The 115343-nt window shown below is 37.4% G+C and carries 122 protein-coding genes, 1 tRNA gene and 1 pseudogene; 67 read left to right on the forward strand and 57 right to left on the reverse strand.

Annotated features, from left to right (window positions below; genetic code table 11):
- On the forward strand, positions 1 to 346 hold a 346-nt coding region (locus BS85_RS10105; RefSeq protein ID WP_034551029.1), incomplete at its 5' end, for a methyl-accepting chemotaxis protein.
- 340 nt (positions 347 to 686) lie between these two features.
- On the opposite strand, the gene BS85_RS0102625 is transcribed toward BS85_RS10105, so the two are convergent.
- The gene (locus BS85_RS0102625) at positions 687 to 1517 is read right to left on the reverse strand and encodes a beta/alpha barrel domain-containing protein (RefSeq protein ID WP_034551031.1); all 831 of its coding nucleotides are present in this window, start codon (positions 1515 to 1517) and stop codon (positions 687 to 689) included.
- A gap of 215 nt (positions 1518 to 1732) precedes the next feature.
- On the opposite strand from BS85_RS0102625, the gene BS85_RS0102630 reads away from it, so the two are divergent.
- The 5 genes from BS85_RS0102630 (at position 1733) to BS85_RS0102650 (ending at position 7865) form a co-directional block, all read left to right on the forward strand.
- Positions 1733 to 2632 carry a DUF7149 domain-containing protein gene (locus BS85_RS0102630; RefSeq protein ID WP_026943444.1) on the forward strand — a complete coding sequence of 300 codons (900 nt, stop codon included), beginning with the start codon at positions 1733 to 1735 and terminating at the stop codon, positions 2630 to 2632.
- Positions 2614 to 4920, forward strand: coding sequence for an Eco57I restriction-modification methylase domain-containing protein (locus tag BS85_RS0102635; protein ID WP_483790114.1), 2307 nt, complete (start codon positions 2614 to 2616; stop codon positions 4918 to 4920). Before BS85_RS0102630 ends, BS85_RS0102635 begins: the two co-directional genes overlap by 19 nt.
- A gap of 39 nt (positions 4921 to 4959) precedes the next feature.
- Complete coding sequence (locus BS85_RS11040; protein WP_084310136.1) at positions 4960 to 5400, forward strand: TaqI-like C-terminal specificity domain-containing protein; 441 nt, start codon at positions 4960 to 4962, stop codon at positions 5398 to 5400.
- Complete coding sequence (locus tag BS85_RS0102645; RefSeq protein ID WP_026943447.1) at positions 5393 to 6283, forward strand: toll/interleukin-1 receptor domain-containing protein; 891 nt, start codon at positions 5393 to 5395, stop codon at positions 6281 to 6283. Before BS85_RS11040 ends, BS85_RS0102645 begins: the two co-directional genes overlap by 8 nt.
- 298 nt (positions 6284 to 6581) lie before the next feature.
- Positions 6582 to 7865: a hypothetical protein gene (locus BS85_RS0102650; protein ID WP_026943448.1), complete on the forward strand. Its 1284-nt coding sequence runs from the start codon at positions 6582 to 6584 to the stop codon at positions 7863 to 7865.
- A gap of 56 nt (positions 7866 to 7921) precedes the next feature.
- Here BS85_RS0102650 and BS85_RS0102655 read toward each other — a convergent pair whose 3' ends face one another.
- The 3 genes from BS85_RS0102655 to BS85_RS0102670 form a co-directional block, all read right to left on the reverse strand.
- A complete protein-coding gene (locus tag BS85_RS0102655) occupies positions 7922 to 8479 on the reverse strand; it encodes a Fe-S-containing hydro-lyase (protein WP_026943449.1) in 558 nt (185 codons plus the stop codon).
- Positions 8480 to 8489: 10 nt separating this feature from the next.
- Positions 8490 to 9335, reverse strand: a complete 846-nt coding sequence (locus BS85_RS0102660) for a fumarate hydratase (RefSeq protein WP_026943450.1) — start codon at positions 9333 to 9335, stop codon at positions 8490 to 8492.
- A gap of 449 nt (positions 9336 to 9784) precedes the next feature.
- Positions 9785 to 11173: an anaerobic C4-dicarboxylate transporter gene (locus BS85_RS0102670; protein ID WP_034551033.1), complete on the reverse strand. Its 1389-nt coding sequence runs from the start codon at positions 11171 to 11173 to the stop codon at positions 9785 to 9787.
- A gap of 422 nt (positions 11174 to 11595) precedes the next feature.
- Here BS85_RS0102670 and BS85_RS11795 point away from each other — a divergent pair, with 422 nt between their 5' ends.
- From BS85_RS11795 to BS85_RS0102690, 5 genes are all read left to right on the forward strand, one after another.
- A complete protein-coding gene (locus BS85_RS11795) occupies positions 11596 to 12723 on the forward strand; it encodes a DEAD/DEAH box helicase family protein (protein WP_051604650.1) in 1128 nt (375 codons plus the stop codon).
- 41 nt (positions 12724 to 12764) lie between these two features.
- Entirely contained in the window at positions 12765 to 14189 is a 1425-nt protein-coding gene (locus tag BS85_RS11800; protein ID WP_281173565.1) for a type I restriction-modification enzyme R subunit C-terminal domain-containing protein, read from the forward strand.
- A gap of 9 nt (positions 14190 to 14198) precedes the next feature.
- Positions 14199 to 16577 (forward strand): AAA family ATPase, encoded by a 2379-nt coding sequence (locus BS85_RS0102680; protein WP_026943452.1) that lies wholly within the window; start codon positions 14199 to 14201, stop codon positions 16575 to 16577.
- The gene (locus BS85_RS10805; protein WP_051604651.1) at positions 16567 to 17988 is read left to right on the forward strand and encodes a restriction endonuclease subunit S; all 1422 of its coding nucleotides are present in this window, start codon (positions 16567 to 16569) and stop codon (positions 17986 to 17988) included. Before BS85_RS0102680 ends, BS85_RS10805 begins: the two co-directional genes overlap by 11 nt.
- 109 nt (positions 17989 to 18097) lie before the next feature.
- On the forward strand, positions 18098 to 19525 hold the full coding sequence (locus BS85_RS0102690) for a type I restriction-modification system subunit M (RefSeq protein ID WP_026943453.1): 1428 nt from the start codon (positions 18098 to 18100) through the stop codon (positions 19523 to 19525).
- Between the two features lie 48 nt (positions 19526 to 19573).
- Here BS85_RS0102690 and BS85_RS0102695 read toward each other — a convergent pair whose 3' ends face one another.
- The 7 genes from BS85_RS0102695 to dnaA form a co-directional block, all read right to left on the reverse strand.
- Positions 19574 to 20167, reverse strand: coding sequence for a methyltransferase domain-containing protein (locus BS85_RS0102695; RefSeq protein ID WP_084310138.1), 594 nt, complete (start codon positions 20165 to 20167; stop codon positions 19574 to 19576).
- Complete coding sequence (locus tag BS85_RS10125; RefSeq protein ID WP_156938015.1) at positions 20130 to 20942, reverse strand: polysaccharide pyruvyl transferase family protein; 813 nt, start codon at positions 20940 to 20942, stop codon at positions 20130 to 20132. Before BS85_RS10125 ends, BS85_RS0102695 begins: the two co-directional genes overlap by 38 nt.
- Positions 20943 to 20962: 20 nt before the next feature.
- Positions 20963 to 21352 carry a hypothetical protein gene (locus tag BS85_RS10810; protein ID WP_051604653.1) on the reverse strand — a complete coding sequence of 130 codons (390 nt, stop codon included), beginning with the start codon at positions 21350 to 21352 and terminating at the stop codon, positions 20963 to 20965.
- Positions 21349 to 21996, reverse strand: coding sequence for a glycerol-3-phosphate 1-O-acyltransferase PlsY (gene plsY / locus BS85_RS0102705; RefSeq protein ID WP_051604654.1), 648 nt, complete (start codon positions 21994 to 21996; stop codon positions 21349 to 21351). The genes BS85_RS10810 and plsY overlap by 4 nt, the downstream gene beginning before the upstream one ends.
- A gap of 10 nt (positions 21997 to 22006) precedes the next feature.
- The gene (gyrB, locus tag BS85_RS0102710; protein WP_026943456.1) at positions 22007 to 24319 is read right to left on the reverse strand and encodes a DNA topoisomerase (ATP-hydrolyzing) subunit B; all 2313 of its coding nucleotides are present in this window, start codon (positions 24317 to 24319) and stop codon (positions 22007 to 22009) included.
- Between the two features lie 27 nt (positions 24320 to 24346).
- On the reverse strand, positions 24347 to 25414 hold the full coding sequence (gene dnaN / locus BS85_RS0102715) for a DNA polymerase III subunit beta (RefSeq protein WP_026943457.1): 1068 nt from the start codon (positions 25412 to 25414) through the stop codon (positions 24347 to 24349).
- A gap of 172 nt (positions 25415 to 25586) precedes the next feature.
- A complete protein-coding gene (gene dnaA, locus BS85_RS0102720) occupies positions 25587 to 26882 on the reverse strand; it encodes a chromosomal replication initiator protein DnaA (protein ID WP_026943458.1) in 1296 nt (431 codons plus the stop codon).
- A gap of 133 nt (positions 26883 to 27015) precedes the next feature.
- Between dnaA and ruvC the strand changes: the two genes are divergently transcribed.
- The 4 genes from ruvC to BS85_RS0102740 are packed head-to-tail and all read left to right on the forward strand — an operon-like array spanning position 27016 to position 28828.
- Positions 27016 to 27489 carry a crossover junction endodeoxyribonuclease RuvC gene (gene ruvC, locus BS85_RS0102725; protein ID WP_026943459.1) on the forward strand — a complete coding sequence of 158 codons (474 nt, stop codon included), beginning with the start codon at positions 27016 to 27018 and terminating at the stop codon, positions 27487 to 27489.
- Between the two features lie 10 nt (positions 27490 to 27499).
- Entirely contained in the window at positions 27500 to 28132 is a 633-nt protein-coding gene (gene thyX, locus BS85_RS0102730; RefSeq protein ID WP_026943460.1) for an FAD-dependent thymidylate synthase, read from the forward strand.
- A 1-nt stretch (position 28133) separates the two neighbouring features.
- Entirely contained in the window at positions 28134 to 28517 is a 384-nt protein-coding gene (locus BS85_RS10130) for a DMT family transporter (protein ID WP_034551038.1), read from the forward strand.
- A complete protein-coding gene (locus BS85_RS0102740) occupies positions 28514 to 28828 on the forward strand; it encodes a DMT family transporter (protein ID WP_026943461.1) in 315 nt (104 codons plus the stop codon). Before BS85_RS10130 ends, BS85_RS0102740 begins: the two co-directional genes overlap by 4 nt.
- A 104-nt stretch (positions 28829 to 28932) precedes the next feature.
- On the opposite strand, the gene BS85_RS0102745 is transcribed toward BS85_RS0102740, so the two are convergent.
- Genes BS85_RS0102745 through BS85_RS0102755 form a run of 3 tightly spaced genes read right to left on the reverse strand, consistent with a single transcriptional unit; the run spans position 28933 to position 31913 of the window.
- Positions 28933 to 29445 (reverse strand): hypothetical protein, encoded by a 513-nt coding sequence (locus BS85_RS0102745; protein ID WP_026943462.1) that lies wholly within the window; start codon positions 29443 to 29445, stop codon positions 28933 to 28935.
- Positions 29446 to 29463: 18 nt separating this feature from the next.
- Positions 29464 to 29667 (reverse strand): hypothetical protein, encoded by a 204-nt coding sequence (locus BS85_RS11215; protein ID WP_156938016.1) that lies wholly within the window; start codon positions 29665 to 29667, stop codon positions 29464 to 29466.
- Between the two features lie 47 nt (positions 29668 to 29714).
- On the reverse strand, positions 29715 to 31913 hold the full coding sequence (locus BS85_RS0102755) for an NADP-dependent isocitrate dehydrogenase (RefSeq protein WP_026943463.1): 2199 nt from the start codon (positions 31911 to 31913) through the stop codon (positions 29715 to 29717).
- A 249-nt stretch (positions 31914 to 32162) separates the two neighbouring features.
- Here BS85_RS0102755 and BS85_RS0102760 point away from each other — a divergent pair, with 249 nt between their 5' ends.
- Both BS85_RS0102760 and ispG read left to right on the forward strand, forming a co-directional pair.
- Entirely contained in the window at positions 32163 to 34340 is a 2178-nt protein-coding gene (locus BS85_RS0102760) for a WD40 repeat domain-containing protein (protein WP_026943464.1), read from the forward strand.
- Positions 34341 to 34353: 13 nt separating this feature from the next.
- A complete protein-coding gene (ispG, locus tag BS85_RS0102765; RefSeq protein ID WP_026943465.1) occupies positions 34354 to 35451 on the forward strand; it encodes a flavodoxin-dependent (E)-4-hydroxy-3-methylbut-2-enyl-diphosphate synthase in 1098 nt (365 codons plus the stop codon).
- A 1-nt stretch (position 35452) separates the two neighbouring features.
- Here the strand turns inward: ispG and BS85_RS0102770 are convergent, their stop codons facing one another.
- The 3 genes from BS85_RS0102770 to BS85_RS0102780 are packed head-to-tail and all read right to left on the reverse strand — an operon-like array spanning position 35453 to position 38795.
- On the reverse strand, positions 35453 to 36649 hold the full coding sequence (locus BS85_RS0102770; protein ID WP_026943466.1) for a type II secretion system F family protein: 1197 nt from the start codon (positions 36647 to 36649) through the stop codon (positions 35453 to 35455).
- Positions 36649 to 38079 carry a GspE/PulE family protein gene (locus tag BS85_RS0102775; RefSeq protein WP_245596271.1) on the reverse strand — a complete coding sequence of 477 codons (1431 nt, stop codon included), beginning with the start codon at positions 38077 to 38079 and terminating at the stop codon, positions 36649 to 36651. The genes BS85_RS0102770 and BS85_RS0102775 overlap by 1 nt, the downstream gene beginning before the upstream one ends.
- Positions 38076 to 38795, reverse strand: coding sequence for an SH3 domain-containing protein (locus BS85_RS0102780; RefSeq protein WP_026943468.1), 720 nt, complete (start codon positions 38793 to 38795; stop codon positions 38076 to 38078). The genes BS85_RS0102775 and BS85_RS0102780 overlap by 4 nt, the downstream gene beginning before the upstream one ends.
- 134 nt (positions 38796 to 38929) lie before the next feature.
- Here BS85_RS0102780 and BS85_RS0102785 point away from each other — a divergent pair, with 134 nt between their 5' ends.
- From BS85_RS0102785 to BS85_RS0102805, 5 genes are all read left to right on the forward strand, one after another.
- Positions 38930 to 39172: a prepilin-type N-terminal cleavage/methylation domain-containing protein gene (locus tag BS85_RS0102785; RefSeq protein WP_034551041.1), complete on the forward strand. Its 243-nt coding sequence runs from the start codon at positions 38930 to 38932 to the stop codon at positions 39170 to 39172.
- A 9-nt stretch (positions 39173 to 39181) separates the two neighbouring features.
- Complete coding sequence (locus BS85_RS10135) at positions 39182 to 40024, forward strand: prepilin-type N-terminal cleavage/methylation domain-containing protein (RefSeq protein ID WP_051604655.1); 843 nt, start codon at positions 39182 to 39184, stop codon at positions 40022 to 40024.
- Positions 40021 to 40440, forward strand: coding sequence for a hypothetical protein (locus BS85_RS0102795; RefSeq protein ID WP_026943470.1), 420 nt, complete (start codon positions 40021 to 40023; stop codon positions 40438 to 40440). Before BS85_RS10135 ends, BS85_RS0102795 begins: the two co-directional genes overlap by 4 nt.
- A gap of 109 nt (positions 40441 to 40549) precedes the next feature.
- The gene (locus tag BS85_RS10140) at positions 40550 to 41515 is read left to right on the forward strand and encodes a CNNM domain-containing protein (protein WP_051604656.1); all 966 of its coding nucleotides are present in this window, start codon (positions 40550 to 40552) and stop codon (positions 41513 to 41515) included.
- 12 nt (positions 41516 to 41527) lie between these two features.
- Positions 41528 to 42592, forward strand: coding sequence for a CNNM domain-containing protein (locus tag BS85_RS0102805; RefSeq protein ID WP_026943471.1), 1065 nt, complete (start codon positions 41528 to 41530; stop codon positions 42590 to 42592).
- A gap of 90 nt (positions 42593 to 42682) precedes the next feature.
- On the opposite strand, the gene BS85_RS0102810 is transcribed toward BS85_RS0102805, so the two are convergent.
- Positions 42683 to 44437 carry a Na/Pi cotransporter family protein gene (locus tag BS85_RS0102810; protein ID WP_026943472.1) on the reverse strand — a complete coding sequence of 585 codons (1755 nt, stop codon included), beginning with the start codon at positions 44435 to 44437 and terminating at the stop codon, positions 42683 to 42685.
- A 134-nt stretch (positions 44438 to 44571) separates the two neighbouring features.
- Positions 44572 to 44817 (reverse strand): hypothetical protein, encoded by a 246-nt coding sequence (locus BS85_RS10145; RefSeq protein WP_034551043.1) that lies wholly within the window; start codon positions 44815 to 44817, stop codon positions 44572 to 44574.
- A 178-nt stretch (positions 44818 to 44995) separates the two neighbouring features.
- Here BS85_RS10145 and BS85_RS10150 point away from each other — a divergent pair, with 178 nt between their 5' ends.
- The 3 genes from BS85_RS10150 to BS85_RS0102830 are packed head-to-tail and all read left to right on the forward strand — an operon-like array spanning position 44996 to position 46722.
- Positions 44996 to 45421, forward strand: coding sequence for an NINE protein (locus tag BS85_RS10150; protein ID WP_034551044.1), 426 nt, complete (start codon positions 44996 to 44998; stop codon positions 45419 to 45421).
- A gap of 9 nt (positions 45422 to 45430) precedes the next feature.
- On the forward strand, positions 45431 to 45973 hold the full coding sequence (locus BS85_RS0102825; protein WP_026943474.1) for a hypothetical protein: 543 nt from the start codon (positions 45431 to 45433) through the stop codon (positions 45971 to 45973).
- A gap of 11 nt (positions 45974 to 45984) precedes the next feature.
- On the forward strand, positions 45985 to 46722 hold the full coding sequence (locus BS85_RS0102830) for a hypothetical protein (RefSeq protein WP_026943475.1): 738 nt from the start codon (positions 45985 to 45987) through the stop codon (positions 46720 to 46722).
- An 18-nt stretch (positions 46723 to 46740) separates the two neighbouring features.
- On the opposite strand, the gene BS85_RS0102835 is transcribed toward BS85_RS0102830, so the two are convergent.
- From BS85_RS0102835 to BS85_RS0102865, 6 genes are all read right to left on the reverse strand, one after another.
- Positions 46741 to 47241: a GDYXXLXY domain-containing protein gene (locus BS85_RS0102835; protein ID WP_026943476.1), complete on the reverse strand. Its 501-nt coding sequence runs from the start codon at positions 47239 to 47241 to the stop codon at positions 46741 to 46743.
- Positions 47234 to 48376, reverse strand: coding sequence for a DUF2157 domain-containing protein (locus tag BS85_RS0102840; protein WP_026943477.1), 1143 nt, complete (start codon positions 48374 to 48376; stop codon positions 47234 to 47236). Before BS85_RS0102840 ends, BS85_RS0102835 begins: the two co-directional genes overlap by 8 nt.
- A gap of 129 nt (positions 48377 to 48505) precedes the next feature.
- Positions 48506 to 49531: a ketol-acid reductoisomerase gene (gene ilvC, locus BS85_RS0102845; RefSeq protein WP_026943478.1), complete on the reverse strand. Its 1026-nt coding sequence runs from the start codon at positions 49529 to 49531 to the stop codon at positions 48506 to 48508.
- A gap of 337 nt (positions 49532 to 49868) precedes the next feature.
- Complete coding sequence (gene rlmN / locus BS85_RS0102855) at positions 49869 to 50909, reverse strand: dual-specificity RNA methyltransferase RlmN (RefSeq protein WP_026943479.1); 1041 nt, start codon at positions 50907 to 50909, stop codon at positions 49869 to 49871.
- Entirely contained in the window at positions 50910 to 51467 is a 558-nt protein-coding gene (locus BS85_RS0102860) for a phosphorylase family protein (RefSeq protein ID WP_026943480.1), read from the reverse strand.
- Complete coding sequence (locus BS85_RS0102865) at positions 51464 to 51715, reverse strand: RNA-binding S4 domain-containing protein (protein ID WP_026943481.1); 252 nt, start codon at positions 51713 to 51715, stop codon at positions 51464 to 51466. Before BS85_RS0102865 ends, BS85_RS0102860 begins: the two co-directional genes overlap by 4 nt.
- A gap of 83 nt (positions 51716 to 51798) precedes the next feature.
- On the opposite strand from BS85_RS0102865, the gene BS85_RS0102870 reads away from it, so the two are divergent.
- Complete coding sequence (locus BS85_RS0102870; protein ID WP_026943482.1) at positions 51799 to 53013, forward strand: argininosuccinate synthase; 1215 nt, start codon at positions 51799 to 51801, stop codon at positions 53011 to 53013.
- Positions 53014 to 53246: 233 nt separating this feature from the next.
- Here the strand turns inward: BS85_RS0102870 and BS85_RS0102880 are convergent, their stop codons facing one another.
- Together BS85_RS0102880 and BS85_RS10155 are read right to left on the reverse strand one after the other, a co-directional pair.
- The gene (locus BS85_RS0102880; protein WP_026943483.1) at positions 53247 to 54281 is read right to left on the reverse strand and encodes an SLAC1 anion channel family protein; all 1035 of its coding nucleotides are present in this window, start codon (positions 54279 to 54281) and stop codon (positions 53247 to 53249) included.
- A gap of 141 nt (positions 54282 to 54422) precedes the next feature.
- A pseudogene (locus BS85_RS10155) lies at positions 54423 to 55423 on the reverse strand (type II asparaginase).
- Positions 55424 to 57230: 1807 nt separating this feature from the next.
- Between BS85_RS10155 and BS85_RS12165 the strand changes: the two are divergent.
- On the forward strand, positions 57231 to 57692 hold the full coding sequence (locus BS85_RS12165; RefSeq protein WP_423786652.1) for a methyl-accepting chemotaxis protein: 462 nt from the start codon (positions 57231 to 57233) through the stop codon (positions 57690 to 57692).
- A gap of 21 nt (positions 57693 to 57713) precedes the next feature.
- On the opposite strand, the gene uvrB is transcribed toward BS85_RS12165, so the two are convergent.
- Positions 57714 to 59687: an excinuclease ABC subunit UvrB gene (uvrB, locus tag BS85_RS0102900; RefSeq protein WP_026943485.1), complete on the reverse strand. Its 1974-nt coding sequence runs from the start codon at positions 59685 to 59687 to the stop codon at positions 57714 to 57716.
- A gap of 132 nt (positions 59688 to 59819) precedes the next feature.
- Between uvrB and BS85_RS0102905 the strand changes: the two genes are divergently transcribed.
- Genes BS85_RS0102905 through BS85_RS0102915 form a run of 3 tightly spaced genes read left to right on the forward strand, consistent with a single transcriptional unit; the run spans position 59820 to position 62244 of the window.
- Positions 59820 to 60053 carry a hypothetical protein gene (locus tag BS85_RS0102905; RefSeq protein WP_026943486.1) on the forward strand — a complete coding sequence of 78 codons (234 nt, stop codon included), beginning with the start codon at positions 59820 to 59822 and terminating at the stop codon, positions 60051 to 60053.
- The gene (locus BS85_RS11805) at positions 60053 to 60376 is read left to right on the forward strand and encodes a hypothetical protein (protein WP_211246893.1); all 324 of its coding nucleotides are present in this window, start codon (positions 60053 to 60055) and stop codon (positions 60374 to 60376) included. The genes BS85_RS0102905 and BS85_RS11805 overlap by 1 nt, the downstream gene beginning before the upstream one ends.
- 2 nt (positions 60377 to 60378) lie before the next feature.
- Positions 60379 to 62244, forward strand: coding sequence for a primosomal protein N' (locus BS85_RS0102915; protein WP_034551045.1), 1866 nt, complete (start codon positions 60379 to 60381; stop codon positions 62242 to 62244).
- A gap of 53 nt (positions 62245 to 62297) precedes the next feature.
- Here the strand turns inward: BS85_RS0102915 and BS85_RS10165 are convergent, their stop codons facing one another.
- A complete protein-coding gene (locus BS85_RS10165) occupies positions 62298 to 64352 on the reverse strand; it encodes a ribonuclease J (RefSeq protein ID WP_034551046.1) in 2055 nt (684 codons plus the stop codon).
- A gap of 12 nt (positions 64353 to 64364) precedes the next feature.
- Positions 64365 to 65201 carry a 16S rRNA (adenine(1518)-N(6)/adenine(1519)-N(6))-dimethyltransferase RsmA gene (gene rsmA / locus BS85_RS0102925; RefSeq protein ID WP_245596273.1) on the reverse strand — a complete coding sequence of 279 codons (837 nt, stop codon included), beginning with the start codon at positions 65199 to 65201 and terminating at the stop codon, positions 64365 to 64367.
- Positions 65202 to 65383: 182 nt separating this feature from the next.
- Between rsmA and BS85_RS11220 the strand changes: the two genes are divergently transcribed.
- Complete coding sequence (locus tag BS85_RS11220; RefSeq protein WP_156938018.1) at positions 65384 to 65530, forward strand: hypothetical protein; 147 nt, start codon at positions 65384 to 65386, stop codon at positions 65528 to 65530.
- A gap of 29 nt (positions 65531 to 65559) precedes the next feature.
- On the opposite strand, the gene BS85_RS0102930 is transcribed toward BS85_RS11220, so the two are convergent.
- From BS85_RS0102930 to BS85_RS0102945, 4 genes are read right to left on the reverse strand one after another with little or no spacing between them, the layout of a single operon-like run.
- On the reverse strand, positions 65560 to 66267 hold the full coding sequence (locus tag BS85_RS0102930; RefSeq protein WP_034551093.1) for a pilus assembly FimT family protein: 708 nt from the start codon (positions 66265 to 66267) through the stop codon (positions 65560 to 65562).
- Positions 66230 to 67405, reverse strand: a complete 1176-nt coding sequence (locus tag BS85_RS0102935) for a hypothetical protein (RefSeq protein WP_026943490.1) — start codon at positions 67403 to 67405, stop codon at positions 66230 to 66232. The genes BS85_RS0102930 and BS85_RS0102935 overlap by 38 nt, the downstream gene beginning before the upstream one ends.
- 15 nt (positions 67406 to 67420) lie before the next feature.
- The gene (gene ilvA, locus BS85_RS0102940) at positions 67421 to 68629 is read right to left on the reverse strand and encodes a threonine ammonia-lyase (RefSeq protein WP_026943491.1); all 1209 of its coding nucleotides are present in this window, start codon (positions 68627 to 68629) and stop codon (positions 67421 to 67423) included.
- Positions 68629 to 69042 (reverse strand): CoA-binding protein, encoded by a 414-nt coding sequence (locus BS85_RS0102945; RefSeq protein ID WP_026943492.1) that lies wholly within the window; start codon positions 69040 to 69042, stop codon positions 68629 to 68631. The genes ilvA and BS85_RS0102945 overlap by 1 nt, the downstream gene beginning before the upstream one ends.
- Before the next feature lie 269 nt (positions 69043 to 69311).
- Between BS85_RS0102945 and hisD the strand changes: the two genes are divergently transcribed.
- From hisD to hemC, 8 genes are read left to right on the forward strand one after another with little or no spacing between them, the layout of a single operon-like run.
- On the forward strand, positions 69312 to 70619 hold the full coding sequence (hisD, locus tag BS85_RS0102950) for a histidinol dehydrogenase (protein WP_034551047.1): 1308 nt from the start codon (positions 69312 to 69314) through the stop codon (positions 70617 to 70619).
- Positions 70620 to 70886, forward strand: a complete 267-nt coding sequence (locus BS85_RS0102955; RefSeq protein WP_026943494.1) for a DUF2018 family protein — start codon at positions 70620 to 70622, stop codon at positions 70884 to 70886.
- Positions 70879 to 71328 carry a hypothetical protein gene (locus BS85_RS0102960; RefSeq protein WP_026943495.1) on the forward strand — a complete coding sequence of 150 codons (450 nt, stop codon included), beginning with the start codon at positions 70879 to 70881 and terminating at the stop codon, positions 71326 to 71328. Before BS85_RS0102955 ends, BS85_RS0102960 begins: the two co-directional genes overlap by 8 nt.
- Positions 71306 to 72226: a polyprenyl synthetase family protein gene (locus BS85_RS0102965; protein ID WP_026943496.1), complete on the forward strand. Its 921-nt coding sequence runs from the start codon at positions 71306 to 71308 to the stop codon at positions 72224 to 72226. Before BS85_RS0102960 ends, BS85_RS0102965 begins: the two co-directional genes overlap by 23 nt.
- Positions 72227 to 72234: 8 nt before the next feature.
- Positions 72235 to 73566, forward strand: coding sequence for a glutamyl-tRNA reductase (gene hemA / locus BS85_RS0102970; RefSeq protein ID WP_026943497.1), 1332 nt, complete (start codon positions 72235 to 72237; stop codon positions 73564 to 73566).
- Positions 73567 to 73579: 13 nt separating this feature from the next.
- Entirely contained in the window at positions 73580 to 75319 is a 1740-nt protein-coding gene (locus BS85_RS0102975) for a proline--tRNA ligase (RefSeq protein ID WP_026943498.1), read from the forward strand.
- On the forward strand, positions 75310 to 75729 hold the full coding sequence (locus tag BS85_RS0102980) for an FxsA family protein (protein WP_026943499.1): 420 nt from the start codon (positions 75310 to 75312) through the stop codon (positions 75727 to 75729). Before BS85_RS0102975 ends, BS85_RS0102980 begins: the two co-directional genes overlap by 10 nt.
- Before the next feature lie 9 nt (positions 75730 to 75738).
- Positions 75739 to 76677: a hydroxymethylbilane synthase gene (gene hemC / locus BS85_RS0102985; RefSeq protein WP_026943500.1), complete on the forward strand. Its 939-nt coding sequence runs from the start codon at positions 75739 to 75741 to the stop codon at positions 76675 to 76677.
- A gap of 115 nt (positions 76678 to 76792) precedes the next feature.
- Here hemC and BS85_RS0102990 read toward each other — a convergent pair whose 3' ends face one another.
- The 5 genes from BS85_RS0102990 to BS85_RS0103005 all read right to left on the reverse strand — a co-directional run bounded on the left by BS85_RS0102990 (position 76793) and on the right by BS85_RS0103005 (position 79665).
- Entirely contained in the window at positions 76793 to 77359 is a 567-nt protein-coding gene (locus tag BS85_RS0102990; RefSeq protein ID WP_034551050.1) for a D-glycero-alpha-D-manno-heptose-1,7-bisphosphate 7-phosphatase, read from the reverse strand.
- Positions 77356 to 77904: a queuosine precursor transporter gene (locus BS85_RS0102995; protein ID WP_026943502.1), complete on the reverse strand. Its 549-nt coding sequence runs from the start codon at positions 77902 to 77904 to the stop codon at positions 77356 to 77358. Before BS85_RS0102995 ends, BS85_RS0102990 begins: the two co-directional genes overlap by 4 nt.
- 240 nt (positions 77905 to 78144) lie before the next feature.
- Positions 78145 to 78267: a hypothetical protein gene (locus BS85_RS12025; protein WP_281173561.1), complete on the reverse strand. Its 123-nt coding sequence runs from the start codon at positions 78265 to 78267 to the stop codon at positions 78145 to 78147.
- Positions 78268 to 78578: 311 nt separating this feature from the next.
- A tRNA-Phe gene (locus tag BS85_RS0103000) sits at positions 78579 to 78654 on the reverse strand.
- A 78-nt stretch (positions 78655 to 78732) separates the two neighbouring features.
- Complete coding sequence (locus tag BS85_RS0103005) at positions 78733 to 79665, reverse strand: hypothetical protein (protein ID WP_026943503.1); 933 nt, start codon at positions 79663 to 79665, stop codon at positions 78733 to 78735.
- A 127-nt stretch (positions 79666 to 79792) separates the two neighbouring features.
- Here BS85_RS0103005 and panC point away from each other — a divergent pair, with 127 nt between their 5' ends.
- Genes panC through BS85_RS0103040 form a run of 7 tightly spaced genes read left to right on the forward strand, consistent with a single transcriptional unit; the run spans position 79793 to position 85700 of the window.
- A complete protein-coding gene (panC, locus tag BS85_RS0103010; RefSeq protein ID WP_026943504.1) occupies positions 79793 to 80638 on the forward strand; it encodes a pantoate--beta-alanine ligase in 846 nt (281 codons plus the stop codon).
- A gap of 41 nt (positions 80639 to 80679) precedes the next feature.
- Positions 80680 to 81291 carry a dethiobiotin synthase gene (gene bioD, locus BS85_RS0103015; protein WP_026943505.1) on the forward strand — a complete coding sequence of 204 codons (612 nt, stop codon included), beginning with the start codon at positions 80680 to 80682 and terminating at the stop codon, positions 81289 to 81291.
- A gap of 58 nt (positions 81292 to 81349) precedes the next feature.
- A complete protein-coding gene (locus BS85_RS0103020) occupies positions 81350 to 81901 on the forward strand; it encodes a DUF507 family protein (protein WP_026943506.1) in 552 nt (183 codons plus the stop codon).
- The gene (gene carA, locus BS85_RS0103025; RefSeq protein WP_034551052.1) at positions 81901 to 83055 is read left to right on the forward strand and encodes a glutamine-hydrolyzing carbamoyl-phosphate synthase small subunit; all 1155 of its coding nucleotides are present in this window, start codon (positions 81901 to 81903) and stop codon (positions 83053 to 83055) included. Before BS85_RS0103020 ends, carA begins: the two co-directional genes overlap by 1 nt.
- A gap of 17 nt (positions 83056 to 83072) precedes the next feature.
- Positions 83073 to 84314 (forward strand): aminotransferase class I/II-fold pyridoxal phosphate-dependent enzyme, encoded by a 1242-nt coding sequence (locus BS85_RS0103030; RefSeq protein WP_034551054.1) that lies wholly within the window; start codon positions 83073 to 83075, stop codon positions 84312 to 84314.
- Positions 84289 to 84942 (forward strand): pimeloyl-ACP methyl esterase BioG family protein, encoded by a 654-nt coding sequence (locus tag BS85_RS0103035; RefSeq protein WP_026943509.1) that lies wholly within the window; start codon positions 84289 to 84291, stop codon positions 84940 to 84942. Before BS85_RS0103030 ends, BS85_RS0103035 begins: the two co-directional genes overlap by 26 nt.
- The gene (locus tag BS85_RS0103040; protein WP_026943510.1) at positions 84942 to 85700 is read left to right on the forward strand and encodes a methyltransferase; all 759 of its coding nucleotides are present in this window, start codon (positions 84942 to 84944) and stop codon (positions 85698 to 85700) included. Before BS85_RS0103035 ends, BS85_RS0103040 begins: the two co-directional genes overlap by 1 nt.
- 3 nt (positions 85701 to 85703) lie before the next feature.
- On the opposite strand, the gene BS85_RS0103045 is transcribed toward BS85_RS0103040, so the two are convergent.
- The 4 genes from BS85_RS0103045 to BS85_RS0103060 all read right to left on the reverse strand — a co-directional run bounded on the left by BS85_RS0103045 (position 85704) and on the right by BS85_RS0103060 (position 89846).
- Complete coding sequence (locus BS85_RS0103045; protein WP_026943511.1) at positions 85704 to 86819, reverse strand: cytochrome b/b6 domain-containing protein; 1116 nt, start codon at positions 86817 to 86819, stop codon at positions 85704 to 85706.
- Positions 86812 to 87342 carry a diheme cytochrome c gene (locus BS85_RS0103050; protein ID WP_026943512.1) on the reverse strand — a complete coding sequence of 177 codons (531 nt, stop codon included), beginning with the start codon at positions 87340 to 87342 and terminating at the stop codon, positions 86812 to 86814. The genes BS85_RS0103045 and BS85_RS0103050 overlap by 8 nt, the downstream gene beginning before the upstream one ends.
- A gap of 20 nt (positions 87343 to 87362) precedes the next feature.
- On the reverse strand, positions 87363 to 87806 hold the full coding sequence (locus BS85_RS0103055; protein WP_051604658.1) for a DUF1924 domain-containing protein: 444 nt from the start codon (positions 87804 to 87806) through the stop codon (positions 87363 to 87365).
- Positions 87807 to 87896: 90 nt separating this feature from the next.
- Positions 87897 to 89846, reverse strand: coding sequence for a TonB-dependent receptor domain-containing protein (locus BS85_RS0103060; protein WP_026943514.1), 1950 nt, complete (start codon positions 89844 to 89846; stop codon positions 87897 to 87899).
- 124 nt (positions 89847 to 89970) lie between these two features.
- On the opposite strand from BS85_RS0103060, the gene BS85_RS0103065 reads away from it, so the two are divergent.
- From BS85_RS0103065 to BS85_RS0103085, 5 genes are all read left to right on the forward strand, one after another.
- Positions 89971 to 90624, forward strand: a complete 654-nt coding sequence (locus BS85_RS0103065) for a thioredoxin domain-containing protein (RefSeq protein WP_051604659.1) — start codon at positions 89971 to 89973, stop codon at positions 90622 to 90624.
- Between the two features lie 87 nt (positions 90625 to 90711).
- On the forward strand, positions 90712 to 91110 hold the full coding sequence (locus BS85_RS0103070) for a DUF5666 domain-containing protein (RefSeq protein ID WP_026943516.1): 399 nt from the start codon (positions 90712 to 90714) through the stop codon (positions 91108 to 91110).
- Positions 91111 to 91269: 159 nt separating this feature from the next.
- Positions 91270 to 91611 (forward strand): ArsR/SmtB family transcription factor, encoded by a 342-nt coding sequence (locus BS85_RS0103075; protein WP_034551056.1) that lies wholly within the window; start codon positions 91270 to 91272, stop codon positions 91609 to 91611.
- Positions 91612 to 91622: 11 nt separating this feature from the next.
- Positions 91623 to 93581, forward strand: a complete 1959-nt coding sequence (locus BS85_RS0103080) for a heavy metal translocating P-type ATPase (RefSeq protein ID WP_051604660.1) — start codon at positions 91623 to 91625, stop codon at positions 93579 to 93581.
- A 206-nt stretch (positions 93582 to 93787) separates the two neighbouring features.
- Positions 93788 to 93997 (forward strand): hypothetical protein, encoded by a 210-nt coding sequence (locus tag BS85_RS0103085; protein WP_156938019.1) that lies wholly within the window; start codon positions 93788 to 93790, stop codon positions 93995 to 93997.
- Here BS85_RS0103085 and BS85_RS0103090 read toward each other — a convergent pair.
- The 7 genes from BS85_RS0103090 to selA all read right to left on the reverse strand — a co-directional run bounded on the left by BS85_RS0103090 (position 93984) and on the right by selA (position 101334).
- On the reverse strand, positions 93984 to 94220 hold the full coding sequence (locus BS85_RS0103090) for a hypothetical protein (protein WP_156938020.1): 237 nt from the start codon (positions 94218 to 94220) through the stop codon (positions 93984 to 93986). The two genes, BS85_RS0103085 and BS85_RS0103090, sit on opposite strands and share 14 nt — an antisense overlap.
- A gap of 37 nt (positions 94221 to 94257) precedes the next feature.
- On the reverse strand, positions 94258 to 94404 hold the full coding sequence (locus BS85_RS11225; protein WP_156938021.1) for a hypothetical protein: 147 nt from the start codon (positions 94402 to 94404) through the stop codon (positions 94258 to 94260).
- A gap of 44 nt (positions 94405 to 94448) precedes the next feature.
- The gene (tviB, locus tag BS85_RS0103095) at positions 94449 to 95702 is read right to left on the reverse strand and encodes a Vi polysaccharide biosynthesis UDP-N-acetylglucosamine C-6 dehydrogenase TviB (RefSeq protein WP_026943521.1); all 1254 of its coding nucleotides are present in this window, start codon (positions 95700 to 95702) and stop codon (positions 94449 to 94451) included.
- Positions 95703 to 95780: 78 nt separating this feature from the next.
- Positions 95781 to 97013 (reverse strand): molybdopterin molybdotransferase MoeA, encoded by a 1233-nt coding sequence (locus BS85_RS0103100; RefSeq protein ID WP_026943522.1) that lies wholly within the window; start codon positions 97011 to 97013, stop codon positions 95781 to 95783.
- Between the two features lie 25 nt (positions 97014 to 97038).
- Positions 97039 to 98088: a NifS protein gene (locus BS85_RS0103105; protein ID WP_026943523.1), complete on the reverse strand. Its 1050-nt coding sequence runs from the start codon at positions 98086 to 98088 to the stop codon at positions 97039 to 97041.
- 6 nt (positions 98089 to 98094) lie between these two features.
- Positions 98095 to 99930 (reverse strand): selenocysteine-specific translation elongation factor, encoded by a 1836-nt coding sequence (gene selB / locus BS85_RS0103110; protein WP_026943524.1) that lies wholly within the window; start codon positions 99928 to 99930, stop codon positions 98095 to 98097.
- 12 nt (positions 99931 to 99942) lie between these two features.
- Positions 99943 to 101334: an L-seryl-tRNA(Sec) selenium transferase gene (gene selA, locus BS85_RS0103115; RefSeq protein WP_026943525.1), complete on the reverse strand. Its 1392-nt coding sequence runs from the start codon at positions 101332 to 101334 to the stop codon at positions 99943 to 99945.
- Positions 101335 to 101458: 124 nt separating this feature from the next.
- Here selA and BS85_RS0103120 point away from each other — a divergent pair, with 124 nt between their 5' ends.
- Together BS85_RS0103120 and BS85_RS11230 are read left to right on the forward strand one after the other, a co-directional pair.
- Positions 101459 to 101875: a universal stress protein gene (locus BS85_RS0103120; protein WP_026943526.1), complete on the forward strand. Its 417-nt coding sequence runs from the start codon at positions 101459 to 101461 to the stop codon at positions 101873 to 101875.
- Complete coding sequence (locus BS85_RS11230) at positions 101865 to 102059, forward strand: hypothetical protein (RefSeq protein WP_156938022.1); 195 nt, start codon at positions 101865 to 101867, stop codon at positions 102057 to 102059. Before BS85_RS0103120 ends, BS85_RS11230 begins: the two co-directional genes overlap by 11 nt.
- Before the next feature lie 75 nt (positions 102060 to 102134).
- Here BS85_RS11230 and BS85_RS0103130 read toward each other — a convergent pair whose 3' ends face one another.
- From BS85_RS0103130 to BS85_RS0103135, 3 genes are read right to left on the reverse strand one after another with little or no spacing between them, the layout of a single operon-like run.
- The gene (locus tag BS85_RS0103130) at positions 102135 to 102923 is read right to left on the reverse strand and encodes a hypothetical protein (protein ID WP_026943527.1); all 789 of its coding nucleotides are present in this window, start codon (positions 102921 to 102923) and stop codon (positions 102135 to 102137) included.
- Positions 102924 to 102926: 3 nt separating this feature from the next.
- Positions 102927 to 103055: a hypothetical protein gene (locus BS85_RS12030; protein ID WP_281173562.1), complete on the reverse strand. Its 129-nt coding sequence runs from the start codon at positions 103053 to 103055 to the stop codon at positions 102927 to 102929.
- A gap of 2 nt (positions 103056 to 103057) precedes the next feature.
- Complete coding sequence (locus BS85_RS0103135) at positions 103058 to 103594, reverse strand: hypothetical protein (protein ID WP_026943528.1); 537 nt, start codon at positions 103592 to 103594, stop codon at positions 103058 to 103060.
- A gap of 149 nt (positions 103595 to 103743) precedes the next feature.
- Between BS85_RS0103135 and BS85_RS11235 the strand changes: the two genes are divergently transcribed.
- The 10 genes from BS85_RS11235 to BS85_RS0103190 all read left to right on the forward strand — a co-directional run bounded on the left by BS85_RS11235 (position 103744) and on the right by BS85_RS0103190 (position 110546).
- The gene (locus tag BS85_RS11235; RefSeq protein WP_156938023.1) at positions 103744 to 103929 is read left to right on the forward strand and encodes a hypothetical protein; all 186 of its coding nucleotides are present in this window, start codon (positions 103744 to 103746) and stop codon (positions 103927 to 103929) included.
- A 93-nt stretch (positions 103930 to 104022) separates the two neighbouring features.
- A complete protein-coding gene (locus BS85_RS11240; protein WP_156938024.1) occupies positions 104023 to 104160 on the forward strand; it encodes a hypothetical protein in 138 nt (45 codons plus the stop codon).
- Positions 104161 to 104171: 11 nt separating this feature from the next.
- A complete protein-coding gene (locus BS85_RS0103150; RefSeq protein ID WP_026943529.1) occupies positions 104172 to 104420 on the forward strand; it encodes a tetratricopeptide repeat protein in 249 nt (82 codons plus the stop codon).
- Entirely contained in the window at positions 104411 to 104821 is a 411-nt protein-coding gene (locus tag BS85_RS0103155) for a CiaD-like domain-containing protein (RefSeq protein WP_026943530.1), read from the forward strand. The genes BS85_RS0103150 and BS85_RS0103155 overlap by 10 nt, the downstream gene beginning before the upstream one ends.
- A gap of 262 nt (positions 104822 to 105083) precedes the next feature.
- Entirely contained in the window at positions 105084 to 105758 is a 675-nt protein-coding gene (locus tag BS85_RS0103165) for a response regulator transcription factor (RefSeq protein ID WP_026943532.1), read from the forward strand.
- 2 nt (positions 105759 to 105760) lie between these two features.
- Positions 105761 to 106996: an ArsS family sensor histidine kinase gene (locus BS85_RS0103170; RefSeq protein ID WP_026943533.1), complete on the forward strand. Its 1236-nt coding sequence runs from the start codon at positions 105761 to 105763 to the stop codon at positions 106994 to 106996.
- A gap of 9 nt (positions 106997 to 107005) precedes the next feature.
- Entirely contained in the window at positions 107006 to 107992 is a 987-nt protein-coding gene (gene hemB, locus BS85_RS0103175; RefSeq protein WP_026943534.1) for a porphobilinogen synthase, read from the forward strand.
- A 90-nt stretch (positions 107993 to 108082) separates the two neighbouring features.
- Positions 108083 to 108598 carry a cupin domain-containing protein gene (locus BS85_RS0103180; RefSeq protein WP_084310145.1) on the forward strand — a complete coding sequence of 172 codons (516 nt, stop codon included), beginning with the start codon at positions 108083 to 108085 and terminating at the stop codon, positions 108596 to 108598.
- Positions 108599 to 108745: 147 nt separating this feature from the next.
- Positions 108746 to 109357 carry a hypothetical protein gene (locus BS85_RS0103185; protein WP_026943536.1) on the forward strand — a complete coding sequence of 204 codons (612 nt, stop codon included), beginning with the start codon at positions 108746 to 108748 and terminating at the stop codon, positions 109355 to 109357.
- A complete protein-coding gene (locus BS85_RS0103190; RefSeq protein ID WP_026943537.1) occupies positions 109350 to 110546 on the forward strand; it encodes an Eco57I restriction-modification methylase domain-containing protein in 1197 nt (398 codons plus the stop codon). Before BS85_RS0103185 ends, BS85_RS0103190 begins: the two co-directional genes overlap by 8 nt.
- Positions 110547 to 110604: 58 nt before the next feature.
- On the opposite strand, the gene pepE is transcribed toward BS85_RS0103190, so the two are convergent.
- From pepE to BS85_RS10175, 4 genes are all read right to left on the reverse strand, one after another.
- Positions 110605 to 111426, reverse strand: a complete 822-nt coding sequence (pepE, locus tag BS85_RS0103195; RefSeq protein WP_051604662.1) for a dipeptidase PepE — start codon at positions 111424 to 111426, stop codon at positions 110605 to 110607.
- Positions 111427 to 111587: 161 nt separating this feature from the next.
- Positions 111588 to 111683, reverse strand: a complete 96-nt coding sequence (locus BS85_RS12170; protein ID WP_425402384.1) for a hypothetical protein — start codon at positions 111681 to 111683, stop codon at positions 111588 to 111590.
- The gene (locus tag BS85_RS10170; protein WP_051604664.1) at positions 111680 to 112078 is read right to left on the reverse strand and encodes a tetratricopeptide repeat protein; all 399 of its coding nucleotides are present in this window, start codon (positions 112076 to 112078) and stop codon (positions 111680 to 111682) included. Before BS85_RS10170 ends, BS85_RS12170 begins: the two co-directional genes overlap by 4 nt.
- A complete protein-coding gene (locus tag BS85_RS10175; protein WP_034551061.1) occupies positions 112062 to 112247 on the reverse strand; it encodes a hypothetical protein in 186 nt (61 codons plus the stop codon). Before BS85_RS10175 ends, BS85_RS10170 begins: the two co-directional genes overlap by 17 nt.
- Before the next feature lie 187 nt (positions 112248 to 112434).
- Here BS85_RS10175 and BS85_RS11245 point away from each other — a divergent pair, with 187 nt between their 5' ends.
- From BS85_RS11245 to BS85_RS0103220, 4 genes are all read left to right on the forward strand, one after another.
- Positions 112435 to 112599, forward strand: a complete 165-nt coding sequence (locus BS85_RS11245; RefSeq protein WP_156938025.1) for a hypothetical protein — start codon at positions 112435 to 112437, stop codon at positions 112597 to 112599.
- A gap of 261 nt (positions 112600 to 112860) precedes the next feature.
- Positions 112861 to 113865 (forward strand): permease, encoded by a 1005-nt coding sequence (locus BS85_RS0103210; protein ID WP_026943539.1) that lies wholly within the window; start codon positions 112861 to 112863, stop codon positions 113863 to 113865.
- Between the two features lie 9 nt (positions 113866 to 113874).
- Complete coding sequence (arsB, locus tag BS85_RS0103215) at positions 113875 to 114897, forward strand: ACR3 family arsenite efflux transporter (RefSeq protein ID WP_026943540.1); 1023 nt, start codon at positions 113875 to 113877, stop codon at positions 114895 to 114897.
- Between the two features lie 28 nt (positions 114898 to 114925).
- Positions 114926 to 115270 carry an ArsR/SmtB family transcription factor gene (locus BS85_RS0103220; protein ID WP_425402385.1) on the forward strand — a complete coding sequence of 115 codons (345 nt, stop codon included), beginning with the start codon at positions 114926 to 114928 and terminating at the stop codon, positions 115268 to 115270.
- The last annotated feature ends 73 nt before the right edge of the window (positions 115271 to 115343 follow it).

Consider the following 115343-nt stretch of genomic DNA (forward strand, 5'->3'; position numbering starts at 1 on the left):
CAACTTACTTGCATTAAATGCAGCCATTGAAGCAGCAAGAGCAGGAGAACACGGAAGAGGCTTTGCAGTTGTTGCGGATGAAGTAAGAAAACTAGCAGAGAGAACAGGAAAGTCTTTAAATGAAATAGAAGCAAATGTCAATGTGCTTGTGCAAGGTGTCAATGATATGAGTGAATCCATTAAAGAACAAACCGCAGGTGTTACACAAATTAATGAAGCCATTGCTCAACTAGAATCTGTTACACAAGATAATGTCAGTGTTGCGAATAACACCAATGATATTACATTGCAAGTCAATAGCATTGCTGATGATATTTTAGAAGATGTGAATAAGAAGAAGTTTTAAGGAATTATCCTTAAGGCTTCACGCTTCGTCATTATAAAAAATAAAACATAAGGACAGAAAACCAAAGTGTCTCTTCTACATTCTTGCGTCCCTCTCTCTGCTATTGCGAGGAATGAATGCGGTGAGAGACGAAGCAATCTATAATGTTGCACTTCTTTACACACCTCTCTGTCATTGCGAGATTCTGCTTTAGCAGAATCGTGGCAATCTATAACTTTGGATTATTTTAAAGATTCCATTGTGAAAGTTAATTGTTATTAGATTATGGACTGCTTCACTTCGTTTGCAATGACAACGCAACAATATTTGCAAACACAACTTTAAACCGCGCTAAAGATTCCTACGCAAACTCCACCTTAATATCGCAAATTTTCGCGCGATACATACTCGTGCTAACAACCATATCTACGCCACTTTGGGCAAATTCTCTGACATTTTCTTTTGTGATTCCACCTGTGGCACTAAAGCGCAAATGCGGAAAATCCACCCTTAAACCTTGCACAAGCGTTTGCAATTCACTTGGCGCAAATCTCTCGCATTGTAGCACATCAACGCCAAGCTTTGCGCCCAGCAATGCCTCCTCTTGCGATTCCACCTCCATAATGATTCTATGTTCTTTAAAGGTATTTTTGAGATTCTTAAAGGATTCCGCAAAGTTCTCACACGCTTTTGTATGTTCTTTAAAAATCAAAATGCTATCGCTAAGCCCCAAACGATGAGGAATCCCACCGCCACAAATCAAAGCCTTTAACAAAAGCTTTTTAGCAAAAGGCATATTCTTGCGCGTTCCAAGCAAGGCGATGTTGGGCTGCACACTTCTTGCAAGATCAAGCATTTCGCGCGTATAAGTTGCCGTTGCACTTGCATATTCTAAGAGGTTTTGCAGGGTTTTTGCTATTTTAAAAATCTCCACTCTTTTGCCCACAATTTCTAAAATCTTTTCTCTTGCCTCCACGCACACGCCATCATTAACGCAGGATTCCACTTCTAACCCAAAAATCCTAGCAATCCGCACACATTCCTCCATACCGCTCACCACGATTCTGTCTTTTTTGGGATAGAATCGCACCTGCCCATTGCTGCTAATTTGCAAACCAAAAGTTGTATTATCCAAATAAGGCACATCTGCACTCACAAGCTCCACTAGCTCATTATCACTAAAATAAATCATCACATTCCTTACCTTGAGATTCAAACGCATTATATAAAAATAAATATAAATACTGCAATCCAAGCTAAATGTAGAATCTTGCCCCAAAGGGCTGTGGAATCTCTCAAGATTTTACGATAAAATAACCTTTTAAACCGCAAAGGAGGACACGCAATGGCATTAGAATTTGAATCCCTACCGCTCAAGGACTTCTTAAATGCATTTTATAAAGAATAGTGGAGATTCTGATTGAAGCCAAAAAACCCGATACCGCAGAAATGTTTAAGGCAGATAAGCCAAATTGCAAAGCCCTGCACGAGTGCATTTTGTATTATTTTAGGGAGCGCGAGAATGGCTTAAATCGTAATACAAACATTCAATTTATCATTATTACGGACTTTTATCAATTCTATCTCTTTGAAGCGGGAGAATTTAAGCGGTATTTTTATGATAACAGCAAAATTAAAAAACTCTATAAAGATTTAGAATCGCCACAAAATTCAAACATTAAAACCCAAGAGGATTTTTATAGGGAATTAAAGCCCATTTTAGAGGAATACCTCGTGGAAAACAGAGAGGGCGATTTATTTAATATTGCGCTTAAAGGCTTGTATTTTGACTTGCGCAACGACAAACACCTAAGTATTGCGCACAAGGTTCTAAATAGAGATTTCTTGCACCGCGAATACAAAAGAGACCCCAACGCGCTTAATCCGCGATTCTATAAAGAACTCTTGCATATTTTGGGATTAAAGGAATTTGACAAAGGCGGTAAAATCACGATTGAACTTGATAGCACCCAAAGCGTAAGTTTCGCTAAGCACATTGCCTCTAAATTGGAATCCCACAACAAGCCTAGCGATTTTGAAGCGGTGATGAGCCATATCTTAATTTGGCTGAATCGCGTGTTGTTTTTAAAGCTCATTGAAGCAAACTTGCTGCACTTTAACAACTTTAACAAGGATTTGCGATTCCTAAGTGGCGCAAAAATTACAAGTTTCAAGCACTTAAGCCACCTTTTCTTTGAGGTTTTAGCTAGAGATTATGCGGCTAGAAAACAGGGGGGGGGGGCGATAAGGGCTTTAACTTCCTGCCTTACCTCAACTCCTCGCTTTTTATTAAGGATAATGCGCTAGAGATTTTGGATATTGGCGCACTAGATGATGATTTAACAATTCAAATCTTTGAATCCACGCAAACCACACATAAAGCAAGAGAAAAGCAAAGATTCTTAAGCTATCTTTTTGATTTCTTAAACGCCTTTGACTTTGGCAAAGAATCTAACGAGGATTCCGCGCATAAAGACTTAATCCGCTCTAGTGTGCTAGGAGCAGTCTTTGAGAAGCTGAATGGCTACAAGGAGGGTAGTTTCTACACGCCAAGTTTCATTACAGGCTATATGTGCAGGGAATCTCTAAGCAAAATTGTGATTGACAAGTTTAATGAAGCCTTTGCGTGGAACGCACAGAGCCTAGAGGATTTGTGCAAACAAATTGATAGGGACTTTGGGCGTGTGGAATCCCAAGCAAAGCGGCTTTTAGAAAGTATTAGAATCTGCGACCCGAGCGTGGGTAGTGGGCATTTTCTTGTTTCTGCACTCAATGAAATGATTGCGATTTATCACAAATTAGGGCTTTTGGGGGTTGGGTATAAAGATTTGCAAATTAAAGACGATGAAATCCACCTTACTACCAAAGAGGGCGAAAAGTTTGCTTACAAAAGACTACAAGATTCTAATCACACAATCCAAATCGCACTTTTTACGCTTAAAAAATCTATTATTGAAAACAATCTCTTTGGAGTGGATATTAATCCCAATTCGTGCAATATCGCAAGGCTACGCCTTTGGATTGAGCTACTTAAAAATGCTTATTATCTTAACTTTTCTAAAGATAAAGATTCTAAAATCCATAAGCTCCAAACTTTGCCAAATATTGATATAAACATTAAGTGTGGGAATAGTTTAATCTCGCATATTGACACGAATACCACCCTAGAAAACTTCACTGGAAACTTGCAAAATAGGCTAATTGCGGCAAATAAAAAGCAAGATTTATTTTTAAATCAAAGTTTAAACAGCGAAATCAAAGACATTGAGAAAAAAGCCCAAAGCAAATTTCAAGAAATGCGCGAAAATGCAGAATCTTATAAAAACGAAGGCAACAAACAAGCTGCAAAAGCCTATAAAGACACCTACGAAAATGCCTATCAATACCTTTGTGAGCTTTTCAAGCGCAACTGCGATGAATATATTAACTTTCATCAAGTTTTAAAGGATTTTTTTCACAAATATGGCTATATCAATCTAGCACAACTAGAACTAGAAACAAAACTCCAAATAGAATCTTATGTGGAATTTTTTGATTTCCATAAAAGCGTGGATTTTGAGAGAAAAACATCAAGGGAGATTCCACAAAAGGAGCTAGAAAACCTCCTAAAACTTATGCAAATTTATGAGGAGTTTAACAAGCAAGAGGCTTTTGAATGGCGTTTTGCCTTCCCTGAAGTGCTCGATTCTAATGGAGACTTTTTGGGCTTTGATTTGGTGATTGGGAATCCGCCGTATATCAGAATACAAGGTTTGAATAAACAAATTTCAGAAAAATACAAACAATCCTACCAAACAGCAACAAAAAATTATGATATTTATGTGCTATTTGTCGAAATGGGATTAAAAATTATAAAATCCAATGCTTCCATTAACTTTATTATGCCGCACAAATGGTTGAATGCAGATTTTGAAGAAGGACTAAGAAATCTTGTTCAAAACAAAGCTGCAAAAATCATTCACTTTGGGGATTTTCAAGTTTTCAAAGCAAGCACCTATACAGCTTTGCATTGGTTTAATCATCAGGCAAAGGATTTGCAATTTATCAAATCTCCCGATTCAATTCAAACAGAGCAAGAAATGACAGATTTTCTAAATTCTATAACTCAAGAGGATTTGAGAATATTCGCACACAAAGATTTAGATTCTAAAGTTTGGAATCTTAGCAGTGATAAAACGCAAAATATTTTAATGAAAATCTTTGAATATTCTAAAGCTAATGAAATTTTTGAAAAGATATATTCAGGACTTGCCACAAGTAAAGATAGTGTGTATTTTTTAGAGCAATGCAAAGAAACTTCCAAAGGATTGATAAAAGGCTATTCTAAAGAACTTGACTTGATTGTAGAGATTGAATCAGATTTTGCAAAGCCTTTGTTAATGGGTAGCAGCTTTCATCGCTACGAAAAGTTAGAATCTGACTTGAGAGTGATTTTCCCCTATTTTAAAGAAACGGATTCTAAAGGCAAAGAAAAAATGAGCCTGTATAGCGAGCTAGATTTACAAACACATTTCCCTAAAGGTTATGCCTATCTGAAACAATGCGAACAAGTTTTGCGAGCAAGAGAAAATGGGAGATTTGATACAAATAAATAGTATCAGTTTGGGAGAGCACAAGGGTTAAAGGGAGAAAATATAGAAAAGTTACTTTGTCCAGATATTTGCAACAATACACATTTTAGCTTAGATTTCACGGGCAAATTTTATTTCTCTGCTACTATTTACGGATATATTCAAAGTGAGGAATTTAAACATTTAAATTATAAATACTTATTAGCTGTATTAAATTCCAAATTGACTTGGTGGTTTTTGCAAAAAACAAGTGTTGTTATGCAGGGAGGATTTTACAGAATCAAACCAGCCTATATAGAAAATTTTTGTATTCCCAATCTTGCACCCAAAGAACAAAAACCTTTTATCGCTTTAGCGGATAAAATCTTAAAACTCAAAGCCAAAGATTCCACAACCGACACAAGCAAACTAGAATCCGAAATTGATTCTTTAGTGTATAAACTCTATAATCTCACTGAAAATGAGATAAAAATCGCAGAAAACAAGGAGCACAAAAATGATTAAAAAGATTTTTTATAGTTATTCACATCAAGACGAGAAATATTTGAGTGAATTACAAAAATATTTAAAACCTGCTATTGAAGATTATCAAATTGAGGTATTTATTGACAAAGATAATATTAGGTGTGGTGAGCCTTTAAATGAAAAAATTATGCAAAATCTTAGCAATTCGGATTTAATCATATCGTTGATAAGCGCAAATTATCTTGCTTCAGAATATTGTTTAAAAGAAATGTCAATGGCATTGGATAATAACAAATCTTTTCCTGTTATCCTCAGTCATTGTGATTGGAAAAATAACGAGTTGTTAAAAAGTATAAAAGTATTACCAAAAGATGGTAAGCCGATTATTGATTATACTAATTCTAGCGAAGCATATCAATTTATTGCTTCAGAATTTCGCCAGAAAATACAAAAAGACTCAAACATCATCGCTCTAAAAGAAGATTTCAAAAGCAAGCTTGAAAAAATAAATTTCCTACACCCTAATAAATCCAAAATAAGCTTGAGTGATACTTTTGTTGCCCCGAATATAAAAAATTCATCTGATGAAAAAAATAAAGAAAATATTTTTAAGATTGAAGAAATTTTAAAAAATGAAAATTATAAAGAAGTTTTGTTTTTTAGTCCTTTTTATTCAGGTAAAACTTCACTATTAAAATATGTGTATCTATTGTTATTGCAACAAGATATTTATCCTTTGTATATTCAAGGAAAAAATATTGTTAAAACAAAGTATTTTGAAAATGACATTAAAAAATGTTTTGACGAGCAGTATAATGGAAATTATGATATATGGAAAAAAGTTAATCAAATTTATTTTTTGATTGATGATTATAATCACTCCATCAATAATGGTTTTATTGTTCATCTAAGAGAATTTTGATAATGCAAGAATTATAATAACCATAGAACAAGAAGAATATTTTTCTTTTTTTAAAGACTTTCCACATTTTACTACTTTTAAAAGTTTTGAATTAAAACCTTTTAATAGACAACAGCAAGAAGAAATAATTAAAAAATGGCTTATACTTAAAGATGAAAATATTCCATCAAATTTCTATAATGAAGTTGATATTGTTGAGGATAAGATTAATAATATTGTTTCATCTCAAATTATTTTACCCAGATACCCCACAAATATTTTGCTTATTTTACAAACAATTGACAATAAAACAAATGATATGAAGATTACAAGTTATGGGCATTGTTATTATGCTTTAATTTTAAATTATCTTGTAAAAAATGGCATAACCGAAAATGATAGTATAGATACAAGCTTAAATTTTCTGTCTGAATTATCCTATAGCATATACTCCGCTAAAGAAAGTTATACCAAACAACATTATAATAACTTTAAGAAAAAATATAAAGATGAATTTATTATTCAAGATTCGATTCTGAAGAGATTAGAAAATGGAGATTACCCCATTTTACATATTAAAGATAATGAAATTATAAGATTTGAACAAGATTTCATATATTATTATTTTTTAGGAAAAATTTTAGCGGAAAAAATATCAACAACAGAGATAGAATCTTTGTGCGAAAATATACATCAAAAAATAAATATGTACATAATAGTTTTTATTATTCATCATTCTAAAAATATGGAACTTATTGATGAGATTATTCTACGATGCATGTTGGTTTTAGATAAAACAAAAGAAGCAAGCTATCTCAATGAGGAAACACCAAATTTTATTCAAGAATTAGATATACCAAAACTAATTATGAATGCAACAAGTATTGAAGAAAATAGAACTATTGATAGAAAAATTCAAGATGAAAATGAGATAGACTATAATAAATTAGAAGAAGAGGAAGATGAAAATGAGATATACAAAGGGATAAAATTGTCCGAAGCATTAAGTCAAATATTAAAAAACAGATCTGGATCTTTTGCTAAAAACAAAGTTAAAGAAATCGTAGATGCACTTATAGGACTTCAATTAAGAGTCAATAAAATGATATTTGAAGTGTGCGAAGATAAGGATTTTGAAAAATTTATAATACAAAGTTTAAAAGAATATTTCAAGAAAAGTGATAAAAAAGTCTCTGATGATGAAGCTCAAAAATTTGTTAAACATCTTGTAGCTTCATTAAGTGTAGGTGGTAATCTTGGAGTCGTTAATGGCACGTCATTTTTAGTATATACAGATAATATCATAGATGATTTGGAAAATCTTATCGAAACAAATAAACAACCTTCAAGGGAAATTATTTTATTTTTAACAAGTATCAAAAAGGGAATTACCTCAAAACATCTGAAACATTTAGAAAATATGATTCGACAACATAAGAATAAAAATTTCTTTGCCTTTAAAATATTATCTCTTTCTATACAATACTACTTAAATACGCATAGTATAGATAAGACAACAGAATTTAAAATATGTAAGATGTTATCATTGCCAGAAATGAATCGTGCAGCGGACAAGTTATTAGATAAGATTCATTCAAATTGATTTGATATATCCCCACACCCCAAAAGAATCTTTAGGGGAAAAGTGGAGTCCAACAACTAAATTTTCCTATACGGAGCTTGTCCGACTTCGTAGTAATTGTTACCCTCTGCGTCAATCGCGACAATAGCGGGGAAGTTTTCAATCGTAAGTCTAGCAACCGCTTCAGGTCCTAGCTCGGGATAGGCTAAAACCTCGTATTTTGTGATACATTTTGAAATCAGTGCCGCTGCGCCACCCACAGCCACCATATACACCACGCCGTGTTTTACCATAGAATCTATGACTTCCTTGCTGCGATAGCCCTTGCCAATCATTCCGTGAATGCCTTGCTCAATGATTGTCGGCGTGTATTTATCCATTCTCCCACTTGTCGTAGGTCCCGCTGAACCAATCGCATTGCCCGGTTTTGCGGGAGTGGGTCCTAGATAATAAATCGTCTCACCCTTTAAATCCACAGGGAGTTTTTCTCCACGCGCTAGAGCTTCTGTCAATGCTTTATGCGCCGCATCACGCGCACAGAGAATCGTCCCGCTAATCAAAACGCTCTCCCCTGCTTTAAGACTTTTTGCTACTTCTTTGCTCAAAGGTGCAGTAATTTTTTTTGGTTCTGACATTTTTCCCTCCTTATAGCTCAATATCCGCGTGTCGCGCAGCGTGGCAGTTGATATTCACCGCGACAGGAAGCCCCGCAATGTGTGTAGGATACCATTCTACATTAACCTTAAACGCCGTAGTTGTCCCGCCTAGCCCTTGCGGTCCTACACCGGTGCTGTTTGCAATTTCTAGCAATTCCTCTTCAAGCTTTGCATAACGCGCATCGGGATTCTTAGAATCTATTTCACGCACTGCGGCTTGTTTTGCTAGAAGTGCTGCTTTTTCCATTGTCCCGCCGATTCCAACGCCAATCACCATAGGAGGACAAGCATTTGGTCCTGCAAGTTTCACTGCTTCGGTAAATACTTTTTTCACGCCCTCAATGCCATCGGCTGGGACAAGCATTTTTAGAATGCTCTTATTCTCGCTACCAAAGCCTTTTGGGCAAACTTTTAAGTGCAATTTATCGCCCTTGATGATTCGCGTATGAATCACCGCAGGAGAATTGTTTGTCGTATTTTTGCGTTCATAGAGTGGCTCTTCTACGACAGACTTACGCAAATAACCCTCTGTGTAGCCCTTTTTGATTCCCTCATTAATCGCGTCCTCAAGGTAACCGCCCACGATATGCACTTCTTGTCCGATTTCTACAAACACCACGGTCATACCTGTATCTTGACAAATGGGCATCATATTGCTTTCTGCAATTTTGCCATTTTCAATCAGTGTATCTAGGATATTTTGCCCTAAAGTAGATTTCTCGCTTCCTTTTGCCGCACTAAAAGCGCGTTTAATATCTGGTGTTTGAATACAACACGCGTCAATGGCAAGTTTCGCAACAGCAGATTTAATATCTTCGTATTGCACTTCTCTCATAATTCCTCCTCATAATCTCATAAAATGCTTAAGATTTTACTCTACTCTATGTAAAAAATACTTTAAAGAATTGGAATCTTAGAAGCTTTGATTATAATGCTTCAAGATTCCTCCACTTGGTAGTTGAGAGAGATTTGTTAGAATCTCGTGGTGTGCATTTGCGTAAGCAAATTCACCCGCTTTAGCGCAAATCATCTAGCACACCCACGACTCCTCCACCTTGTCATTGCGAACGCTAGTGAAGCAATCCATAATCCTGCAAATAAAAACTCTCACCTTGTCATTGTAAGGCAAAGCCGAAGCAATCTATAATCTCACAAAATTAAATTCGACAATGGAGTCTTTACAAGTGAGATTCTGCATTATAGATTGCTTTGTCTCTCACTGCATTCGCTCCTTGCAATGACGAAGCGGTTAGTCTTTTGTCATTGCAAAACAATTAATAACAACTATCCCAAATACCCCGCGAACATTGCGAAAATATATCCAAACACACAAGAGCTAAACACGCCAATCAATCCGGGCAAAATAAAGCTATGATTGATAACAAACTTACCAATATGCGTTGTGCCACTTCTATCAAACTGAATCGTAGCCAAGTCGCTTGGGTAAGTTGGCAAAATATAATACCCATAGCACGCAGGAGCAAAAGCCACGATGATTGCAGGATGCACACCAATTCCCAATGCTAAAGGCACAAATGCGGCAATCGCAGCGGCTTGTGAATTAACAAATTTTGAAATGAGCAAAAGCATAATCGCATAAGTCCAAGGATAATCTTGCACCACGCTTCCTAGAGCAGCTTTCATCATCGGAGTATGCACCGCAAACATTGTATCTGCCATCCAAGAGATTCCAAACACCGCAACAAGCGCAATCATACCAGAGCGAAAAATTTCATTTTTGCCAATTTTACCTGCATCTACTTTTGTGAAAATGAGCAAAGCAGAACCCGCAAGAAGCATAAACATTTGAATCGTATCCACCATACTCATTGGCTTACTTACGCCTTTGACTTCAAAATGCGGACGCAACTCTGGAAACGCACCCAAAATCGCAACGATTGCGATTGCGCCTAAGAAAATCCACATTGCCGCCCATTGAACGCCCGGAAGTTTCACGCCAAGCAAGGTTTTAGAATCCCCATAAACATACTTTTTGAATTCCTCATCTTTTAATCTCTCTTGAAACTCCTCATCTTTATCCAAATCCTTGCCTCTAAACCAAGAAAAAATCCCAACAACCAAAACACCGCACAAAGTCGCTGGAATCGTGATTTTAAGCAAATCCACATAGCCATCAAATCCCGCTAAATGTGTTTTAGCATTGAGCAAAAACGCAGTGAGGGATACAACTGCCACAGATACCGGACTTGCAATAATTCCCATTTGAGAGGAGATAGAAGAGGCTGCCATTGGACGCTCGGGGCGGATTCCATTTTTGATTGCAATATCATAGATGATAGGCATCATTGTATAAACCACGTGCCCTGTTCCGCAAAGAATCGTCAAAAAGCAAGTTACAAAGGGGGCTAAAATCGTTAAGAATCGCGGATTTCTCCTTAGGATTCTTTCTGCGATTTGTAGCATTACATCTAAGCCACCACTTGCTTGTAAGGTCGCACTTGCGACAACCACCGCTAGAATCGTAAGCATAACAGAAACTGCGGGTTTACCGGGCTGCACGCCAAAACCAAAAGCCAAAACCAAAAGCCCAACGCCACCTAAAAGCCCGAGTGCGATTCCACCCTTTTTCGCTCCATAAAACAAACAAATAAGAACAATAATTAGCTGAATGCTAAATTGCGTTCCTTCACTTAAGGACATTAGAAATTCCATATTCCCACCTTTCAAGATAAATTAACGCAGAATTATATTACAAAAAGTAGCAAAAATTTACAAATATCATAAAAATTGTAAATTATTTTTAATAATTAAATATTTTTTAATAAATTAGTAAAAAAATATTTAAATTTTTGTATGTAATTCTATTGCGTCATTGCGAGGGCTTTGCCCGAAGCCTAAAATACGATGTTTAGAATCTATATGATTGGCACATATTGCTAAAGATAAAAATAAAAGCTAGAGCAAGGTTGTGGAGAAAAGTTAAAGCCAAATATTTCTGAATTTCGCTTTCAACTTTTGTGTAAATTATGCAGATTAAGCAGTAAATTTTAAACAACATTCCCATTTCTTTCTTGAAACTATTTTCTTAAGATTTATTGTAAAATACGATGAGGCAAAGAGAAAAAGGACAAGGTTTGGAACAAGATTTAAAGCCAGAGCAAAAGGCAAGAGAAGAGATTGATAAGCTTTTATCACTAGCGGGATTTGAGTTAAGAGATTTTAAGGATTGCGCTTTAGGGGATTCCACGCCCAATGTAACCCGCAATTTTGCCATAAAAGAATTTATCCTAGAAAATGGCACAAGGGCGGATTATTTGCTTTTTGTCGCAGGCAGAGCGTGTGGAGTGATAGAGGCGAAAAAATTTTCTTTGTCTCTAAGCGGGGCAGAAAATCAAGCCAAAAATTATGCTTATACTCTCCCTGCGCATATCCCCACTTTTCAAGATATGTTGCCCTTTGTTTATACGAGCAACGCAAGTGAGATTTATTTCACAGATTTACGCGAACCAAGCCCACGCGCAAGGAGGATTTTTGCCTTTCACACGCCAAAAGAGCTAATAGAAAAGCTTAACTCTCCTCATTCTTTGCGCGAGAGAATCCAACAAATCCCACCACTAAGCAGTCAGGATTCCAAAGCCTTATGGGCTTGTCAAAAAGAAGCCATAGAGGGCTTAGAAAAATCTTTGCAACAAAACAAACAAAGAGCCTTAATCCAAATGGCAACCGGTGCGGGCAAGACCTTTACCGCTTGTAATTTTGCTTATCGCCTGCTAAGCATTGCAAAGGCAAAGCGCATTTTGTTTCTTGTGGATAGAAACAATCTTGGCAAACAGGCGAAAAAAGAATTTGATAATTTCAGCCCAAGCACAGACAAGCGACATTTTAGCGAGATTTATAATGTGGTGCATTTAGAGACAAATCACATTCCTAAAGAATCCAAAGTCGTGATTACGACAATTCAGCGGCTGTATTCTATTTTGCGTGGAGAGAGTAAGTTTGATAGTGCAGAGGAGGAACACTCCGCCTTTGAAAATGAGGATAAAGAGACAAAAGAAGTTGCCTATAATCCCCGAATTGGCATTGATACCTTTGATTTTATCGTTATTGATGAATGCCACCGCAGCATTTATGGGCTGTGGCGACAGAAATCTTTAGAATTAAAACGCGCATTAGTGAGCAAGGAAGCATTATTGAAGCAAATGCAGAATTTCAAGTGCCATTCCGCGATAAAGACACGCGAAAAATCGACTATGAGAGCTTAGAGGAGGATTTAGAATACTCCAAAGCAGATTTAGACCGCTCCGTGCTTGCTCCTAGCCAAATCCGCACGATTTTAGAGACTTATAAAAACAAAGTCTTTGACCTACTTTTTCCCGAGCGTGAGCGCAGCTTCCTGCCTAAAACTTTGATTTTTGCCAAAGATGATAATCACGCAGAGGAAATCGTGCGTCTTGCGCGAGAAGTGTTTAATGCAGACAATGAGTTTGCACAAAAAATCACCTACAACATCGGCAATCAAAACCCACAAGAACTTATCAACGCTTTTAGGCATTCCAAAAAGTTTAGAATCGCAGTTACGGTGGATATGATAGCCACAGGCACAGACATTAAACCCTTAGAAGTGCTGATTTTTATGCGTGATGTCAAATCGGCGAGTTATTATGCGCAAATGGTTGGGCGCGGGGTGCGTAGTATCCATAATGACGATTTAAGGGCAGTTACACCAAATGCAGATTCTAAAACGCGTTTTTATGTGATTGACGCGGTGGGCGTGAGTGAAAGCCAAAAGATTGATTCACGTCCCTTAGAGCGTAAGGAACACTTAAGTTTAAAAGAGCTTTTAGAGTGTGTGCGTGAGAGCTTGGAGACGAACGAGTATGACAGAGATATACTTTTAAGTCTTGCTTCAAGGCTTACGCGTTTAGAGTTAAGCTTAAGCAAGGAGGATAATGCACGTTTGCAAGAACTTAATTGCGGCAAAAGCCTTTGCGCACTTGCAAAAGAGATTTTAGAATTTGCGGATTCCTTACAAGCGTTAGAGAGGGCAGAGGTGGCGCACAATCCGCTAGAGATTTTCACAAACGATACATTTTGCAAATTGCTTTTAGAGTTGGCAAAAAAGAGCAAAATCTATATTGATGAAATCTCGCAGGATTCTGTGCTTAGTGCAGAATTTGACACACAAAAGGCACAGAATCTCATCGCGCAATTTAATGAATTTATTTTGCAGCATAAAGACGAAATTACCGCCCTAAGTATTCTCTACTCACAAAATTACAAAAACCGCCACCTAACTTATGAGGTGATTGCGGAGTTAGCGCACAAACTCAAGCAGGATTCTATGGATATTCCAAGCTTATGGAATGCGTATAAACTGCGTGATAAAGGCAAAGTGAGTAAGAATCCTAGCAAAAACCTAACCAACCTCATCTCCCTTGTGCGTTACGCACTCAAAATGGATACAGAGTTGCAAGATTTTGCGATTGGGGCGAATGCGCGTTATAATCTGTGGCGTGGGCGTTGTAAGAAAAAGGGCATTGCATTTAGCCCCGAGCAAGAGGAGTTTTTGGGGCTTATCAAAGAATACATTATCGCAAATGGCTATGCGAAAATCAAGGATATTCAAGAGATTTGCGCGGACTTAGGCGGGATTTATAGAGCAAAAGCGATTTTTAAGGATTCTTTGCCTAGTCTTGTAGAGGAACTAAGCTTGGCATTGGTGGGATAGGAGGAAAAAATGATTAAAAAATTTTCAAAAATAAATTATGGTTCTTATCAAGATTTTTCTTGGAATAATTTGCAGGAATTTCAAAAATTAAATATTTTTTATGGGCGCAATTATGCGGGTAAAACGACATTATCAAGGATTCTAAGGAGTTTCGAAGTTAAGAATCCACATAGTGATTATATGGATTCCACCTTTGAAATTGAAATGACTGATAGTAACCCAACTAGTCTAACTCTAACTAAAGACAATATCACTGATAATAATTTAACAATTAGAGTGTATAACAAAGATTTTGTAAAGGAAAATCTAGGATTCTTGATTGATGATAAAGCAGGGGATATTAAAGCTTTTGCTTCTGTTGTTGTAGGTGAGGAAAACAATAAAATTCAAGTTAAAATACAAGAATTACAAAACAAGCTTGGAAATGAGAAAGAGGATAAAGAAAATAATGTTTTTGTCAGTGGTTTATGTAAGGAATTACAGGATTTAAATAAAGAAAAAGCTGATACTTTAGATAAAATTAAAACAAAAAATCAAGATGGAGAGCTTAGCAAAAAAGCAAGTCAAATAAAATCAAATTCAAACTTTGCAATACAAGGAACTAATTATGATATTAGAAATATTAGAAAAGATATTGAAACAATCAAAACACCAAATTCAAACTTCATTCTTGAATTCCACGAAAAACAAACCAAAGAATCTTTAATTAGCGATGAGATAAAGCAACCTTTAGGCTTCCCAATATCTTTTAATGCTAATCGTCTCTCAGAATTTGTTACAAAAAGTAGAATTTTAATAGAAACCAAAATCACCCCGAAACAAGATATAGAAAACCAGCTTAGAAGTTGGCTTGATGAGGGTTTGAAGTTGCACGAACATTCAAAAGATACACAACAATGCAAATTTTGCAATAATGCCCTTACTCAAGAGAGAATCCAATGGCTTTTAGAAAATGTTAAAGATGATAAAACAGACTCAATGAAGTCTAAAATAAACGCATATCTTGGAGAAATAAAAGGTATGGAAAAAGATTCTAAAAAAGTCTTAGAAGAAGCGCAAAAAATTGAATCTCAAAGTTTTTATAAAAACTTACAAGGGGATTTTAATCAGTATAAAGCCAAGTTAGAATCGGCGATAAGGAGTTATAACCATAGTAGTCTTTGGCAATTAAGGCAAAATTTAGAGGATAAATCAAAAGACATTTATAATCCAAATATTATTTTTCACGAGGTAACAGACTATTCCCAAGAGATTCAACAAATTCTAAATTCTATCAAAGATTTATGCACCCAAAATAACGAACGAACAAAAACCCTAGAGCAAGACCAAGAAAACGCTAGAAAAGCATTAAGGTTAGATGAAGTAGCAAGATTTATAAATAATATAAATTATTTTAAAGTGCAAGAGGAAATTAAAGAGCTAGAAAATACCCTAGAAAGCAAAGACAAAGAGATAAAAGATAAAGAACAAGAGATAGAAAAAATAAAAAAAGAAATTCAAAAACTGCAAGATTCTTTAAGCGATGAAAAAGCAGGGGCGGATAAAGCAAACAAATATCTCAAATCTTTCTTTGGAAACAATCAGCTTGAATTTAAATCTATCCCCGAGAAAAAGGGCGAGTTTAAAATTCACAGAAACAATGAAGTGGCAAAAAACTTAAGCGAGGGGGAATGCAGCCTTTTAGCCTTTTGTTATTTTGTAGCCAAATTACAAGATAAGGATACTAAAGACAAAAAGCCTATTATTTGGATAGATGACCCTATTTGCAGTTTAGATAACAATCATATCTTTTTCATTTTTTCTTTGATTGAAAGTCAAATTGCAAAGCCTAAAAACTACACTCAACTTTTTATCTCTACACATAATTTAGACTTTTTGCGATATTTAAAGAGCCTCACAGGTTTTCAATGGCGTGATAATAAAAAAACACCAATGTTTTTAATAGAAAAGCAACAATCAAGCACAATCAAGAACTTACCACCCTATATGCAGAAATATATCACAGAATTTAATTATCTTTTTGAGCAGATTTATAAATGTTCCAATGAACAAGATAATGCAATAGAAACTTTTTATAATGTGGCAAATAATATAAGAAAATTTTTAGAATCTTATTTATTTTTTAAATATCCTAATGTTGATAGTTTAATGAGCAAATATGAGAAATTTTTTAAAGATAATCAAGAGGCAGTTTTTATTAATCGCATTATTAATGAGTTTTCGCATTTAGAAGAGAATCCAGAAAGAGCGAATGAACCTTTAGACTTATTAGAAATCCAAAAAGTCTCAAAGATAGTTATAGAAACAATTAAACAAAAAGACAAAGAACAATTTAATGCACTTTTAGAAAGCATAGGCAAAGGTGAGGATATAAATAATGACAAATAATTTTCACAATCTCCCTAAAAATTGGGAAGTAAAAACCTTAGCAGAAGTTTGCACTTCCAAAAATTCAAATATTGTTTTAAGCAGTATTGAAAATAATACAGGGAAATATCCAATCTATGGCGCAAAAGGATTTTTAAAAACTATTGATTTCTACACCATAGAAAATGAAAGTCTGGGTATCGTCAAAGATGGTGCAGTAGGCAAGATATTTCTATTACCCCCTAAATCATCTGTCATTGGGACAATGGCTTACATACAAGCAAATGAAAACTTGAATTTAAAATATTTGTATTATTTTTTGCATACAATCAATTTTAACCGATACATAAGTGGTTCAGTAATCCCGCATATTTATTTTAGAGATTATAAAAAAGAAAAAATCCCCCTGCCGCCCCTTGAAGTGCAAAAAGCCATAGTGGAGAAGCTAGAAAATGCCTTTACACACATTGATGAGGCGGTGCGTCATCTTAAGGCGGTGCAAACAAACATTCCGCATCTTAAATCCTCCTTGCTCTACTCCGCCTTTAGCGGCAAACTCACAGAATCTCAAATCACTGCACCTACTTCCACGCTTTCTTTTTCACAAAGAAAATCTAATCCCTCCCCGCTCCCTTTAACAAAAGAAATGTTCCCTTTCTTTTGCACAAAGGGAGAGCCTGCACACTCTCCACTTCTAGCAAAAAATCGGGCAGGAGGCACTACTGCTCCTGCTTTTTCCGATTTTTCACACCACGAAGTGGGTGCAGAGTCTCACTATGATTGCCATTCTAAGGCTTTAGCCAAAGAATCTAAAGACAATAATACCCACACTCTCCCTAAAAATTGGGAAGTCAAAACACTAGGCGAAGTGTGTGAAATCGTTACAGGTTCAACTCCAAGCAAAAACAATGCAGAATACTATGGAAATGATTTTCCATTTTATAAACCAACAGATTTAAATAATGGTTATTATGTTGAGGTTGCTTCAGACAATGTTTCACCAAAAGGATTTGAAATATCAAGGCAACTTCCAAGTGGCTCTGTTTTGGTTACTTGCATAGGTGCAACAATTGGAAAAACGGGTTTGATTAGAAAGAAAGGAATATGCAATCAACAAATAAATGCTATTTTGCCATCACAAAAATTTATATCAGAATTTATATATTTTTATTGCATTTCTCCAAAAGTTCAAAACTTTATTAAAACAAATGCTTCATCTACGACATTGCCTATTCTTAATAAAGCAAATTTTTCAAAACTCCCTATCCCTCTCCCGCCCCTTGAAACCCAAAAGCAAATCGTGCAGATTTTAGAATCCAAATTTGCGCATTTGGAGAAGTTGGCGCAGTTTGTGAATGCAAGCCTAGAAAATCTCCAAAGGCTCAAATCCTCACTTTTAAACCAAGCCTTTAAGGGTGAGTTGATATGTTAAGATTCCGCTTAATTTTTAACAGAATTGGAGATTGTGTTAAAAAAATGGAAGAAAATTAACACATTGTGGAAATGAACTAAAACTTTAAAAATAATACAAAGGGGCAAAAATGAGTGAAAAAGCGATTGTCGCAAAGGTGTGGAACTTCGCAACGATTTTGCGTGATAGTGGCGTGAGTTATACTGAATATGTCGCGCAGTTAAGCTATTTGCTGTTTTTGAAAATGGAAAGTGAGCGGGAGAGTATCGGAGAGAGTAGCAAAATCCCCGCAAACTGCAAATGGGAGCGGCTTATAAACCTAGATGGGCTAGAGTTAGAGAATGCGTATAATGCCGCACTCGCACAACTTGCAAAGAGTGAGGGCGTGATAGGGCTTATCTACAATGACGCGCAAAACAAAATCAAAGAACCCGCGAATCTCAAAAAACTTTTTATGCTTATGGATAGTGAAACTTGGCTAGGCTTGAATGTAGATATAAAAGGCGCGATTTATGAGGGACTACTTGCAAAAAATGCCACAGAGACAAAGGCGGGAGCGGGGCAGTATTTCACGCCTCGCGTGCTGATAGATTCTATTGTGGGGCTAATGGAGCTTAAACCCAATATGGAGGTATGCGACCCTGCGTGTGGGACGGGCGGATTTTTGCTAAGTGCGTATGAGGCGATGAAAGCACAGACAAAGGACAAAGAGGAACTCAAACGCTTACGCAATGAGAGGCTTTATGGCAAGGATATTACGCCCTTAGTGGCGTCTTTGTGTGCGATGAATCTGTATCTGCACGGAATCGGGGGCGAGGGAGGTGTAATAGAAATCGGGGATTCTCTAAGTGAGTTAGGCAATCGGCGGTTTGATAGGGTGCTAACCAATCCGCCCTTTGGCAAGAAATCGGCGACTAAGATTTTAGCCGAAAATGGCAAGGTGAAAAGCCAAAAGGACGAATACAACAGAGAGGATTTTTTCGCCACAACCTCTAATAAGCAATTAAATTTCTTGCAACACATTATGAATCTTTTAAAAATCGGGGGCAAAGCCGCAGTCGTGCTACCCGATAATGTGCTGTTTGAAGCGGGAGCGGGGGAGAAGGTGCGCAAAAAACTCTTAGAGGATTTTAATCTGCATACGATTTTGCGGCTTCCTACTGGGATTTTTTACGCGCAAGGCGTGAAAGCGAATGTGCTGTTTTTTGACAAAGTCGCAACAAGCGAGGATTCCACGCAAAAGGTGTGGGTGTATGATATGCGCACGAATATGAATCTAAGCCTTGTAACAAGCCCTTTGAGTGCGGAGCATTTGCGGGAGTTTGAAGCAAGTTTTTGCGCAGGCGCAATGGAAAATCGCAAGGAGAGTGAGCGATTCCGCGCTTTTAGCATTGGAGAGATTAAGAAACGCGATAAGATAAATTTGGATATTTTTTGGTTAAAAGATGAGAGTTTGGAGGATTTGGAGAATCTGCCAAGCCCAGAGGAACTAAGCAAGGAAATTTGCAAGAATCTTAAGGCTGCTTTAAAGGAAATGGAGCAATTAGGGGCGGGGTAGAGTATAAAGTTTTATTGCCCCTTTTGTTTTATACAACATAAAATTTTACTAAATAACTCCCATCAACTCCTTTTTGCAAAATAAAAAATATCCTGTCGGGAGGCTTCTTTTGTGGGTTTTATAAGTATTTAAACAATAATCATTTTGCAAAAATAAATCAAACAATTCCTCTTGTTTAAGCCTTTTGACCCAAATTTTGTTGTCTCCGCCCACATTAACAAAGTTATAACTGCACAAAATATATTTAGGCTGCAGTGCGCAAATTTTAGAAACAAAGCTTGGCAAATCGTGGATATATTCAAACACTCCCGCGCATACGATGAAATCAAATTGATTTTGAGAAAAAATCGGAAATTCTCCCTGATTAAAATCGCAGAGGATATTATCGGGCTTTTGTGGGTATAAATCCACGCCATAATAATCAGGATTCAAGCCATTCTCCGCTAGCACCTCCCTAAAATACTGAATCCCACAACCTAAATCCAAAACAGATTTTAGAGGATTCCTTGCTTCTTTGGAGAGTAAATCAAGCAGAATCTGCGCTCTTTGCTTAAACTCTAAATCATAAGCAAAATCCTCTTTCCAAGTATTTTCTACTAACTCTCTATTTTGCCCCCCCCCCGCAGAGTTTAGAATCTGTATTTTGCGATTCTGTCATTTTTGGGGTGAAATCTGCGATTCTTTGGCGAATTGTTTGCAAGGTTTCTTTATCTACACTTTCTCCCATTGCTTCTTTTATGCTAAGCCTTAGATTCTCTAGCATATCTTGCTTTAGCGATTCTATGTCTAAGGGTTTGGGGGCAAAATCTACGCGTCCCTTTTCTAAATCCTCTAGGGTGTAAATTGGCACGATTCCATTAAGCGCAGAAAATCTCTGTAAGTTTTCCTCATTTCTTGCGATTAAAACCACCGGAATCCCCATTGCAATCGCTGGAGAAGCACAATGCAACGCACAAGTGATGATGAGTTTTGCTTGTGTTTTGTAAGTTTCTAATAAATCCTCACTGCGTTGATAAAAACTCTGCCATTGCAAAGATTTTTCATTAGAAACATCTTGTTGATTAACACTGATTGCGCCCTCACGCAAATGTTGTGGAATAAATTTTAATAAATTTTCTGGAATCCCTACTAAAAATACCTTTGTCGCTTGTTTTGCTTCCTCTTGTGTGCGTTTGGGCAATGTAAGCGTAAGACAACGCGAAAGATAAGCTTCTAACCCTGATTTTTGACAAAATTGTAAAGTCGCTAAATCCCTACAACCAATGCTTTTATTTTCAAAATACCAAGGATAATAGACAAGAAAATATTGCAAAAATTTCTGAATCGCGGAAGTAAAATGTGTGCCTACAAAAATAGGCAAAAGAAAATGGTTAGGAATGAAGTGCGGAGTTTCTGAAAAAGCAAACCAACCCTGCATAATCACAGGAGTTAAAGCATTTAAAGAGCTATTTGCCCCCCCCCCGCGGGATAGTAGCTGATGAGTGAATCTCTATCAAAAAATTCAAAAGTTGCTTTAGGATTCAAGGATAAAAGGGCATTTTTTGTCGCAAGAGTTTGGATAAAATCCCCTAGATTATGATGAGAATATTTAGGAATATGTTTATTATAAGAAAATAATAAAAAGTGATTTTTATGGATTGGCAAATTTGCGTGAGGCAACACAAAATTTCTTAAAGCAAAAATTTCATTTTCCATAGATTTTACCGCTTCTATTTCTGCTAATTTTAGATTGAGGCTATTATTCACTCTTGTAAGTTTATTAGAAAGCTTGAAATTGTTGGCAATATAAGCAATAATAGGCTTTTTAAGTTTTTCAAAAAGTTTCATAATACCTTTTGCTCCTTTCTTTGGATTAAACGGATAATATTAGGAATATGTTTATAAAGGACAATGCACATTATCAAAACTAAAGGCGTGTGGGTGGTGATATGTGGAATCTCGGGGTGCAAAAAGAAGCTAGAACCCACGCCACAAATCACACCAAAAAGCGAGGCTAAGGAGGAGATTTTTAATAATTTTCCAACAACAAACCATATTACCAAGCCCAAAAGTGCTTCTAAGGGTAAAAACACCGCAATCACACCCACGCTAGAGGCGACACCCTTTCCTCCCTCTAGTTTTAAAAATGGGCTAAAACAATGCCCAACAACAACTAAAAACGCCATCATCCATTGCGCTTCATAACTGATACCAAACGCCTTAGCTACCATTAAAATAAAAACGCCTTTGAGCGCATCACTTAGCATTGTGAGAATCGCGACTTTTTTAGCAATCTTTGGATTTGTCTCTTTCAAGGCTCTTAAAACATTTGTTGCGCCGATACTTCCACTCCCAACTTGACGAATATCCACTCCACCAAGATATTTTCCATACAAAAGTCCAAAAGGGATTCCGCCTACCAAATACGCAAGAGTGTAAAAGATTCCATTTAAACTTGTAAAAAAATCAAGGATTCCTGCTATTAGATACATTCAACCTGCCTTAAACATCTAAGTGTTTCACATCTTTTGCGTGGGCTTGGATATACTCCCTGCGTGGCTCTACCTCATCACCCATAAAGAGTGCAAAAACATCGCTTGCTTCTGTCTCATCTGCAATCTCTACACGAATCAAACGCCTATTTTCCGGTGTCATCGTTGTTTCCCATAATTGCTCGGGATTCATCTCCCCTAAACCTTTGTATCTTTGGATATACGCGCCTTTTTTGCTACTCTCTTCTATTTCTTCTAGCATACTCACCGCGTCTTTACCATTTAAGAATCCTAAATCAAATTCTTTAAGTTTATTAAAAACAAAATGTGCTTCTTCAAAAAGCGGGTGTGTGAAAAGCTCATCATCAATTTTAATATCTACCAATCCCGCATCTGTCTGCACATACAAGTGGATTTTTTCTTCATTGGTATTTTCACTTAGAATATTAAACCCAAGCTCTGCGATTCTCTCTTTAATCCTCTTACAAAGCGCATTATTATCTAAACCTATCATATCAGGATTTTCAATGAGATATTTAACAATTTCAATCAAAGCGAATCGTTTTTTAAGATTCTGCAAAGTGGAGCGATAATGGGCAACAATCTTGAAAAATTCCACTAAATCTTTATTTCCGATTCCGCTAAATTCAAAATTTTCAATCCCATTTTCAATCAAATATTCACTTAGAGCCTTTTCATCTTTGAGATAAATTTCTTTTTTGCCCTTTTTAAAACGATAAAGCGGCGGTTGGGCGATATACAAATATCCTGCCTCAATGATTCCTTTTAAATAGCGGAAAAAGAAAGTCATTAAAAGCGTTTGAATATGGCTACCATCTACATCAGCATCGGTCATAATAATAACTTTATTATATCTTGCTTTTGTAATGTCAAATTCCTCTCCGATTCCGCAGCCTAGCGCAGTGATAAGGTTTTTAATCTCCTCACTTTTTAGAATCTTATCCAAGCGACTTTTTTCTACATTCAAGATTTTTCCTCTTAAAGGTAAAATTGCCTGATACACTCTATCACGCCCTTGTTTAGCCGAACCTCCTGCGGAATCTCCCTCCACCAAATAAAGCTCACTAATGCTTGGGTCTTTGCTTTGACAATCGGCTAATTTACCCGGAAGTGTGCCAACGCTAAAGAATTCCTTTTTGCGTGTAAGTTCTCTTGCCTTTTTTGCCGCTTCTCTACCGCGTGCGGCAAGAAGTGCTTTTTGCATAATGGCTTTAGCTTCATTGGGATTCTCTTCAAAGAATTTAGCAATTTTTTCAAAACTAAGTTTTTGCACGATTGGGCGCACAAAAGAGCTTCCAAGCTTACCTTTAGTTTGTCCTACAAACTGCGGGTCAATCACTCTTACAGAAATAATTGCAACAAGTCCTTCTCTTAAATCATCTCCTGTTACTTTAGAATCTTTTTCACGCGCATTAGCATTTTCGTCAATATAATTAATGATTGCGCGGGTTAATCCCATTCTAAACCCTGCTTCGTGCGTTCCGCCATCTGTTGTATGAATATTATTGACAAAGCTTAGCACTTTTTCATCAAAACCCTCATTATAGGCTAAAGCCACTTCTACTTCTACATTCTCGTCTTTACCTTCAAAGCCGATGATAGGAGAAATGAAAGGTTTTTTATTAATATCATTAATAAATTGCGATAAACCACCCTCAAAATGATAAGTTTCGTTAAAATCACCGCGTTCATCTATAAAATGAATCGTAATTTGGCGATTCAAATAGGCGAGTTCTTTAAATCTTTTCTTTAAAATTTCTCTGTCAAATTCCACAACTTCAAAGATTGTTTCATCGGGGATAAATTCAATCGTTGTTCCATTGCGTTTTGTTTCTCCAATGATTTCTAAGTCATTTTGTGGAATCCCTTGTGCAAAGTCTTGGCGGTAAATTTGGTTGTGTTTATAGATTGTCATTTGCAGGGTTTTTGAGAGTGCATTCACGACAGATACACCTACTCCGTGCAAACCTCCCGAATAAGTCTTTTGGTCAAATTTACCTCCGGCGTGAAGCACGGTTAAAGCCACCGTTGCTGCAGAAATGTTCTCTGTGGGGTGAATATCTACCGGGATTCCGCGTCCATTATCTGAAATCTTTGCTCCGCCCTCTTTGGTTAAAATCACTTCAATTTCCGTGCAATATCCTGCCATTGCTTCATCAATGCAGTTATCCACCACTTCATAAACCAAATGATGTAATCCACTAATATTTGTATCTCCGATATACATTCCCGGACGTTTTCTAACGGCTTCTAAGCCCTTTAGGACTTTAATACTATGTCCCGTGTATTCTAAATCTTCCATTCTATTTCCTAAAGTTAATGATTAAAGTTAAAGGATAATAGGCATTACAACGGTGGAGAAATTCTCACTTTTTAGCACAAAAGGTGCATTTTTACCATTAAGCCCCCAAATAAAATCTGCTGTGTCAATTTGTGTTAAAAAATCCAAAACATGGCGGGAATTGATACCAATTTCAATTTCTTCTTCAAGAGGTAAATTAATTTCAATTTGTGTTTTAGCTTCTGAATTGTCTTGACTTAAGGATTCAAAAAGAATCTCATTCGCTTTAAAAGTAAGTTTTACATCATTAGTAACAGAGTTAATAACCTTAATTCCCTCAATGATTTTTGCTTTTGAAATATTGAGTTCTTTGGTAGTTTCTTTTGGTAAAATTTTTTCATAATCTGGGAATTTTCCATTAATAAGATGAGAGAAGAAAATATAATTTTGGGATTTAATAATAATGTCTTTTTCGTTATAAAAAAGTTCAATATTATCAAAGAATAATCGTTGAATTTCTGTAATAGCTTTTTTAGGAAAGATAAGTGCTAGATTATTACCTGATGCGTTGTCAAATTTTATGATTGCAAGCCGTTTTGTATCTGTGGCGACAAAATTGTAAGAATATTCTTTAATATCTAAAAGCGCACCATTTAATTCGCGTTTTTGGTTATTATTGTCAATGACAGGAAAAATTTTTTTCATTGAGTTGATGAGTTGTAGAGAATTGATTTCTAATTTTGGTAGATTTTCATATTCTGGAAAAGTTGGAAATTCTTGGGCATTAAACATTGGAAGTTTGAAAGAGCTTTTATTTTGTTTGATATGAAGATTTTCATTGTGAGTACAAAGATTGACATCACCCTCTTTTAATCGTTTGATAATATCTAATGCTTGTTTGCCATTTACCGTTGCGATTCCATTTTCTGTGATATTTAAAGAATTTGTAATTGTGCAAAGTCCCATTTCAAAATCTGTTGCTTTGCAAATGAGTTGATTATCTTTTGTTTCAAGATAAATATGGGAGGTAATTTGACTAGAATCTTTTTTATCTAAGAAAGGTTGTAAAGAAGTGAAGATATTATCCAAAACACTATTAGAAATGGTAATGTTCATTAGAAATCCTTTTTTATTTAATAAAATTTAGAAGTATTAGTAGGGTGGTTGAATTGTTGAATAAGTGCTACAAACTTCTAAATTTGGCTTTTTGTGTGAATGAATAAGCATTTTTATATTTCACATTAATTCACTATTTTAGCAAAACTTTGTTTTTATTGTGCTAAAAGTATTATTTTATTTTATTTTTTATTTCTTCAATGATAGTTTTAAAATTTGGATTTTCGTTCATTTCATCTTGAATACTTTTCATTGCTTTGCTTACTGTGCTGTGGTCTTTCATTCCAAAGAAGTTTGCAAGATAGGGCATTGAATTTGGCGTGAGTGTGCGCGCTAAGTAGATTACAATTTTGCGTGCGGTTACGATATTTTTGGAACGATTTTTACTTTTAATATCAGAGGGTTTAAGATTGTAATACTTTGCAACAATGTCAATGATTTTATCCATACTAATATTCTCTTTGGATTCTTTAATATATTCTTTTAAAACATCTTTGACAAAATCAAGATCAATTTCTTGGATATTTGTTACATTCATTGAAAAATTTAATTTAACCAAAACTCCTTCAATTTCACGAATATTATCGTTAATGTTTGCTGCAATAAAATGGATGATATTGTCTTCAAGATGGATTCTATCTAATTCACATTTTGCGCGGATAATATTGATTTTAGTTTCTAATTCAGGAGGTTGAATATCTGCTAAAAGTCCGGAAGTAAAACGCGTTTTTAAACGCTCTTCTAAGCCTTTCATATCTTTTGGTGGGCGGTCAGAGGTAAGAACGATTTGTTTGTTATTTTCTTTTAATTCATTGAAAGTGTGAAAAAACTCTTCTTGAATCTGCTCTTTTCCACTTAAGAATTGAATATCATCAATGAGCAGATAATCACAAGCCCGATATTTTTCGCGGAATCGCTCCATTGTATTATTGCGAATATGTAACAAAAAATCATTCAAGAATTGTTCGCTTGTGGTGTAGATGACATTCTTACCTACAAGGATATTTGCGTTACCAATGGCATTGAGTAAATGTGTTTTGCCAAGTCCTGTATTTCCATAAATTACAAGGGGATTATATTTAATACTTTGATTTTGTGCCACAGCTTTAGCAACATTAAAAGCAAAGGTATTAGAATTTCCTACTACAAAGGAATCAAAGGTAAAAGAGGGGTTAAGGTTTGTTGTGCTACTTTGTTTGTTGCGTATATTGCTTTTGTTTTCTTTTTTCTTGTTAGAATTTATTACCTCAACAATTACTTCAGGTTTCAAACCATTATGAATTTCAAAAAGATGAGCAATTTTATCTGCATATTTTGTTTTTATCCAACTTGCAATGAGAATGTTTGGTGCATTTAGCACGATTCTATCTTCGCGTGAATATTTTTCATTATAAGTGATTTGACTGATATAATTATCAAACTCAAAAGTCGTGATTTCATCTTTAAGTTGTAATAAAATTGGATTCAAATTTTTACCTTTAAAGTTATTCACAGGTGTGAATAATATGTGAATAAGTCTTGAAATTTGGAGTGATTTTATCTAAGAATTACTAAAATTTTTATATTATTGCGCAGTTTTTTAAATCATTTTAAGGAAATAAGTGAATATTCTAGGAATTGACCCGGGAAGTAGAAATTGCGGCTATGCTGTGATTAAGTCAGAAAAAAATGCAATTTCTTTGGTTGAAGCAGGATTGATTAAGATTAAAGAAAGAATCTTACAACATCAAATTTTAGAGTTTGTGGAGGGGATTGATTTGGTATTAAAAAATCATTCCATTGATTCGGTTGCTATTGAGGATATGTTTTATGCTTATAATCCAAAAAGTGTGATAAAATTAGCGCAATTTAGGGGAGCTTTGAGCCTTAAGATTCTGCAAGAGTTGGGAAATTTTGCCGAATACACACCCTTGCAAGTTAAAAAGGCTTTAACAGGCAATGGAAAAGCTCAAAAAGAACAGGTTGCCTTTATGGTAAAGCGGCTTTTAGGGATTAAAGGTGAAATCAAGCCACTAGATATTACCGATGCGATTGCGATTGCAATCACACACGCACAGCGATTGAAATTTAATTAAGGAATCATCAATGCAAATTACACTTTTAAATTACACAGACTTAAAAACCTGCGCACACGCGATTCGCACTTGTTGGCAGAGTTTTGAAAAAGGCGATGAGGGTGGCGAAAAAGACAAAGAGTTGATTCATCGTGTGGGTAATAAATTTAAACACGCTTCTACTTTGGAACATTTATATTATACTTTTTATATTCAAGGCATTAGCCGCGCGTGTTTGCAGGAGTTAGCGCGTCATAGAATCGCCTCTTTAAGCGTGAAATCCACCCGCTATACACTAAAGGAATTAAAAGAGGAGGAATCCTTTTTGCCTTTTTGTGTGGATAATATGGAAAGGGCAAAGCATTTTTTGGTTTTTACGAGCAATCAAGCGGTAAATGAGGCTTCCATCTTGGCATTAGAAAACCTAAGAAAACTACTTGTATCCAATATTGGCAACGATTTAGCTAAATTTGCTATGCCAGAATCGTATAAAACAGAACTTACTTGGAGCATTAATGCAAGAAGTTTGCAAAATTTTTTAAGCCTAAGAAGTTCTAAAAATGCGCTTTGGGAGATTCGCGCTTTAGCTTTTGGGCTTTTTGAAGCTTTGCCACAGGAACATCAATTTTTGTTTGATAGCTTTTTACAACAAAGTGAGGAATAAAATGAGCCTAAAAAAAGCTTATCTTTTATTGGTTTTTGCGATTCTTACCGAAGTCTTTGCTGTGAATTTAATGAAGGCAAGTGCGGGTGAAATATGGGGGCTTGTGAGTATGTATGTTTTGCTTGTGTTGTCCTATTATTTTATGGCTCTTTCACTGAAGCGAATCTCGGTGGGTGTGGCGTATGCGATATGGGAAGTATTGGGCGCAGTCTGCGTGGTTTGTATTAGCGTGTTTTATTTTGGTGAGGAATTGCTATGGACACAAAAAGTCGGCATTGTCTTGTCTATTGGCGGAATCGCACTCATTAATTATGCGGAATTGAAAAACGAAAGAAAAGAAGCAGAATCGGATTCTACACAAATTGCCCATAAGGAAATGCAATGAGCTTAGCTTTAGGATATGTCGTTATTTCGGCGGTTTTAGATGTGATTGCAAATTTGTTTTTAAAAAAATCCAACGCTTTCACACACAAAGGCTATACCATAGGCTGCATTTTGATGGTTTGGGCGGCTTTTAGTGTGTTGATTTTTGCGCTTGAGGATATGCCTTTAAGCGTGGCGTATTCTACTTGGGGTGCGGTGGGGATTGTTGGCACAAGCATTGGAGGCTATGTCTTTTTTAAAGAACGATTAGGAATCGTTGGCTATATTGGTATGGCTATGGTTGTTTGTGCGGTGGTTTTGTTGAATCTGTGAGGCTGTCATTGCGAGAAATGAGCAAAGCGAATGACGAAGCAATCCATAATCCCGCATACAAAAAACTACCCACCTCGTCATTGCGAGATTCTGCTATGAAATCTCTAGTTGTTTGGCTCTTTACGCATTGCTTCACCCTCTGCGTATAGTTGCTGATTAAGTAATTTTATTTCTTTATTTTGTTTAAAATTGCGATAAAAAATAAAGAATGGTGTTGCAATACTAGCAAATGAGCCAATTGCTATCAAAGAACCCCACAGATTTATAAATATAGTGTTGTTAGCAAATGAGTTAAATGCTCCCATTAAAGGAATTATTACCCCTATGAATATAGTGATAAACTGAATTGCCAAAAACCAGCCAATAGAACTCCATATGGGATAGTTAAGCTTTCTTACAGGCACAAACACATCACGCGTGATATTATAAAAAGCATTGACATAATGTGTTCCATTGTCTTGTGGAATCGCATATAGTGCAACTTTATCTCCATCAGTAAAATAATAATCCCCCTCATATCTAAATGCTGTATTTTCTATTGTAAATTCCTTTTCATATATGTTTGTTAAAACCTGTTTATTAGCATTTTTAATTTCGCCTCTAGTTATTCTTGCCACTTAAAATCCTTAGTAAAACTAGTTAAAAATTCTAGTTTTTAACATTTGCCTCATTGCGAGAGATTTGTTAAAATCTCGTGGCAATCCATAATTTAGAATCTTGCCTTTAGAGATTCCATTATAAAGTTTCTTTGCGTTTGAATTAATAGAAAGATTCCATTGCAAACGCTTCTTTTGCGTTAAAGTTATGGATTGCCACGAAACACTGCGTATTTCTCGCAATGAAGCAGAAACTTAAGAGTAAAGCAAGGGGGGATTCCCCCGCCTTGTTATTTAATCTTTGCTAAAATCGCATTGAAAGTCGCGCTTCCTCGCATAATCGCATTGCATTTGGTGTCATCAAGCTTGTAATAACCGCCTAAATCTACTTTTTTGCCTTGTGCGCTTAAATATTCTTGGTGAATCTTGCTTTCGTTTGCGCTTAGTTCCTCCGCGATTCCTTTAAAGAATCCTTGCAATGCAGAATCACTGCTATCTTTTGCTAGAGCATTTGCCCAATAAAGTGCAAGATAAAAATGGCTTGTGCGGTTATCGTCCTCGCCTACCTTGCGTGAAGGGGCTTTGTTGTTGTTTAACCATTCTCCAATCGCGCTATCAAGGCTATTTGCTAGAATCTGCGCCTCTTTTTTGCCTGTTTTTTGTGCGTAGAATTCCAAACTCGCTTGGAGTGCTAAAAACTCTCCCAAGCTATCCCAGCGCAAATGGTTTTCCTCCACGAGTTGTTCCACTTGTTTTGGCGCACTTCCACCCGCACCGGTTTCAAACATAGAGCCACCATTGAGCATTGGCACGACAGAAAGCATTTTTGCGCTTGTGCCAAGCTCCAAAATCGGGAATAAATCAGTTAAGTAGTCGCGCAAAACATTTCCACTAATAGAAATCGCATCTTTCCCAGCGCGGATTAGTTTTAGGGATTCCAAACACGCTTCTTTTGGAGGTAGAATCGCAATGTCCTTGCCTTTTTCTTTCAAACGCGCCTCTACTAAGTCTATCATAATCTTATTGCTTGGGCGTTTGGAATCTAGCCAGAAAATCGCCTTGCTACCTGTTAAATCTGCGCGTTGTATCCCTAAATCAATCCAATTTTGCACCGCTTCAAATTTCGCCTCATTTGCGCGGTAAATATCGCCTTTTTCTACTTTGTGTTCTAGCAGAATCGCACCTTTTTCATTGACGATTCTAAAGATTCCATCTTCTTTGGCAATGAATGTTTTATCGTGTGAGCCGTATTCTTGCGCTTTTTTAGCCATTAAGCCGACATTGGAGACGCTTCCTAGTGTGCTAGGGTTGAGTGTGCCATTTTGGTGTAAATCCTCAATCACTGCTTCATAGATTGTTGCGTAAGTTTTATCCGGAATCAAGGCGTTTGTATCGCACTCTTTGCCCTCTTTATCCCACAATCTTGCGCCATTTTTAAGCATTGCAGGCATTGACGCATCTACAATCACATCGCTTGGAATGTGTAAATTTGTGATTCCTTTATCAGAATTTACCATAGAAAGTGGCGCACTTTTGGCAAGAATTTCATTGTATTTTGCTAGAATCTCTTGCTTTTTGGGGCTATTTTCTATTTTTGTTAGCAATTCATTCACGCCATTGTTGGCATTCACGCCTAGTCGTGTAAGCTCCTCGCTAAAGGAATCAAAAAGCTCTTTAAAATACACTTTCACCGCGTGTCCAAAAATCACAGGGTCGCTTACTTTCATCATCGTAGCTTTTAAATGGAGAGAAAGTAGGATATTTTCTTTTTTGCACACTTCAATTTGCTCGGCATAAAATTTATCCAAAGCCTTTGCGCTCATAAAAGTAGCGTCTAAAATTTCGTTTTTATCTAGCTTCAAATTGTCTTTTAGCACTTCTGTGCCATTGCTTCCAACAAACTCAATTCTCGCTTTTGTGGAATCTTGAATCAAAACCGCTTTTTCATTATCAAAGAAATCGCCACTTTCCATATAAGAAACGCGTGTTTTAGAGGCTTTGTTAAACTCTACGACACGATAAGGATTCTTTTTTGCATATTCTTTCACGGCTTTGGTGCAGCGGCGGTCAGAGTTTCCTTGTCTAAGCACGGGATTGACGGCAGAACCTAGCACTTTTTGGTATTTTTCTTTAATGGTTTTTTCCTCTGCATTGCTTGGCTCATCGGGAAAATTTGGAATCGCAAAGCCCTTGTCTTGCAATTCTTTAATTGTTGCCTTGAGTTGCGGGATAGAGGCGGAGATGTTGGGTGTTTTGATGAGGTTTGCATCGCTTTGATTGACAAGCTCTCCTAAGATGGCGAGTTCGTCCTTTACCCTTTGCGATTCTTGTAGGCTTTCTGGAAACTGCGCTAAAACACGCGCGGAGAGGGAAATATCAGAAGTTTCTACTGCAATGCCAACTTTGCCCAAAAACGCTTGAACGATAGGCAAAAAGGAATAGGTGGCTAACGCAGGAGATTCATCTGTGAGAGTGTAAGTGATTTTCATAAGGAATCCTTTAATATAGAATTTAGTGCTTGAGTATAACAAAGAATCGCGCAAATTTTGCTAATTTTAGTCAAGATTTGTTTTACTTTTTATCCAAATGGGAAATTATGTTGCACTTTCTTGTCCCTTTTTTGTCAAAGTCTAGCGAATAAATGTAAATTTAAAACACAAATTCAAAGACTTTAAGGTAAAATAATAAATTATGATTTAGATGACTAGCGTATAAGGCGTCAAATAGAGGAGCTTAGAGTGTTTCCTGTAAAAAGCAGTTTAAAATTGGTTGGTAGTGTGCTTGGAATTTCAACAGATAAAGATTCTATCATTTGTATGGATAATTTTTATAATATTTCTACTTTCTCAAAAGAAAATAAAGTAATCGATAAAGCATTGCAATTGTCCAAAGATGTTGAGCCTTTGCATCATTTCAGTAAAGCCGTTGCGATTTCTCACGCCACTTCTAAAATCGTTATGGGTTTTGCTAAAGCCACAAAAGGCGTTGTGGTAACTACTGACCCAGAGATTGCACCTATTGCACAATTAACTTGGCAAAAACTTGCAATTTCCAAGGTTGCTTTTTCACAAGAAGACGATTATTTAGCCACAGGAGGCGAAGATGGTCGGGTATTATTGTATTCCGCGGATAATTATCAGTTAGCCCTAAGCACCCCGCCTTTGCCAGATTATATTTCTGCTATTGCGTTTAGCGAAGATGGACGATTGATTTTTGCGGGTTGTTTTGGCAAAAGTGCAATGATTTTTGATATTGTCAAAAACACATTGGTTGCTAATATTAAAACAGAATCATTGATTGAGGACGCATTTTTTTATGCAGAGGATACGCTTTTGTTTTGTGTGACAAAAGAGGGGCAAACTTTGGTTTATGATGTGCGAGAGCAAAAGTTTGTTAAAGAGAATCTTTTAAAAGGTGCTTGGCTTATGCGATGCCGTAAGCTTCCCGGTGAAGATTATGCTATCGTAGGGGCTAAAGATAAACAATTACGCATTATTGATTTAAGCGATAACACATTATGCGATTCCATTATGCTTGAGCATAGCGGTGTTACGGCAATGAGGTTAGAGGGCAGTTTGCTTTATATTGGTTATTCTGATGGAACGATTGAGATTGTAGATACCAATGAAGCAAAAGATGAAATGTTGGAGCTACTTAACAACAATGACTTAAAAAAAGCAGCAGGTCTAATTCAAGAGAAAAATATTTTTTTACAGACTTTAAAAGAGTATCGCACAAAATTAGAGACTCTATGGAAAGAAATGTTGGCAAAAGCGATTGACTTATTAGCAAAAGATCAACTACAAGAAGCAACAGCAATCGTAGAGCCTTTTATGCTAGACCAGCGCAAAAGAGAGGAGTTTGACTATTATTGGCAGCAAAAAGAAGCAGTGGCAAAGTTTATGGACGCCATTGAGGCAAAAAATTATATGGAGGCTTACAAATTAGTAGAGCAGAATCCCTACCTAAAAGAAACGGTTGCCTATGCTAAATTAGAGGAAACTTGGGAAAAATCCTTTGAGGTTTCTAAGAGATTGCTTTTTCAAGATCCACAAGGAAATTTGGTCAAAGCTCAAGATTTGTTACGTCCTTTTGTTACGGTTAAATCCAAAAAAGATGTTGCGATGACATTGCTTAGAAATAGTGATAAATTTATTCAGGCAGATAAAGAATATAAGGCAAAGAATTTTGTAGAATATTTTAAATTATGTGATAGATTGCCTTTCTTGAAAGAAACTTTAATTTACAAGAGTGCATTGCTTATTGGCGACCAAATTGCGCAACGCGTGAATGCTTGTGAAAACCAGAACGATTATACAAAAGCATTAGAGATTTGTAAGCTATTGGGCTCTATGTCGCCTTTTAAATCTCTTGCAGAGGAGAAAGCAAAAACGATTCAAATTAAACTAGATTTCGCCCAAGCTTGTAAGGAGCGCAAATTAGCCGATGCGTTTCAAATGGCAGAGACTTACTTTGAATTGCGTTCTATGCCAGAATACAAAAAGCTTTATGAGGATTTTAAAAGATATGAGAAAATCGCTTTTGGATTTGCTGCAACAGGCAATGGAAAAGCAACTTTGGATAACTTGAAAGATTACCTCTATATAGAGTATTGGCGGGATAAAATTGCTGCGATTCTAAAAATTGCTTATCTTTCAGAGTTTATGCTAAATGCTCCCGGCAAAGAAGGTGCGCAACCAGATATTTGTTGGAAAGAGACTTTTCAATATTATATTGAACGTTATGGCAAAGATGAAGAGATTAAGAAACTAGCAAATGAAATTGGATTACAAGCGGAGTTAGATAGTATTCCTTTTGAAGGAAATCCAAAGGGGTATTTAACGACTATTGTTGCAGATTCCTTGTTGTGTATTGATAATCAGCCATTGCACCAACACGAAGAAAATAAATCCTAGAAGATAAACAAAAATGGAATCTCAAGCTTTGAAACCGCGTTATAAAACCAAACAAATTGCGGTTGGCAATGTTTTGATAGGTGGTGATGCTCCTATTTCTGTGCAAAGTATGACTTATAGTAAAACAGCAGATTTGCAAGAGACAAAAAAGCAAATTGATTGTTTGCAACTTGCAGGTTGTGATATTGTGCGTGTGGCAGTAAGTGATGAAGCAGACGCTTATGCGTTAAAAGAGCTTAAGGCAATGATTGCATTGCCTTTGGTTGCAGATATTCATTTTCGCTATAAACTTGCACTTATTGCAGCAGAATCGGTGGATTGTATTCGCATTAATCCGGGTAATATTGGTGCAAAAAATAAAGTTAAAGCTGTAGTAGATGCGTGTAAAGAACATAAGATTCCTATACGAATCGGCGTGAATGCTGGAAGCTTAGAAAAATCCTTTGAGGTTAAGTATGGTGCAACACCTAAAGGAATGGTGGAATCCGCATTGTATAATATTAAGCTGTTGGAAGATTTTGGATTCAATGATATTAAAATATCCCTTAAGGCAAGTGATGTGGAACGCACGATGAGTGCTTATCGGGCATTGCGTCCTTTGGTAGAGTATCCATTCCATTTGGGGGTTACAGAGGCAGGAGATTTGGAATCTTCTACTATCAAAAGCTCTATGGCACTTGGTGGGTTGCTTATGGAGGGCATTGGAGACACAATGCGAGTTTCTATTACGGGCGAATTAGAAAAAGAAATTGAGATTGCGCGTGGAATCTTGCGCTATTGTGGGAGACAAAAAGAGGGAATTACTTATATTTCTTGCCCTACTTGTGGGCGTTTGCAAGCGGATTTAGTTCCGCTTCTCCAAGAGATAAAAAGGAGAATGCCCAAAATTAAAACACCAATGCAGGTTTCTGTAATGGGGTGTGCAGTCAATGCGTTAGGAGAGGCTAAACACGCAGATGTAGCGATTGCTTTTGGCAGTGGCGATGGATTGGTGATTAAGCGGGGAGAAATTGTGGGTAAATATAAGCAAGAAGAATTGATTGATGTATTTATTGATGAGGTGATTAAGACAGAGGGAGAGATGACTCAAGCTTTGGAGATTGGCAGATAGGCTAAATGCCTTGAATTTGCATAGGTAACTCCCAAAGAGGCAGGAAAATTGCAAGTGCTAACCATAAAACCAAAGCACCTAAAATTAAAATCATCAAAGGTTCTATGAGTGCAAGGAGTGTTTCGCTGTGTGTAGATAATTCCTCTTGATGAAGGTCAAGCAGCACTTCTAGGGATTCTAGGAATCCTTCTTCATTTTGTGCGCCACAGAGGAGTTGAATGCTTAAATCATCTAGTATGCCATTGAAAGCTTGTGTAATTGGAATCCCGCACGAGATTGCTTCAAAAATACCTTGCGATTTTTGCTTGATGACTTCGTTTGTGAGGGATTGCGAGGCGATTTCTAATGCAACTCGCAAAGACACTTTGCTTTTGTAGAGATAAAAGAAGCTAAGGAGGAATTGCGAGAGTTGATAATAATGCAAAACAGCACCCAAATAAGGAATCTTAAGGAATAAATTATCTAGGGTATATCTAAACTTTGAGGAGCTTTGATAAAGTTTGTAGCTTAGCAGCGCGATTCCACAAAAGACTAAAAAGCTAAGGTATCCATAATCTAGCAAAACAGAGCGCATAAAAAGCAAACTCTTACTAGGAAATGGTAAAGAGGTGTTAAGCCCCGCAAACAGCACTTCAAATTGTGGCAAGACAAAAAGCGTAATGCTTAAAAATACCGCAATCATCACAAGCAAAACAAAGAGGGGATAAAATAAAATTTTTTTCAAAAGTTTGCGATTCTTTTGTGTGTTTTTAAGTCTGATTAAAATAAATTCTATCGTATTTTCTAGCATATTCGCCTTTTGCCCTATTTCTATCATAGAGCAAATAAAGTCAGAAAATCCCGCTTCTTTGAAGCTAAGAGAGAGTGGTTTCCCGGAATTTAGCGCAAAAAGTGCTTTAGAAAATTGTGCGCTTAGACGAGGGTTTTTTGTATGATTTTGCAAGTTTTCTAGGAGTAAATTTAAAGGCAAATGCGCCTTAAGCCCGAGTTTTAACTCATAAAACGCGCTTAGAATCTCTTTTATCTTAGGGGGATTTAGCACGGATAATTTGTCTTTGAGTGTTGTTTGGGGCGTGATGCTTAGGATAAAGAGGTGTTGAGAGTGGAGCTTGTTTTCTAGCTCTTTTTGAGTTTTTGCGCTAAAAGTTCGTGTTTGGATTTTACCTTTTTGCTTGAATTGCACTTGGAAGTTTGGCATTATTTAACCACGCGATAAACTTCGCGCATATCGGTGATTCCATTGGCTACTAATTGCTGCGCTTTTTGCTCTAGGGTAAAGTTTGGTGTTTGTTTTTCTAGCTTTTCTAGTAGTTGTGTTTTGTTAATGCGGTGATAAATGAAATCCTCTAATTCCGCGCAAGTAAGCACAATCTCGGCAATGGCGATTCTGCCAAGATAGCCTGTGTGGTTGCAGGATTCACAACCTTGTGTCTTGTGTTTGGGGTTTTGCTGGCAAACGCAGAGTTTGCGTAAGAGACGTTGCGCGATGATTCCGCTTAGGGATTGCGCAATGAAATGTGGCTCTAACCCCATATCGTGCAAGCGCACAATCGTATCTAGCGCGTCATTAGTATGCAATGTGGCAAAAACCAAATGTCCCGTAAAAGCCGCTTGGATTGCGATTTGCAAACTTTCTTTATCTCGCACTTCTCCTAGAATAATCACATCGGGGTCTTGGCGCAGAACATTGCGTAGTATATTTGCAAAGCTCACTTCGGCATTCATTGCGACTTGACTAATGTGTGGCAAACGATACTCTACGGGGTCTTCAAGGGTAATGATTTTTAAATTGCGCTCTTTTAAAATGTTTAGGATTCCATACATTGTCGTGCTTTTGCCACTGCCGGTTGGTCCGGTAATAAACACAAGCCCATAAGGCAAATTGAAAAGTGATTGTATTTGTGTTAATTCTGTGTCGCCAAACCCTAGCGATTCTAGGGGCAAAAGCGTTTTGTGTTTATCTAAAATTCTAAGAACGATAGATTCTCCCTCAAGGAGCGGTAGGGTAGAAACCCGAAAGTCAAAAGTGCGCAAAGTATCCTCTAAATGGAATAATTCTAACTCAAAACGCCCATCTTGTGGCAGTTTGGATTCTGTAAGATTCAAATGGGATAACAGCTTAATACTAGCACTCAAAGGAGCAAAAAGCCATTTATCCAATAAAAATCTTTCCACAAGCACACCATCAATGCGGAATCTTATGCGCATATAGTCAAAATCGTATTCAAAATGCACATCACTAGCATTTTTGGATATTGCAATTTGCAAAACGAATCGTACGAGACTTTGAATACTAGAATCTTTTTCTTTGGATTCTTGATTGATTTCTTGTTGGATTTTTTTGAGTAGGTTTTTCAAGTATTCTTCTTGTTCTAACCACACAAGTGCTTTTTCAAAATCTGCCAAATGAATCTCTCCAAACTCTAAAGCGCAATGGCTAAATAAACTTTGAAGTGTTTCTTTGTGTGGATTGGTCAAGGGTTCTAACAAAGCAATGTTTAGTGTCTCTGGAGAGGATTCTTGCACAAGAATCGCACCAAAATAGCGCATTTGCTCCACTTTTAAGCGCAAAGCACATTCTTTATTGATTTCTTGAAAACTGAAACATTTATGCGGACTTTGGCTCAAATTTTTTGTCCTTGTTGCATAAGCCTTAAGAGGTTGGTTAGGTTTTCATCGTAGTTTTGTCGCAAAAAGTTTTGCAAAATCAAAATAGCTTCTTGTGGCTTACCTTCCAAATACACGCTTTTTACAAAAATTTCCCAACTTTCTAAATTTTTAGGATTCTCTGAATTTGCGCGTAAAGCGAGGTTTTTAGCGCGTGTATAGTTTTGATTTTCCATTTCCATTCTAGCTTGAGCAATGGGGTTTAGATTGTTTGATTCTAGCAAAGAGTCGGGTGTGGAATTTTTGGGGACGCTTGTTAGTTGAAATTTTGATTTATTTTGGGGTTTTGCATAAAGGGATTCTTTGTTGGCAGAATCCGAAGCAAGGTTTAATGTTCTTGTGGCTATTTGAGTGGAGGCAAGTGTGGAATCCCCTAATTGTTTTGGACTGAAAGGTTCTAGGCTTAAATATTTGGTAGCAATCCAGCCTTTTTCTGTTTGCAAAAAGCCATTGTGTGTATTAAAATATGTGCAGATTTTAAAATTTTGTTGTAATTGGCTGATGATTTTTGCCTCTAAATTTGGTGCATTGCGGACATTTAATCGGTTGGGTTGCACAAAAAAGCAGGGTTGATTGTGTTGGGTTGTGGCAGTTTGGGTTGTTGTAAATTTTTCAAAATTTCCAATTAATAGGAGAGCAATTCCGCCTAATGCGCATAAAATAGAAGTTTTTAACACCCTACCTCCTTTATTTGCGTGATTCATTTCTTGATTTGTGCAAACGCTTGACTTTTGTTTGAATATGCAGTAATTTTTAGATAATTAAACTTAAGAATGTTTAAAAATATATAGTTTTCTAAAAAGGGTTTGTGGTGGATTCGGGTAGAAAAGCCTTTACTTTGCTAGAATTTTTAGTTTTTGTTTTAGTTTTAGGTGTTTTGATGTCGGCAATATTGGGAAGTTTTGCGGTGATTGGGATAGAGGATTTTAAAGCGATGCAAGAAGTGGATATTTATAATGTTCCTATTTGTAACAAAATTGCGCCCCATTGTGTTTTTGGCTTTTCCATATCGGAATCTTTGCGCTTTTATGAAATCAACGCAACAATCCCTTAAGGCTAAAATATGCGGAGTGGTTTTACCCTCATTGAAGTTCTGTTTGCATTAATTTTGCTTGGTATTTTAGGTGTTTTGGGTGGTTCAACACTGCTTAAAATTTATCAAAATTGTCGTTGGCAAAATCAAAATTTCACCCAAGAAATTCAAGCGCAAAATGCCTTGTTGCAAATTAAACGCCTATTAGAAAATTCTTATTTGGAAAGCCTTATGTTGAGCAGTGGCGAGGAGATTGGGGCGAATAGGGTAAGCTTAAGAGGCAAAAGCTTGATGTTTTATGAAAAGGCGCAAGAGTATGTGAGAGTGGGAGAGTATTCTTTGCCTTGTTTGAATGCTATTTTTGAGCCTAAAAGCATTCAATTTAGCAGTGTTTTGGCATTAGAGCTTTTGGGTTTGGATTCAAGCGCGAATAGAATCCTCAATCAGAAATGTTTAGTTTATAAAAAGCCAAATATGCCTCAACGCGCACTTTTTGTTGCCCATAATTTTTCTGCTCCTAAAGATTTTTATTCGCTCAAGTTTCAAGGAAAGGTTTTAGAGATAAACGCAAACAAAATGCTTTTAGAGATTCCGACCTTTTTCAGAGATTCTACACCACTAAATTCTTTGCAAATTTCTCCTAAGATTTATTTTTTGGATTCTGTTTCTTATTTGCATTTTGGCGATTCTATTGCGTTGGAATCTAAAGCTAAATTGCAAAATATTCCACAAAATAGGCAAACAATTATTGATGAAATAACAGAAGTTAATATTTCTAAAACACCTTTGGGGTTCGCGCTTGAAATATGCGTCAATGATACAAATGCAAATCCATATTGTGCAAATACTCTTATTGTTGAGGTTGAAAAATGAATCATTTAAAGCACTCTAGGGGAATTGTTTTGTTGCCTCTAGTTTTATTGGTTTTTTTAGGGACGATTGTGTTGATTTTGGGGCTAAGGAGCGAGTCTTTTAGACAAGATTTGAAAGTGATTCCTCAACATATTTTATGGTTAGATTTACATTTGTTAAGTTTTAGAGAGCAGTTAAAGGTTGAGTTGGAATCCAAAAATTTATCTGCGGGTAATTTTGCCACATTTTCTGCGGTTATTGCAGAGGATTATCATTATAAGGCGGTGATTAAAAAGTTAGAGAAAAATTTGGAACAAAATGGTGCAGTGGAAGCCTTTTATTTTGTAGATATTTTTGGGGTTTATCGCGATAAACAGAGGGAGTTTTTGCAAGAATTTTCTACAAGACGTGCATTTATTTTGCGATTGGAGCTTTAATTTTGATAGGATTCCATACAAATTTATCGGGCAAGTTTGTTTATTGCATAATTTTAGGCACTTTTTATGGTAATATTTAAAAGCAAAACTTAGGCTTTATGGAGGATAAATGCCTTTTTTGGTTGGTTATTTTTTATTAGCAATCGTGATTTCATTTATTTGTTCTGTATTGGAGGCAGCCTTGCTTTCTGTTACGCCCTCTTTTATGGAAAGTTATGCGAAAACACACTCTAGAAGTGGTAAGGTTTTGAAGTATTTAAAGGCGAATATTGATAATGCGATTGGAGCGATTTTGGTGGTGAATACCTTTGCAAACACGGTGGGTGCAGCAGGAGTGGGCGCACAGGCGGTGGAGATTTTTGGCGAATCTTGGCAAGGGGCTGTGGCATTGATAATGACTTTATGCATCTTGTATCTTTCTGAAATTCTGCCCAAAACGATTGGTGCAACTTATTGGAAAATGATTGTTTCTCCAATGGCGTATTGTATTTTAGTGTTGTATTGTATTACCTTTCCTTTTGTCTATGTCTCTCGCATTATTACGCGCTTGTTTAAAAGGGATAATGCAAGTCAAATGAGCCGTGATGAGGTGTTAGCCATTATGAATCTCGGAGAAAAAAGCGGTTCTATTAATGAGTTAGAGGGGGACATTTTAGAGCATTTGATTTTGCAAAAAGACCTTAAAACAAGAGACATAATGACTTTAAAGGAAAAAATATTCGCTTTAAGCGAAGCAACAAGTATTGAGGAATCCCTCAAGATTCCTGATGTTCATAAATGCTCTAGGATTCCTTTATATGCGGAAGATTCAGGTGAAATTGCCTCTATTGTGTTTAAAAAGAGCATTTTGCAGGCTAGTCTTGAAAAAAGAGGAAAAGAGGCATTAAAAAGCATTGCAAAACATATCACAAAAGTGGAATCTGAAATGGGGCTACTTGATTTGTTAGAAAAGTTTATTGCGCAAAAAGAGCATTTGTTTTTGGTTGTAGATAGTGAGCAAAATGCTATTGGTGTCGTGGCATTAGAAGATGTAATGAGTGCTACGCTTGGCGTGGGCAATTTGCAACATTATTAAGGGGGTATTCGTATGACTTTATTGGTTATTTATTGTCTTGTTGCGATTGTTTTTACCTTTTGTTGTTCTATTATGGAATCCGTTTTTTTGTCCATTACGCCCTCTTTTGTTGCGAGTTTTGAAAAGAAAAATCCAAAAATTGGAGGCTATCTTAAAAACCTTAAAAACAATGTTGATGATGCAGAGGGAGCAATTTTGGTGTTGAATACCTTTGCAACCACCGCCGCTGCAACAGGTGTTGGGATTCAAGTCGCAAGTCTTTATGGATTAGATTATCAAGCTTTAGGTGCTGCAATCCTTACCATTGTGTTGATTTATTTCTCTGAAATTCTGCCTAAAACGATTGGGGCGACTTATTGGAAGACTTTAGCCCCTTATGTTACATTAAGCATTCATTATCTTTTGAAAATTGTTTCCCCCTTTGTTGTTGTTGCAAAACTCATTACGCATTTTGTTAAAACAAGCTCTAGTGCCTCTATTGATCGTGATGAGATTCTAGCAGCCAGTCAAATAGGGCAGAAAAGCGGTTCTATTTCAGTGCGCGAGGAACATATTATAGAAAATCTTTTGAAGCTGAAAAATTATCAAGCCATTGATATTCTTACACCTCGTAGTGTTGTTGTTTCCTTGTGTTATAGCGACACGATTCAAAAGGCGTTAGAGAAAAAGGATATCTATAACTATTCAAGGATTCCTGTTTATGGGGAGAGTGTGGATTCTGTGATTGGAATCGTCTATACGCAGGATATTTTAGAGGCAGGATTGCAAGAGGATTCATCAGAGAGCCAACAGCGCACCATTGGAGATTTTGTGCGTCCTGTTTATATTGTGCCTTTTAATCTCTCTGTGCTTAAGTTGCTGAATCTTTTTATCGCCCAAAAAGAACAACTCTTTGTCGTGCAGGATAGATATGGGCAATTTTATGGAGTTGTAACGCGTGAAGATGCGATTGAAACACTGCTTGGTAAAGAAATTTTAGATGAATTTGATAAGGTGGCGGATATGCAGAAAGTTGCGGTAGAAAACATTAAAAAATACCGACAAAAATATTCCGACAAGATTAAGGACATTCATTAATCTTTGAAACATTTGTTTCTATGCGAAAAAGACAAAGAAAAGAAAGAATCTGCTTTCCACAATGCAGAGATTCAAAGAATACTCTGCTTTTTAAGCGGGGGTGATGGGTGTATAGTCTGCTGCGTAAAGGTGCTGCGTCATCGCAAGCAAGTCTTTGCTCACTTTGTTTGCGGTATCAATATCGTTTAAGATAGAGGAAGCATTGTTTGCGCTGATTTTGTTTTCTAAAATCAGCTTTTCTACTTTGCTAATTGCATTGTCGTCCTCTTGGTCTAGGAGCGCAGAACCTTTGCGGATACTTGCTAGAATCAGTTGAATATTCTCATCAGAGCTTTTTTCAAGATTCTCAATGCTGCGCAAAACTTCCGCTAAGTCAATGCGTATTTCATTATAAATCTCTGCTAGGGATTCGTTGTTTGTTTGTGCCGCTTCTTTAAGGTTGCGGTGAAGCATTTTAAGCTGGTGGATAGATTCTACCGCCCTGCGCGCAGCGTTTTTGATATGCGCAATCTTGTTCATTTGCTCTTTGTCGTGGATATAAGTTTGTGCAGTGGTGGCAAAGTCAAACATTTTATCAAAGAGATTCTTAATGCTAATCTTATAGAGATTATCCAAATCAATGTCTTTTTTGTAAAGCTTTTTGTGTGCAATAATTTCACGGAAAGGTGTGTTGGAGTGAATCTCTTTGCGCGTAAATCCAAGCGAATAAGTCAAAACCAAGAAGCAGTTGTCATAAAGATGTTCCATTTCATTATGCAAGGCTTCAATCGCTGTGTCGGGGTAGGACACAATGGAATCGTTAATATACATAGGCTCGTATTCTTTTGATTTTTTATCCACGATGAATTTTTCAAGAAAATAAACCATTTTGCCAATAAAAGGCATCATTAATACGATTCCTACGATATTAAAGAGTGTGTGGAATGCGGTGAGCTGCAAAATATAATCGTCATTTGCGATTCCAACCACGCTACAAAATTCACGCACGACAAAAATCATTTGTTGCAAAAATACAACTGCAACAAGCGCGGTGATGCTATTAAAGAGTAAATGCGCCGCCGCAAGTCTCTTGCCCGCGATATTTGTGCCAATAGAGCCGATGATTGCCATTACCGTGCTACCGATGTTTGAACCAATGGCAAATCCCAAAGCGTTTTCATAGCTCATTTGTCCTGCGGCTAGAATCGTGATAGCCACAAGCAAACTCGCATTAGAACTTTGCATAATCACGGTGAGAACAATCCCGATAAAGACAAATAAAAAGACACCTTTCATTCCGCTAATTTGCCCATATTGTGCAATATCCACGATGTCTTTTAGCTCATTAAAACCGCTTTTTACAAGAGAGATTCCAAGAAAAAAGAATCCGATTCCGCACAAAATAGAACCAAACGCCTTTGCGTTTTTGGAGTTTTGGAGATTTAATATCACACCAAAAACAAGCAGAGGCATTGTAACAGAGGAAATATCAAACTTCACACCCGCAATGGCAATCACCCACGCAACGATGGTTGTTCCAAGGTTTGCCCCAAAAATAATCCCAATTCCTTGCCCAAGCGTGATAAAGCCAGCGGCTAGAAAGGAGATTGCAAGGACAGAGACAAGCCCACTGCTTTGCATAATCATTGTAGAGATTGCACCAAAGATTAAGCTTTTGGTTGCGGTATTTGCCCATTTTTTTAGCACTCTTTCAATGAAAGTGCTAAAGTTTCCAAAGCCATTTTTAAGGCACATAATTCCATACAAAAAGATTGCGATTCCAGAACCTGCTTCCAAAAACGAGCTTGATTCGTAAAATAGGAATCCCAAAACACCAAAAACAAGCAATAAAATGATACTGCGCATTGGACTCCCTTAAAATTGTCAATGATAGATTGTGAAAGCGTAATTTTATAACGATTCTTAAATGAGAAGCTTAAAAATAAATAATGATTTGGAATTTTTACAAATATTTTGCCATAAGCTATACATTTTGCAACTTAGTTCTCTTTGGTTTTTAAATGTTCTTCTTTAATCTTTGTTTCAATTTTGAGTAATTCCTCATAATGCTGTTTGCTTGAGGCTAACATTTCATCAAATTTGAATCCTAACATTACAATACGATAGAGGTTAGGCTTATGCTTTTTCCAATTATAGAGTGTCTTGGTGTCAATCTGTAAGATTCCTGCAATATCGCGTTGTGAGAGTTTGGAGCGGAAAAAATAGTGATTTTCTTGTTTTGGCATAAGATTCCTTAAAAGGTTGATTTTTTAAGGAAATGTATAAAGTTTTTTTATAATTTCTAACAAAGGAATAATTACTTATTTATATTATTATTAAGGCAATTATTCCTTGTATTATTTTTTGAAATATTGTAAAATGTAACCTAGCTTTTTAGCTTTCAAATATAAGGAGATTCTTAAAATGGAGCAAAATGTTGTGAATAGTTTAATGTTGCAATGGACAGATAAAATTCCTAATTATTCTGTTTATCAGGTGCAAGAGGAATTGAAATCGTTAGATTCTACAAAAGCAGGAGGACTTTATGGGCTTTCCTTAAAATCTAAGGTTGTTGGGTTGGTTTTGGGATTATTTTTGGGTGCTGTTGGTGCGGATAGATTCTATAAGGGCGATAAAAAGCTTGGAATCTACAAGCTGGTTTTATTCTTGGTTTATTGTGTTGGACTTATTATAGCCGATATTATTGGATCAGGTATCCTTGTTGGAATTGCGATTTTATCTTTTGTTGTTCTCATCGTATGGGTGTTTGTGGATTTGTTTTTGGTATGGAAAGAAATCCCAAAAGATAATCTAAGAATCATTCAACAAGCCATCGCAAATGCTCACTAAGGACTGAATATGAAATTCATTTTTAAATATGCTTTTATCGTGTTTGGTTTCGGTTTGTTGTTGAGTGGTTGTGGCAAGACAAGTTGCGATGATAAAGGTATAGCAGACCAAGCTCTTGATATATTGTTACAAGAATATAATCAAACGGCTAAAGATTTGGGATTTTACACAAGCAATGTTGTGTTGTTAGACGCAGAACAAAATATCTGTCAGGCAAAGGTTGGAATAAAAGTGTTAGATGAATTTACGCAAATGATACAAAACAAAGAGGTGCAAAAAAAGATGGCTGACGATATGGGACTTAGTTTGTTTGTTGGTATGGTGGCAAGCAATTTTATGCTTTATCGCTTAATGGGTTATGATGTTTCCATAGATTATGATAAACAGGATATTGTTAATGCGCCAGATGTGGGAAAAATGAGTGGAGAGGAGAGAAATAAATACATATCTTATGGGGAAATTTTAGGGAGTTTTATAAATTCTACAATTAATTATAAGGTTACTAGCAACAATAAAGGCGATGAATATATTATTGCAGAACTTAATAAATAAGGAGAGGTGTAATGTCTTATCAATTGCCTCAAGAAGCAGAGATTTTGCTGTTAGATTCTTATTATAAATCCGATAGTTTTCAGGGCGGGAGGTTGTTTAAATCTTTCTTTGTAGAGTTTTGCAAACAAGCGTTTGCAGTGAATCTTGAAGCACAAAAAGGCTTGGGGTTTTTCCCGATGATGTTTGAGGAGAGAAACGCTTATGCGAGTATTGGTTGCGCATTGCATTCCTTGACACCTTATGTTTTTAGTGAGAATCCCATTAAATACAAGACAAAAGCTAAAGGCGAGTTAGAAAAGCAAGACAGAAATGGGCTTGTGGATTTTTGGTGTGCAGAAAAAGATTTCAAATTTGAAGCCTATATAGAATCCAAAAAAATATGGTTGAAAATCAGCACAAATGCCAAATGGGAATTTGATAAATCTTGTAACGCTCTCATAGGCAGTGCATTTGAGCAAATCAAAAGACTTAAAAGTGCAGGAGTAGATAAGGCGACGAGCAAATACACAGAGGGTGCAGTGTTTAAGGTCGCTCTTTTTCAGATTCCAATCGTCTATCACCCTAACTTTAAGCCAGAGGAAGCAGATTTGGAATCTGCGCCGAAGCATTTAGAAAGCCTCTTGGCAAAGAAGCTTAAAAACAATATGGGCTTACTTCTTAGTGTGCTAGATATGCGCCCTTTTGGTGGCTTGGAGGGGGAAGTGGAATGCAATCCCTTTAATGCCCTTGCTGCTGTGGTAATGCAATAAATTCTTATCATTTGTTAATTATTGATGAGATTCCACCTTTAAATCTACAATCCTTGCTTTGCCTCTGAAGATTTTCAAAGTTACAATCGCTTGATTGTTGGGCTTAGCAAGGAGGCTTTGCATTTCTTGTGCCTTGTCTTTTGTGGTGAAATATTTTTCTATGCCCCCTAAAGAAAGGCGTGAAAATTCGTTTTTGGGAGCTTTTGTTTTGATATAAAGTTGATTTTTGGGTGGTTTAGTTAGAATCTCTTTAAAGATAAAATTTCCCTTATCTGCTTTTTCAAGACATACGAAAACCTCTGCATTGAATGGAATCTTTGCATACATAGATTTTTCAAGTTTTACCCCATAATCTAGCCACACAAAATTCCCTGCAAGTAAATCTCTAGGGTCGTATCCTTTAGCAATAACTTTCACTTCTGTGCCAAAATAGATTGGCAAATAAGCATTGATAAACATTGCGCCAATCAAAGCAAATTGTAATCCACACGCAATTAAAAGCCATTTTGCTTTAAGCATTTTTTCTCCTTGCAAACAAAAGCAATCCTAGTCCAAAACACAAAAAGATGAGACTTGCGCCAATATAATCCCCCAACAAATCCAAATAGCGCACCAACGCTAACAAGCACAAAACAAACAGCCCCGAGATTGTATGAGAATCTTTGATGAGATGAACGCCTAAAAGAAGTGTTAAAAAGGAATACAACCCTGTGAGGATTGTTGTATCTAGGGAGTATAAAAAGTAAAAATAATCCACCAAAGCAAAACCGATAATGAGAATCCCTAAAGGATAGTGTTTAAAATATAGATTCGCAACGCCTAATACGACAAGCAAAACAAGCAAAGAAAAGGAAGGGGTCAAAAACAAATCCTCTAAAGGATAATAGCTTGAGGCAATGAGGATTAAAGCTAAAGCAAAATAAGCATAAATCTTGTAGGGCTTGAAATGAAAGCCTAAAATGATGAGAGAAAGCCACGCAAAAGCGGATAGGTTTAAGCTCTCCTCCTGAATCTCACACAGATACAAGCCAAGAAATATAAAATTAGGCAAAGCAAGAATCTTTTTTGCATTTAAGGAGAGGGGAAAAAGGATTCCACTTTGCACAATAATTCCAAGCGCAATAATACAAATAAATAAACTCATAGAGTGATGGTATTCCACAAGATTCAAAACATACCATACGCTAGTGAATAAATAGCCCACAAGGAAAATGGCAGAGGACTTGAGGGCAAAAGCCAACGCCAACACGACACAGCCCACACTCAAAAAGGCTAAAGCAGTATCCTCCCCTAAATGATAGATTTGTGAAAGCAGAGCAATATTTGCAAGCAAGACAAATCCACTTAGGATTCCAAAACTCTGCTTAAATAAGGGGTTGTTGGAGTAAAATATGCCCAAATGTGTGGCAAAAAGCGTGGTGAGGAGCAAGAGTGTCTTAAAAATGTTTGGAATCTGCTCCCAATTATAAGCGACAAGCGTGAGGATAGAAAGCCCTATAAAGATAAAGGCGAAAACGACTAGAAAAGGAAAATCTGAACCTTTATCAAGGGAATAAAAATTTAGGATCTCTTTTTCTTGTGTTTTGTTAATCAAGCCTTCATTTGCTAGTCTAGCGATTTCAGATTTGAGAAATGATTTTTTATTTAAAAGCAATTTAAATCCTTGTGTTGATAAATATTAAGCAATGTTAATTTTTAAGGTTTAAAATATTGTGTGGATTCCTTTGTGCTGTGGAGGGGAGGGTTTATGTTTGCAGGGGAAATTGCAAACATAAAGTATGGATTAGTTCTTACTCTTATCCACCAACTTCCCAGCAGCAATCCAAGGCATCATTTCACGCAATCTGCTACCTACTTTTTCAATGGGGTGATTTGCTAGATTTTTTCGCTCTGCATTCATTCTTGCATATCCTGCTTTACGCTCTAGGATAAAGTCTTTTGCAAATCTACCCTCTTGAATATCTTTTAGGATTGCTTTCATTGCTTTTTTGGATTCCTCATTAATCACGCGAGGTCCGCTTATCATATCGCCATATTCGGCAGTATTTGAGATAGAATAGCGCATATCTGCTAAGCCACCTTGATAAATCAAATCCACGATAAGTTTCAACTCGTGCAAGCATTCAAAATATGCCATTTCTTCAGGATAACCCGCTTCAACCAATGTTTCAAATCCAGCTTTAACGAGGCTTGAAACTCCGCCGCAAAGCACTGCTTGTTCGCCAAACAAGTCGGTTTCTGTTTCGTCTTTAAAGGTTGTTTCAATGATTCCACTGCGTCCGCCACCAATTGCACTTGCATAGCTTAATGCAATGGCTTTTGCGTCGCCCTTGCTTGTATCTTGCTCTACTGCGATTAAATCAGGGATTCCACCCCCTTTTACAAACTCACTTCTAACGGTATGTCCGGGAGCTTTAGGCGCAACCATAATCACACCCACACCTTTAGGAGCTTTGATTTGTCCAAAGTGAATATTAAATCCGTGTCCAAAAGCGATGATTTTATCCTCTGCTAAATAAGGCTCAATATCTCGCGCAAAAACATCTGCTTGTAATTCATCAGGGATTAGAATCATCACCAAATCTGCCCATTTTGTGGCTTCACTTACTTCTAGCACTTTGAAGTTTTTAGCCTCTGCTTTACTCCAGCTTTTACCACCTTTATAAAGTCCAATTGCTACTTCTACGCCAGAATCTCTTAAATTCTCTGCGTGTGCGTGTCCTTGAGAACCAAACCCAATAACCGCAACTTTTTTCTTTTTGATAAGCCCTAAATCACAATCTTTGTCGTAATAAACTTTTAAAGCCATTGTTTGCCCTTTTAAGTAAAATGTAAGATTCGTGATTATATTGCATTTTTGCTTAGTGGATACTTTGCTATGTGGAATCTCGCAGATAAATTTAATAAGAGTTTGGAGAGGATAAATTTAGGATATAATGCGTTAAATTTTATAAGGATTTTTCAATGCTACTTTCTTATCTGTTGTTTTTAGCACTTTTTTCTATTTTGCTTTACAAGGTTTTTTCTCTATTTCGTGATTAAGGGATTCCAACTATTTTTTGTAAGCGTAATACAAAAACGCACCCATTCCTACCACAAAGACGACACCCAAAAATACAATCATTACAATGTCTAATAATCCCATTTTATTCCTTTAAATTGCGCTCTCTAAGTTGTCCGCACGCCGCACTAATGTCTAAGCCTTTGGATTCTCTAATCGTGCATAAAAGCCCTTTTTTAAGCAAAAATTCCCTAAAAGCCTCCACTTTTTCTATGCTTGGGCGTTTGTATTTGCTTCCCTCGTGGGGATTAAAATAAATTAGATTCACCTTGGCTTTGATTTTATTCAGCAGGGCGACAAGTTTTTTTGCGCTATCCAAGTCATCGTTTAAGCCATCAATCACAAGATATTCAAACATTACCCTTTTACGACTATCAATAGGAAATTGCGCGACTTCATCAATCACAGCTTGGATATTGTAGGCTTTATTGATTGGCATTAGCTCACTTCGCAATTTATCATCAACGGCGTGTAAAGAAATCGCGAGTTGCACTCCAAGATTGAGTGCGCCAAGTTTTTTAATCTTTGGCGCGATTCCGCTTGTGGAGATTGTCTGTCGGCGCGTAGAAATGCTTAAACCATCTAGCGTGGAAAGAATCTCAATCGCGCTTACGACATTATCCAAATTATCTAGCGGTTCGCCCATTCCCATATACACGATATTGATTGCTTTGTTTTGTGGAATCCCTTGGTCTTTTTTAATCGCCCACACTTGATAGACGATTTCTCCCGCATTGAGATTTCTCACAAATCCTCCCTTTGCAGTGAGGCAAAAACTACATCCGACTTTGCAACCCACTTGCGAAGAGAGGCAAAGCGTGAATTTATCCTCTTTCATTTTTAAAAACACTGATTCATAGGTGAGATTATCTTGCGTGGCAAAAAGATATTTTACGCTTCCATCAATGCTTTGTTCTTTTTTGCAGATTTGTACTTTTTGTGTTGTGAAATTTTCTTTCAAATAGGTTTTTAATGGCTTGGGTAAATTGTCCATTGTATCAAAATCATCAACATAGCGCACATAGAGCCAATGGTAAATTTGCTTTGCGCGGAACTTTTGGAATCCTGCATTTTCAAGCATTGTTCCAAGTGTATCAAGAGAGAGACTAAAAATATTTTCTTGCATTTATTTGCCTAAAGCAGAATCCAATTTGTTTTTAATATAGGATTCTAATTTTTGCATTGCTGCTTTGTGGTTGGATAAAAATTCCTCTCTCGCATTTTTGTGGATATAATTTGTGCTACAAAAGATTCCAATTGCAGGGAGATTAAAATGGTTTGCGACTTTTAATATGCTAAAAAATTCCATATTTTCATAAGCGATTCCAAGTTTTAGCATTTTTTGCGCAAGGTTGGAATCGGTGCTGATATAATTGCTAGAATTGACAATTTTTTGTTCTGCATTCAAAATAGTTTCACGTGAAACATTTGTTAAAATATTATCCAATGGTGTGTAAGATTTATCCTCTAAAAAGGATAGCTCAACATTGCTCGCCCCATAAGACTCAAAGACTTCTAGTAGTGGAATCGCAGTAGAGTAGCTTCCACAAGTGCCAATAAACACAATTTCATCAGGTTTATCAAATAGCACAGATTGCGTTAGATTGATTGCTGATTCCACTAGCCCCACTCCAATGCTTTTTGCAAAAGCAAAGGATTCCATTTTTCCCGCGCAGTAAATCATTTTTGTATTTCCTTATAATACAAATGCGATTCGTTCTTTTTGATTGTTTTTTGTTCTGGAATCTGTAAGACTTGATAAAACTTGGATTTTTCTAAAAATGCAATTTCTATCACATCGCCCACTTTCACATCTCTACTTGCTTTGACATTGATTCCCGCGATTCTTACAACACCATTTGCAATCATATCTTGTGCGATTGCGCGTCTTTTGACAATATTGACAGCATTTAAAAATTTATCAATTCGCATTTTTATCCTTAAAATTTGCAGAATTGTAGCTAAAAGAATATTAAATTGTTGCTATAATAACGCAAAATTTTTAAGGAGCTAAAATGGGCAACAAACAAATCAAAAAAGTGGTCCTTGCATATAGCGGTGGATTAGATACAAGTGTTATTCTAAAATGGCTTGGCGATACTTATGGTTGTGAAGTGGTAACTTTTACCGCAGACATTGGACAAGGTGAGGAAGTAGAACCCGCAAGAGCAAAAGCACAAAAGCTTGGAATCAAATCGGAAAATATCTTTATCAAAGATTTGCGTGAGGAATTTATCCGCGATTTTGTTTTTCCAATGTTTAGGGCAAATACGATTTATGAGGGAGAATATTTGCTAGGGACAAGCATTGCGCGTCCTTTGATTGCAAAACATTTGGTGGAGATTGCAAAAGAAGTGGGTGCAGACGCTATTTCACACGGCGCAACAGGTAAGGGTAACGACCAAGTGCGCTTTGAGATTGGTGCGTATGCGTTGAATCCGGATATTAAAGTCATTGCGCCTTGGAGGGAGTGGGATTTAAATAGTCGCGAAAAGTTATTGGGATATGCGGAATCCGCAGGGATTCCTATTGAGAAAAAGGCAAACAAATCGCCTTATTCAATGGACGCAAATTTATTGCACATTAGTTATGAGGGGCAGATTTTAGAAAATCCAAATGTTGCACCCGAAGAGGATATGTGGCGTTGGAGTGTTTCACCCAAAAACGCACCGGATACACCGACAATTATTACGATTGAATTTAAAAAGGGTGATGGAATCGCAATCAATGGAGAAAAGCTAAGCCCGGCAAATTTTTGGGAAAGGTTGAATAAATTAGCCGGTGAAAATGGAATCGGTAGATTGGATTTGGTAGAAAATCGTTATGTGGGTATGAAATCACGCGGTTGCTATGAAACTCCGGGAGGAACGATTTATCTTAAAGCACACCGCGCCATAGAATCGCTATGCCTTGATAGGGAGGAAGCGCATTTAAAAGATGAGATTATGCCAAAATATGCGAGTTTGATTTATAATGGATATTGGTTTAGCCCAGAGAGAGAAGCCTTACAAGCTTTGATTGACAAAACGCAAGAAAAAGTAGAGGGTGTGGTGCGCTTAGAGCTTTATAAGGGGAATGTAACGATTCTTGGTAGAGAATCTAAAAATTCTCTCTTTAATGCTGCGTATAGCACTTTTGAAGAGGATTCTGTTTATAACCAAAGCGATGCGGAAGGATTCATTAAACTCAATGCTTTGCGGTTTATTATTGCAGGAAAAACGCGTAAATAATTTTTGGGATATTTTAACTTTTATTTGCGTGGTTGTGCGTTCCGATTTCTTGTGGAATCTCGCCTTTATGATTCCATTGTTAAGATTATTTTGTTTTGCGAGATTATGGCTTTGCAATTTGTTTTGCTTATTTCTCGCAATGACTAGAGCGGTTTAGTTCTTGTTCTTGTTGTGTGGGGATTCCTAGCCTCTTATGATTGAGAGAAGCAAACAAATTCAAAGCAAAACCGCAACTACTCTTCTAAAACACAAATTTGTTTTTGTTTTATAGCAATTAGAGTGCGAAAGCTTACGATAAGCACTATTATACTGCTTAATACAATGCCTAAAATTCCAAAAAATCCATAGAGCAAAGAACCATTCCAAGCAAAAAGCTCTAATGCGCAAAGGGTAAAAGCGCAAGTGGGAAAAGTAAAAGCCCACCAAGAGAGTGCAAATTTCAGCCGACTAAAAACCCCAAAGAGGCTTATCATTAAGAACATAAAAAATAGCGCAACACTAAAACTAGCACTTGCGATTCCATAGAGAGTAGCAATATCCGTAAATCCTTTGAATAAAGCTAGAATGTCTAGAGCAAAAACACTAGGGGGGGCGATGAAAATAAATAAAGTTGGTAAAAACTTTTGTGGTAGATTTTCTCCAAAAACTAGGCGAATAAGAAGTGCCGCATTGAGTAGAATCCAAAAGAAGCTTCCCATTCCAAAATAAAAAATTAAAACCTCAAAAGGAATCGTCCATTCTTCTTTTGAATTTAGATTCATTCCTGCAAGTGGAACGATAAGATTCCCTACGATAGGGATAAACCACGCAGGATTTGCCATTTTTTGTTGCATTTCATTGACAAACCAGAATCGCACGACATAAAGACTAAAGAGAAGCTGTAAAGAAGCACTACCATAAAAAACCACAATATGAAATTGTAATGGAATAAAGTCAAAGCGCAAAAGAAGCATTAAGACTATTAAAAAAGACACAGAAATGGCTGCAAAAAAATTAATCCGCACGGGGTGTTTGAGTTCTTTTAAGAATGCGGGAGAATATAAAATTGTTTTGGCTAGATAAAGCAGTGCAATAATACATAAAAGGGCTAGGCTTAAAAAGGTTAATGCAAGAAAAATACTATCAAACTTCGCCTCTAGCCCAAAAACCTTCAGTGTTTTACCTGCAACAAGAGCCAATCCGCCAATGCCCATAACTGCTGCAAAAAACATAATAGGAAAATGCAAAAGCCAACTTTCTTGATTGCTTGTTTGATTCGGAGTTTCCATTGTTAGCCCTTTTAAAAAAATATGCGAAGTATATTCCAAAAGCAAAGGGGAACAATGTGATAAAGTTACAGAATATTTTATCGCTTGTTATTGTGGGTGGCTTGAGTTTGCATTAACCGCAGAGCAGTTAATGCAAACGACTCAATAAAGGTCAAAGTATTTTTGGATTTCTTTTGGATTGCTTGTTTTTGTAAGTGCCAACATTAAAAGAACCCTTGCTTTTTGGGGGTTGAGATTGTTTGCGCTAATGAAGCCTTGTTGAATTTCTTCCTCACTTAGAGGAACTAAGCCAGAGCCAACGCGTGAGCTTTTTGCCACTACAAGTTTTTTCTGTGAGAGAAGCTCAATTAGATAGTTTTTTGATTTTCGTGAATGCTACCTGCTCCACTTCCTGCAACAACCAATCCTTTTACGCCTGCGTTTAAAAAGGCTTCTACTGCAACTTTTGAGCCATCATTGGAATAAGTATAGACAATATCTACTTTAGGCAATTCTTTTAAGCCTCTAACGCTAAAAGGAGAATCCTTTGTGTGTGCTTTGACACTAAGGGAGTTAAAAAACGCTTTACCATCTACGATATAACCGATTTCTCCGCTATTGGGAGCTTTAAAGGTTTCAACATTTAGTGTGTGGGTTTTACTTACTTCTCTCGCGCTATAAATTTTGTCATTAATCGCCACCATTACGCCCTTATTTCTAGCATTTTTATCTCCAGCAAGACTTACAGCATTGTAAAGGTTTTTGGGCCCATCTGCGCTAATAGCAGTTGCAGGTCTCATTGCTCCTGTTAAAACAACGGGTTTATTGCTTTTTACCACAAGGTTTAAGAAGTAAGCGGTTTCTTCCATTGTGTCTGTTCCGTGTGTGATGACGATTCCATCTACATTGGAGCTTGACAAAAGAGAATTGACTTTGTTTGCAAGTGTGAGCCAAACTTGGTCTGTCATATTAGAGCTATCAATATTTGCTACTTGCTCACCGCTAATGTTGGCAATATTTTTTAGCTCTGGTACCGCGTTAATAAGCACCTCTATGCCCAAACTACCTGCTTTATAGCCTGTAGTTGCAAGGTCGCTTTTTGCCTCTCCTGCGATTGTTCCGCCTGTTGCCAAAATTACAATATTTGGTTTAGCAAATGCCATCACGCTTACTCCTAACATAAGCAAAACTCCAAAAAACAATTTTTTCATTTTTACTCCTTGAGAATTTAAAAATTCTTTTAATTGTATCAAAGTTGTTATGTAAAATATTTTAAAGTAATATTCTTTTAGTGTAATAAAATCACATAGTTTTGATTATTATTTAAGATATAATATTAGAGAGGTTAAGGAAATAAACAGCCAAGGAGCAAAAATGTTACAGGCTTTATTAAGAGTAAATGATGTGAGTTTAAAGTTTAAAATTATTTTTGCAAGTTTTGCAGTAGCACTCGTGGGTCTTGCTTTGGTTGTGATATTGGTGGGAAATAAAAACTTTGATTTTGCGAAGGAAACAACAACCAATTATGCGCAAGCCACACTCAAAAATCAGGCAAGGACTTTAGAAGGTAAAATCAATTTAGGTTTTGAAAATGCGAATAATATCTCAACTTTGGCTATTGAAAGTTTGCAGAACCTAAGAACTCCAAATGCTAATTCTCTCTGCGATTCTAACTGCTCGGCAATATTAAATGGCTATTTAAAAACCATTGTAGCACAAAACAATCTTTATAAAGTAGCATTTGTTAAATTCTTTAATGGAGAAGTCTATGCTAATGCTCCGCAAGACACATTAGGAATCCCCGCCATAGATGAACTCAATGCACTCTTTAAAGGGAACAATACACAAGCAATTTTTATTCCTAAATTAAAGCCAAAACCAAAAGATAGTGTGGATAAAACACCTCTTTATCCCCCGGTTTATTTGTTGAATAAAATCGTTTATAATTCTCAAACTATCGGGATTAGTGGGATTCTATTGGATTTAAAAAAATTAGGTGATGAAATCAAGCCAATTAAAATCCTAGAAAGCGGCTTTATTGTCTTGCTTTCTCAAGATAGTGTGGTTTTGCACCATAAATTTTTTCATCTATTAAATCGCGAAATGGTAAATGTGGATAAGGGTGCAAATGAATATTTGAAGACTGCTTTAACGGGCAAAGAAGTGATTTTTGATAGGATTAGCCCCAACACCAAAGCACCGATTACAACCATTATGGAGCCTCTTACGCTTGGCACGAATAATAATGCGATTCGTTGGGCGGCGTTTGCGAATATTCCGTTGGACGAAATGTTAAAAGCTGCAAAAGAGAATCGCAATTTTGCGGCAATGATTTCTTTATTTGTCCTAGTGCTTATTTGTGCCGTGATGTATTTAGTGGGGCATATTATCTATAAGCGTATAAATTCAATAAAATCTGGTTTGCAAGAGTTTTTTGATTATTTGAATAATCAACGCGATGATTTTCAAGATATTCCTTTGTTTTGCAGAGATGAATTGGGTATGATGAGCAAAGCCATTAATCAAAATGCACAAAATATTAAGCTTGGTTTAGAAAAGGATTCAACCGCCATTAAAGAATCTTTGCAGGTGGTGGCAAGAGTGGAACAAGGGGATTTGGAAGCGCGTATTGAAGCCAATCCAAACAATCCAAACCTTTTAGAATTGAAAAAGGTTTTAAATACAATGTTGGATTCTTTGCAGCACCATATTGGTTCTAATCTTAAAAAGATTGCAAAAATCCATCAATCCTTTGCTAATCTAGATTTTACGCAGTCTTTAGAGAATCCCAAAGGCGAGGTAGAAATTATTACAAACAAGCTAGGAGAGGAAGTTGCTAAAATGCTACGTTTTAGTGCGGAATGCTCCAATACTTTACACAAAAAAAGCAATGATTTAAAGAATTTTTTGGTTAATCTTGCAAAGCAGTCTGATTTGCAAACACAATCCTTACAAGCTGGTTCGCAAACAATGTCTAAAATTTCTCAAGATATGCAAGATAGCAATGCAATGATTAAGGAAGTAGCAAGACAGAGTGATGAGATTAAAAATATTTTGAAAATTATTCAAGATATTGCAGACCAAACGAATCTATTGGCTCTTAATGCGGCGATTGAAGCGGCACGAGCTGGAGAACACGGGAGAGGTTTTGCAGTTGTTGCGGATGAGGTTAGGAAATTGGCTGAACGCACAGGCAAAAGTTTAAGCGAGATTGAAGCTTACACGAACACGCTTGTGCAGTCCATTAACCAGACGGGAGAAAACATTAATCATCAAACAAGCGCAATGGAAGCGATTACAAATTCTATTGCTGAAGTGGAGCAAATCACGCAACAAAACAATCAAATCGCAAAAGAAGTCAGCACTATTGGTCAAGATGTTGCAAAATTGGCTGACGCAATTTTGGAAGATATTAGCACAAAAAAGTATTAGTTGTTTAGTTTAAGGGAGATTCTACATCGCCCTTAACTTTGCAATCTCATCGCGCAGTCTCGCGGCTTCCTCAAATTCTAGCTTTTTCGCCGCTTCGTGCATTTGTCGGCTTAGTTCTTTGACGAGTTTATCGCGTTCGCTTTTGGGCATTTTGTCCTTGCTTTTCTTTGCCTTTTCATAAAGGATTCCTAAATCTTGGTTTTTCAAATCCTCATCAAGCTTCCTTGAAACGCTCTGTGGCGTGATATTGTGCGCCTTATTGTAGGCTTCTTGTTTGTTGCGGCGATAGTCTGTAACTTCCATTGCCTTTTGCATAGAGGGCGTGATTTTGTTTGCAAAGAGTAAGACGCGCCCATTGACATTCCTAGCAGCTCGCCCCATTGTCTGAATCAAACTTGTCTCGCTGCGTAAAAATCCCTCTTTGTCGGCGTCTAAAATTGCAACCAAAGAAACTTCTGGTAAATCTAATCCCTCACGCAACAAGTTGATTCCTACTAAAATATCAAACTCTCCCGCCCTTAAAGCGCGAATGATTTGATTGCGTTCAATGGCGTCAATGTCGCTGTGCATATAGCGCACCTTTAATCCCAAATCGTTATAATATTTTGTGAGTTCCTCTGCCATTTTTTTTGTGAGTGCGGTTACAAGCACTCTCTCCCCACGCGCAATCACTTCCTTTGCCCTATCGTGTAGAATCTCCACTTGCCTATCCACTTCTAACACTTCATACACGGGGTCTAGCAAACCTGTCGGGCGGATTAACTGCTCTGCGGTGTGTGTGCCACTTAAGTCTAGTTCTTTTTGTGCGGGAGTTGCAGAGACAAACAAGAAATGCGGGGCTTTGTGGATAAATTCCTCGTATTTTAGCGGACGATTATCTAGCGCACTAGGGAGGCGGAATCCATATTCTACCAAGACTTCCTTGCGGCTTCTATCTCCTGCATACATTCCGCCAAATTGTGGCAAACTCACGTGGCTTTCATCTACAATGAGCAAATAAGGCTTATTTTTTTGCTCAAAATAATCTAGTAGGGAATAGGGCGTCTCGCCGGGCTTTTTGCCTGTTAAATGCCGCGCATAATTTTCAATCCCCTTGCAGATTCCTGTGGCACTAATCATCTCTAAATCAAATTCAGTGCGCGACTTTAACCGCTCGTATTCTACCATTTTGCCCTGTGCCTTAAAAAACCCCAAACGTTCTTGCAGTTCTTTTTCTATGCTTTGAATCGCGCTTTTAAGCCTCTCCTCACCCACGATAAAGGGATTTGCAGCATAAAGCACAAAGGATTCTAGCTTTTTCTTTAGCGTTCTATCTACGGAATCCAAGAGGCTAAGGGATTCTAATTCATCACCAAAAAACTCCAAGCGCAGAATCTCGTCCTCACTATATGCGGGATAAATATCTATCACTTCGCCATTGACACGAAAATCTCCCCTATCAAAGAAATTATCGTTGCGTTTATAGCCCATTTCTACAAGGCGCAACAAAAGCGACTTTTGGTGGTATTGCACCCCTATTTCAAATTTTTCAATCATTTCTAAATATTCTTTAGGATTCCCCAAACCATAATTTGCCGATACAGATGCCACCACAATGCTATCCTCATAAGCTAAAAGGGAAGTAGTGGCAGAAAGCCTCAACCTCTCTAGCTCCTCATTAATGCTAGAATCCTTTTCAATAAATAAATCTTGACGCGGAATATAGGCTTCGGGCTGATAATAATCAAAGTGCGAGATGAAATATTCTACGTGATTTTTAGGAAAGAATCCCTTGAACTCGCTGTAAAGTTGCGCGGCTAGAGTTTTGTTGTGCGTCATAATTAAAGTTGGCATTTGTAGAGATTCTATAATGTGCGCCATAGAAAAGGTTTTGCCACTGCCGGTTACGCCGATGAGTGTTTGGTATTGACTGCCCTTGCGTATGAATCCGCTTAGAGTTTTAATTGCTTCGGGCTGGTCTCCGGAGGGCTTGAAAGAAGAGTGTAATTTAAACATAAGCAAAACCTAATGAAAAATAAAGTGGAATTTTTGCATAAGATTGCTTAGAAACCTTGCGTTTTTGAATGAATTTGCTTAAAATAATGCTAAAATTAAAGCCTAATATTTAACATGTGAGGAAATATTGTTATGGAAGAAGCTAAAAATATCTCAAGCAAACTTTTAGAAAGCATTGATGCATTGATAGAGGAATTGCAAAAACAAAGAGATGAAAACCAGTCCTTGCGTCAGCAAATTGTTTTGTTAAAAGCGGAAAACGAAGCTAAAAATAGTGAGATTAGCTCACTTTATGATGAAATTAGCGCAAAAGAGCGTGAGCTAGAAAATGTGCTTGACAAAATTCAAAATGTTCTTGGACGCTAATGAATGATATTTTTCGCGTTTGCATTATGGGGCGATATTATGACATTCCAACAAGCGAGATTTCAAGCGCAACTTTAGAAGCACTAAGTTCTTTAGTGGATGAATCCAACAATATTAATCCTCGCGACCTTCTCCGCACATTCTTAGAATATTCAGAGATTAACAATGTGCTTAAAAGCACGATTGTAGAAGCAAATCAAAAAGTTAATTTTAATTTAACAAGTGCAAATAATGCCCAAGAAAAATATGCAGAATCCTCAAGTGATAGCGAAGAGCATATGCCGTTAGCGCAGAATATCTCAACCCAAACCAATTCCAATTAATCTTGCATAATTCCTCTTTTTATTATCATATTGTTGTTTTAAAGCGAAAGGCTCCATTGCTTACTTATGTAAGTAAGGAATCCTTGAAAGTTGGCGAATTAGTAGAGATTCCATTGCGCAAAAAGCAGGTGCAAGGCGTAGTGCTAAAGGAATGTGAAGAGCCAAAATTTACTTGTGAGGAATCTTTGCCTTTGGGATTCCAATTTTCCCCTTTGCAATGTCAAGTGGCGGAATTTATTGCAAGTTATTATTGCGCTCCTTATTCTCTTAGCATTAGTCTTTTTACCCCTTTTGCCAGAGATTATACCAAGCAATTTTCAAGCTTGACTTTTAATCTAAAGCCTTTGAGTAAAAATCAGCAACAAGCCTTAGAGTTTATTAATGCTCGTCAAAATTCTTTGCTTTTTGGTGATACAGGGAGTGGCAAAACAGAGATTTATATTCATTTGCTAAATGAAGCTTTAAGCAAAGGCAAAAACGCACTTTTTTTAATGCCAGAAATTTCATTAACACCGCAAATGGAGAAGCGTTTAAAGGCTGTTTTTGGAGAATGTCTTGCGTTTTGGCATTCTAAGGTTGCAAGTAAAGCTAAAAAACAGATTTTGCAGGATTTAAAAGAGGGTAAGATTAGAATCTTAGCCGGTGCGCGTTCGGCTCTTTTTTTGCCTTTAGCGGGTTTGGATCTGATTATTGTAGATGAAGAACACGATGACGCGTATAAATCTAATTCTTCTCCTCGCTACCACGTACGCGATGTAGCATTATATCTTGCAAAACTTGCAAATATAAGAATCGTATTGGGCAGTGCAACTCCTCTTGCAACAACTTATTTGAGAGCTAAAGAGCAAAAGGCAATTTTCCGACTTCAAGGCACACATTTCCAAACGCAAAAAAGCTATTTTTTCTCTTCAAGCAATGATATGTTGGATTCTAGTGTGCTTAGTGCGTTGGAGAAAAACCTTTATGATTCCAAACAAGCCATTGTATTTTTGCCCACGCGCGCGAATTTTAAACATTTGCTTTGTTCTCAATGTGGGTTTAGCATAGAGTGTCCTAATTGCAGTGTTAGTTTAAGTTTGCATAAAAAAGATTCAAGCTTAAAGTGTCATTATTGTCATTTTGCACAAGCAATTCCAAGTTGTTGTCCCCAATGTGGAGGAGAGTTGCAAAGTTTGCGTATGGGAACGCAAGAGTTTGCAGAATCTCTAAGAGAGTTTTTGCCTACGAGCAGAATTGTATGCTTTGATAGAGATTCCATCACAACACAACACAAGCTTAAAAGCACATTGGAGGAATTTAATCAACATAAAATTGATATTTTGGTTGGCACTCAAATGCTTTCCAAAGGACACGATTACCATAATGTGAATTTAAGTGTAATTTTGGGCTTGGATTATCTTTTAAAGGGCAGTGATTATAGGGCTAGAGAAAAAGCTTTGTCATTAATGTTTCAATTATCTGGCAGAAGTGGGCGCAAAGAAAATGGCAAAGTGCTAGTTCAGACTTTACATCAAGAGTTTTTTCAACATTATTTGGAGGATTATAAGGAGTTTTTAGAAGAAGAATTAATGGTGCGTGAGCATTTGTATCCACCTTTTATGCGTCTAGCCCTCGTGCATTTTGCTCACGGCAACGAAAAACAAGCGCAAGAAATTTATAAAAAAGCTTTAGGGATTCTACAAGTGCAAATACAATCTTTGGAAGTAGAAATTGTTGGGAGCGGAATCGCACCGATTCCACGCATCGCAAACAAGTGGCGATATGTAATAATGTTGCGCTCCAAGAGCGCGAAAAATCTGCATTTAGCGTTATTGTCTTTGCGTTCTTTTTCTTGTGAGATTGATATAGACCCAATAGAATTTCTTTAACCTCTTGCCCCCCCCCCCCATATTTAAAAGCGCATTCAAGTAGAATCCAAGCTTTAGCTTAAACTCACCATAGGAATAATAGTCGGATACCGCTTGGTTTTCTTAAACATCAACTTCCTAAGTGCGTTTCTGATTTCATTCTCCATAGCTTTTTGGCTATTGTATAGCTCTGTTTTGCAATTTTTCACAAAAAGACTGAAAAACTCTTCAATCTCTTTGTTAAACGCCATTGTGTCTTTGTTTGCGATAATGCCCATACTCTGAATGCGTGGCTTAGAAAGCAGAGAAGCTTTTGCCTTGCTTAGCTCCAAATACACAATCAAGATTCCATTTTCTGCTAGATTTTGCCTATCTAAAATCACATCATTAGCAATCGTAGCATTCACTTGGTTGTCAATATAGGTTTTGCCTGTCTTGACACTGCGCACCTTGCGCAAGTAATTGTGTGCAATCTCCATTTGGTCGCCATCTTCCATAAGATAAATATTGCGCTCCTCCACACCACAGCTCATCGCAGTTTCTTTGTGTTTTAAAATGTGGTTATACTCTCCATGCACCGGCAAAAAGAATTTTGGCTTCACGAGGCGTAGCATAAGCTTTTGCTCCTCTTGCGCCGCGTGTCCGCTCGTATGAATCTCGCTAAAATCTTGATAATAAACTTTCGCTCCCGCCTTGTTAAGAAAATTTAGGATATTAGAGACAGAACCCTCATTGCCCGGAATCGCTTTAGCCGACAAAATAATCGTATCGCTAGGCTTAATCTTGATATGGCGGTGTTCATCTGTTGCCATACGATAGAGTGCGCTCATCGTCTCACCCTGCGAACCTGTGGTAACAATTAACACCTCCTCATCGGCATATTTTGCCACCTCGTGCGCTTCAATAAAAATATTTTGTGGCAAATCAATATAGCCCAAAGTTCTCGCAATCTCTAAGTTTTTCTCCATTGAACGCCCAATTACCGAGACTTTGCGCCCATATTTAATGCCGTGGTCAATCGCTTGATACACGCGATGAATATTGGAGCTAAATGTACTCATAATCACGCGCCCTTTTGCGCGGGAGAAAAGCAAATCAAAAGCGGGTCCCACACTTGCTTCGCTGGGTGTGTAGCCACTTTTATGTGAGTTTGTAGAATCGCTAAGCAACAGCAACACGCCTTGTTCCCCATAATATGCGATTCTGTTTAAATCTGTCGGATAGCCATCAATAGGAGTGTGGTCAATCTTGAAATCTCCTGTGTGAAAAATCAATCCCGCTTCTGTTTTAATCGCCAACGCACTAGAATCCACGATAGAATGCGTGATATGTATCCATTCAATTTCAAATTCACCAATTCTTATGGGTTTGCGCTTCTCTACTGCGCGGAAGAGAGAGCGGAATTTTTTAAGCCCGTGTTCATCAAACTTAGAACCAATCAGCCCTAAAGGCAAGGGAGTGCCATAAATGGGAAATTGGTATTTTTTAAATAAATAAGGCATTGCGCCGATATGGTCTTCGTGAGCGTGTGTGATGATAATTCCGGCGATTTTATCCTTGATTGCTTCAAGATAACTAAAGTCTGGCACTAGAATATCCACCCCGTGCATACTCTCATCAGGAAAACTCATTCCCGCATCAATGAGGATTGCAGAATTTTGCGTCTCAATCACGGTCATATTGCCGCCAATCTCTCCCAAACCACCTAAAGGCGTGATACGCACTCTCCCATTGGGATTGACTTCCACTTGTGAATGTAAAGTCAAGGTGCTTTCGTGGATTTTTGCGTTCAGCTCTACTGCCTTACGCAACTCCATATTGGAGGTGTTTAAGTCTTTGTTACCATAACTCTTGTTGTGTTTTGGCTTCTCTCTTGTTGTCTCACCCGCATTTTCACCCTCTTGTTTCTTGAATCGCGGATTGTGTCGGTTGCGATTCTGCGGTCTTGGATTTCTTGGCTTTTCTGTCTCCCCTGTTTCCTCTGTTTTGCGTGGCTTGAATCGGCGTCTATTGGGTTCGCGATTCTCTCTAGCCTCCCCCTTTTCTCTCCTATTTGTTTGGTGGTTTTCTTGGTTTCTTTTTGTGAATTCTTCCCGATTTGGGTTTTCATTTGTTTTGTTTTCTTCCATAACTTCCGCCTTTTATAAAATTTTCAAAAGTCGGTGATAATTTGGCGTATCAATCTCGTGAGGTCGTTTGCTAGGCGCAATTTGTAAGGATTCCAAAGCGTCCATAATGGCTTGTTTTGGATAGGCTTTGCTTAGATTGTTTAGAATCGTTTTTCTAGGCGCACAAAAGGCGATTTTCAAGAGGGATTCTAAATGTTCTAAATCCTTAAAACTTGGTGGATTCGCTATTTTTTGTAGCAAAAACACCGAAGAAGTAACTTTAGGCGGTGGCGCAAAGGCACTAGGCGGCACATCAAAGAGCAGTGTTGCCTCTCCTACGCTTTGCGCTAACACACTTAACGCGCTAAAATCACTTTCTCCACATTGTGCGCAAAATTTCTGCGCAACTTCCTTTTGCGTCATCACGACACAGCCACAAGAAAGCGGGTCTTTGATGGTTTTTATCACAATCTTGGTTGCGATATAATAAGGCAAGTTTGACACAAGAAAATAATCTTTTCTACGCAAACTCTCGCCCTTCCAAATCTCTAATACATCGCCTATTTCAAGGCTCAAACTCCCGCATTCTAATGCGCTTTGCAAACGCTCTTGCAAATAAGGAATCAAATCCTTATCTACCTCATAAGCAGTGATATTCCCTAAGCTTAGTAGCTTATTTGTTAGATCACCTAAGCCAGCCCCAATTTCTACAATCTCCATTGCTTGATTCCATTTGGGAATGGATTGGATAATCGCATTTAAAACATTTTCATCTTGTAAGAAATTTTGTCCAAAATGCTTTTTTGCTAGGGTTTTCTTATCAATGGCTTTCAAAAATCGCGCCTTAAAAATAATTTTAAATTGTAACACAATTTGTCCTATCAGTCCATAATATTTAATAATTTTATTATTTTTAGCATAAACAATAGTTTGTCATTGCGAATGAAGTGAAGCAATCCATAATATAGAACTTTAGGAAAATAGGGCAATGGAATCTTTTAAGTAATTTAAAGTTATAGATTGCCACGATTCCGCTAACGCAGAATCTCGCAATGACAAAGTGGTTAGCTTTTTGGTTCATTCCACATTATAGATTGCTTTGTCGCGTTGCTCCTCGCAATGACAAAAAGCCCACTTTGTCCTTACGCTTTATCTCTCGTCATTGCGAGAAAACCGCAGGTTTTCGTGGCAATCCATAATAGCACAAAAGAGAAAACTACAATATTTTTCAGCATTTTTTAACAATTCCGCTTTCTAAAATGCAAATTCCTACACTTTTGCCACTACTACCTTTTAATTCCAAGCGCACCATTCCGCTAGGTGCAACCACCTGTTCGTAGGGCTTTTTACAACGCAAGAATCCCAACTCATCAAACAAGATTCTCCCTCCCTCACTCTCGCCACAACCTCCACTCATTTTCACTTCTAGGATTCCATACCGCTTTGTGATTGCTAAATCCCCCGCTCTTAGCGCATTAGCAAATTTAGAATTGTCGTAATTATAGCTATTAAGGTATTTGCCATCTAAGGGGTCAAGGGCAATTTCTCGCGCATCTCTTGGTCTATCGTCAAAATGTTTTGTGCTAACAGCGCGTGCAGAATCGCTAAAAATATAATACGCATAGCCCACATCTTGCAAAAGGGAAAATTGCAATCTCCATAGAGATTCGCTCCACCGCTCCCTCTCTGCCTCGCAGTTATCGCTTTGACAAAATGCGGCTTGTGTAATATGCTTGGAGCTACTTAAGGCTAAGAAACGCGTGTAATTTAAATGCGCTAGGATTTGATTCTGTGCTAAATGCAGTTTGGAATCTGGAAACCATACAAAGCCTATGGTGGCAAATACGCCAAAAATCCCCAAAACAAGCAGAATCTCTAAGAGACTAAAGGCGGATTGTTTATTCATAAAGGTAATAAGTTGTGATGTTTTTACCATAATATTCAATGGAAAAAGATTGCGCATTAGCTTTTTTTATGCTAGATAATTGCACCCCTCCTCTTGCGATTCCATAAAATCTTAGTCGCTCCTGCATTTTTTTCTCTGTTTTTACTCTGTAAAACCCCCTATTTTTAAGCTCTTGCGCAATTTCTTTTGCGATAAAATGCCGTGCAGCAAAATGCTCGTTTGCGTTAGGAAAAAGCACAAAAAGCGGTTTGGATAAAAAGAGTGTTGCGCTCAAAATAAGCAAAACCAAGAAAGTCATCAAGAATGGAATCGTATAACGCGCACGAAATTGCGGCAAACGCACACGCAATCCAGAGAAATACAAGCTTACCATTAGCGGAATCCCAACAATGAGCAAAGGCGCAAAAGTCTCCATTTGCACCCTTTGTCGCAAGGAAAGCAGCCAAATAAACCCTAATGAAACACTTGTAATATACCACATTAGTGGCTTTGCTTTTGCATTAAAATAGCGATAAAGCGTATAGAGAAAATATAAATACAAAAGAGGGGAAAAAATCAACAATAAATGCCCATTGCTATCCAAAAAATACCCGCTTGGGCGTCCGCCAATCTCAAGCCCATACACATACATATTGAGCGCGAAAAGCAGCAAAGACAACACAATGAGCCTTGTGTTTTTGTTTGCGATTCCATAAAAAATGAGTGCCACAAACACCAATGCAAAGCTTTTATCTATGAGTGCCATTACAAGCAGTAGCCAATAAGGAATCGCATTGTATTTTTGCACCCAAAGACACAGAATTAAAGTGAGTGCGATGACGATTCCGCCATTAGTAACAAGCAATGCAACCGCATTGACGCCGGGCAATAAGCAAAAAAGCAATGCGCAAAACAATGCGTCTGTATCGCGCTTCAAGAATCCTTTTGCAAGATAAAACATTAACAGAGTATTGCAAAGATGCAAGAGCAAAAAGGGCAATCGTAACGCAAAATCGTTTTGCCCAAAAAGTTGCACACTTAAACGGCTTGCAAATCCTCCAAAATCTTGCGCATTAAAAAAACTCTGCGCCTCATCGTAGCTAATACTTAGTGTGCTAGAGAGCCACAAAAGCGCACAACTGCTTAAGATAAGCAAAGCAAAAAGCCAAAAATAGTTGCGCGTTTCCATTTGTTGCAAGATTCCTTAAATTTCTACAAAAACATAGCCTTGGTTTTTTAATTGCGTCCTAATGGATTCTTGGTGTTCTTTGCCCTTTGTTTCAAGCATAATGACAATATTTGCATCTCCAAAGGCAAGAGAAGTAGAAGTCCTATCAAAGTCAATCTTGACAATGTTTGCGCCAAGATTGGAGAGTAAATCGCTTAATTTTTGTAAGCTTCCGGGCTTATCTATCAAGGTTACAGAAATTTGCATTTTGCGATGAGAGCGCACAAGCCCCCGCTCAATGATGTTTCCAAGCATTGTTACATCAATATTTCCTCCGCTTAACACAAGCCCCAAAGATTCGTCCTTTTGCAAGGTAAATTTATGGTGCAACACCGCTGCAACAACACTAGCCCCAGCACCCTCCACGACAAGCTTTTGATTCTCTAGCAGGTAAAGCACCGCATTTGCAATCTCCTCATCATCTACCATTACGACTTCATCAACGGATTCTAAAATGTATTCAAAGTTTTTAGGATTCACATCGCGCACTGCGATTCCATCGGCGATTGTGCGCACAGAATCGGTACTTTGGATTTCTTTTTTATGGTAAGAATGATACATTCCGGGCGCACCCTCCGCAACAACGCCGATAATCCGCACACTTGGCAACATTTGCTTATACGCTGCTGCGATTCCAGAAATAAGTCCGCCACCGCCGATTGGCACGACAATGGTTGTCAAATGGCTTTGCGCCTCAATCATCTCTAGCGCGACCGTGCCTTGCCCCGCAATCACTTCCTCATCGGCAAAGGGGTGAATGAATTGCAAATTATGTGTTTTTGCATATTCTAGCGCATAGGCATAGGCTTCATCGTAATTGTTGCCCTTTAAAATCGCCTCTGCCCCAAGCTCCTTTACGCCCATTACTTTAAGCAATGGCGTAGCTTCGGGCATTACAATCACACCTTTGATTCCATAATGCTTCGCGCTATATGCAACCCCTTGTGCGTGATTCCCTGCACTTGACGCAATCACGCCACAAGCGCGTTCCTCCTCACTCAAAGAAGAGATTTTATTAAAAGCACCGCGCAACTTAAAAGAACCTGTATTTTGCAAGTTTTCTTGCTTGACATAGACTTTTGCCCCACAAATCTGACTAAGTTTAGGCGCAAAGGCTAGTTTGGTATTCTGCACGATTCCCTCTAATCGCGCTTTAGCGTCCATAATTTTAGAAAGCGGAATCATCAAAACAACCTCTCATATTCCAATTTAATACATAAATTTTCCACATACGCTATCCCTGCACCCTCTAATGTTTCCTTTGCCTGTGCGCTTTCTAAGCCTAATTGCACCCACACGCATTGGGGTGGGTTTTTTAGCATTAAAACTTCCTGTGCGATTCCAAAGAGTGCCTCACTCTTGCGAAAAACATTTAAAATATCAATTCTCTCTTCCGCTTCAAAGGCTTCTTGTAGGCTCGTATAGGCATTCACGCCTAGAATCGTGCCGCCTTTGGGATAAATGGGTAGAATCTTATAACCCCTCTCTTGTAAAAACTTTGCTACTTTAAAGCTTGGCTTATTGGAATCGGGAGAAAGCCCAAGCACTGCAATGACTTTGGATTTTTGTAAAATCGTTCGCATTTTAGAATCTTGCATTCTATGCCTTTATGAAAATTTCACGCTATTTTAACAAAGTTTTATGCAAAATTAGCCTAAAGCCATTATGTTTGGTTATAGATTGTTTTGGGTTTTGCCCTCGCAAAGGCGAAGAGGTTTAGATTTTATCCTTACAAAAAAGTTTGTAAAGTTTTTATGGCAATTTTATGGTATGAAATCTTGTCTGTAAAGATTTTGCAATTAAAATAAAATTAAACATAAAAAGCTAGAATGTCAAACTCTTATAAGGAATTAAAGGAGTTTTAAAAATGATTGCTTTATTGAATAAGAAAGATTCAAATTTCAATACCGAGTTCAAAAAAATACTTAAACGCGGAGCTATGGATATAGCTAATGTGGAAAATAGAGTGAAAGAATTATTGGGGGCGATTAAAACGCGAGGAAGTGAAGCAGTGATTGCGCAGGTTACGCAGTTTGATGCTTGGAATCCTAAGGAATTTAAGGATTTAATCATCACGCAAACACAAATGCAAAAAGCCTATGAAGCCCTAGAAGCTTCTTTGAAAGATTCCTTGCAACTCGCATTTAACCGCATTTATGCGTTTCACGCAAAGCAAAAGCCCAAAACTTGGCTAGACTTTGAGGAAAATGGCAATATTCTAGGACAGAAAGTTACACCTATGGAGAGGGCAGGATTGTATATTCCCGGGGGCAAGGCGGCTTATCCTAGCTCCCTTTTGATGAATGCGATTCCAGCACTTGTTGCAGGAGTGCAAGAAATCGTGGTTTGCACACCCACTCCGCACAATGAACCTAACCCTTTATTGCTTGCCACTATGCACCTTTGTGGCATTAAAGAAGCCTATAAAATCGGTGGAGCAAGCGCGATTGGCGCACTTGCTTTTGGTGTGGAAAATCATATTAAAAAAGTAGATGTGATTACAGGACCGGGAAATATTTATGTTGCCACTGCTAAAAAGCTTGTGTTTGGGGAAGTGAATATTGATATGATTGCAGGACCTAGTGAGATTGGAATCTTGCATAGTGGGGAAGGTAATGTGGATTATGTCGCGTGGGATTTGCTCTCACAAGCCGAACACGATGAAATGGCAAGTTCTATTCTCATCACCACCAATGAAAACTTCGGAAATGCGGTAGCAAAGCGGATTGATACATTATTGCCAACACTGCCGCGTCAAGAAATCGCGTCCAAATCCATTAACGAGCGCGGGGCGATTATTGTTGCAAAAGACATACAAGAAGCAATTTTGTTGATGAATCAAATTGCGCCCGAACATTTAGAAGTTTTGGTGGAAAATCCCTTAGAGATTCTGCCACACATTCAACACGCGGGTGCAATTTTTATTGGCGAAAACACGCCAGAACCCATTGGAGATTATATCGCAGGACCTAATCACACCCTGCCAACAGGTGGAAGTGCGAAGTTTTTCTCGCCCCTCTCCACAGAGCATTTTATGAAAAAATCCTCTATTATTGCCTTTAGCAAACAAGGAATCGCGCAAATGGGGCAAGAATGTGGAATCCTAGCGCATACAGAGGGATTAGACGCACACCAAAATGCAGTTTTAGCAAGATTAAACAATAAAGGACATTAAATGGAACATATTTTAGAAGGTTTGCCACAAGATAAATGGGTGGAGATTATTTTTCACGCTTCACGCGGATTAGCGAGTAAGGAATTATTAAAAATGCTAGAGCGTCAAGCGGCAATGGAGGTTTTGTTGGAAAAGCGTTTGGGCGAAATGTGGGAAGAGGAGCTTCGCTATCTCCAAAGCAGTGAAGAAAGCTCCGATGAAATTCACCACAAAGCGCAGGATTTAGCCATTATTTCAATGCAAGAGATTCTCTCCCAAAATGAGTAAAAACCTTTTTGTTGTGTTTTTTAGCATCATTTTGGGAGTTACAAATCTCTTTGCGCCTCCTGTTTGGAAAGCAGAAAAGTTCATTGAGTTAAACAAAGATGAATTTTATCTTTTAACTCTACAAGCAAGAGAGGCTGCTAAAACATTATTTTTTCGTTGGACGCTGCTTAAAAATGAGGGCTTGGTAATGCACTTAAATTACGATTCTTTTCCGCATCAATTTATTCTTTACCAAGACTATCAGCGCAGGTGCTATAAAGTCCCTCTGCTAAAACCAGAACAAAAATATTATAGCGAAGAACCCTTTTTTATGCTGTGTTTCAAGGATTATCACCGCACCAAAAAAGTTGCAACTTTGAAATATTATCTTTATCAAGGCAATAGAGATTTTAATATCATTGACGAAAGGAAAGTGCCAAATGGTGGCTTTAACACATATTGAAGCAAAGATTCGAGAATTTTTAAAGGAATTGGAATCACCCCTTGTATTGCATTTAAGTGCGCATTTGCAACAAGGCAAAATGCTCCGCTCTAAACTTGCATTAAGCATTGCGGGAGAGAGTGAGGAATGTGTGCGTTTGTGTGCTATATTAGAGATGATTCAAAGTGCTTCCCTCTTGCACGATGATGTGATTGACGAGGCGACAACAAGACGTTCTAAACCCTCTATCAATGCGCTTTTTGGCGATAAAAATGCCATTATGCTTGGTGACGTCTTGTATTCCAAAGCCTTTAGTGAGCTGACAAGCTTTTATGAGAAATATCCTACGATTCCACGCATTGTGGCAAATGCGGTTACCACTCTTGCCATTGGTGAAATGGAGGATGTGGAGCTTTCTTGCGCCTTTAATGCAGAGGAAGCAAAATATCTAAGTATGATAGAACACAAAACCGCAGCACTCATTGAAGCCACTGCGTATTCCGCAGCATTTCTAGCGGGTAAAAGCGCAGAGGAAGCGCAAGGATTCCGCCTCTATGGGCGCAATCTTGGAATCGCATTCCAAATCATTGACGATGTGCTAGATATTGTATCGGATTCTAAAACTTTAGGAAAACCTGCTTTGAGTGATTTTAAAGAGGGCAAGACGACCCTGCCTTATTTGTATCTACATAGTCTCTTGTCTGCAAAAGAGAAAGAGAGATTAGAAAACGCCTTTAAAAAAGAAATTGACGCGGCAGAACAAGCGTGGATCTTAGAGCAGTTAAAAAAGAGTGGAGCCATTACAAAAAGTGTTGATGTCGCGAAACATCTAGGAAAAATAGGCATTGAAGCGATTGCTAATCAATCTTGTGATAAACTTATACAAATTATGCGCGAAATGATTGAACGCGACTTTTAAGGAAACTAATGGATTACTACATTTTAAGCTATTCACACAAAAATACTGATATTGCAATGCGTGAAGCCTTAAGCTTGGATATTAAAAATCCTGTAACAAAGGAGTTTTTGGAGGATTTGGTGGATAACAAATTCATTACCGAAGCAGTGATTCTCTCCACTTGTAACCGCATTGAATTTATATTAAACACCCTAAACACCGAAAAGGCAGAGGAATTTTTGCTAGACAAATTGAGTAATTATTCCAAAATTCCTTTAGAAAAGCTCCAAAAATGTGCGGACAGCTATGACAATTTAAGTGCGATTCATCATCTCTTTAGCGTAGCAAGCTCCCTAGATAGCTTGGTTGTAGGAGAAACCCAAATTTCAGGGCAACTTAAAAGCGCGTTTAAATTCTCTTATGAGTTGGGCTGTTGTGGTTTGCATCTCTCCCGCGCAATTCATTATGCGTTTCGCTGTGCGGCAAGTGTGCGTAACTCCACAAGCATTTCTCAAAATTCTGTCTCGGTGGCAAGCACTGCCGTGGCACAAGCAAAAGAGATTCTAGGGGATTTGAAAAATCAATTCGCACTTGTCATTGGTGCGGGAGAAATGAGTGAAATTTGCGCAAAACACTTAATCAATGCAAATTGTGAAGTTTTAATCATTAACCGTGAAATCCAAAATGCACAAAAGGTTTGCGACACCATTCTCTCTGCTAATCCAAATGCTAAAATCCGCGCAGAGAGCTTCAAAGACCTTAGCACTTATATCAACGAGATTCCTCTTATTTTTAGTGCCACAGGCGCACCGCATACGATTATCACTTCTGATATGGTAGAGGCAAAAGATTGGAATCGTTATTGGTTTGATTTAGCTGTGCCGCGCGATATTGAATGTGCAATTATGGAAAAATGCGAAAAAATCCAAATTTACGCCGTAGATGACTTAGAAGACATTGTGCGCAAAAACCTAGCCTTACGAGAGGAACAAGCAAAAATCGCTTATGGAATCGTAGGGAGAGCAACGCAAGAGTTTTTTAGTTGGCAACAAAGTCTCAATGTAGAACCGCTCATTAAAACAATCCGAGCCCTTGCAAAAGACGCTGCTTTAAAAGAGCTAAACAAAGGAATCCTAAAAGGTTATTTGCCAAAAGAGTATGAAAAAAATATTGAAAAAACTCTGCACAACGCTTTCAATACCTTTTTGCACGATTTGACGATTAACCTAAAAGCTGTTGCAAACACGCCTAAGGCGGATAGCATTGTGGAATCCTTGCGATTCCTTTTCAAACAAGAAACACAAGAGAGAATGTTAGAATCTTATAAATGCGAATATGCGCAAGACAAGACACTACCTTAATGAAAGGAAAACAATGCGATTTTCAAAATTATTGATACCAACCTTTAAGGAAGCTCCAAAAGATGTTGTTTTAAAAAGCCACGAATACCTAATACGCGGTGGATTTATCCAGCAAATCGGTAGCGGAATCTACAATTTCTTGCCACTTGGCAAACGCGTTTTAGACAAAGTGCGTCAAATCGTTAAAGAGGAAATGGATAACGCAGGAGCAAACGAAGTGGCACTTGGCTTTGTTACCCCCGCGAGTTTATGGCAAAAAAGTGGCAGGTTTGAAAGATATGGAAAGGAGCTTTTGCGCTTCAAAGACAGAAAGGAAAACGACTTTGTGCTAGGTCCTACGCACGAGGAAGTCATTACAGAATTAGTTAAAGCAAATGTGAAAAGCTACAAGCAACTTCCGATTCATCTCTATCAAATCAACCTGAAATTCCGCGATGAAATGCGTCCGCGCTTTGGGCTTATGCGCGCACGCGAATTTATAATGAAAGATGGTTATAGCTTCCATTCAAGCTATGAGGATTTAAAGCGCGAATTTGATGTAATGGAAGCCACTTATAGCAGAATCTTTACGCGTTTGGGATTGGATTTTCGCGCTGTCATTGCCGATAGCGGAGCGATTGGCGGGAGTGGAAGCAAGGAATTTATGGTGCTAGCAAATAGCGGAGAGGATACCATTTGTGTGTGCGATTCTTGTGCTTATGGTGCAAATTTAGAAGCGGCTACGCGTGTTCAAAAGCTTCCAAGCACAGAAGCTCCTGTTGCTTCATTTGCGAAATTTCATACCCCAAAGGTGCAAACCATAGAATCTTTAAGCGAGTTTTTTAAGGTAGAACCCTTTTGGACGCTCAAAGCAGTGGTAAAAAAAGCACTTTTTGATGGCGGAAAAAGCGCATTGGTTTATTTTTTCTTGCGCGGGAGCGATACTTTAAACGAAACCAAGGCACTCAATGCTATTAGCGGTGCAAACGAGCTGATAGAAGCGAGTGAGGAGGATTTAAAAAGTGCCGGGCTTGTGCAAGGATTCATTGGACCTTTTGCCTTACGCAATCTCACTTCTAGCCCTTATATTTATTTTGATAAAGAATTAGAAAATGCTAACCATCTCATCTGTGGCGCAAACGAAGTAGATTATCACTTTGTGGGCGTGGATTTAAGCACTTTTGAGGGCTTGGAATTTAAGGATTTGGTGGAGGTTCAAGAGGGCGATTCCTGCCCTATTTGCAAAAAAGGCAAACTCTATTTTACAAAAGGGATTGAAGCGGGACATATTTTTCAGCTTGGCACGAAATATTCTAGCGCAATGGAAGCGACATTCTTAGATGAGTCAGGTAAGGCACAACCCTTTATTATGGGCTGTTATGGAATCGGGGTTTCAAGACTTTTAAGCGCAATCATTGAGCAACACCACGATGAACGCGGAATGATTTGGACACGCGCGAGTGCGCCTTTTTGTATTCATCTAATTATTTCTAATATCAAAGAAGAATCCCAAATGCAAATGGGACTTAAACTCTACGAAAGTCTACAAAATAAAGGCATTGAATGTTTGCTAGATGATAGAAGTGAGAGATATGGGGCAAAAATTGCCGATTTTGAATTGATAGGATTGCCCTTTGGAATCGTGGTGGGTAAAGGCTTAGAAAAGGGTGAAATAGAACTCATAAGGCGCAAAAATCTACAAAAGGAATCGCTAGGGGTTGCGGATTTTGACGCGCTTGTTTCTAAGATTCTTGAGGTTTGTCAATGCGATTGATTTTAGTCTTCATTTATTTATTTTTAGAAGTGCTTATCACCTATGAAATGATTGATTTTTTAGGTGTGTTGGGCTTTGTGTTAGAGATTGTTTTGAGTGCAATTTTGGGATTTTTTATTTTAATGAATTATCGCTTTTTTTTAGGCGATGCCCTTGTGCGCCTTAGAGAAAGGGAAATTAGCTATGAAGCCTTTGTGGGTTCTAATGTCTTTAGAATCCTTGGGGCGATTTTGCTCATTTTGCCCGGCGGATTAACCGATATTTTAGGGATTCTAATGCAATTTAGTGCGCTGGGATTCTTAGCTGTTAAACCCTTTATGAAAAAGCCTACTTCAGATTCCGCACCCTTTGATGTAAATAGCAAATCCCAAAAGAGTGAAATCATTGATGTAGAAGTCATAGAAAAGTAAGGAGAAGCAATGCAAAAACTCATCATCGGCACACGCGGAAGTGTGTTAGCACTTTGGCAAGCAAACCATATCAAAGATTGCCTAGAGGCACAATACAAGGATATAGAAGTGGAAGTAAAAATCGTCAAAACCAAAGGCGATAAAATCCTAGATGTGCCTTTAGCAAAAATCGGTGGCAAGGGGCTTTTTACCAAAGAATTAGAGGAATTGCTCCTAAGTGGCGAAATAGACTTAGCGGTGCATAGCTTAAAAGACGTGCCGGTGGAATTTGTAGAGGGTTTGGGACTAGCAGCAATCACGAAGCGAGAAGATGTGCGTGATAGCTTCGTGAGCTTCAAATATGCGAGTTTGGAGGATTTGCCAAAAGGTGCGCGTGTGGGGACGACTTCGCTTAGGCGCACAATGCAAATTAGTGCCTTAAGGGCGGATTTGGAGACGCAAAGTTTGCGTGGCAATGTGCAAACAAGGCTAAAAAAGCTTCAAGAGGGAGAATTTGACGCGATTATCCTTGCACAAGCAGGAGTAAATCGGCTTGGAATCCAAGAGGAAGTGCCTTATATTGTGCCTTTGGATTTTATGATTCCAGCAATGGGACAAGCCGCACTTGGTGTGGAATGCAAAAAGGGAAGCAAAGCAGAATCGCTTTTGGGATTCCTAAATGATTCCAAAGCCGCCTTTGAGACAACTTGCGAACGCGCATTTGTGCGCACACTTAATGGAGGTTGTCAAGTGCCTATTGGTGTTAATGCAACCTTAGAGAATGGAATCTTAAAAGTGCGCTCCATTTTAGGTTTGCCCGATGGCACAGAGATTTTGCGCGAATGCCTAGAAGTGCAGGTGAAAACCCTTGCAGATTGCGAACGCATAGGTAAGCAAATGGCGGAATCTTTCTTGAAACAAGGTGCGGAGGCGATTTTACAAAAGGCGCAAAATTGGGAGTTTAGCTAGACTGATTTTTTAGCTACCACGAAGTTGAGCTAATCTCTCACAATGACAAAACCAACCGCTACATCATTGCGCCATTGCCTCGCAACAACAAAGTGGAATCCTACGATTCTATCGCCTAAAGCAAAATATTCATTGCCTCTTTAAGGTTTGCAACCCTATGTGTTGCGCTTGGAGATTCTTCGGAGCCTACAATAACACGCGTTTGCACTCCTGCTTTTAATCCCGCTTGCATATCGGTCTCCTTATCTCCCAAAATATAAGAATCGCAATCTTCTAAATTCAGATGAAATTCTTGGATTGCGGATTCTAGCATTGCAGCATTTGGCTTACGACAAGTGCATTGCTCCTCTTTGGTGTGTGGGCAGAAATAAATCCCATCAAACCCTACATTTTGAGGTATAAAGCCACTTACTCGCAAAGGAATCATAAGGCAAGAGCGAATGCAGTTTTGCATAAATGCACTTAGGATTTCAAAGTCTTTTTGGCTAAAGATTCCACGACCAATCCCTGATTGATTCGTAACAACAAAACAAAGCGCGTTTTGCTTTTTGAGTTCCAAAAACAACTCCATAAAATATGGGGCAAAATAAAATTCCTCTATCTTATAGCCATAGGGTGAATCTTCAAGATTGACTATGCCGTCTCTATCAAAAAACACAATCTTTCGTTTTGTTTTACTCATCGTGCAAAAACTCCTAAAAACTTCTGCATTTTAATCCCAAAAAGGTAAAAGAAAGGCGTATTTGTAAAAGCAAAAATAAATTTCATCAAATAATCCCCCATTATAAGCATTAAAACACTTGTCCAAGGCATAACAAACAAAAAGGCGATATGAAAAAATATCATTGTATCTAATGCTTGAGAAAACGCTGTGCTACCCGCACTTCTAAGCCACCAAATTTTAGGAAATTTGGATTTAATCCAATAAAAGGCATAAACATCTACTTGTTGAGAGACAAAAAACGCAGTGATACTTGCAAGTGCGATTCTAAATTCACTTAGAAACAACGAGGGAACAAAGGCGCAAATAATTCCGATACGCACTACTTTTAAGACTTCTTGCTTGTTGTATTTCTCCGCTAGAATATCTGCAAATAAAAAGGTAAAGGGATAAGTCAGCGCACCGAAAGTAAAAAAATCATTAAGTGGAAATTGCACTAGATAGTTTGAGGCAACAATGAGTGTAGTAAAAATTACCGCAGATACGACAATCACAGCTTTAGACATTTGCAAACCCTTTACAAAGTAAAAAGCGTATTTTATATTTTTGGGCTTAAAATTCCATAAGGTTAAATCATTTTATGTTGTTGTGGGAGAAAAAATTTGCTATTGTGAGGAATAAAGAGACAAAGCAATCCACTGCGTCATTGTGAATGCTAGTGTTGCAATCCATAACACAGAATCTTGCATATAGCTCTACAACTTCAAATTTTTAAGACTCCATTGTTGAATCTAGTTTTTGCTTGATTATAGATTGCCACGATTCCTCGCAGAATCTCGCAAGGATAGAAAGACTAACCACTGCGTCCCCACTTCTGTCATTGCGAGGAATGAATAAAGTGAGAGATGAAGCAATCTATAATGTTGCATACTTAATAGTCTTTGCAATGGAATCGCAAAATACAAAAATTACAAGTAAGATTTCACATTATAGATTGCTAACACAGAATCTTGCAAGGATAAGAACAAAGACAAGACAGCAAGTATTTCAATAATAACATACAGAAAATTTTTAAAAAGATTGATAGCTTTTGAGTTTTTAAAATGTTTCTTGCAGATTGGGGGGATAATCTGTGCAAGAAACATACACTAAAAAGTGCATTTGAGATTTTACTTATAAAGTATAAAAGTAAAATAAAAATTTATGTGAATTTAGAGAAATGGATTAAAAAACATTGTAGTGGTGGCTCGAGGCGGAATCGAACCACCGACACGGAGATTTTCAGTCTCCTGCTCTACCGACTGAGCTATCGAGCCATTTCATTATCAAAATGAGTTTGTAATTCTAACTTAAATTTTTTAATAATAACTTAAAACAAGCAATATAGGGTTATATTATCCCAATTTTTTCATTAAATAGCCTTCCGCACCTTTCGTATTACAAAAAGCGTGTATATTTTCGTAACCATAAAAAAAGGCAAGTTTAAAAAACTCTTCAATAATATATTCATTAAGTTTTTCAACCAAAATAAAACCCCCGCTTACTAATTTTTTGTGCAATGACAAAAAATCTTTCTTGCAACGGAGAGCCCAAGCGTCTTTATCCTCTATAAAAGCTTCCATTAACTGCGCTTTAGAAATATTATGAAACCACATTTTTAAAAAATTTCTATTAAAATAATCCTGCACATTAAAATGATACGGAGCATAATATGCTAATTTTATCTTTGCGCCTTTTAATACCTCGTCAAGCTCTTTTTCATTATGCAAAAATTCCGGTAACGATTTGTGTAAAAGCAGAAGCCTCATTGGTTCTACATTGCTAAAGATTGTTTTGTATCTCTTTAGCACAAAGTCTTTTATATCTATATACTCTAGCTCTTCAAGATCGCCTCTGCTTACCTGTGGCATTCTAAGTGCGTCAGCACTCAAGTGTTTAATCCACAAGTTAATTGCATCTCGTGGCGCATTGTCTAAAAACAAACGAATCGCCATTGCTTCATCGTAGGTTCTAGGGTGGAGAAATTTTTTTACCCCACAATCTGGAAAATTACCTATCACTTTGATTTCGCTCAAACGACTCTTGATACCCGCTAAACTTGGATAAAAAAAGTCCGCCTCAAAATTAATCTTTACCAACGGATTGTTATCATAAATCAAACATTTGCGCTCATTAATTGCCAATTCAAATGCAAAATTATCTGTACTCATATAAGGCAAAATTACTTTGTCTCCGGGCTTAGTATAGGTTAAGATAACCTTTTCGTGTAAGCCCAAAAAATCCCAATCAGAAACTTTTACTAATTTTTTTAACCCCCGCGATTCCACTTCGCAACCTTCTTAATTAAATAATTTAAATTTAGATTTTAACATATTTCTATGTTTTTTATTTATTTTTTAACTCTCTAATTGCATAATTTGCGCTTTTATTTTCTAAAGCATAGAAAGGAATCGTATGCAAATATTTACAACCACACAAGATTTGCGCGACTTTATTTGCCGATTTAAATCACAAAATCCTGCAAAAACTATTGGTTTAGTTCCCACAATGGGTGCTTTACATAAAGGTCATTTATCGCTTATGGAAGAGAGTCTTGCTACTTGTGATTGCTCTGTTGTTTCTATTTTTGTTAATCCAACGCAATTTGGAGAAAATGAGGATTTTAACCAATACCCTCGCAAAAGAGAAGCAGATTTGCAAGTTTGCGCAAAGGCAGGTGTAGATGTTGTGTTTATCCCAGAAGTTCATCAGATGTATCCCTTAGATTCCAACCTCCAAATTACCTTTAATGCCCCAAAAACAATGGCAAATGTGCTAGAGGGCAAAGCAAGACCGGGGCATTTCAATGGTGTGCTTCAGATTGTTTTAAAGCTCTTTAATCTTGTTGCGCCCAATAAAGCCTTTTTTGGGCAAAAAGACGCACAACAATTATTGATAATTCAAAAAATGGTGCAAGATTTATTTTTGCCCTTGCAGATCGTGCCTTGTCCTATTGTCCGAAATGAAGAGGGGTTGGCGTTAAGCTCACGCAATGCTTATTTAAGCCAAGAGGGTATTCAACAGGCTTTGCAAATTTCAGCTTCTTTAAATGCTGTAACTAAGGCGATTATGCGTGGCATAAAAGATTCTAAATTGCTTAAAGAAATTGCTTTAGAAGTATTAGAGGGGTTAGAAGTAGAATATTTCACTATCGTCAATCACGCACTCCAAGAGATGGAGCAAATACAAAAAGATTCCACCTTAATTCTTGTTGCTGCTCGTGTGGAGGGAGTGCGCTTATTAGATAATTTGTGGTTTTAATGCTTTGATGATGAAAAAGATTGGGGTATAAGGAAATTATAATGCAAATTTTTATAGCAGGAAGCCATACAGATGTAGGGAAAACTTCAGTTAGTGCGGCATTGTGTTACGCTTTTAATTTGGATTATTTTAAGCTCATTCAAGCGGGTGTGCCAACCGATAGTCAAAAAATCCAAACTCTAACACCAAAGACTAAAATTTATCCTAGCGGAATCACCCTGCAAACACCCGTAAGCCCTCATATTGGTATGCAGGTAGAAAAAATATCTTACAATGGATTAGAGATTCCATTGCCCAAGTCAGACAATTTGCTTATTGAGAGTGCAGGTGGGCTTTTTACTCCGTTGGATACACAAAAATGTATGATTGATTTTTTGAGCGCATCTCAACTACCTTGCATATTGGTTGGCGCATATTACTTGGGTGGAATCAATCATATTTTGTTAAGTATTGAAACATTAAGAATGCGCAAGATTCCGATTCTTGGGCTAATTATTAGCAAAGAACAAAACAAGTCAATGGATTCTTTTATAGAATCCTATGCCAAAATCAAGATTGCTCATTTTGCAGAGTATCATAACCAAGCAACTTTTCAAGAAAATGCAGAGAAATTAAAACTGCAAATGCAAAATCTTAAAATTTTTGAAATATAGAAAAAGGCACTTTAAGAGATAAAACGCTACAATAACGCAAAAATTTTGAAGGTATGCTATGAAATTTAGACTAGCCCACGCACCTTATATTGGAAATAAAATAGCATTAGATTTATCAAATTGTGGATTTGTAAGTATTTTGCACGGATTAGAAGGAATCTCAAAAGTCGCCCAAGAATTTATTAAGACAGATATTCAAGAAGAAGCAAAAATTGAAGACAAAGCAAGAGAGATTTTAGAGGAAAATTTAGATGAAATTGAGTTTATGCGCGCAGATGAACACCAGCTTTTTTGGAAAATCAAGCAAAAATTAGCAGAAAATGAAAATTTCATCTTGAACTTTGAAGACCGCTATAATCACTTGGCACACAAAATTCTTAATGAATTATTTGAAGAAGATTTGATTGATTCGGCTACTTCTGAAACGCGTATTGTAAATGTAATTTTTAAAGCCATTAATAGTTATTCAAAAATCTACAATGAAGTAGAGGAGATTGTGCAAGAACGCATTTCAAACTATAAACGCAAGATTGTATTTGGTAGTGAGGAATACGATTTGATTTTTGATAAACTTTATCAAGAAGAGCTTAAAAAGAAAGGATTTTTATAATGAGCGTCCCACAAAACAAGCTAAAAGATGCTTGGGTTTATTTGGCAAATGGTGCATTTTATAAAGCAAAAAGCTTTGGTGCAGACGGGACAAGCATAGGAGAATTGGTATTCAATACTTCACTTACAGGCTATCAAGAAATTACGACAGACCCAAGCTATGCGGGACAATTTGTGTGTTTCACAATGCCAGAAATTGGAATCGTGGGCACAAATCCAAAAGATATGGAAAGTAGAGGAATCTTTGCTAAAGGAATTTTGTGTCGCCATTATAATGACTGCTTTTCAAATTTTCGTGCAGATAAAAGCTTCGGGGAATTTTTAAAATCTTTTAACACAATGGGCATTAGCGAAATTGATACGCGCACTCTTACGAAAACTTTGCGCGAACAAGGCGCGATGATGATGATTGCTTCTACCGAAATCTCCAATAAAGATGAATTAAAAAAACTCCTAGAAAATAGCCCGAAAATTGAAGAGATTAATTATATAAAAGAAGTCAGCACTAAAGATTCCTACATTCATCGTGAGGGAAAGTTTGATTTTGCAACAATGGACTACTCTAAACCAAAAACCGCCCAAAAAGTCTTGGCGATTGATTTTGGTATCAAACGTAGCATTTTGAATCAATTAGTCAATGCGGGGTTTGAAGTAGAAGTTGTGCCACATAATTTTGAAGCGCAGACGCTCATTGCGCGTTATGAAAAAGACGAATTTGATGGAATCTTTCTCTCTAATGGACCTGGAGACCCTCAAGTTTTGCGAACCGAGATTGATGAGATTAAGAAGTTGATTGCAGCGAAAATTCCTCTTTTTGCTATTTGCTTAGGACATCAGTTGCTTTCCCTTGCGCACGGCTATGAAACCTATAAATTGAAGTTTGGGCATCATGGGGGCAATCACCCAGTTAAAAATCTCCTCACTCAAGCAATAGAAATTACCGCTCAAAACCACAATTATTCTGTGCCAGAATCTATCCAAGAAATTGCAGAGGTAACCCACCGCAATCTTTTTGATAATACGATTGAGGGAGTGCGCTACAAAAACGCTTTGATTTGCTCCTTTCAACACCACCCAGAGGCAGGACCGGGACCGCTAGAATCCACTGCACTTTTTAACGCATTTGCCAAGCTGCTTCAAAATGTTAGAGCATAAAGCTTTATGAAGCCAAAATGTGTCCAAAACATTCTTTAGAATCGCAAATTGCACAAACACTTGAAACTTTAAAATGCGATTCTAACTATCGCACTTTAAAACCTCAAAAGCATAACAAAACACAAATTCTCAATAACATTCAAGCAGGTATGGTAGATAAAAAGCTGAATAAAAAATGGCTTTTGAATCTCGCAAGTAATGATTATTTGGGAATTGCGAGTGATGAATCCTTGAATGCGGCATTTTTGGATTCCGCGCTTTTTAAAGAATATGCGCTTTTTAGCTCCTCTTCCTCGCGTCTTTTAAGTGGAAACTTTGATATTTATACAAGATTGGAATCCTATTTATCTCATCTTTATCATAAACAAGCACTCCTCTTTAATAGTGGATTTCACGCAAATTTAGGGGCATTAGGCGCATTAAACTCACTTAAAAATGTGCTTTTTATCGCAGATAAATCCATTCACGCAAGTCATATTGATGGGTTAAAGTCTTTTCAAACCACCCATTTAAAACGATTTTCACACAATAATATAGAATCCCTAGAGCAAATCTTGATAAAGAATGTATCAAAATATGAGGCAATTTTTATTTTGAGTGAGGGGCTTTTTAGTATGGAGGGAGATTTTGCGCCTTTGTGTGCTTTGGTATCGCTTAAGCAACGATTCAGTAATGTTTATTTGTATATTGATGAAGCGCATAGTGTTGGGAGTTTTGGAAAAGAGGGATTGGGGGTTTGTGCTAGTTTGGGGCTTTTGGATTCTGTGGATTTTATCGTGCTAACCTTTGGCAAGGCACTCGCCTCAATGGGGGCTTGTATCTTGTGTCCTAAGATATTTTATGAATACTTTGTCAATTTTTCTCGTTCGCTCATTTATTCTACCGCCCTTCCTCCTGTGAATGTGGCGCGAAGTTTTTTTAATTTTTTAGAGCTGCCAAACCTTGAGAGGCAAAGGGAAAATTTAGCCAAACTAAGCGTGGATTTCAAAACCCTCCTCTCTGAAAACTTAGAATTAGAAGTTTTAGGGGATTACAATATCGTTAGTCTTATCTTGGGCGACAATGCCAAAGCCGTGTATTTTGCCAAAAATTTAGAGCAAAAGGGCTATTTCGTCCCCGCAATCAAAACCCCTACGATTCCAAAGAATCGCGCTTGTTTGCGCTTTTCTCTCACGGCTAATTTATCGTTTGAATCTTTGGAATCCCTTGTGCAAACCCTCAAAAGTATTTGCGATGAATCTTTATCAAAGTTTAAATAATAATAAAAATATTTTATTGATTTTTGGTGGGTTTGCTTCCCATCCCTCACATTTTATTCCCTTTATTCCTCAAAATTACGATTTGATTTTATTGTATCGTTATCAAAATTTAGATTTTAGCAAATTAAAATCTTGCTTGAACCATTTAAGCAAAGATTGCAAAATTACCCTTGTAGGCTTTTCTATGGGCGTATTTATTGCGCGTGTTTTTATGGAATCCCTGCAAGATATAGATTGTTTTGTGCGTAAAATTGCGATTAATGGCACAGAATTTGGTATCCATTCAAAATTTGGAATCCCACCCAAACTTTTCAAGCTCACACAAAAAACTTTTGATTTAGAGGCTTTTAAACGCAATTTGTTTGGAGAGTTTTTAAGTTGCACGAGTGATTTTATATTCCTAGATTCTCCTATATTGCGTGAAGAATTAAGCTTTTTCATCACGGCTTGTGAGCGATTCCAGACCATTTCAAGCGAGATTGTGTGGAGTGAAAGTATTGTTTCTAACAGAGATTTGGTTTTTAATGCAGAATCCCAAAAAAACTTTTGGATTCACTTTAAAAATAACAAAACGCGGATTTTGGAGCTTGACGCCCCGCATTTTGTATTTTTTAATTGGCACTTCTAATGCAAAAAACACAAATACAGCAAAAATTCCATAAGGCAAGGGATACTTACGCTCAAAATGCTTTGATTCAGCAGACTATGCAACAAGCACTCATTGCAATTTTTAAAGGACATTTTCCTGCACGCAATTTAGGCAATATCTTAGAGCTTGGTTGCGGTAATGGGCTTTTGGCACAAAAAATCATCGCACTTTTTGACTTTGAATTCTATTTGGCGATAGATTTGGTAGATTTTTCAGAAGAGTTTTTAAAGATTCAAAAAAGTACAGAAAACAAAATAGACTTTTTGCAAACAGATTTTGAGGATTTGGCGAAAATAAACAATAGGAATCCTCATTTGAAATACGATTTGATTTTATCCAATGCAGCGATACAATGGACGAATCAAACATCATTTTTGCCCAAACTAAGCTCCCTATTGCAAACAAATGGATTCTTAGCTTTTGCTACTTTTGGTAAAGAAAACTTTCAAGAATTGCGTGAAATCTTGGGCGTTGGGCTAGAATATTTGGAGTTAAAGGATTATATAGAAATTTTAGGATCTGATTTTAAAATTGTGGAATCTTTTGAGACTAGGATTCCTTTGCATTTTGAAAATACACTTGCTATTTTCAAGCACCTACAAAACACAGGGGTAAATTCTCTTAAACAAGATTTTAAGTTGCATAAATCTCATTTTAAGGAATATACAATGCGATTCCATAATGTTTTAACCTACAATCCGCTTTATATTCTAGCGCAAAAGAGGTTTGGAATCTAAACACTAGAGATTCTCTTTTAGGCTCTTGAGCTTTGAGTAATCCACCGCATTTTTGGCAAAGATTCCAGATTCTGCGTCTTTGTGGCAAGTTTGGCAGTTTGCCTTACTTTTGATTGCCTCTGTTTTAAAAATTTTTGGATTGAGTTTGCGGTGTGCAACCTCCCAATAAGGAGTTTGGCTTATCGCAATTTCTTTGGATTCCTTTTGTTGTGCAAATTTTGTATCCAACACATCGTTTGCGTATTTTTCTAAAAATACAGCAATCCTTGCGTGTGTTTCCTCCTCCAAACTCGCGTCATCGCCAAAATGATTTTCCAAATCACTCATCATAGAATCCCAAGCAGACTTTGGCAGCAAAAAGGGAGCATAGGCAATATGGCAACTCCCGCATTCTTGCTTATACTCTTCAAAGGCTATTTTGTTGGAATCTTGCGTGAAAAAATTTTGTGCAGAGGGGCGCAAAAGTATGTTTTTGGGATAAAGCAAATAAAGAAACAATACAAACAAAAAGAGGAGAAAAAAGCTAAAAATCACCTTTTGTATGAAATTCAAAGAGACGCTTTCGTCTTTTTGCGTCCGTTTATAGCCATTTATCATAGAATGGATTGCATCGCCTTTGTTCCAAAACTTGTCTATTAAGCTTCCGCAAATATGAATCATTACGATAAACAACAAGCAATTTGCAAAAAATTCGTGCAAATCATCGCCCATATAAAAGTGGCTGTATGTGAAAAACAATGGAGCAAAGATTCCGCTATTTTGCTCTGCACCATATTGTAAAAGCCCGCTTAAAACAACCAAGAATCCTAAAACAAAAATAAGGACAATCGCCACGCTTGAAGCAGGATTGTGTCCGACATAATGCCTTTTCTCTCCTAAAATAGAAGTTAGATACTCTAGGATTCCACGATAGTTAAAGTCCCAAAAGCGTGAATATTTCGTGCCGATAAACCCCCAAATGACGCGCAATATTACCCCTGCGCCAAACAAAACCCCACAAATAATATGCACGATAAAGAGTGCGTCCATATCTGCACTTAGGTAGGAGAGCGCGAAAGTGAGAATCAAAAAATAATGTAAAAAACGATTGACAGCAGTCCAAATATAGCTTTTAATCACGCCAGATTCCATAATTTGGGATATTTATCGTATCTCCACCATAAATGCCATCGTCTGCTTTTGTATGACAAGCAGCACAACGCGCAATGCTTCCCACTTCTTTTTGTTGCACCATCCATTCTTTTAATTTCCTATGCTTTTTCTGATGGTAGGGAATCTGTGAAATGGAGGTGTATAAAACTCCCGGCTGCATTGACTTTGTTAATTTTGCGCTGCGGCGGTATTGCATTGCTTTTTCACTCGCATTGTCTAGCAAATATTGCGTAATTTGCGCAATGTCCTCTTTGCTTTCTAAACTTGCGTCTGTGCCATAGTGTTGCGCCAAGTTATCCATTACCCATTGCCAAGAAGCACTAGGGAGCAAACCGGGTTGATAGCCAAAATGGCAACTTGCGCACTCCTTTTTATAAAGTGCATTATCCACCGCTTTTACCTCTGGACCTTTGCGTCCTCCCGCATAAGCTTGGATTCCAAAAACCGCACAAAGCAAAACCACACTAGAAACTTTTAACATTCTTTTCATTCTTTTTCCTTAAACTTGGATTATTGTAAAATCAAATAATAAAGCACATCGCCCTTTTCCTGTGCGCTTCCCTCACGCAAAAAGACATCTTTAAAATTGCGTTTGAGCCATTTTTTTACCTCTTTTACATCGCTTAAACGCGTAGGATTCACGCTTGGGGCTAAAGGCTCTAGTGTTTTGTTGGTGAAAACATTGGTTGCGGGGGTTTTTAAATCCACATTATGGCAGCTTTGGCAGGATAATAAGGTGTCGTTTTTGCCCTTGTTTTTTGTGCTAAAAATCACTTCACCTCTTTTAGCATCAAAGTCTTGGAAGTTTGGATTCTCCGCCTTTGCTTCACTCTTTAACTCCTCAATGTAGGCTTGCATTTGGGGATTAAATCCACCTGCAAAGCCTACATTTCCAAGTAACAAGATTCCACAAGCACTCAAAGCTAGACTTTTAAAAACTCTTTTCTTTCTCATTTTGTCTCCCTTAAATCAAGAAATAAGATTCAAAATGATAATAAAAAAGTGTGAAGAAAATCTTAACAATTCAAAGAGAGATTCTATAACTTAAAAGTCATATTTTACCCTTATCCAAGCATTTCTACCAATCTCGTAAATCCGATTGCTAATAGGATTCTCCGCCGCACTTAAATCAATGCTATTTTTAGATAAATGATAACTATAAAGCTTATTGGTAAGATTCTCTAGCCCCATTAAAACTTGCCATTCTTGATAGCGCAATCCTGCATAGAGGTTGAGGATTCCAAATCCGCTAGAATCTCCGAAGTCTTTGCCGATGACATTTCCATATCCCTCATCAGAGCGCGTTTGCTTTGCATTTGCATACAATTCACATTTTAAAAACATTTTTTGGTCATCGTATTTGAGCGCGATTCTACTAGATAAGGGCGCGACTTGCGCTAAGGGCTTGTTTTCTTTTGTGTTTTCTCCATAAGTGTAACTCACCATTGCTTCTGCAAAGAGATTAGGCATAAACTCATAAGAGGCTTCTGCTTCCGCTCCGCTTAAAAAGGCATTTGTGTTAAAACTGCGCGTTTGGGGCTTCGTATAATCTAGTAAAATATAGTCTTGCACATAAGAAACAAATCCCGATACATTCACGTTTAAACCCTCTTTTTGGTGGGATAAACCAATGTCTAATTGTGTATTGGTTTCTTTGCTTAAATTCATTCCATCTACCTTGGAAACCTCCCAAAAATCCGGAATCCTATCTGCGATTCCAAGTCCAGCATAAAGGGTGGAATCCCGCAAATAATGCTCATAACGCGCAAAGGCACTCGTGGCGTATTGCTTTCTTTCCTTGTCTAATCTGTGTGCGGTTGTCTCTACATAATCCTCTCTAATCCCCGCAAAAACACCGGATTCCGCACCCATATACCATTCTCCTTGCGCATAGATTCCATAGGAATCAAAGGTATAGTTGGGTTGATAATTGGTGCGTAGTGCAGCCTCTGCGCCGTCTCTTGTCGTCTGTCCTGTGGAAGCGCGGGTTTTGTGTTTGTCCTTATCATAATCGCCCCCGAAGTAAAGTTTTGCGGTTTCCAAAACCTTTTGGTATTCTGCTTTAACGCCACTATTTGTGCGCTTTGGGTTGCTTAGGCTATAAAGATTCCCTATTTTTGGCTTACCATTAGTCAAGCTATAATTATCCATAATATGGTCAATGCTATTATAATATGCGCGTAAATCTAGCAAATCTTTATCAAAATAATTTTGGAATCGCAACTGATAAGATTCTCTATCAAAGGTGCGTGCGTCCATTGCCCTATCAGCATACGCCGCCTCTCCCCTGCCAATGTCTGTACTCAACTCCAAAGCACTTGTTTCCGTAGGTGTTAGAGTGCCTACAATCGTGCCAGAACGTCTTTGGTATTCTGAATGCACTCTTTGACCTGCGCCATCTTTGTAATCGTCACGCGAATAATCCGAATAAATCCCCTGCAAACTTCCTAGTTCATTTCCAACGCTTAGATAGGTATTAAAATCCAGCCTATTAAAGCTTCCCACAAGCCCATCGGCACTGAAGTTAAAGTTTGTATTTTTTAGGCGCAAAGTCTCGCGGTCAAAGAGGATTCCACCCGCGCTCATCGTGCCATAGCGAACATCTTGAGGACCCTTGATTAAAGTAACTGAATTGTAGTTTTGCGGAAAAACATAAGTCAAAGTTGTATCCATTCTCCCGCCACAACCACCATTTAAATTGCTTCCATTGACAAAAATTGGCAATCTCCCAGCACCTTGTGAGCGGTAAAAGACCTCTGTGCCTCCCCCGCCCTTTTTAGCAACTGAAAATCCCGGAATCTGCAAGAAACTATTCGCTATATCACCGGAGTTTAGCAAGGAGTCCTTACCCAAAATATCTGCATAATTCACTTGTGTAGGGGCAAACATTGAAGAGTTTGTATGCTTTACAACAATGGAGTGATTCTGTGTTTCTTGGGAATATGCCACAACGGACATTACACACGCTAGAGCGCACCAAGCTAATTTTTTCATTGGAATCCTTTGATTTAAAATGAGATTAACTATACCATAAAATCTACAAAAACTCACGATGGGAAGCCAAAAGTTAATCCTAACTTTGTTATAATGCACAAAAATACTCAAAAAAGGATTAAGAATGCAAAGAATCATAAACATTTTTTTGGGTGCATTTTTGGGAGTGTTATTCTTGCTAAACCCTCTAAATGCAGAATCGCTAAAAGAGGGCAAAGATTATATCAAACTAAAAACCCCTCTTGATGTTCCGCAAAAATCTATTGTGGAGATTTTCAATGTGGGGTGTCCGCATTGTGCAAAAATGAGCGAACTTTTACCAAAGCTATTTGCAACGATTCCACAAGAAGCCGTATTTTTGCCCTATCATATTATCACAGGGAGTGCATTTAGCGCACAAGCAAGTGAGGTTTTAGCGGTTGCAGTGTCTATTGATGAGGAGCGCAATCTCACTTCAAGAGATATTGAATCCTACTTTAGACGCGCAAGCAATGCGTATTTTGACGCATTTTTTAAGCTTCACAAGAAGTTCAAAAACAAAGAATCTTTTATTGCTTTTGGCTTAGATGCAATGGAGATTTCACAAACAAAGTTTGAAACGCAACTTCAGCGCAAAGAAGTGCAAGACAAGCTCAAGACTTGGCAAGATTCTATCGCACAAACAGGAATCCAAAGTGTGCCTAGCTTTATCGTTAATGGCAAATACTTAATCATAATGGACAATGTGCAAGACGCAGAGGATTTTATTTATAAAGTAGATTATTTGTTGGGAATTTAAATTCATAGAAATTTGATAATATCTTCACAATTTATTAACAAAATGCTTTTATAATTTCAGGCGAATTTAAATCATAAGGAGACAAAAATGAAAACTTTAAAATTGCTTGGAGCATTCGCAGCCGCTGCGATTCTTTCTACTTCTGCAATGGCGTATGATTTTGATGTGGCAGGGCAAATTTCAGCAGTGGATAACCAAAACAAAACCATCACCCTATCAGGACCGGGTGGGCAACTTGTCATTAAAGTAATGCCTTATACAGAAATTAAAGGTGATGATTGTGGTGCTTTTGGACAAGATGTTTATGGCACTTTCAAGGATTTAACCGTGGGCAAATTTGTAGAAGTTGATGCAATCCCTTATGGCGGATACAATGCTTATGCAGATAGCAATGCAGGGGCAATCAATCCACAAACGGGTTTGCCACAAAATATGCAATTAACCGCAAAAGAAATTGAATGGAAATGCTATCCTAAGGCTTATTAATCAAGAATCCCCTTTGGGATTCTGCAAGTGCTTCAATCCTCCTAATTCTTAGTCAAAACTTCAAACCAAAACTCTAAAATTTAATAGAGATATAAGAAAATTGTTTTTATAATTAAATATATGAACAAATGCTCATATATTTAATTAAAAGGAGATTCTATGCCAGAAATAGATGAAAATCGCTTCAAGTCTCTTCAGGTTGTTTTAAAATCCTTGCCAAAAGAGGAATTGCTCTATGAGCTTGCAGAATTATTCAAAATCTTTGGTGATTCCTCAAGGATTCGGATTCTTTCCCTTTTGCAGTTAGAGAAGCTTTGCGTGAATGAAATTTCTCAACCGCTTAACCTCTCTCCAAGTGCGGTATCTCATCAGCTAAGAATCCTAAGACAAGCACGGCTTGTGCGGTATCAAAAAATCGGTAAAGAGGTGTTTTATTCGCTAGATGATGACCATATTGAAAAGATTTTCAATCAGGGTTTAGAACATATCCAAGAGATGTAAAAGGTAAAGTTATGAAATGCTACAACAATGAATGCGCCTCAAAGAATGCGCAAGGAATCTTAGAGAAAAACCTTTTCAATCAAATCTTATTTATTGGCGCATTGATTCTTTATGTATTCGCACTTTTGGCAGATTTTAAAATTTTTGGAATCTCTTTGAGTGCGACATTTGTAACCCTCTTGTTTGTGATTTGCTATTTCTCTTTGGGTTATGGAATCTTAAAGGAAGCATTTTATGGGGTTATCAAGAAAGAAGTTTTTAATGAAAATACTTTAATGGCTCTTGCAAGTCTAAGTGCATTTTGTATTGGTGAGAGTGCAGAAGCCGTAGGGATTCTAGTATTTTATCGTATAGGTGAGAGTTTGCAAGATCGTGTGGTGGAAAAAACAAAAAGGCAAATCCGTTCTCTTAGCGCACTAAAAATAGAAAATGCAAGAATCTTGCGCAAAGACAAACAGATTCTAATTCCTCCAAAAGAGATTCAAAAAGGCGATATGCTCATCGTGTTTGCGGGAGAAAGAATCCCCGCTGATGGTAAAATTATCAAAGGCTCTAGCCATATTGATAACTCTGCCTTAAGTGGAGAGTCCATTCCGCAGAGTGTTGAGGTAGGCGATAATGTGCTTTCTGGCGGGATTAATTTAGATGGGATTTTGCATATACAAGCCACACAAAGCTATACAAACTCTGCATTGAGTAAAATCTTACAACTCATTGAAGAAGGAAGTATGCAAAAAAGTAGAAGTGAGGAGTTTATCACAAAGTTTGCCAAGTTTTACACGCCCATTGTTACGCTTTTGGCTTTTAGCATAGCATTCCTGCCGACATTGTATTTTTGGGCATTGGGAGAGGATTTTGTGGAAATGTTAAAAATTTGGTCTTATCGCGGAATCATTTTCTTGGTAATTTCTTGCCCTTGTGCTCTTGTGCTTTCTATCCCTCTGACTTTTTTCGTTTCTCTTGGTAAAGCCTCCCAAATGGGGATTTTGGTTAAAGGCTCAAGTTATCTTGAAGCACTCTATTCCGCACACACGATTGTATTGGATAAAACAGGCACATTGACAAAGGGAGAATTAACAATAAAAGAGATTCAAACATACGCCCAATACAACAAAGAGTTCATACTAACCAATGCCAAAAAGCTAGAATCGCACTCTAATCACCCCATTGCAAAAGCGATTGCAAACTTCAAACTCTTGCAAAATGAACCACCTCAAAACCTAGAAGAGATTGAAAACCTTAAAGAATATGCAGGTGGCGGAATTATCGCAACTATCAAGGGTGAAAGATTCGCACTTGGCAATGCGCGTTTTATAGAATCTCTCCTTAAACAAAAAATTCAAGAAGAACAAAGTGCAAAATTGCAAGTCTTTTTAAGTTTGCACAATCAAGTCATTGGTTCTATTATCCTTGAAGATGCAATCAAAGAGGAAGCAAAAGATTCCCTTAGCAAATTAAAAGAATATTCAATGAAGCCCATAATACTAAGTGGAGATAAATGCAACATAGTGCAAGAAGTTGCAGAAAATGTAGGCATAAGTGAATATTATGCAGAATTACTCCCTGATGAAAAAGTTGCACATTTAAAAAGGATTCTAAAAGCACAAAAAGCAAAAGGTAAAAAGGTAATTTTTGTGGGCGATGGAATCAATGACGCACCCTCTTTGGCACTTAGTGATATTGGAATTGCTATGGGAAAAGTTGGCAGTGATATTGCGTTAGAGGGGGCGGATATTGTGATTTTGGACGATAATTTAAATAGGATTCCGCAAATTCTTGATATAGCAAAAAATACAAGGAGGATTTTATGGGAAAATATTATTTTTTCGCTTGGGACAAAAGTAGCAATTATGGTATTTGGAGTGTTAGGAGTTGCGAATCTGTGGATTGCTCTTTTTGGCGATGTGGGCGTGGCACTTCTAGCCTTGCTGAATGCACAACGCGCAATCCAACAAAAGAATGTGTTATAATCTTATTTTAAAATATTCAGAAGGATTATTGAATTAAAAAGTTTATTGAAAATTTTGTAAGAGAACATTATAGGATTTGGGAGAAAGATAAATATAGCTTTAAAGCAAAAAATCTAAAATGCCCCTTAACAACCGATGAGATAGGGGATAAAAATTTCAATTTTATTTTTTGTTTGAGAAATGTAACTATTAGGGGCGAGGACATTTTGTTTTTTGAGGTTTATCTTCATCGCGATGACCCCAAAGACCCGAAAAAATACTTTAGAAATCTTTTGCTAGAGGTGGGCAATTCTGATTTAAAAATAGGCGGAGTGGTTGGATTTCTCACAAGAATCCGAAGCAGTTGCAATAGCTTTTTGGAGGATTCTAGGGCAAAAGCAGATAAACTCTTATTGCGTTATATTAATGGTGTCTAGGGAGAATGCTTTTTTTGTGTTTTGTGATAGGCACATTGCAAGAAGTTGGCACAATTTTGCGGGGTGCAAATGCAAGGCATTTGTGCGAGGTTGGGTGAGTTGCTATGCAATCCATAATGTAGAATCTTGTCTGTGAAGTTTGCTCCTCTGTCATTGCGAGACTTGATTTATCAAATAGTAGCAATCTATAATGTTGCAAATAGGGCGTTTTATTTTTTATCATTGCGAAGACTTGTTGGAGGCTGTGGCAATCTATAATCTTAAATTGTTTTAAAACTTCCATTGTAAAATTTTCTGTATGCGAGATTATGGATTGCTTCGGCTTTGCCTTGCAATGACGCTCCACGCACCAACAAACTCACACAAAAATACTCACAAAAATCCACCCAAAAAGTAGAAACTCCCAAAATACAAAATTCATTTCTTAACTTTTGCAGTTATCTTATTGGCTTTACAGCCTCCCGCTGACTTGCTCTTTGGGCAAAATGCCTTTCAAATCATACACAACCACTTTACCACGCGATTTAAAATCAAGCTCTTTAAACGCATTGTGCGCCACCGCGATAATCACTGCTTGGTATTCTTGCAAATTAAATGTCTCTAAGTCTCGCAAAGCTAAGCCATATTCCTTCTGAACCTCCTCTTTGTCCGCCCAAGGGTCATAGACTTCCACATTGCACCCAAAGTCTTGTAATTCTCTTATCACATCTACAACGCGAGAATTGCGAATATCCGGGCAGTTCTCTTTAAAGGTAACCCCAAGAATCGCAACCTTACTTCCCACAATTTGGTGCGCATTTTTAATCATTAGTTTAATCACGCGTTCTGCGACAACAATGCCCATATTATCATTAATGTGGCGTCCAGCTAGAATCACTTGCGAATGATACCCTAGAGATTCTGCTTTGTGTGTGAGATAATAAGGATCTACGCCAATACAATGTCCGCCCACAAGCCCCGGGCGAAAGGGCAAGAAGTTCCATTTGCTTCCCGCTGCTTCTAACACCTCTAAGGTATCAATACCCAACCGCTCAAAAATCAAGGCGAGTTCATTGACAAAGGCGATATTAATATCTCTTTGGGAATTTTCAATTACCTTTGCCGCTTCTGCCACTTTAATGCTTGGAGCTTTATGTGTTCCAGCGGTAATGATGCTCGCATAAAGCGCATTCACTTCCTCTGCAACTTGGGGTGTAGAACCGCTTGTTACCTTTTTAATGTTTGGCAGACGATGCGCCTTATCTCCGGGGTTAATGCGTTCAGGTGAATACCCACAAAAGAAATCCACATTAAACTTTAGCCCACTTGTCTGTTCTAAAATCGGGACACAATCCTCCTCTGTGCAGCCCGGATAAACCGTGCTTTCATAAATTACAATATCGCCCTTTTTTAGCACTTTTCCTACACTGCTAGAGGCTTTTTGCAAGGGTGTTAAATCGGGCTTATTGTAATTATCAATGGGTGTAGGCACGGTGATGATAAAAATTTGTGCCTCCCTTAAATCCTCCAAATGGGTTGTAAAATGCAGATTTTTAGCACTTTTAAGCTCGGCTTCCTCCACTTCTAAAGTGCGGTCGTAGCCATTTTCTAGCTCAAGAATGCGTTTGGCAAAAATATCAAATCCTAAGACTTTGTAGGTTTTTCCAAACTCCACTGCTAAAGGCAATCCAACATATCCAAGTCCAATCACTGCAAGAGTTTTCATCGCTTTTCCTTCATCATACAAGTTTTGCGCAATTTTATCTTTTTTTTCTAAACACATTTTAAACTAACAAACTTTTATTTAATTAATAAAATCTATCTTTTCACTACCAAAATCCATTTTAAAAGGCAAAACTTTTAACATATCGCCCTTTTGAATGGAATTGCAAGATTCTCCAAAGACAATCAATGCGTTGCTTAAAGCCATTGGCGTAACCTCACCAGAGCCATATTTTCCTCCCTTAACAAAAGAAACACAATCCCCCCGCATAATCCCAAGCAATGCCTCTGTGCGATTCTTGCGTGTAAGATTTTGTGCGGATTTTAGCATTAAAAATTGTGGATAATGTGCGATTGCTCCACTTAATTGACGCAAGAATGGCACGATAAGTAAGCGTAGCAAAACCCCGCCCGCCAAAGGATTTCCCGGCAAAGCAACGATAAACTTTTCTCTAAGTTTAGCGACCATTAGAGGTTTGCCGGGCTTGATTTGCACACCGCTTAACACCATTTTTGCTCCACTTTGCTCTAAAGTTGCGCGTATCAAATCCGCTTCTCCTTGACTTGCTCCCCCGCTTGTAAAAATCACATCACTAGGGCATTCCAAGATTGCTTGGATAGAATCGTGATTGTCTCGCAAGATTCCGCCATAATGGCTTTGGAATCCATAGCTTTTAAGAATCGCTTGAATCATTGTGGCATTGGAATTATAAATATGATAAGGGTTTGTTTGCTCCCATATTTCCTTTAGCTCATCGCCACTTGCGAAAACACTAATCCTTAAAGGAGTAAAAGCTTCAATGTGGCTAATGCCCTGTGTGGCAAGTAGGGTGAGATAATCTGCACTCAAGGACGCCCCTTTTTCTAACAATATGGAATCCAATGTGACTTCCTCTCCGTATTTGCGGATATTTGCACCTTGCTTTAAAGTCTGTGGCGCATTGATTTTTTCGGTATTTTGGAATCCGCCCTCAACTTCTTCAAAAGGCACAACGCAATCCGCTCCATTAGGCATTTTCGCACCCGTCATAATCTTTGCGCATTCTAAATTATTGAGTGTTACTTCTGTGCAATCTCCAGCAAAAATCGTCGTTTTAATTTTTAGTGTTTTACCCATATCAGAGGCTTTGAGCGCGTATCCGTCCATTGCAGTATTATCAAAACAAGGCAATGCCTTCTTTGCAAATACTTCTTTAGCCAAAATCCTCTCTTGCGCATTTAAAAGCGGTAAAATTTCTGCCTGTCGGTAGAATCCTTTTGTAGCGTTTTGTAGGGATTCTATGGCTTCTTTTAAGCTCTTAGCTTCTGCTTTCATTTTGCCTCCTCATAAAGATTTCAATTTAATGTTCTAAGCTTCTTAACTGCATATATCTTTGTGCAATTTTTTGTGCAATCTGTGGAATCAAACTTGGGGAAATATCCAAAAAGCTAAGGCTTAACAGCTCCCTTGATTGCTCTTGTGTGTATCCCATTTCACGCAAGACAAAAGAGGGGCGCGCAAAGCCAAAGAGGCATTCTTGCCCATTGATGACGCCAATCCCATCAAAAAGCAAACTTTGGATAAGATTCCGAGCTTTAATTCTTTTAAGCCCTAGCGATAGGGTGTTCTTTGGGGTTGGATAAAACGCATAACAACAATCGTTAAAACCTGCTTTATCTAAAATTGCACACAAAGCGTCAAAAAAGGGTTGTGCTAAATCACTTTGAAATCGCTCACTAGGATTTACGCTAGTTTTTTTGAGCGCAATGGCTTGTGCAAAGGTTGAATAAAGGTTTTGAATCTCTAAATAAACATTTGAAATTCCATAAAACTCATTAGAAGCCAAAATGCCAAAAGGACGCATAATTCCTAGATTCTCGCCATTAAGCAACATTATATCCGCCTGTGGCAAGGGGAGATTCAAAGCTACCGCATAGCTAATATCCACGACTTTAATAACATTTTGTGGCAAGGATTCTATTTCGTTGCGCGTTAAAATATCCTCATTTAAGATAGGCACAATAAAGCAATCTGCTCCCCAATCAAGTGCGGCATTAATGGAATCTTGAGAGATTTTTCCACTTGTAAAGTCTGGCAGGAGGGGAAAGATGTTTTCTTTGTATTGTAGAGGCAATTCCCAATAAGCACAATAAAGCATATTGTGGGACGATAGCGCAAGGGCAACCTTATAATGATGGCAAAGATTGGTAAGCAAAAAATAAAAAGATTCCAAATTGAAACTAAAAGGGCGCAAGAATTTTGTCCCTAAAAGTTCGCGAAGTGCCACCTCCTCTTTAAAAATCTCTTGAGATTGGATAGGGAGGATAGATTGATGATTTGCCGTCTTGGCATCAATTAAATGCTGATTTAATTCCCTGTTTAATGGTGGATTCTGCAATCTATCTAGCATCTTATCTCACTTGAAAGTGCGTTTGCCATCGGTATTGACAATGTCTTTAAAACTATCCAAATAGTCCAAATAGGCAATCAAATATTTACGACTAAGATTTAAATGCGCCTTGAAATTTCCCAAATCCAAATATCCCTCCTTTTTGATGATTCCACGCATTAGCTCAAGCAAACGCGCTAAAACATCACTGCAAATAAATAGCTTATGATTTAAGCGCAAAATCTTTTTCTCGTGCGTTAATCGCTTAAACACAGAATCTCCCGTTTGTCTATCAATATCTAATTCATCATACAAATTATAAGGAGCAATAGGCTGAAACTCTTGACTACGCAAGGTTTCATAAATGGTTTTGTAAAAATAATTTGCAATCTCCTCTGTATCGCTACTTAAACCTAAAACATTCCTTGGGGAGACATAAAAAGAATCTATTTTGTTTAACTCGTTTTTTTCTAACATTTCATCTAAAACGCTTTTTGCCAACTCCTCTGCTACCCAACTTTGTTTTTGACTAAGCAATGCAGCACTTAAAAGGGCATTGGGATTCTTGGAAAAAATTTTAAAGATGATCCCTTTTACCATTTCTCTAGCAATTTTTGGATAAACGATTAACTCTTTAGCGCACACGAAACATTCTGGAATCGTAGAGGCAATCTCTAATGCTTGAGATTGCGAGATGCTAAAACGTTGGATTGCGCTAATAAGCCCAAAGCCTTTTTTGTGCGCAAGAAGCAAAATCGCAAATGCCCCCCTTAAATCCCCCTTGCTTAAAAGCTCTAAATATTTTAACTTTTGAGACTTTTTCATCGGGTCTATAATAGGGCTTAAGATTCTACCTCCGCCTAGAGTTTGCCTATCATCGCGTAGGATAAATCTTTCATTAAAAATACCAAAAATTGGAATGGAGGTTTTTAGGGTTGCAAACTTTTTGTCTTTGTCTAAAAATAAAATCCGTGCAACGCAACGCAATGCACCCAAAAACAGCTGAATCTTGCTATTGTGTTCTATGGATTCAAAAGCACAAATCTCTACTTCTATGCTGTCAAATCCGCGCAAATAACCCTTTTTGGTAAGCAAATCCCCACGTTTTAGTTCTTGATGAGAAACACCGCTTAGATTGATTGCAACCCGCGCTCCATTGGGGGCTATGGATTGAGTTTGTCCATGCACTTGAAGATTCTTGATTCCAAGCATTCTTCCAAGTTGCGCACACCATATTTTCTCATCCACACTTAAATCCCCGTCCATTAAAGTTCCACTTACGACACAGCCTGCACCTTTAATAACAAAGACGCGGTCAATATAATAACGAAAAAAACCCAAATCCCTATGAGATTTTTTGGGTAATTTTAAAAGTTTTGTTTTGAGTGTTTCTATGCTTTGTTTATCATAAATAGAGCAACTTAATATTTGAAAACGCAAACTTGAAAACTTGCCAAAAAGTTCTTGAATCTCATTTTTAAGTTGTTCTATTTTCTCTAAACTCACTAAATCGCTTTTGCTAAGCACAACGATAAAATCATTAATCCCAAGCAAATAAGCGATTCTTAAATGTTCTATCGTTTGTGGCATAATGCCCTCATTTGCTGCGATTAATAGCATTGCATAATCTACACCAAATGCCCCTGCAATCATATTTTTAACAAGCTTTTCGTGTCCGGGCATATCAATAAAAGAGATATTTTTTTGGTTTTGGCTTAAATTAGAAAAGCTTAAATCTAGTGTGATTCCACGTTCTTTCTCTTGTGTAAAACTATCTCCCCAAAACCCGTTCATTGCGGCAATTAAGCTTGTTTTTCCGTGGTCAATATGCCCCATTGTGCCAATAATTAAATTTTCTTGCATTGATTTCCTTGATTAATTTTTGTGTTTTAAGTGTGCTAGATTCTTTAAAGCCTCTGCGATTCTCTCTTTGTCTCCCGCCAATAAGGTGCGCACATCTAAAATTAATGCACAATTTTCTAGCCTCGCAATAATTCCAAAAGAGCGCAAAGATTTCTCTAACTGCTCCTCATCTAGCCCTAAAGGCGTTAAGCTTTTTGCTTCTATTGCAACACCAAAGGAATCTAAATAATGGCTTGGCATCGCCCCTCCACCACTATAACTTTTAGTAGGAATCACTTCAGGCGCAAAATCTTGCGGAATCAGTCTTGCTAATGCTTCTGCCTCTTGTTTTAATTCCGCTTTGTCCTTTAAAAGCAAATGACAAGTAGGAATCTTATCTGTTTTGCCTTCTAAATAGGCATTAAGAGTTGCCTCAAGGGCTGCAATGGTAAATTTATCCACACGCAACATTCTTAAAAGTTGATTCTTTTTTAGCTCGTCTATCAACGCTTTTTTGCCAAAGATGATTCCAGCTTGTGCGCCACCTAAAAGCTTATCACCGCTGAAACTTACAAGACTTGGATTAAGCTTTGCGATTTCCTCTAAAGCGGGTTCAAACTTCTTCAAACTCTTCTCAAATCCGCTTAAACCGAAGTATCCACTACCTAAATCATAATAATCTATCAGATTCTGCATTTTAGCTAATTCTACAATTTCTCCAAATTCCACTTCTTTAACAAACCCACTCATTGCATAATTGGATTTGTGTGCCTTAAATAGCATAGCAGTATTCTCGTTTATTGCTTCTTTGTAGTCTTTTAGATGCGTTTTGTTGGTTGTGCCAATTTCGTGTAAAATTGCACCAGAATCTGACATAACCTTTGGAATCCTGAAGCTTCCGCCAATCTCAATGAGTTCTCCGCGCGAAACAACGACTTCTTTACCCTTAGCAAAAGTATTAAAAATTAAAAAGACTGCCGCGGCGTTATTATTGACCACCAATACATCTTCTGCGCCCAAAAGTGCTTTAAATAAGCCTTTTAAATGCACATAACGCTCACTGCGGCAACCCTTTTCTTCATTGTATTCTAGGTTGTTATAGCGCGTGAGGATTGGATAAATCTCTTGCAAGATAGAGGGAGAGAATACACTGCGTCCAAGATTTGTATGCACCACGATTCCGGTGGCATTCACAAGGGGTTTTAAAGACTTTTGTGTCAGAGAATGGTATTGTTTAATAATGCACTGCACACAGGCTTGAAACTCTAAAATCTCACCACCTTGCAACAAGTCTTGTCGGTAGTTTTCTAAAAACTCTAGGATAAGTTTTTTGGCTAAATTTAGGTTGAAATTGCTTTCTAATTCGCGCTGCAAAGCCTTTAATAGCTTGTCTGTTTTGGGGATATGTCGTAGAATATTTTGCATAATGACCTATTCTCTTATTTTTGAAATTTAATTTAAAAAGAGTAGCGCATTCTTACTTTATTTTCTGTGAATTTTGTATAGATTTTGCTATAATTTTTGCTATTTTATTCAAAGGTCTTAAGTGATGAAAAAGATTCTATTTGCCGTAGATGGGACAAAATCTTGCCAAAAAGCCGCAGAATTTGTGGTGAAATTTTTTGGCGATAGAGAGGATTGCGCCTTTACGATTATTCATGTAAAAACCCCCATTATGCTCTATGGCGAGGCAGCATTAGCCGCTTATGAGGAGATAGAGAAGAAAGAAAGTGCGCAAAGCGACAAACTATTAGAGGAGTTTAGTGCGATTTTCACCCAAAAAGGCATTAATATCCAAACCAAAATGCTAGAGGGCGAGGCAGTAACGGAAGTATTAGCCTATGCTAAAGACTTTGATTTGCTTGTTATTGGGCAAAGCGAAGAAAGTTTTTGGAATAAAATCTTTTCTACCAACCAAAACGACTTTTCGCAAAAATCTCCAATTCCGATTCTGATTGTTAAATAATGTGTGCCACGACTCCGTCCGCGTATGGAATCCTAGAGATTCTGCTACCGCAACACACGCCACAGCCTTTTACAAAGGTTTCACAACGATGCCTTGCTTTTCTGTCATTGCGAGAAAACTCCTGATTTTCGTGGCAATCTATAATGCAGAATCTCGCCAAAGCGTTAGCAATGGAATCTTTTAGGTGATTCTACATTATGGATTGCTTCGTCGCTTCACTCCTCGCAATGACGCGCAGGGTTCGCGCAAATGTAGAAGCCTAAGCCTTTCTGCTCTCTTTAGATTCCTTAAGCAGTGTTTGCATTATGGAATCTGTGGGATTTTGGGGCGCATTTTGCCCACCTTGTTCTAACCTCTCTTTGTTTTGTAGCATCTCAAAGAGTGTCTGCTCGGTGGTATGGGATACCTTTTGCAAAAGAGATTCAAGATTGGAAGTTTGTTGATTCAAAGAAGAGATATTCAAACACGCCCATTCTCCATTTTCGTTTGCCCCCCATTCAACCTTAAAAGAGCTAACCTCTAAAGATTTTTGAAAAAAGTAAGAATGCACGACCGCCAAAGCGTTTAAAACTTGCTCTTGTTGTGAAAGTGGTAATGTGTCAAAAACTAAATCAAAAAAATATTTACCCGATGAAAATGAGCCTACCTGTTGATATTCAAAAATTTGTTTTTGAATCTCTGCGCTAGAGGTGTTGTTTGTAAGGCTAAAAAGTAATTGGTTTTCTTTGTCTTCGGTGATTTTACTTAGTTCTCTACCCCCAAATGCTACCAAAACTTCCAAGAATCGCAAAGCATTCTTGTCCTCCAAAATCACCTTATCATCGGAGTTTGCAATACCATTTCTCATATTGTTTTGCGCCACTATTACTCTATCTATAAAGCTTTGATTTTCCTTGTAAAAAGAAGTCATTATACTCTCTTGTGCTTTATCCAAAAATTGCTTTGCCTCTTTCATTTGAGATTCACTGATTTGTCGCATATTCTGCACCATAGCATTTAGTTTTTGATTAAATCCAAGAGAATCAAATTGCCCACCATTCAGTGGCAAAACTTATTCCTTCTTATAATAGGCTTCAATGTTTGATGATGCCTCTGCATCACTAAGCGTTTTTGTAGAACCTTTTGTGGGATTAGCCCATAAATTCGCATAGAAATTTGTGTTTGAATGAATAGTTATCATTGTTAATACTTATAGCTTCTGCTTTCAATTCTTATCAATCTGTTAGCCTGATTGATTAATTTTCCACCGTCTTTTTCCAATAACTTATTCGCATAATATCTATCTGCTGGTCTTGCATAAACAGGGTTATATTGATTTACGCCAATAACAGAAACGCTTACTTGATTGGTTAGATGATTTAAGGTTGCAGAAACAGCAGGGATACATCGTCTAGTTCCATCATCTACATTTAGGCGTCCATACTCATAATCACTAGATTCCGAGATAATTAAATAATAGGCAGTATAAGATATTTTTGTGCCTGAATTATTTGTAATCCCATATTCATTCAGCTTATTTCTATATAGCATATTATTTTGCTCAATATACAAATACGCCCCTCCCACATCCTGCCTCATCTCCTCATCATTTAAGACTTTCACACCTGCGCTTTGTTCGTTAAACTCTCCATTGGTTGCAAGTGCGATGAAATCTACTTCTGCCAAGAGTGTGCTTGAGATTCCAAAGATTAATAAGAATCCTAAAATTAGCTTTTTCATTATTTCTCTTTTTTAAAAATTAAACTTTTCTTGTAAATGACAGAATCCTAAAAATAAATGTAAAAGATTTTAATTTTCTTTGGTTTTTTAAAATAGTCATGCAAAGAAACAGGTTTGCTTTTGCATTGTGTCATTGTGGGATTCTTGCATTGCGGTTACCACCTCGTCATTGCGAGAGGCGTAGCCTCGTGGCAATCTATAATATTGTGCTTCTTTATAAGGATTCCATTGTAAAAAATTACTTTATGCATGATTATAGATTGCTTCGTCTCTCACTTCGTTTGCTCCTCGCAATGACAGAAGAATCTCCACTGCGTCATTGCGAGATTCCGTAAGGAATCGTGGCAATCTATAACTTTTTATCTCGCCATTGAATGTTTTTTGATTGCTAAGATTATAGATTGCTTCACTTCGTTCGTAAGGACGAGGTGGTACAATTTATCGCTTTGTCTAGCAAGGACACGATGATAAGTGCGGAGTCGCAATCAAAAGATTTAGATTCTACCCTTTTAAAGAAAGCTTCACAAAACAATCCATTTATGCTAAAATTCTTGACAAAAACCTAAAAAGGCTTCTGATGAAAACCTTAACCCTTGCAAGTATTTATGAGATACAAGGACATCGTTATGAAGCCGCAGAAATTTACAAAACCATTTTAGAAAAAGACCCAAACAATGTTGAAGCCAAAATCGCACTAAAGCGGCTTGTTAGTAACCGCAAAAATTATGGTAAGGCAAGTGAAGATATGTTGAATTTGTTTATTCAAATGGATAGCGAAATAGAATTTAATGAGTTTGAAAGGTGGTTGTTGCAACTATGGAATTAAAAGAAGCGATTTTACAAACATTAGCAGAGATTGATACAGACAATCCTACGCTCAACGAACCAGACCAAGAAACTTTAGAAGAGCCAAAATTAGAACGCGATGCCTTGTTGGATATTTTGCCCTCTGATAATCCGAATCGCGAAAATTCAAATTCGCAGAATCCTTATGTGCGCAAAATTGAAAAACTAGATTTTAAGAGTGCAGAGGAACTTAAAGCGCTTTTGACAAAGGCTTATTTGGAAGAAGAAAAGTTTTTGAATGCTTTGCAGGAGAGGATTCTTGTTCTTTTTGAAGGGTTACAATCTCCAAATAACCGCAATATTGAAACCAAGGTAGATATGATTTTGAATTTTTTAGAATTTACTTTAGCTATTATTGATGAAAAAAAGAGCCAAAAATGAAAATTTTTCCTTTATTTACTTTTGATTTACTATTTTGCTTTATAATTTCATCATCTCAACAGGATGAGTTGAGAGACAGGCTTAACCAAGGGTTGAGTTTGGTTTTTCTGAAAAGAAAAGTTTTTCATCCACTTCTCCTTTGCTTAAGGACACTTAGTGTGAGTAAGTTCTTTGAAATTATTGTCAATACTAGCGGGTATCTTCCTGAATTTTTCTTTAACCCCCTAAAATACCCAATCCTCCTTTTTGCAAGGAAGATGCCGTGCTAGAAGTCTTAATGATAGAAGATGATTTGGAGTTAGCAACCATTCTTAGCGAATATTTGAAAGCTCATAGTATAAATATAACAAATTATGACGAGCCTTACACAGGTATGAGCGCAATAAACGCTCGGCATTTTGACCTCCTTCTTTTAGATTTAACACTCCCAAACTTAGATGGGCTAGAAGTTTGCAAGAGGGTTGCAAAAGAAAAACGGATTCCAATTATCATTTCATCAGCTAGACACGATATTGACGATAGAGTATTGGGATTAGAATATGGTGCAGATGATTATATTCCAAAGCCCTACGACCCAAAAGAGCTAGTTGCAAGAATCCATAGTGTCCTTCGTAGATACAATCTAGCCAATAAGCCATATAATGCAGAAACTTCAATTTTGCCCTTTGTGTTGGATAAGAAAAGCAGAGAAATTTATCTCTATAATGAAGTGCTAAATCTTACAAAAGCAGAATACGAGATTCTAAGCTTTATGCTTGAAAATGTCAATCAAGCTTTAACGCGTGATTCTATTGCCGCACATTCAGACTCCATCAATCCGGATTCTAGCAATAAAAGCATTGATGTAATTATCGGGCGTTTGCGCTCAAAAATAGAAAAAGGCGACAAAAAGTTTATCTTCTCCGTGCGCGGGATTGGTTATAAGTTGCAATTATAAAGATGATTAAAAATTCTATCTTTGTTAAAATTACCATTTTGTTTATCGTAGCAATCATTTGCTTGGGTGCATTTTCCTATTATTTTATCCGAGAGGAAATTAATGAGGGCATACTAAAAGACCAACTAAAATACAATCAATTCCTAGCTACAATTAACCAATTGGTGCGCTTTGGTGGAAATGTAGAATTGATTGAAAAATATCTTAAAGAATTGGATTTGCACCAAATCCAAGATAACAAAACATTAGAACAATTCCAAAACCATTTAACGCCAAATTTAACTAGTGGAATGATTGCAAAAATCATTAAGCAAGAAAATGGCATTTATCTTTTTTTGCAAACTCCACAAGAATGGAAGCTCTATGGCGGGTTGCATTCTCATAGCCTTTTTAATTATTATTTGATTACATTTTTTGCATTCTTGGTGGTGGTGTTTTTGTTTGTGCTTGTCATTCGTAGCATTTTACCGCTTAAAACCTTGCGCAAAGAGATTCGTAAATTTGCTAATGGACAAACCAATATCCATTGCAAATTCAATCAAAACGATGAAATTGGAGAACTTGCACGCGAATTTGAAAATGCTGTGGAGAAAATTAATGCGCTCAATCAATCCAGACATTTATTTTTGCGCTCTATAATGCACGAGCTAAAGACACCCATTACAAAGGGTAGAATCACCGCAGAGATGATTGAACAGCCCCTTTACAAAGAGCGACTTTGTAGTGTGTTTGACCGCCTCAACAGCCTAATCAATGAGTTTGCAAAGATTGAGGAGTTAAGCTCCCGCAACTATTGTTTAAACAAGCAAAATTATGTATTAAAAGACATTTTGAATCGCGTTTTTGCAATGTTGCTTTTAGATAGCGGACAGATAAAAGAGTTTTTTATTTTGCCTGATGAAAATTATCTTTTGCATTGCGATTTTGAAATGCTAACTCTAGCGATTAAAAATCTGCTAGATAACGCGCTAAAATACAAAACAAAAGGCAAGGTGGAAGTGCGCGTAAATGGAGAGAATTTAGAGATTCTAAACTTTGGCGCACCGCTCCCCTACTCCTTAAAAGACCATTTTAAGCCGTTTTTTAAGGATTCTAAATCCAATAGTAGCGGTTTGGGGCTTGGAATTTATATTATCAAAAGCACACTAGAATCGCAAGGATTAAAGTTAGACTATTTTCACAAAGAGGATAAAAATTATTTTGTCTTGCAAGGCGTTCTTGCTAAAACCCATTCATAAAGGAAAAAAATGTTTAAACGTTTAAGAAGAGTCCGATTCAACGAGGTTGTTAGGAATTTAGTAGAGGAAAATAGTCTTAGAGTGCAAGATTTGATTTACCCGCTTTTTATCACACACGGCGAGAATGTCAAAAACGCCATTGCTTCAATGCCCGATGTGTATCAACTAAGTGTGGATAATGCACTCAAAGAATGTGAGGAAGCAGAGCGTTTAGGGATTGAAGCGATTATGCTTTTTGGAATCCCAGCCATTAAGGATAGTGTCGGGAGTGAGGCATTAAGTGAGCAAGGCATTGTCGCACAAGCCCTCCGCGCCATCAAAGCGAAATTTCCTAAAATGCTGCTTTGTGTAGATTTGTGTTTTTGCGAATACACAGACCACGGACATTGTGGAATCCTAAATCCAAAACTGCAAAGCGTGGATAACGACTTAACGCTAGAGATTCTAAACAAACAAGCCCTTGTATTGGCTCAAGCGGGGGCAGATTTGATTGCGCCTAGCGGAATGATGGACGGAATGATAGAATCCCTCCGCGCCGCTCTTGATAGCGCAGGTTTTGCACATATTCCTTTGATGAGCTATTCTACCAAGTTTGCAAGTGGCTATTATGGACCTTTCCGTGATGTGGCACAAAGCACACCCAGCTTTGGCGACCGCAAAAGCTACCAACAGAATCCCGCAAACCGCAGAGAAGCGATTTTAGAGAGTTTAGAGGACGAAAGGCAAGGCGCGGATATTTTAATGGTTAAACCTGCTCTTGCGTATTTAGATATTGTGCGCGACATTAGGGAACGCACTTTATTGCCCCTTGCAGTGTATAATGTGAGCGGGGAATATGCAATGTTGAAATTTGCGCAAAAAGCGGGATTGATTGACTATGAGCGCGTGTTGTTAGAAACAATGCTAGGCTTTAAACGCGCAGGGGCAGATATTATCATCACTTACCACGCAAAAGAGATTGCAAAACTTTTAGATTTGAAATCCAAGCAAGGATAAAGAGTTTATAAAATCTTACACTTTATCCCTTGACAAACACTAAGTGTTAGGCTTTATAATTGCAGAATCTTTTTGTTTCAAGGAGAACAAATGCGAAAATTTATTGCTGTTGCTTTGGTTGCAACTTTAGGTTGCGCAAATATCACTTGTGCAGAGGAGGCAAAAATGCAAAAGGCACAAGAAGTAGTAAAAGCGGGAAGTCTTGGAAGATTCAAAGGGGATTCTAAAATCTTTAGCGGTGAAGTGAGTGTCAAAACGCTTTTTAAAAGTGGAGATTATCGCAATTATGGTGGAGGGGAAGTTACCTTTTCTCCTCGCGCAAGGACAGCGTGGCATACGCACCCCGCAGGGCAAACGCTGATTGTTACACAAGGCACGATTTATACAGGCACAAAAGCGGGAATTACACAAATTGCAAAGGTTGGCGATGTGGTGCTTTGTCCGCCTGATATAGAGCATTGGCACGGAGCGGGTTTAAAAGAAAAGGGTGTGCATATCGCCCTTACACACGAGAAAGACGGCAAGAATGTTACTTGGCTAGAGCTTTTAAGTGATACAGAATATGAGGGCTATATCAAGGAAGCAGAAAGTGGAGTGAAGCAGTAAGATTTTTGAAATCTTAGAATCTACAAACAAAGAAATCTAAAGAGGCAACGCGTCTCTTTAGAGGTTCTGCAAAGATTTATCAACTCCTTATGTTATAATTCTCTTTTATTATCCAAAACTCATAAAGGGAATATAGTGCCAGAAAATATTTTACCCAAAACACTCTGTGATATAGTAGGTTTTCTAAAATCTAAAGATTTTTCATTATCCTCTCACACAAAAGATGGGAGGCTAAATTCCGCTTTTAATGAAGATGAGATTTTTAATCTTTTAGAGCAAAACTTTTCTATCAATCGTCCAAATATGCGCGATTGGGTGGATTTTAGCTTTGAGGAAAACAATAACTTTTATCCTATTAATATTAAAGTAAGCACGACAAAAACAGCGGATAATCTTAACTGCAAACTAGGAATTTATTATGCTCTAACAGGCAAGATTCCACCTTTTAGCAATGGCGTAATTTGGGAGATATATTTTAAGAATCTTAAAGTTAATTTAAAAGAAAACAATGCGGATTATTATTTTCTCATCATCAACAAAGACAATCCAAAAGATATTTTTGCTACCTCTTTAAAATCCCTACAAAATCTTACTCCAAATGGCAACAACCTCCCTTTTCAAGCTAAATGGGACAATAATCGTGAAATTATCAAAAGAACATTCAAAGAAGCAAAAGATTTTATTTTAGGCAATTTTGGGGAATCCTTAAAACTAAGGGCTGATGCCTATTTATCTTTCAAAAAGTATTTTGATGAATAATCTTAATGTAGAGCATTTAGGGCAGGTTTTTACCCCGCCGCATATTGTAAGTGATATGCTAAATCTTATCCAAAGTAGCAAAAAGCTAGAAAATCCACGATTCCTAGAGCCAAGCTGTGGCAATGGGGCGTTTTTAAAGAATCTCCCCCCTAATAAAGTAGGTATTGAATTAGATTCAAATGTTATTTGCGATAAGTCTATCTTGCAACAGGATTTTTTTGCCTACCCAATAGACGAAAAGTTTGATTGCATTATTGGCAATCCGCCCTATGTGCGCTATCAAGATATTTTAGAATCTACCAAAATCCTTTTAGCCCCCTACAAAAATGTTTTTGATTTACGCTCAAATTTGTATCTTTTCTTTATCTATAAATGTATTCTGCATTTGCAAGATAAAGGGGAACTCATCTTTATCACTCCACGAGATTTTTTAAAAAGCACGGCGAGCGTAAGGCTTAATGGGTTTTTGTTTTCACAAGGGAGCATTACAGATTTTATTGATTTGGGCGATAAAAAGATTTTTGATAAAGCCCAGCCAAATTGTGCAATATGGCGTTTTGAAAAAGGGAATTTTAGCAGAAATACAAATTGTTTGAAAACTTTTAGCTGCGTAAATGGGCAGATTCTCTTTACCAAAAATCACTATTTTATCCCCTTTAAAAAGTTATTTTTTGTGAAAGTTGGTGCGGTGAGTGGGGCGGATTCTATTTTTGCAAACACAGAATTTGGGAATGTAGAGTTTGTCAATTCAACGACTGCAAAAAATGGCAAAACCAAAAAAATGATTTATGGAGAATATGCAAAATCTTGCAAATATTTACAACAATTCAAACAAAAATTATTGCAAAGAAAAATCAAAAAATTTAGCGATTCTAATTGGTGGGAATGGGGGAGAGATTACCATAAAAGTGAAAATCCTAGAATCTATGTCAATACCAAAACACGCAATAAAAAGCCATTTTTTATTCATTCTTGCAAGGCTTATGATGGCTCAATTTTGGCAATTTTTCCAAAGTTTGAAGTAGATTCTAAAACCTTGCAAAATCTATGTGATAAACTTAATAGCGTAGATTGGGCGGAGCTTGGCTTTGTGTGTGATGGACGATTTCTTTTCTCGCAAAGAAGCCTAGAGAATTGCCTGCTTGATGAGCGATTCAAAGAGCATTTATGGGGTTTAGATGCAAATTGACACAAAGTAGCAAAGCTATCTAAATTTTAGATAGCTTTGTTTGCGTGTTTAAAGTTTCTTAGTATTCAAATTCTGAATCTATGGCGATTTTTTGAATTGCTTTTTTGTGTTCAAGTTTCAAAAGTGGCGTATTTTTATCCATACCTAAAACTTTCACTTTTTTGCCATTGATGAGCAGTGCGACACCTTCAGGCAAAGCATAAACAATAGTTTTAGGATTCAAAATCAAATACTCTTCTAGTCTCTCCTCGCGACTCTCACCATTGTGTCCGGCGGGTTTTCCAGAAATAAAATGCGGATTGATTTGGTGGGGGAAGATATTAAAAGTATCAAAAGACTTTGGAGCAACAATAGGCATATCATTCGTTGTTTGCATTGTAGCACCTGCGACATTTGTCCCCGCAGACCAACCTACATAAGGCACGCCCTCACTCACTCTTTGCGCAATGAGTTCTACGAGTTCATTTTTGTAGAGTTGATTGACTAGCTCAAAAGTATTGCCACCACCCACAATAATTGCGTCCGCCTTTTTGACTTCTTCTGCTGCATTGCCTCTATGCACACTTCTAATCTCTACATCTAAACTTTTTAAGGCTTTTTGTACTTGCTCCTCGTATTCTTTTGGGGTTTTTCTCACACCCGCATAAGGTATAAATGCCACTCTTTTTCCCTTAAGCCCATTTTGTTCCACAAACTCTTTTAGCCAAGGCAATGCGTGATTCAAATACCCTGTATCTTTGTAGCCCGAGCTAGAAAGCAATAAGACTTTTTGCTTGTCTTTTGGAAAATTGATTAAATTTTCGGCATTAAGGTTTATACTGCTAAAAAGCATAGCTACTAAACCAATCGCACCCACGCTTGACAAAAATCCTTTTTTCATCTTTGTCCTTTCAAGAAATCTAAAAAGTTGCATTTTAACGCTTTCTCATTTAATCAAGCATGAAGTAGAGGATATTTGAAAACACCTTGACAAACAAAGATTGGATTCTATAATTGCAGAATCTATTTTTTTGGCTTCGTATTGCTTTAAAAAGTATTTTCTTAATTTAGGTTTTTATACGCATCACAGCCTTGCTGAAGTCCCAAATCACAAGCCTTACCATAATAATCTTTTGCCCTTTTAAGATTCTGCTTCACGCCTTGACCCTTTTTATACGAAACACCCAAATATAACAAGCCCCAGAATGCTCCAAATCACAAGCCTTAGCGTAAAATGCAAACGCTTTTTTATAATCTTGCTCCACCCCCAAACCTTTATAGTATGAAACGCCTAGATTATTACAAGCACTAGGATATTTTAAATCACACGCCCTACTATAAATTTCAAACGCTTTTTTGTAGTCTTTTGCGACTCCTTGACCTGTATAATATAAAGTGCCTAGATTGCCACAAGCGTTAGGATTCTCTAAATCACAAGCCTTAGCGTAGAGTTCTAATGCTTTTTTGTAGTCTTTTTTATCTTCGTATAAAATACCGAGATTATTACAAGCACTAGGATATTTTAAATCACAAGCTTTAGTGTAAAACTCCAATGCTTTTTTGTGATTTTTTTTCTACTTCCTGACCTTTGTAATACAAAACACCCAAATTATAACAAGCAACAGAATCGTTTAAATCGCAATCTTGAGCAAGTTTCTCGCTTACGCTATTGGCAAAGCTCACGACTGCACAACCCATAAGCAACAAAAGCCATTTTTTCATTATTTTTCCCTTTGGATTGAAATTTTGCAAAGTGCATTGATGATTTTACATTGGTATTCTATCAAAAAATAACAAGTTACATTCAATGCCGCTGGAGTAAAAATTTCAAATTTTTGTATTTTCCTCTTGACTTAGAGCCACTCTCAAGCTTTACAATTTCTTTTTGATTTTATTTTAAGGAGAGCGTATGCAAAAAGTCGGCGATGATTGGGCTTTTGAATCTTTTAAGTCCAATGGAGTGCGTCCCGAATCCGAAAACACGCAAAGGTGCTATCGCTGCTATAGGGATTCCATTGTGGGTGAGGATATTGTCTTTACACTTGATAAAATCAAGGCTTACGAGCAAGAGTAATTTCTTGTCTGGTTGCTTGACTTTGGTGTGATTTCTAGGATTTGCTGTGGATTTTTGTATTTTTCAATAAGGCAATAAAGTTTTTATCTACCCCTTAACAAATGCCAAGTATCAGGCTGTATAATGCTAAATATGTTTTAAGTTGTGAATAATAAATTAATATATCAACATATATTGATATATTAATTTAAAAATGCTATACTTTCCTTTGCAATATCTTTGATTATATGATATTGCAAGATTCTCATTCAAAGGAAAGTGATGAATATTCCTCCTCAAATTTTACACACTCTACAAAGTTTTGCCATACTTTTTGCGGAAATTTCTATTTTATTTATCGGCATAGATATGCTTGTGGGCTACATCAATAAACGCTATTCCAACGCTGTCCAAAGGCACTTAAGCACAAACTCTTACACAAGCTATTTCAAAGCGATTCTTTTGGGTGCGATTACGCCTTTTTGCTCGTGCTCTACGATTCCATTTTTTCAATCTCTCGTGCGCAATGGTGTTCATCTAAGCGTGAGCTTTGCCTATCTTTTAACCTCTCCACTCATTAATCCTATCCTTATCACTATGCTTTTTATGACTTTTGGCTTTGCGCTTGGGCTAAGCTATATATGCTTTGTGGTTGTAGCTGTATTTCTCCTTGCATTCAGCCTAAAAAACGCAAATGCAAAACTCTTGCTGAAAGAGAAATTTTTGACAAACGCCGCTTCTTGCACAACTGCAAGTTGTTGCACAAAAGCTCCCCTTTCTTTGAATCCTAAGCCCATTTTATCAAGCAATGTAGCACAAGGCAAAGCCTTAAGATTTCATTCTCAAGCTCCGCAATCCCAAGCGGATTTTAAACGCAAATCTTTTGCCTCTCTTTTTACTCAAAGCTTTAAAAATTACAAAAAGATTCTGCCCTTTCTTGCTGTGGGTATGGCTATTGGGGCTTTTATCCACGATTTTATCCCGCAAGAGAGTTTGCAAGAAATTCTTAAAGACTTTAATTATCTTGGTGTGATTCTAGCGGCTTTTATTGGGATTTTTCTTTATATTCGTGTGGAGGCGATTATCCCTATTGGCTTAGGGTTAATCAACGCTGGAGTGCCACTTGGCATTGTGATGAGCCTTTTAATCGCAGGTGGAGGCTGCTCTTTGCCCGAACTCATTGTGCTAAAATCAATGTTTAAGATGAGATTGCTCTATATCTTTGTGGCAATGGTATTAGCAATCTCCATAGGCTTTGGATTCTTGGTTGTATTGCTTGGCTTGTAAGGATGAAAGATGAAGGTTTTGGATAAATTTCTCCCACTTTGGATATTCTTAAGTGCGACTTTTGGCTTGATACTAGGAATCTGTTTCCCCCAAATTGTAGATTTTTATCAGATTTTAGAATTTAATGATATAAATCTAGCCATTGCCTTAGGGCTTATTATAATGCTTTACTCGCCCTTAGTAAAGGCTAATTATATGCATATTTTTAAAGTCTTTAGCCATAAGAAAATCCTTTTTGTTTCTTTGGGCTTAAATTTTTTGGTAGGTCCTGTGCTAATGTTTGTGTTGGCGTTTCTTGCTTATGTGTTTGTGCCGCATTTCACTCTAGGCTATATGCAAGGGGTCATTCTCATAGGACTTGCGCGGTGTATCGCTATGGTGCTAGTATGGATAGACCTTGCCTTAGGGGATAAAGAGCTAGCTCTTAGTTTGGTGGCTTTCAATAGTCTTTTTCAAATCTTTTTCTTTGGAATTATGGCTTATGTTTTTATGATAGTTTTGCCTTCATTTTTAGGTATAAATTTGCAAGGCTATACCCTATCTTTTGCTTTGGTCGCTAAAAATGTAGCCATTTATCTTGGCATTCCTTTTGTTTTGGGGTTTTTCACGCGATTTTTCCTCATCAAATACAAAGGCTTAAGATTCTATGAAGAAAAGTTCATCGCTAAAATCAGCCCCCTTACCTTGATATTTTTGCTTTATATTGTCATTGTGATGTTCTCATATAAGGGCGAGGCTTTGCTGAATCTCCCTTTTGATACCTTGATTGTTGCACTGCCTTTGGTGGCTTATTTTGTGGTAATGTTTTTTATTGCTTTTTGTTTGAGCAAAGGTTTTGGCTATGAAAAATCTTGTGCTATAAGCTTTAGCGCGTGTGGAAATAACTTTGAGCTTAGCCTTGCAGTCGCCATTGCTTCTTTTGGGATAAATTCTCCTCAAGCCTTTGTAAGCATAGTAGGAGTGTTGGTTGAAGTGCCTATAATGCTTTTTCTAGTTGATGTAATGAAAAAACTCAATAAAATAAATTTATAGTAAAATACAAATATGCAAAGGAGTAAGTATGCAAAACATAGAAGATTTTTTGAAAATCACAGGGGCAATCAATGATGAAAGCCGTGTGAAAATTCTTGCATTTTTGGCACAACATTGCCAAAAGCAAGGAATGCTGTGTGTATGTGATTTACAAGTCTCTTTGGATATGGTGCAATCTCGCCTCTCGCGTCATCTAAAAATCCTTAAAGACGCAGGATTTTTGGAGCTTCAAAGGCAAGGTGTATGGGCGTATTATGGAATCAAAAAAGATTTAAATGGCTTTTGCAAAGACGCTTTAAAGCGTATTGAGCTTTTAAATCTCCCCCTGCCCGAGCTTAAACGCATTTCTTTAGAGAATAAATGCACTAAATAGCTGCTACTCTCTGCGCGCCCCCCCCCATTTGCGTTGCTTTGTCTATCTTTTTCTCTCAAGGGATTCCACTTAA

Origin of the sequence: Helicobacter rodentium ATCC 700285 (assembly GCF_000687535.1) — a bacterium.
Taxonomy (GTDB): domain Bacteria; phylum Campylobacterota; class Campylobacteria; order Campylobacterales; family Helicobacteraceae; genus Helicobacter_D; species Helicobacter_D rodentium.

Bases quoted from the DNA above. Each gene is read 5' to 3' on its own strand.
- BS85_RS0102625 (WP_034551031.1), bottom strand. From the start codon at position 1,517: ATGATTTATTTTAGTGATAATGAGCTAGTGGAGCTTGTGAGTGCAGAT.
- BS85_RS0102645 (WP_026943447.1), top strand. From the start codon at position 5,393: ATGATTAAAAAGATTTTTTATAGTTATTCACATCAAGACGAGAAATAT.
- BS85_RS0102650 (WP_026943448.1), top strand. From the start codon at position 6,582: ATGAAGATTACAAGTTATGGGCATTGTTATTATGCTTTAATTTTAAAT.
- BS85_RS0102655 (WP_026943449.1), bottom strand. From the start codon at position 8,479: ATGTCAGAACCAAAAAAAATTACTGCACCTTTGAGCAAAGAAGTAGCA.
- BS85_RS0102660 (WP_026943450.1), bottom strand. From the start codon at position 9,335: ATGAGAGAAGTGCAATACGAAGATATTAAATCTGCTGTTGCGAAACTT.
- BS85_RS0102670 (WP_034551033.1), bottom strand. From the start codon at position 11,173: ATGGAATTTCTAATGTCCTTAAGTGAAGGAACGCAATTTAGCATTCAG.
- BS85_RS0102680 (WP_026943452.1), top strand. From the start codon at position 14,199: ATGATTAAAAAATTTTCAAAAATAAATTATGGTTCTTATCAAGATTTT.
- BS85_RS10805 (WP_051604651.1), top strand. From the start codon at position 16,567: ATGACAAATAATTTTCACAATCTCCCTAAAAATTGGGAAGTAAAAACC.
- BS85_RS0102690 (WP_026943453.1), top strand. From the start codon at position 18,098: ATGAGTGAAAAAGCGATTGTCGCAAAGGTGTGGAACTTCGCAACGATT.
- BS85_RS10125 (WP_156938015.1), bottom strand. From the start codon at position 20,942: ATGCAGGGTTGGTTTGCTTTTTCAGAAACTCCGCACTTCATTCCTAAC.
- BS85_RS10810 (WP_051604653.1), bottom strand. From the start codon at position 21,352: ATGAAACTTTTTGAAAAACTTAAAAAGCCTATTATTGCTTATATTGCC.
- plsY (WP_051604654.1), bottom strand. From the start codon at position 21,996: ATGTATCTAATAGCAGGAATCCTTGATTTTTTTACAAGTTTAAATGGA.
- gyrB (WP_026943456.1), bottom strand. From the start codon at position 24,319: ATGGAAGATTTAGAATACACGGGACATAGTATTAAAGTCCTAAAGGGC.
- dnaN (WP_026943457.1), bottom strand. From the start codon at position 25,414: ATGAACATTACCATTTCTAATAGTGTTTTGGATAATATCTTCACTTCT.
- thyX (WP_026943460.1), top strand. From the start codon at position 27,500: ATGCAAATTACACTTTTAAATTACACAGACTTAAAAACCTGCGCACAC.
- BS85_RS10130 (WP_034551038.1), top strand. From the start codon at position 28,134: ATGAGCCTAAAAAAAGCTTATCTTTTATTGGTTTTTGCGATTCTTACC.
- BS85_RS0102740 (WP_026943461.1), top strand. From the start codon at position 28,514: ATGAGCTTAGCTTTAGGATATGTCGTTATTTCGGCGGTTTTAGATGTG.
- BS85_RS0102755 (WP_026943463.1), bottom strand. From the start codon at position 31,913: ATGAAAATCACTTACACTCTCACAGATGAATCTCCTGCGTTAGCCACC.
- ispG (WP_026943465.1), top strand. From the start codon at position 34,354: ATGGAATCTCAAGCTTTGAAACCGCGTTATAAAACCAAACAAATTGCG.
- BS85_RS0102770 (WP_026943466.1), bottom strand. From the start codon at position 36,649: ATGCCAAACTTCCAAGTGCAATTCAAGCAAAAAGGTAAAATCCAAACA.
- BS85_RS10135 (WP_051604655.1), top strand. From the start codon at position 39,182: ATGCGGAGTGGTTTTACCCTCATTGAAGTTCTGTTTGCATTAATTTTG.
- BS85_RS0102795 (WP_026943470.1), top strand. From the start codon at position 40,021: ATGAATCATTTAAAGCACTCTAGGGGAATTGTTTTGTTGCCTCTAGTT.
- BS85_RS10140 (WP_051604656.1), top strand. From the start codon at position 40,550: ATGCCTTTTTTGGTTGGTTATTTTTTATTAGCAATCGTGATTTCATTT.
- BS85_RS0102805 (WP_026943471.1), top strand. From the start codon at position 41,528: ATGACTTTATTGGTTATTTATTGTCTTGTTGCGATTGTTTTTACCTTT.
- BS85_RS0102810 (WP_026943472.1), bottom strand. From the start codon at position 44,437: ATGCGCAGTATCATTTTATTGCTTGTTTTTGGTGTTTTGGGATTCCTA.
- BS85_RS10145 (WP_034551043.1), bottom strand. From the start codon at position 44,817: ATGCCAAAACAAGAAAATCACTATTTTTTCCGCTCCAAACTCTCACAA.
- BS85_RS10150 (WP_034551044.1), top strand. From the start codon at position 44,996: ATGGAGCAAAATGTTGTGAATAGTTTAATGTTGCAATGGACAGATAAA.
- BS85_RS0102825 (WP_026943474.1), top strand. From the start codon at position 45,431: ATGAAATTCATTTTTAAATATGCTTTTATCGTGTTTGGTTTCGGTTTG.
- BS85_RS0102830 (WP_026943475.1), top strand. From the start codon at position 45,985: ATGTCTTATCAATTGCCTCAAGAAGCAGAGATTTTGCTGTTAGATTCT.
- BS85_RS0102835 (WP_026943476.1), bottom strand. From the start codon at position 47,241: ATGCTTAAAGCAAAATGGCTTTTAATTGCGTGTGGATTACAATTTGCT.
- ilvC (WP_026943478.1), bottom strand. From the start codon at position 49,531: ATGGCTTTAAAAGTTTATTACGACAAAGATTGTGATTTAGGGCTTATC.
- rlmN (WP_026943479.1), bottom strand. From the start codon at position 50,909: ATGCAAGAAAATATTTTTAGTCTCTCTCTTGATACACTTGGAACAATG.
- BS85_RS0102860 (WP_026943480.1), bottom strand. From the start codon at position 51,467: ATGATTTACTGCGCGGGAAAAATGGAATCCTTTGCTTTTGCAAAAAGC.
- BS85_RS0102865 (WP_026943481.1), bottom strand. From the start codon at position 51,715: ATGCGAATTGATAAATTTTTAAATGCTGTCAATATTGTCAAAAGACGC.
- BS85_RS0102870 (WP_026943482.1), top strand. From the start codon at position 51,799: ATGGGCAACAAACAAATCAAAAAAGTGGTCCTTGCATATAGCGGTGGA.
- BS85_RS0102880 (WP_026943483.1), bottom strand. From the start codon at position 54,281: ATGGAAACTCCGAATCAAACAAGCAATCAAGAAAGTTGGCTTTTGCAT.
- BS85_RS12165 (WP_423786652.1), top strand. From the start codon at position 57,231: ATGTCTAAAATTTCTCAAGATATGCAAGATAGCAATGCAATGATTAAG.
- uvrB (WP_026943485.1), bottom strand. From the start codon at position 59,687: ATGTTTAAATTACACTCTTCTTTCAAGCCCTCCGGAGACCAGCCCGAA.
- BS85_RS0102905 (WP_026943486.1), top strand. From the start codon at position 59,820: ATGGAAGAAGCTAAAAATATCTCAAGCAAACTTTTAGAAAGCATTGAT.
- BS85_RS11805 (WP_211246893.1), top strand. From the start codon at position 60,053: ATGAATGATATTTTTCGCGTTTGCATTATGGGGCGATATTATGACATT.
- BS85_RS10165 (WP_034551046.1), bottom strand. From the start codon at position 64,352: ATGGAAGAAAACAAAACAAATGAAAACCCAAATCGGGAAGAATTCACA.
- BS85_RS11220 (WP_156938018.1), top strand. From the start codon at position 65,384: ATGACAAAGTGGTTAGCTTTTTGGTTCATTCCACATTATAGATTGCTT.
- BS85_RS0102930 (WP_034551093.1), bottom strand. From the start codon at position 66,267: ATGGTAAAAACATCACAACTTATTACCTTTATGAATAAACAATCCGCC.
- BS85_RS0102935 (WP_026943490.1), bottom strand. From the start codon at position 67,405: ATGGAAACGCGCAACTATTTTTGGCTTTTTGCTTTGCTTATCTTAAGC.
- ilvA (WP_026943491.1), bottom strand. From the start codon at position 68,629: ATGATTCCGCTTTCTAAAATTATGGACGCTAAAGCGCGATTAGAGGGA.
- BS85_RS0102945 (WP_026943492.1), bottom strand. From the start codon at position 69,042: ATGCAAGATTCTAAAATGCGAACGATTTTACAAAAATCCAAAGTCATT.
- hisD (WP_034551047.1), top strand. From the start codon at position 69,312: ATGATTGCTTTATTGAATAAGAAAGATTCAAATTTCAATACCGAGTTC.
- BS85_RS0102955 (WP_026943494.1), top strand. From the start codon at position 70,620: ATGGAACATATTTTAGAAGGTTTGCCACAAGATAAATGGGTGGAGATT.
- BS85_RS0102960 (WP_026943495.1), top strand. From the start codon at position 70,879: ATGAGTAAAAACCTTTTTGTTGTGTTTTTTAGCATCATTTTGGGAGTT.
- BS85_RS0102965 (WP_026943496.1), top strand. From the start codon at position 71,306: ATGGTGGCTTTAACACATATTGAAGCAAAGATTCGAGAATTTTTAAAG.
- hemA (WP_026943497.1), top strand. From the start codon at position 72,235: ATGGATTACTACATTTTAAGCTATTCACACAAAAATACTGATATTGCA.
- BS85_RS0102975 (WP_026943498.1), top strand. From the start codon at position 73,580: ATGCGATTTTCAAAATTATTGATACCAACCTTTAAGGAAGCTCCAAAA.
- BS85_RS0102980 (WP_026943499.1), top strand. From the start codon at position 75,310: ATGCGATTGATTTTAGTCTTCATTTATTTATTTTTAGAAGTGCTTATC.
- hemC (WP_026943500.1), top strand. From the start codon at position 75,739: ATGCAAAAACTCATCATCGGCACACGCGGAAGTGTGTTAGCACTTTGG.
- BS85_RS0102990 (WP_034551050.1), bottom strand. From the start codon at position 77,359: ATGAGTAAAACAAAACGAAAGATTGTGTTTTTTGATAGAGACGGCATA.
- BS85_RS0102995 (WP_026943502.1), bottom strand. From the start codon at position 77,904: ATGTCTAAAGCTGTGATTGTCGTATCTGCGGTAATTTTTACTACACTC.
- BS85_RS12025 (WP_281173561.1), bottom strand. From the start codon at position 78,267: ATGCAACATTATAGATTGCTTCATCTCTCACTTTATTCATTCCTCGCA.
- panC (WP_026943504.1), top strand. From the start codon at position 79,793: ATGCAAATATTTACAACCACACAAGATTTGCGCGACTTTATTTGCCGA.
- bioD (WP_026943505.1), top strand. From the start codon at position 80,680: ATGCAAATTTTTATAGCAGGAAGCCATACAGATGTAGGGAAAACTTCA.
- BS85_RS0103020 (WP_026943506.1), top strand. From the start codon at position 81,350: ATGAAATTTAGACTAGCCCACGCACCTTATATTGGAAATAAAATAGCA.
- carA (WP_034551052.1), top strand. From the start codon at position 81,901: ATGAGCGTCCCACAAAACAAGCTAAAAGATGCTTGGGTTTATTTGGCA.
- BS85_RS0103030 (WP_034551054.1), top strand. From the start codon at position 83,073: ATGTGTCCAAAACATTCTTTAGAATCGCAAATTGCACAAACACTTGAA.
- BS85_RS0103035 (WP_026943509.1), top strand. From the start codon at position 84,289: ATGAATCTTTATCAAAGTTTAAATAATAATAAAAATATTTTATTGATT.
- BS85_RS0103040 (WP_026943510.1), top strand. From the start codon at position 84,942: ATGCAAAAAACACAAATACAGCAAAAATTCCATAAGGCAAGGGATACT.
- BS85_RS0103050 (WP_026943512.1), bottom strand. From the start codon at position 87,342: ATGAAAAGAATGTTAAAAGTTTCTAGTGTGGTTTTGCTTTGTGCGGTT.
- BS85_RS0103055 (WP_051604658.1), bottom strand. From the start codon at position 87,806: ATGAGAAAGAAAAGAGTTTTTAAAAGTCTAGCTTTGAGTGCTTGTGGA.
- BS85_RS0103060 (WP_026943514.1), bottom strand. From the start codon at position 89,846: ATGAAAAAATTAGCTTGGTGCGCTCTAGCGTGTGTAATGTCCGTTGTG.
- BS85_RS0103065 (WP_051604659.1), top strand. From the start codon at position 89,971: ATGCAAAGAATCATAAACATTTTTTTGGGTGCATTTTTGGGAGTGTTA.
- BS85_RS0103070 (WP_026943516.1), top strand. From the start codon at position 90,712: ATGAAAACTTTAAAATTGCTTGGAGCATTCGCAGCCGCTGCGATTCTT.
- BS85_RS0103075 (WP_034551056.1), top strand. From the start codon at position 91,270: ATGCCAGAAATAGATGAAAATCGCTTCAAGTCTCTTCAGGTTGTTTTA.
- BS85_RS0103080 (WP_051604660.1), top strand. From the start codon at position 91,623: ATGAAATGCTACAACAATGAATGCGCCTCAAAGAATGCGCAAGGAATC.
- BS85_RS0103090 (WP_156938020.1), bottom strand. From the start codon at position 94,220: ATGATAAAAAATAAAACGCCCTATTTGCAACATTATAGATTGCTACTA.
- tviB (WP_026943521.1), bottom strand. From the start codon at position 95,702: ATGAAAACTCTTGCAGTGATTGGACTTGGATATGTTGGATTGCCTTTA.
- BS85_RS0103100 (WP_026943522.1), bottom strand. From the start codon at position 97,013: ATGAAAGCAGAAGCTAAGAGCTTAAAAGAAGCCATAGAATCCCTACAA.
- BS85_RS0103105 (WP_026943523.1), bottom strand. From the start codon at position 98,088: ATGCTAGATAGATTGCAGAATCCACCATTAAACAGGGAATTAAATCAG.
- selB (WP_026943524.1), bottom strand. From the start codon at position 99,930: ATGCAAGAAAATTTAATTATTGGCACAATGGGGCATATTGACCACGGA.
- selA (WP_026943525.1), bottom strand. From the start codon at position 101,334: ATGCAAAATATTCTACGACATATCCCCAAAACAGACAAGCTATTAAAG.
- BS85_RS0103120 (WP_026943526.1), top strand. From the start codon at position 101,459: ATGAAAAAGATTCTATTTGCCGTAGATGGGACAAAATCTTGCCAAAAA.
- BS85_RS12030 (WP_281173562.1), bottom strand. From the start codon at position 103,055: ATGATAACTATTCATTCAAACACAAATTTCTATGCGAATTTATGGGCT.
- BS85_RS0103135 (WP_026943528.1), bottom strand. From the start codon at position 103,594: ATGAAAAAGCTAATTTTAGGATTCTTATTAATCTTTGGAATCTCAAGC.
- BS85_RS0103150 (WP_026943529.1), top strand. From the start codon at position 104,172: ATGAAAACCTTAACCCTTGCAAGTATTTATGAGATACAAGGACATCGT.
- BS85_RS0103155 (WP_026943530.1), top strand. From the start codon at position 104,411: ATGGAATTAAAAGAAGCGATTTTACAAACATTAGCAGAGATTGATACA.
- BS85_RS0103170 (WP_026943533.1), top strand. From the start codon at position 105,761: ATGATTAAAAATTCTATCTTTGTTAAAATTACCATTTTGTTTATCGTA.
- hemB (WP_026943534.1), top strand. From the start codon at position 107,006: ATGTTTAAACGTTTAAGAAGAGTCCGATTCAACGAGGTTGTTAGGAAT.
- BS85_RS0103180 (WP_084310145.1), top strand. From the start codon at position 108,083: ATGCGAAAATTTATTGCTGTTGCTTTGGTTGCAACTTTAGGTTGCGCA.
- BS85_RS0103190 (WP_026943537.1), top strand. From the start codon at position 109,350: ATGAATAATCTTAATGTAGAGCATTTAGGGCAGGTTTTTACCCCGCCG.
- pepE (WP_051604662.1), bottom strand. From the start codon at position 111,426: ATGAAAAAAGGATTTTTGTCAAGCGTGGGTGCGATTGGTTTAGTAGCT.
- BS85_RS10175 (WP_034551061.1), bottom strand. From the start codon at position 112,247: ATGAAAAAATGGCTTTTGTTGCTTATGGGTTGTGCAGTCGTGAGCTTT.
- BS85_RS11245 (WP_156938025.1), top strand. From the start codon at position 112,435: ATGCAAAAAGTCGGCGATGATTGGGCTTTTGAATCTTTTAAGTCCAAT.
- BS85_RS0103210 (WP_026943539.1), top strand. From the start codon at position 112,861: ATGAATATTCCTCCTCAAATTTTACACACTCTACAAAGTTTTGCCATA.
- arsB (WP_026943540.1), top strand. From the start codon at position 113,875: ATGAAGGTTTTGGATAAATTTCTCCCACTTTGGATATTCTTAAGTGCG.
- BS85_RS0103220 (WP_425402385.1), top strand. From the start codon at position 114,926: ATGCAAAACATAGAAGATTTTTTGAAAATCACAGGGGCAATCAATGAT.